The organism is Pedococcus bigeumensis, assembly GCF_006438965.1.
In the GTDB taxonomy this organism is placed as follows: Bacteria; Actinomycetota; Actinomycetes; order Actinomycetales; family Dermatophilaceae; genus Pedococcus; species Pedococcus bigeumensis_A.
In genome coordinates, this window is sequence record NZ_RCZM01000007.1 from 57,114 (window position 1) to 169,985 (window position 112,872).

115 protein-coding genes and 1 pseudogene (1 of these 116 cut by a window edge) are annotated in these 112,872 nt (G+C 68.4%); 85 read left to right on the top strand and 31 right to left on the bottom strand.

Translation table 11 applies throughout. The annotated features are described in order from the left end of the window. The 17 genes from EAH86_RS18430 to tuf all read left to right on the top strand — a co-directional run. Positions 1-189: the 3' end of an ABC transporter ATP-binding protein gene (locus EAH86_RS18430; RefSeq protein ID WP_277752350.1), read on the top strand. Its footprint begins 756 nt before the window's first position; the window shows 189 of its 945 coding nt (coding positions 757-945); its start codon lies off the left edge, out of view; it ends in the stop codon at positions 187-189. 97 nt (positions 190-286) lie between these two features. Then, on the top strand, positions 287-1,057 hold the full coding sequence (locus EAH86_RS18435; protein ID WP_140743496.1) for an MlaE family ABC transporter permease: 771 nt from the start codon (positions 287-289) through the stop codon (positions 1,055-1,057). A gap of 13 nt (positions 1,058-1,070) precedes the next feature. Beyond that, positions 1,071-1,898: an MlaE family ABC transporter permease gene (locus EAH86_RS18440; protein WP_140743498.1), complete on the top strand. Its 828-nt coding sequence runs from the start codon at positions 1,071-1,073 to the stop codon at positions 1,896-1,898. Positions 1,899-1,901: 3 nt separating this feature from the next. Further along, positions 1,902-3,218 (top strand): MCE family protein, encoded by a 1,317-nt coding sequence (locus EAH86_RS18445; RefSeq protein WP_140743500.1) that lies wholly within the window; start codon positions 1,902-1,904, stop codon positions 3,216-3,218. Continuing rightward, on the top strand, positions 3,215-4,261 hold the full coding sequence (locus tag EAH86_RS18450; RefSeq protein ID WP_140743502.1) for an MCE family protein: 1,047 nt from the start codon (positions 3,215-3,217) through the stop codon (positions 4,259-4,261). The genes EAH86_RS18445 and EAH86_RS18450 overlap by 4 nt, the downstream gene beginning before the upstream one ends. Continuing rightward, the gene (locus EAH86_RS18455) at positions 4,258-5,229 is read left to right on the top strand and encodes an MCE family protein (RefSeq protein WP_140743504.1); all 972 of its coding nucleotides are present in this window, start codon (positions 4,258-4,260) and stop codon (positions 5,227-5,229) included. The genes EAH86_RS18450 and EAH86_RS18455 overlap by 4 nt, the downstream gene beginning before the upstream one ends. Then, the gene (locus tag EAH86_RS18460; protein WP_140743506.1) at positions 5,229-6,500 is read left to right on the top strand and encodes an MCE family protein; all 1,272 of its coding nucleotides are present in this window, start codon (positions 5,229-5,231) and stop codon (positions 6,498-6,500) included. Before EAH86_RS18455 ends, EAH86_RS18460 begins: the two co-directional genes overlap by 1 nt. Next, positions 6,497-7,747 carry an MCE family protein gene (locus tag EAH86_RS18465; protein ID WP_241668456.1) on the top strand — a complete coding sequence of 417 codons (1,251 nt, stop codon included), beginning with the start codon at positions 6,497-6,499 and terminating at the stop codon, positions 7,745-7,747. The genes EAH86_RS18460 and EAH86_RS18465 overlap by 4 nt, the downstream gene beginning before the upstream one ends. After that, on the top strand, positions 7,744-9,015 hold the full coding sequence (locus EAH86_RS18470) for an MCE family protein (protein ID WP_140743508.1): 1,272 nt from the start codon (positions 7,744-7,746) through the stop codon (positions 9,013-9,015). Before EAH86_RS18465 ends, EAH86_RS18470 begins: the two co-directional genes overlap by 4 nt. Next, the gene (locus EAH86_RS18475; RefSeq protein WP_140743510.1) at positions 9,012-9,614 is read left to right on the top strand and encodes a hypothetical protein; all 603 of its coding nucleotides are present in this window, start codon (positions 9,012-9,014) and stop codon (positions 9,612-9,614) included. The genes EAH86_RS18470 and EAH86_RS18475 overlap by 4 nt, the downstream gene beginning before the upstream one ends. A gap of 7 nt (positions 9,615-9,621) precedes the next feature. Further along, positions 9,622-10,284: a hypothetical protein gene (locus EAH86_RS18480; RefSeq protein WP_140743512.1), complete on the top strand. Its 663-nt coding sequence runs from the start codon at positions 9,622-9,624 to the stop codon at positions 10,282-10,284. A gap of 424 nt (positions 10,285-10,708) precedes the next feature. Beyond that, positions 10,709-14,185 (top strand): DNA-directed RNA polymerase subunit beta, encoded by a 3,477-nt coding sequence (gene rpoB, locus EAH86_RS18485; protein WP_140743514.1) that lies wholly within the window; start codon positions 10,709-10,711, stop codon positions 14,183-14,185. 98 nt (positions 14,186-14,283) lie between these two features. Further along, positions 14,284-18,162 (top strand): DNA-directed RNA polymerase subunit beta', encoded by a 3,879-nt coding sequence (locus tag EAH86_RS18490; protein WP_140743516.1) that lies wholly within the window; start codon positions 14,284-14,286, stop codon positions 18,160-18,162. Positions 18,163-18,586: 424 nt separating this feature from the next. Beyond that, positions 18,587-18,961 (top strand): 30S ribosomal protein S12, encoded by a 375-nt coding sequence (rpsL, locus tag EAH86_RS18495; protein ID WP_056883290.1) that lies wholly within the window; start codon positions 18,587-18,589, stop codon positions 18,959-18,961. Then, positions 18,961-19,431, top strand: a complete 471-nt coding sequence (rpsG, locus tag EAH86_RS18500) for a 30S ribosomal protein S7 (protein ID WP_056915473.1) — start codon at positions 18,961-18,963, stop codon at positions 19,429-19,431. The genes rpsL and rpsG overlap by 1 nt, the downstream gene beginning before the upstream one ends. Positions 19,432-19,553: 122 nt before the next feature. Then, entirely contained in the window at positions 19,554-21,671 is a 2,118-nt protein-coding gene (gene fusA / locus EAH86_RS18505; protein WP_140743518.1) for an elongation factor G, read from the top strand. A 135-nt stretch (positions 21,672-21,806) separates the two neighbouring features. Continuing rightward, on the top strand, positions 21,807-23,003 hold the full coding sequence (gene tuf, locus EAH86_RS18510; RefSeq protein WP_140743520.1) for an elongation factor Tu: 1,197 nt from the start codon (positions 21,807-21,809) through the stop codon (positions 23,001-23,003). Positions 23,004-23,397: 394 nt separating this feature from the next. On the opposite strand, the gene EAH86_RS18515 is transcribed toward tuf, so the two are convergent. Next, positions 23,398-23,946: a GNAT family N-acetyltransferase gene (locus EAH86_RS18515; protein WP_140743522.1), complete on the bottom strand. Its 549-nt coding sequence runs from the start codon at positions 23,944-23,946 to the stop codon at positions 23,398-23,400. Next, on the bottom strand, positions 23,946-25,250 hold the full coding sequence (locus EAH86_RS18520) for an alpha-hydroxy-acid oxidizing protein (protein WP_140743524.1): 1,305 nt from the start codon (positions 25,248-25,250) through the stop codon (positions 23,946-23,948). Before EAH86_RS18520 ends, EAH86_RS18515 begins: the two co-directional genes overlap by 1 nt. A 165-nt stretch (positions 25,251-25,415) precedes the next feature. On the opposite strand from EAH86_RS18520, the gene EAH86_RS18525 reads away from it, so the two are divergent. From EAH86_RS18525 to rplQ, 32 genes are all read left to right on the top strand, one after another. Beyond that, on the top strand, positions 25,416-25,994 hold the full coding sequence (locus EAH86_RS18525; protein ID WP_140743526.1) for a hypothetical protein: 579 nt from the start codon (positions 25,416-25,418) through the stop codon (positions 25,992-25,994). A gap of 525 nt (positions 25,995-26,519) precedes the next feature. Further along, the gene (gene rpsJ / locus EAH86_RS18530) at positions 26,520-26,828 is read left to right on the top strand and encodes a 30S ribosomal protein S10 (protein ID WP_009775966.1); all 309 of its coding nucleotides are present in this window, start codon (positions 26,520-26,522) and stop codon (positions 26,826-26,828) included. Between the two features lie 10 nt (positions 26,829-26,838). Next, positions 26,839-27,495 carry a 50S ribosomal protein L3 gene (gene rplC / locus EAH86_RS18535; protein ID WP_140743528.1) on the top strand — a complete coding sequence of 219 codons (657 nt, stop codon included), beginning with the start codon at positions 26,839-26,841 and terminating at the stop codon, positions 27,493-27,495. A 5-nt stretch (positions 27,496-27,500) separates the two neighbouring features. Beyond that, positions 27,501-28,544, top strand: a complete 1,044-nt coding sequence (gene rplD, locus EAH86_RS18540) for a 50S ribosomal protein L4 (protein ID WP_140743530.1) — start codon at positions 27,501-27,503, stop codon at positions 28,542-28,544. Beyond that, positions 28,541-28,852 (top strand): 50S ribosomal protein L23, encoded by a 312-nt coding sequence (gene rplW, locus EAH86_RS18545; RefSeq protein ID WP_140743532.1) that lies wholly within the window; start codon positions 28,541-28,543, stop codon positions 28,850-28,852. Before rplD ends, rplW begins: the two co-directional genes overlap by 4 nt. 35 nt (positions 28,853-28,887) lie before the next feature. Then, positions 28,888-29,718: a 50S ribosomal protein L2 gene (gene rplB / locus EAH86_RS18550; protein WP_140743534.1), complete on the top strand. Its 831-nt coding sequence runs from the start codon at positions 28,888-28,890 to the stop codon at positions 29,716-29,718. A gap of 18 nt (positions 29,719-29,736) precedes the next feature. Next, positions 29,737-30,018 carry a 30S ribosomal protein S19 gene (rpsS, locus tag EAH86_RS18555; RefSeq protein ID WP_056923996.1) on the top strand — a complete coding sequence of 94 codons (282 nt, stop codon included), beginning with the start codon at positions 29,737-29,739 and terminating at the stop codon, positions 30,016-30,018. A gap of 32 nt (positions 30,019-30,050) precedes the next feature. After that, positions 30,051-30,419 (top strand): 50S ribosomal protein L22, encoded by a 369-nt coding sequence (rplV, locus tag EAH86_RS18560; protein ID WP_140743723.1) that lies wholly within the window; start codon positions 30,051-30,053, stop codon positions 30,417-30,419. After that, positions 30,419-31,243: a 30S ribosomal protein S3 gene (rpsC, locus tag EAH86_RS18565; protein WP_140743536.1), complete on the top strand. Its 825-nt coding sequence runs from the start codon at positions 30,419-30,421 to the stop codon at positions 31,241-31,243. Before rplV ends, rpsC begins: the two co-directional genes overlap by 1 nt. Before the next feature lies 1 nt (position 31,244). Beyond that, a complete protein-coding gene (gene rplP / locus EAH86_RS18570) occupies positions 31,245-31,664 on the top strand; it encodes a 50S ribosomal protein L16 (RefSeq protein ID WP_140743538.1) in 420 nt (139 codons plus the stop codon). Further along, positions 31,664-31,918, top strand: a complete 255-nt coding sequence (gene rpmC, locus EAH86_RS18575; RefSeq protein WP_140743540.1) for a 50S ribosomal protein L29 — start codon at positions 31,664-31,666, stop codon at positions 31,916-31,918. Before rplP ends, rpmC begins: the two co-directional genes overlap by 1 nt. Further along, complete coding sequence (gene rpsQ, locus EAH86_RS18580; RefSeq protein WP_140743542.1) at positions 31,915-32,205, top strand: 30S ribosomal protein S17; 291 nt, start codon at positions 31,915-31,917, stop codon at positions 32,203-32,205. The genes rpmC and rpsQ overlap by 4 nt, the downstream gene beginning before the upstream one ends. 151 nt (positions 32,206-32,356) lie before the next feature. Then, a complete protein-coding gene (rplN, locus tag EAH86_RS18585) occupies positions 32,357-32,725 on the top strand; it encodes a 50S ribosomal protein L14 (protein WP_056923992.1) in 369 nt (122 codons plus the stop codon). Positions 32,726-32,728: 3 nt separating this feature from the next. Next, positions 32,729-33,088, top strand: a complete 360-nt coding sequence (rplX, locus tag EAH86_RS18590) for a 50S ribosomal protein L24 (protein WP_140743544.1) — start codon at positions 32,729-32,731, stop codon at positions 33,086-33,088. 23 nt (positions 33,089-33,111) lie between these two features. Continuing rightward, positions 33,112-33,684: a 50S ribosomal protein L5 gene (gene rplE, locus EAH86_RS18595; RefSeq protein WP_140743546.1), complete on the top strand. Its 573-nt coding sequence runs from the start codon at positions 33,112-33,114 to the stop codon at positions 33,682-33,684. Between the two features lies 1 nt (position 33,685). Continuing rightward, positions 33,686-33,871, top strand: coding sequence for a type Z 30S ribosomal protein S14 (locus EAH86_RS18600; protein WP_035902511.1), 186 nt, complete (start codon positions 33,686-33,688; stop codon positions 33,869-33,871). Between the two features lie 78 nt (positions 33,872-33,949). Beyond that, complete coding sequence (rpsH, locus tag EAH86_RS18605) at positions 33,950-34,348, top strand: 30S ribosomal protein S8 (protein WP_140743548.1); 399 nt, start codon at positions 33,950-33,952, stop codon at positions 34,346-34,348. Positions 34,349-34,359: 11 nt separating this feature from the next. Beyond that, positions 34,360-34,896 (top strand): 50S ribosomal protein L6, encoded by a 537-nt coding sequence (gene rplF, locus EAH86_RS18610; RefSeq protein ID WP_140743550.1) that lies wholly within the window; start codon positions 34,360-34,362, stop codon positions 34,894-34,896. Between the two features lie 3 nt (positions 34,897-34,899). Further along, positions 34,900-35,274 carry a 50S ribosomal protein L18 gene (rplR, locus tag EAH86_RS18615; RefSeq protein WP_277752351.1) on the top strand — a complete coding sequence of 125 codons (375 nt, stop codon included), beginning with the start codon at positions 34,900-34,902 and terminating at the stop codon, positions 35,272-35,274. A 40-nt stretch (positions 35,275-35,314) separates the two neighbouring features. Beyond that, on the top strand, positions 35,315-35,968 hold the full coding sequence (gene rpsE, locus EAH86_RS18620) for a 30S ribosomal protein S5 (RefSeq protein WP_140743552.1): 654 nt from the start codon (positions 35,315-35,317) through the stop codon (positions 35,966-35,968). Continuing rightward, entirely contained in the window at positions 35,965-36,147 is a 183-nt protein-coding gene (rpmD, locus tag EAH86_RS18625) for a 50S ribosomal protein L30 (RefSeq protein ID WP_056924254.1), read from the top strand. The genes rpsE and rpmD overlap by 4 nt, the downstream gene beginning before the upstream one ends. A gap of 2 nt (positions 36,148-36,149) precedes the next feature. Beyond that, positions 36,150-36,635 carry a 50S ribosomal protein L15 gene (rplO, locus tag EAH86_RS18630; RefSeq protein WP_140743554.1) on the top strand — a complete coding sequence of 162 codons (486 nt, stop codon included), beginning with the start codon at positions 36,150-36,152 and terminating at the stop codon, positions 36,633-36,635. Between the two features lie 213 nt (positions 36,636-36,848). Further along, the gene (gene secY / locus EAH86_RS18635; RefSeq protein WP_140743556.1) at positions 36,849-38,162 is read left to right on the top strand and encodes a preprotein translocase subunit SecY; all 1,314 of its coding nucleotides are present in this window, start codon (positions 36,849-36,851) and stop codon (positions 38,160-38,162) included. Next, on the top strand, positions 38,162-38,737 hold the full coding sequence (locus tag EAH86_RS18640; RefSeq protein WP_140743558.1) for an adenylate kinase: 576 nt from the start codon (positions 38,162-38,164) through the stop codon (positions 38,735-38,737). The genes secY and EAH86_RS18640 overlap by 1 nt, the downstream gene beginning before the upstream one ends. Further along, entirely contained in the window at positions 38,737-39,579 is an 843-nt protein-coding gene (gene map / locus EAH86_RS18645) for a type I methionyl aminopeptidase (protein WP_140743560.1), read from the top strand. The genes EAH86_RS18640 and map overlap by 1 nt, the downstream gene beginning before the upstream one ends. A gap of 391 nt (positions 39,580-39,970) precedes the next feature. Next, a complete protein-coding gene (infA, locus tag EAH86_RS18650; protein WP_006946284.1) occupies positions 39,971-40,192 on the top strand; it encodes a translation initiation factor IF-1 in 222 nt (73 codons plus the stop codon). Positions 40,193-40,270: 78 nt separating this feature from the next. Further along, positions 40,271-40,384 (top strand): 50S ribosomal protein L36, encoded by a 114-nt coding sequence (gene rpmJ / locus EAH86_RS18655; protein WP_010148647.1) that lies wholly within the window; start codon positions 40,271-40,273, stop codon positions 40,382-40,384. Between the two features lie 236 nt (positions 40,385-40,620). Beyond that, the gene (gene rpsM / locus EAH86_RS18660; protein WP_140743562.1) at positions 40,621-40,998 is read left to right on the top strand and encodes a 30S ribosomal protein S13; all 378 of its coding nucleotides are present in this window, start codon (positions 40,621-40,623) and stop codon (positions 40,996-40,998) included. After that, positions 40,998-41,402, top strand: a complete 405-nt coding sequence (gene rpsK / locus EAH86_RS18665; RefSeq protein WP_140743564.1) for a 30S ribosomal protein S11 — start codon at positions 40,998-41,000, stop codon at positions 41,400-41,402. The genes rpsM and rpsK overlap by 1 nt, the downstream gene beginning before the upstream one ends. 35 nt (positions 41,403-41,437) lie before the next feature. Next, positions 41,438-42,046 (top strand): 30S ribosomal protein S4, encoded by a 609-nt coding sequence (rpsD, locus tag EAH86_RS18670; RefSeq protein ID WP_140743566.1) that lies wholly within the window; start codon positions 41,438-41,440, stop codon positions 42,044-42,046. 146 nt (positions 42,047-42,192) lie between these two features. After that, positions 42,193-43,227, top strand: coding sequence for a DNA-directed RNA polymerase subunit alpha (locus EAH86_RS18675; protein WP_140743568.1), 1,035 nt, complete (start codon positions 42,193-42,195; stop codon positions 43,225-43,227). 69 nt (positions 43,228-43,296) lie between these two features. Beyond that, positions 43,297-44,013, top strand: coding sequence for a 50S ribosomal protein L17 (gene rplQ / locus EAH86_RS18680; protein WP_140743570.1), 717 nt, complete (start codon positions 43,297-43,299; stop codon positions 44,011-44,013). An 85-nt stretch (positions 44,014-44,098) separates the two neighbouring features. On the opposite strand, the gene EAH86_RS18685 is transcribed toward rplQ, so the two are convergent. Next, a complete protein-coding gene (locus EAH86_RS18685) occupies positions 44,099-45,286 on the bottom strand; it encodes an MFS transporter (RefSeq protein ID WP_170212829.1) in 1,188 nt (395 codons plus the stop codon). A gap of 108 nt (positions 45,287-45,394) precedes the next feature. On the opposite strand from EAH86_RS18685, the gene truA reads away from it, so the two are divergent. After that, positions 45,395-46,279, top strand: a complete 885-nt coding sequence (truA, locus tag EAH86_RS18690) for a tRNA pseudouridine(38-40) synthase TruA (RefSeq protein ID WP_241668457.1) — start codon at positions 45,395-45,397, stop codon at positions 46,277-46,279. A gap of 17 nt (positions 46,280-46,296) precedes the next feature. Here the strand turns inward: truA and EAH86_RS18695 are convergent, their stop codons facing one another. Then, the gene (locus EAH86_RS18695) at positions 46,297-46,848 is read right to left on the bottom strand and encodes a cupin domain-containing protein (protein WP_161988702.1); all 552 of its coding nucleotides are present in this window, start codon (positions 46,846-46,848) and stop codon (positions 46,297-46,299) included. A gap of 63 nt (positions 46,849-46,911) precedes the next feature. Between EAH86_RS18695 and EAH86_RS18700 the strand changes: the two genes are divergently transcribed. Beyond that, complete coding sequence (locus EAH86_RS18700) at positions 46,912-47,559, top strand: TetR/AcrR family transcriptional regulator (protein ID WP_140743576.1); 648 nt, start codon at positions 46,912-46,914, stop codon at positions 47,557-47,559. Between the two features lie 57 nt (positions 47,560-47,616). On the opposite strand, the gene EAH86_RS18705 is transcribed toward EAH86_RS18700, so the two are convergent. Next, positions 47,617-48,516 carry a hypothetical protein gene (locus EAH86_RS18705; RefSeq protein WP_140743578.1) on the bottom strand — a complete coding sequence of 300 codons (900 nt, stop codon included), beginning with the start codon at positions 48,514-48,516 and terminating at the stop codon, positions 47,617-47,619. Between the two features lie 161 nt (positions 48,517-48,677). Between EAH86_RS18705 and EAH86_RS18710 the strand changes: the two genes are divergently transcribed. Then, positions 48,678-50,414, top strand: a complete 1,737-nt coding sequence (locus EAH86_RS18710; protein WP_140743580.1) for an ABC-F family ATP-binding cassette domain-containing protein — start codon at positions 48,678-48,680, stop codon at positions 50,412-50,414. Between the two features lie 152 nt (positions 50,415-50,566). Beyond that, positions 50,567-56,362, top strand: a complete 5,796-nt coding sequence (gene pulA / locus EAH86_RS18715) for a pullulanase-type alpha-1,6-glucosidase (RefSeq protein WP_140743582.1) — start codon at positions 50,567-50,569, stop codon at positions 56,360-56,362. A gap of 109 nt (positions 56,363-56,471) precedes the next feature. On the opposite strand, the gene EAH86_RS18720 is transcribed toward pulA, so the two are convergent. After that, entirely contained in the window at positions 56,472-56,975 is a 504-nt protein-coding gene (locus EAH86_RS18720) for a MarR family winged helix-turn-helix transcriptional regulator (protein WP_140743584.1), read from the bottom strand. Positions 56,976-57,051: 76 nt separating this feature from the next. Here EAH86_RS18720 and EAH86_RS18725 point away from each other — a divergent pair, with 76 nt between their 5' ends. Then, positions 57,052-58,302: an MFS transporter gene (locus EAH86_RS18725; protein WP_140743586.1), complete on the top strand. Its 1,251-nt coding sequence runs from the start codon at positions 57,052-57,054 to the stop codon at positions 58,300-58,302. 104 nt (positions 58,303-58,406) lie between these two features. Here the strand turns inward: EAH86_RS18725 and EAH86_RS18730 are convergent, their stop codons facing one another. Next, the gene (locus EAH86_RS18730) at positions 58,407-59,699 is read right to left on the bottom strand and encodes an MFS transporter (protein ID WP_140743588.1); all 1,293 of its coding nucleotides are present in this window, start codon (positions 59,697-59,699) and stop codon (positions 58,407-58,409) included. After that, entirely contained in the window at positions 59,696-60,307 is a 612-nt protein-coding gene (locus tag EAH86_RS18735) for an ArsR/SmtB family transcription factor (RefSeq protein WP_140743590.1), read from the bottom strand. Before EAH86_RS18735 ends, EAH86_RS18730 begins: the two co-directional genes overlap by 4 nt. Positions 60,308-60,570: 263 nt before the next feature. On the opposite strand from EAH86_RS18735, the gene rplM reads away from it, so the two are divergent. From rplM to glmM, 3 genes are all read left to right on the top strand, one after another. Then, on the top strand, positions 60,571-61,014 hold the full coding sequence (gene rplM / locus EAH86_RS18740; protein ID WP_140743592.1) for a 50S ribosomal protein L13: 444 nt from the start codon (positions 60,571-60,573) through the stop codon (positions 61,012-61,014). 9 nt (positions 61,015-61,023) lie between these two features. Then, positions 61,024-61,527 (top strand): 30S ribosomal protein S9, encoded by a 504-nt coding sequence (gene rpsI, locus EAH86_RS18745; protein WP_140743594.1) that lies wholly within the window; start codon positions 61,024-61,026, stop codon positions 61,525-61,527. 164 nt (positions 61,528-61,691) lie between these two features. Beyond that, positions 61,692-63,047: a phosphoglucosamine mutase gene (gene glmM / locus EAH86_RS18750; protein WP_140743596.1), complete on the top strand. Its 1,356-nt coding sequence runs from the start codon at positions 61,692-61,694 to the stop codon at positions 63,045-63,047. 30 nt (positions 63,048-63,077) lie between these two features. On the opposite strand, the gene lhgO is transcribed toward glmM, so the two are convergent. Continuing rightward, positions 63,078-64,277 carry an L-2-hydroxyglutarate oxidase gene (gene lhgO / locus EAH86_RS18755; RefSeq protein ID WP_140743598.1) on the bottom strand — a complete coding sequence of 400 codons (1,200 nt, stop codon included), beginning with the start codon at positions 64,275-64,277 and terminating at the stop codon, positions 63,078-63,080. Positions 64,278-64,425: 148 nt separating this feature from the next. Between lhgO and EAH86_RS18760 the strand changes: the two genes are divergently transcribed. Beyond that, a complete protein-coding gene (locus EAH86_RS18760) occupies positions 64,426-64,848 on the top strand; it encodes an Ohr family peroxiredoxin (RefSeq protein WP_140743600.1) in 423 nt (140 codons plus the stop codon). A gap of 2 nt (positions 64,849-64,850) precedes the next feature. Here EAH86_RS18760 and EAH86_RS18765 read toward each other — a convergent pair whose 3' ends face one another. From EAH86_RS18765 to glpX, 4 genes are read right to left on the bottom strand one after another with little or no spacing between them, the layout of a single operon-like run. Beyond that, positions 64,851-65,366 (bottom strand): beta-class carbonic anhydrase, encoded by a 516-nt coding sequence (locus tag EAH86_RS18765; RefSeq protein ID WP_140743602.1) that lies wholly within the window; start codon positions 65,364-65,366, stop codon positions 64,851-64,853. 14 nt (positions 65,367-65,380) lie between these two features. After that, the gene (locus tag EAH86_RS18770; protein ID WP_140743604.1) at positions 65,381-67,060 is read right to left on the bottom strand and encodes a fumarate hydratase; all 1,680 of its coding nucleotides are present in this window, start codon (positions 67,058-67,060) and stop codon (positions 65,381-65,383) included. Positions 67,061-67,086: 26 nt separating this feature from the next. Continuing rightward, a complete protein-coding gene (locus tag EAH86_RS18775) occupies positions 67,087-68,013 on the bottom strand; it encodes a carbohydrate kinase family protein (RefSeq protein ID WP_140743606.1) in 927 nt (308 codons plus the stop codon). Beyond that, positions 68,010-69,059, bottom strand: coding sequence for a class II fructose-bisphosphatase (gene glpX / locus EAH86_RS18780; protein ID WP_140743608.1), 1,050 nt, complete (start codon positions 69,057-69,059; stop codon positions 68,010-68,012). Before glpX ends, EAH86_RS18775 begins: the two co-directional genes overlap by 4 nt. A gap of 96 nt (positions 69,060-69,155) precedes the next feature. Between glpX and EAH86_RS18785 the strand changes: the two genes are divergently transcribed. Then, positions 69,156-69,713 carry a DUF4245 domain-containing protein gene (locus tag EAH86_RS18785; protein WP_241668458.1) on the top strand — a complete coding sequence of 186 codons (558 nt, stop codon included), beginning with the start codon at positions 69,156-69,158 and terminating at the stop codon, positions 69,711-69,713. Positions 69,714-69,737: 24 nt separating this feature from the next. On the opposite strand, the gene EAH86_RS18790 is transcribed toward EAH86_RS18785, so the two are convergent. From EAH86_RS18790 to EAH86_RS20875, 3 genes are read right to left on the bottom strand one after another with little or no spacing between them, the layout of a single operon-like run. After that, entirely contained in the window at positions 69,738-69,992 is a 255-nt protein-coding gene (locus EAH86_RS18790; protein ID WP_140743610.1) for an exodeoxyribonuclease VII small subunit, read from the bottom strand. An 11-nt stretch (positions 69,993-70,003) separates the two neighbouring features. Then, positions 70,004-71,266, bottom strand: a complete 1,263-nt coding sequence (gene xseA / locus EAH86_RS18795) for an exodeoxyribonuclease VII large subunit (protein WP_241668459.1) — start codon at positions 71,264-71,266, stop codon at positions 70,004-70,006. Between the two features lie 10 nt (positions 71,267-71,276). Then, entirely contained in the window at positions 71,277-71,975 is a 699-nt protein-coding gene (locus tag EAH86_RS20875) for a TetR/AcrR family transcriptional regulator (RefSeq protein WP_161988703.1), read from the bottom strand. Between the two features lie 96 nt (positions 71,976-72,071). Here EAH86_RS20875 and EAH86_RS18805 point away from each other — a divergent pair, with 96 nt between their 5' ends. The 5 genes from EAH86_RS18805 to EAH86_RS18825 all read left to right on the top strand — a co-directional run bounded on the left by EAH86_RS18805 (position 72,072) and on the right by EAH86_RS18825 (position 77,134). Next, entirely contained in the window at positions 72,072-72,440 is a 369-nt protein-coding gene (locus EAH86_RS18805; protein ID WP_140743616.1) for a DoxX family protein, read from the top strand. Between the two features lie 103 nt (positions 72,441-72,543). After that, a complete protein-coding gene (locus tag EAH86_RS18810; protein ID WP_140743618.1) occupies positions 72,544-73,569 on the top strand; it encodes a 4-hydroxy-3-methylbut-2-enyl diphosphate reductase in 1,026 nt (341 codons plus the stop codon). Positions 73,570-73,601: 32 nt separating this feature from the next. Further along, complete coding sequence (locus EAH86_RS18815; RefSeq protein WP_140743621.1) at positions 73,602-74,654, top strand: ArsR/SmtB family transcription factor; 1,053 nt, start codon at positions 73,602-73,604, stop codon at positions 74,652-74,654. Between the two features lie 27 nt (positions 74,655-74,681). Next, on the top strand, positions 74,682-75,722 hold the full coding sequence (locus EAH86_RS18820; protein ID WP_140743624.1) for a YncE family protein: 1,041 nt from the start codon (positions 74,682-74,684) through the stop codon (positions 75,720-75,722). 125 nt (positions 75,723-75,847) lie between these two features. After that, entirely contained in the window at positions 75,848-77,134 is a 1,287-nt protein-coding gene (locus tag EAH86_RS18825; RefSeq protein ID WP_140743626.1) for a cytochrome P450, read from the top strand. On the opposite strand, the gene EAH86_RS18830 is transcribed toward EAH86_RS18825, so the two are convergent. Next, complete coding sequence (locus EAH86_RS18830; RefSeq protein ID WP_140743628.1) at positions 77,071-78,267, bottom strand: DNA recombination protein RmuC; 1,197 nt, start codon at positions 78,265-78,267, stop codon at positions 77,071-77,073. The genes EAH86_RS18825 and EAH86_RS18830 overlap by 64 nt on opposite strands. Positions 78,268-78,367: 100 nt before the next feature. On the opposite strand from EAH86_RS18830, the gene EAH86_RS20880 reads away from it, so the two are divergent. From EAH86_RS20880 to ychF, 5 genes are all read left to right on the top strand, one after another. Further along, positions 78,368-79,261 (top strand): NUDIX hydrolase, encoded by an 894-nt coding sequence (locus tag EAH86_RS20880; RefSeq protein WP_241668460.1) that lies wholly within the window; start codon positions 78,368-78,370, stop codon positions 79,259-79,261. Positions 79,262-79,453: 192 nt separating this feature from the next. After that, entirely contained in the window at positions 79,454-80,137 is a 684-nt protein-coding gene (locus tag EAH86_RS18840; protein ID WP_140743630.1) for a peptidoglycan-binding protein, read from the top strand. A 21-nt stretch (positions 80,138-80,158) separates the two neighbouring features. After that, complete coding sequence (locus EAH86_RS18845) at positions 80,159-82,576, top strand: hypothetical protein (protein WP_140743632.1); 2,418 nt, start codon at positions 80,159-80,161, stop codon at positions 82,574-82,576. Between the two features lie 69 nt (positions 82,577-82,645). Continuing rightward, positions 82,646-83,518: a thioesterase family protein gene (locus tag EAH86_RS18850; protein ID WP_140743634.1), complete on the top strand. Its 873-nt coding sequence runs from the start codon at positions 82,646-82,648 to the stop codon at positions 83,516-83,518. 12 nt (positions 83,519-83,530) lie between these two features. After that, a complete protein-coding gene (gene ychF / locus EAH86_RS18855; RefSeq protein ID WP_140743636.1) occupies positions 83,531-84,616 on the top strand; it encodes a redox-regulated ATPase YchF in 1,086 nt (361 codons plus the stop codon). A gap of 20 nt (positions 84,617-84,636) precedes the next feature. Here the strand turns inward: ychF and EAH86_RS18860 are convergent, their stop codons facing one another. Further along, positions 84,637-85,755, bottom strand: a complete 1,119-nt coding sequence (locus EAH86_RS18860; protein WP_170212824.1) for a tyrosine-type recombinase/integrase — start codon at positions 85,753-85,755, stop codon at positions 84,637-84,639. A gap of 226 nt (positions 85,756-85,981) precedes the next feature. Between EAH86_RS18860 and EAH86_RS20705 the strand changes: the two genes are divergently transcribed. Beyond that, positions 85,982-86,290, top strand: a complete 309-nt coding sequence (locus EAH86_RS20705; RefSeq protein ID WP_206665890.1) for a helix-turn-helix transcriptional regulator — start codon at positions 85,982-85,984, stop codon at positions 86,288-86,290. A 672-nt stretch (positions 86,291-86,962) separates the two neighbouring features. On the opposite strand, the gene EAH86_RS18875 is transcribed toward EAH86_RS20705, so the two are convergent. The 7 genes from EAH86_RS18875 to EAH86_RS18905 form a co-directional block, all read right to left on the bottom strand. Beyond that, positions 86,963-87,325, bottom strand: a complete 363-nt coding sequence (locus tag EAH86_RS18875) for a hypothetical protein (RefSeq protein WP_206665891.1) — start codon at positions 87,323-87,325, stop codon at positions 86,963-86,965. Between the two features lie 105 nt (positions 87,326-87,430). Further along, on the bottom strand, positions 87,431-87,742 hold the full coding sequence (locus tag EAH86_RS18880; RefSeq protein ID WP_140743640.1) for a DF family (seleno)protein: 312 nt from the start codon (positions 87,740-87,742) through the stop codon (positions 87,431-87,433). A 2-nt stretch (positions 87,743-87,744) separates the two neighbouring features. After that, positions 87,745-88,056 (bottom strand): hypothetical protein, encoded by a 312-nt coding sequence (locus EAH86_RS18885; RefSeq protein ID WP_140743642.1) that lies wholly within the window; start codon positions 88,054-88,056, stop codon positions 87,745-87,747. 124 nt (positions 88,057-88,180) lie between these two features. After that, positions 88,181-89,089 carry an alpha/beta fold hydrolase gene (locus EAH86_RS18890; RefSeq protein WP_140743644.1) on the bottom strand — a complete coding sequence of 303 codons (909 nt, stop codon included), beginning with the start codon at positions 89,087-89,089 and terminating at the stop codon, positions 88,181-88,183. A gap of 92 nt (positions 89,090-89,181) precedes the next feature. Continuing rightward, positions 89,182-89,970, bottom strand: a complete 789-nt coding sequence (locus EAH86_RS18895; RefSeq protein WP_140743646.1) for an SDR family NAD(P)-dependent oxidoreductase — start codon at positions 89,968-89,970, stop codon at positions 89,182-89,184. Then, positions 89,967-90,758 (bottom strand): alpha/beta hydrolase, encoded by a 792-nt coding sequence (locus EAH86_RS18900; RefSeq protein WP_140743648.1) that lies wholly within the window; start codon positions 90,756-90,758, stop codon positions 89,967-89,969. Before EAH86_RS18900 ends, EAH86_RS18895 begins: the two co-directional genes overlap by 4 nt. A gap of 80 nt (positions 90,759-90,838) precedes the next feature. Further along, positions 90,839-93,625, bottom strand: coding sequence for an ATP-binding protein (locus EAH86_RS18905; RefSeq protein ID WP_161988704.1), 2,787 nt, complete (start codon positions 93,623-93,625; stop codon positions 90,839-90,841). Positions 93,626-93,796: 171 nt separating this feature from the next. Here EAH86_RS18905 and EAH86_RS18910 point away from each other — a divergent pair, with 171 nt between their 5' ends. Beyond that, complete coding sequence (locus EAH86_RS18910; RefSeq protein WP_140743652.1) at positions 93,797-94,534, top strand: alpha/beta fold hydrolase; 738 nt, start codon at positions 93,797-93,799, stop codon at positions 94,532-94,534. A 199-nt stretch (positions 94,535-94,733) separates the two neighbouring features. Here the strand turns inward: EAH86_RS18910 and EAH86_RS18915 are convergent, their stop codons facing one another. Then, positions 94,734-95,762: a CDP-alcohol phosphatidyltransferase family protein gene (locus tag EAH86_RS18915; RefSeq protein ID WP_140743654.1), complete on the bottom strand. Its 1,029-nt coding sequence runs from the start codon at positions 95,760-95,762 to the stop codon at positions 94,734-94,736. Positions 95,763-95,783: 21 nt separating this feature from the next. Further along, positions 95,784-96,050, bottom strand: coding sequence for an NTP transferase domain-containing protein (locus EAH86_RS18920; protein ID WP_140743656.1), 267 nt, complete (start codon positions 96,048-96,050; stop codon positions 95,784-95,786). 877 nt (positions 96,051-96,927) lie between these two features. Between EAH86_RS18920 and EAH86_RS18925 the strand changes: the two genes are divergently transcribed. Further along, entirely contained in the window at positions 96,928-97,479 is a 552-nt protein-coding gene (locus EAH86_RS18925) for a DUF2231 domain-containing protein (RefSeq protein WP_338325263.1), read from the top strand. Positions 97,480-97,618: 139 nt separating this feature from the next. Here EAH86_RS18925 and EAH86_RS20340 read toward each other — a convergent pair whose 3' ends face one another. Continuing rightward, positions 97,619-98,074 (bottom strand): hemerythrin domain-containing protein, encoded by a 456-nt coding sequence (locus tag EAH86_RS20340; protein ID WP_161988705.1) that lies wholly within the window; start codon positions 98,072-98,074, stop codon positions 97,619-97,621. 287 nt (positions 98,075-98,361) lie between these two features. Here EAH86_RS20340 and EAH86_RS18935 point away from each other — a divergent pair, with 287 nt between their 5' ends. Beyond that, positions 98,362-98,499: a DUF3263 domain-containing protein gene (locus EAH86_RS18935; RefSeq protein ID WP_161988706.1), complete on the top strand. Its 138-nt coding sequence runs from the start codon at positions 98,362-98,364 to the stop codon at positions 98,497-98,499. A gap of 122 nt (positions 98,500-98,621) precedes the next feature. Here the strand turns inward: EAH86_RS18935 and EAH86_RS18940 are convergent, their stop codons facing one another. After that, positions 98,622-99,263: a PAS and ANTAR domain-containing protein gene (locus tag EAH86_RS18940; RefSeq protein ID WP_140743664.1), complete on the bottom strand. Its 642-nt coding sequence runs from the start codon at positions 99,261-99,263 to the stop codon at positions 98,622-98,624. A 199-nt stretch (positions 99,264-99,462) separates the two neighbouring features. Here EAH86_RS18940 and EAH86_RS18945 point away from each other — a divergent pair, with 199 nt between their 5' ends. The 10 genes and pseudogenes from EAH86_RS18945 to EAH86_RS18985 all read left to right on the top strand — a co-directional run bounded on the left by EAH86_RS18945 (position 99,463) and on the right by EAH86_RS18985 (position 108,614). Next, a complete protein-coding gene (locus tag EAH86_RS18945) occupies positions 99,463-100,170 on the top strand; it encodes an ANTAR domain-containing protein (RefSeq protein ID WP_140743666.1) in 708 nt (235 codons plus the stop codon). A 498-nt stretch (positions 100,171-100,668) separates the two neighbouring features. Then, on the top strand, positions 100,669-101,328 hold the full coding sequence (locus tag EAH86_RS18950) for a CinA family protein (protein ID WP_206665895.1): 660 nt from the start codon (positions 100,669-100,671) through the stop codon (positions 101,326-101,328). 219 nt (positions 101,329-101,547) lie between these two features. Beyond that, positions 101,548-101,958: a hypothetical protein gene (locus tag EAH86_RS18955; RefSeq protein WP_140743670.1), complete on the top strand. Its 411-nt coding sequence runs from the start codon at positions 101,548-101,550 to the stop codon at positions 101,956-101,958. Between the two features lie 16 nt (positions 101,959-101,974). Beyond that, the gene (locus tag EAH86_RS18960) at positions 101,975-103,204 is read left to right on the top strand and encodes an Nramp family divalent metal transporter (RefSeq protein ID WP_140743672.1); all 1,230 of its coding nucleotides are present in this window, start codon (positions 101,975-101,977) and stop codon (positions 103,202-103,204) included. Positions 103,205-103,227: 23 nt separating this feature from the next. Beyond that, positions 103,228-104,028 (top strand): hypothetical protein, encoded by an 801-nt coding sequence (locus EAH86_RS18965; RefSeq protein WP_140743674.1) that lies wholly within the window; start codon positions 103,228-103,230, stop codon positions 104,026-104,028. 920 nt (positions 104,029-104,948) lie between these two features. Next, positions 104,949-105,350, top strand: a pseudogene (locus tag EAH86_RS20575) (histidine phosphatase family protein); the annotation flags it as partial. Then, positions 105,310-105,540, top strand: a complete 231-nt coding sequence (locus EAH86_RS21070) for an NAD(P)H-hydrate dehydratase (protein ID WP_170212825.1) — start codon at positions 105,310-105,312, stop codon at positions 105,538-105,540. The pseudogene EAH86_RS20575 and the gene EAH86_RS21070, both read left to right, overlap by 41 nt. A gap of 163 nt (positions 105,541-105,703) precedes the next feature. Then, positions 105,704-106,513 (top strand): sigma-70 family RNA polymerase sigma factor, encoded by an 810-nt coding sequence (locus EAH86_RS18975; RefSeq protein WP_161988708.1) that lies wholly within the window; start codon positions 105,704-105,706, stop codon positions 106,511-106,513. 9 nt (positions 106,514-106,522) lie between these two features. Further along, positions 106,523-107,596, top strand: a complete 1,074-nt coding sequence (locus EAH86_RS18980) for a YihY/virulence factor BrkB family protein (RefSeq protein WP_140743680.1) — start codon at positions 106,523-106,525, stop codon at positions 107,594-107,596. Between the two features lie 112 nt (positions 107,597-107,708). Further along, positions 107,709-108,614 carry an alpha/beta fold hydrolase gene (locus EAH86_RS18985; RefSeq protein ID WP_140743682.1) on the top strand — a complete coding sequence of 302 codons (906 nt, stop codon included), beginning with the start codon at positions 107,709-107,711 and terminating at the stop codon, positions 108,612-108,614. A gap of 180 nt (positions 108,615-108,794) precedes the next feature. On the opposite strand, the gene EAH86_RS18990 is transcribed toward EAH86_RS18985, so the two are convergent. Further along, a complete protein-coding gene (locus tag EAH86_RS18990) occupies positions 108,795-109,226 on the bottom strand; it encodes a hypothetical protein (RefSeq protein WP_140743684.1) in 432 nt (143 codons plus the stop codon). 83 nt (positions 109,227-109,309) lie between these two features. Continuing rightward, a complete protein-coding gene (locus tag EAH86_RS18995) occupies positions 109,310-109,972 on the bottom strand; it encodes a hypothetical protein (protein ID WP_140743686.1) in 663 nt (220 codons plus the stop codon). Positions 109,973-110,107: 135 nt separating this feature from the next. Between EAH86_RS18995 and EAH86_RS19000 the strand changes: the two genes are divergently transcribed. Together EAH86_RS19000 and EAH86_RS19005 are read left to right on the top strand one after the other, a co-directional pair. Continuing rightward, positions 110,108-112,072, top strand: coding sequence for a sensor histidine kinase (locus EAH86_RS19000; RefSeq protein WP_161988709.1), 1,965 nt, complete (start codon positions 110,108-110,110; stop codon positions 112,070-112,072). A 20-nt stretch (positions 112,073-112,092) separates the two neighbouring features. Then, a complete protein-coding gene (locus tag EAH86_RS19005; RefSeq protein WP_241668461.1) occupies positions 112,093-112,743 on the top strand; it encodes a response regulator transcription factor in 651 nt (216 codons plus the stop codon). Positions 112,744-112,872 lie beyond the last annotated feature (129 nt).

Sequence of the window (112,872 nt, forward strand, 5' to 3'; positions counted from 1 at the left end):
CTGCCGCCCATCCCGCTCCAGCTCAGCACCAGTGACGGCACCCCGCGCCGCGGTGAGCGCCCGGCGGGGGACTGGTGCCGCGCGAACGGCATCACCCCGCCTCCCGGCTCGTTCCAGTCGCAGAACGCCGGCGTGCCCGGTGTCCGCCACTCCGAGCCCACCCCGACTGCCGAGGCGCCGGTCGCATGAGACAGAACTTCGGCTCACGCTCCTCGACCTTCCGGGCCTCGCTGCTTCGTCGCTCGTGTCCGCCCACGCGGACCGTGGGACCCGAGGATGTCGTCGCATGAGCAATCCAGCCATCGGTGCGCTGCGCCAGAGCGGGTCGCTCTTCGCGCTCGTCCTGGACGTCGTGCGGTCCCTGCCCAGGCGACCGTTCCAGACCAAGGAGTTCATCCAGCAGTGCTGGTTCATCGCCTCGGTGACGATCGTCCCGACCGCGCTGGTCTCCATCCCGTTCGGCGCCGTCATCGCCCTCCAGCTCGGCACCCTCACCCGCCAGCTCGGCGCCCAGTCGTTCACCGGCGCCGCCTCGGTCCTCGCCGTCATCCGCGAAGCCTCGCCCATCGTCACCGCGCTGCTCATCGCCGGCGCCGGCGGCTCGGCGATCTGCGCTGACCTGGGCTCCCGCAAGATCCGCGAGGAGATCGACGCCATGGAGGTGCTCGGGATCAGTCCCATCCAGCGCCTCGTCGTGCCTCGCGTGCTCGCGGCCATGGTCGTCTCGCTGCTGCTCAACGGCCTGGTGTCGGTCGTCGGCGTGGCCGGTGGCTACTTCTTCAACGTGATCATCCAGGGCGGCACACCGGGCGCCTACATCGCGTCGTTCACCGCGCTGGCCCAGCTGGCCGACCTGTGGACCAGCGAGATCAAGGCGGTCATCTTCGGCTTCATCGCCGCCGTCGTCGCGTCCTACAAGGGCCTCACCGCTGGTGGCGGTCCCAAGGGCGTCGGCGACGCCGTGAACCAGAGCGTGGTCATCACCTTCATGTTCCTGTTCGTCGTGAACTTCGTGGCCAGCGCCGTCTACTTCCAAGTCGTCCCCCAGAAGATCTGAAGGAGGTGCAGAGATGAACAAGGTCCTCGACCTCGCCGGCCGCCCCGTGGAGGCGCTCGACAGCCTCGGCGAGCAGATGCGGTTCTACGTCCGCTCGCTCGCCTGGAGCCCGCGCACCCTGCGCCGGTACAAGAAGGAGATCCTGCGCCTGCTCGCGGAGGTCTCGCTCGGCTCGGGCGCCCTCGCCGTCATCGCGGGCACCGTCGGGGTGATCGCCTTCCTCGCCTTCTTCACCGGCAGCCAGGTCGGCCTGCAGGGCTACTCCTCGCTCAACCAGCTCGGCACCGGCGCCCTCACCGGCTTCGTCTCGGCCTACCTCAACACCCGTGAGATCGCGCCCCTCGTCGCGGGGCTGGCGCTCGCCGCCACGGTGGGTTGCGGCTTCACGGCCCAGCTGGGAGCCATGCGGATCTCCGAGGAGGTCGACGCGCTGGAGGTCATGGGCATCCCGTCGCTGCCGTTCCTCGTGACCACCCGGATGATCGCGGGCTTCGTGGCCGTCGTTCCGCTCTACGTCCTCGGGCTGCTGTCGTCCTACGGCGCCACCCGGTTCATCGTCGTGCAGTACTTCGGGCAGTCGGCCGGCACCTACGACCACTACTTCCACCTGTTCCTGCCGCCGATCGACGTGCTGTTCTCGTTCCTCAAGGTGATGGTGTTCGCGGTCGTGATCATCCTGATCCACTGCTACTACGGCTACAACGCCTCCGGCGGCCCCGCCGGGGTGGGTGTCGCGGTGGGTAAGGCGGTCCGGACCTCGATCGTCGCCATCAACATCGTGGACTTCTTCTTCTCCCTGGCCGTGTGGGGCGCCACGACGACCGTACGGATCGCGGGCTAGCGCATGGCTGAGTCATCGAGCGGCTTCATGTCGCGCCTGGGCAACCGTGCCTACGGCGTCGGTTTCATCGTGATCGTGGGCCTGCTCATCGGGCTGTCCGTGGCCTCCTTCCAGAAGCGGTTCACCCCCGTGGTGATGGTCAACCTCAAGACCGACCGGATCGGCTCGCAGCTGCAGACCGCGTCCGACGTGAAGATCCGTGGGTTGATCGTGGGGGAGGTGCGCTCGATCGAGACGACCGGCAACGGCGCCACCCTCAAGCTGGCCCTGAAGCCGGAGATGGTGGGCCTGATCCCGGCCAACGTGTCGGCTCGGCTGCTGCCCAAGACGTTGTTCGGTGAGCGGTACGTCGACCTGGTGACGCCGACGACCGGTGACGTCGGGCGGCACATCGCCAAGGGCGACACCATCGGTCAGGATCGCACCACGGTGGCGATCGAGCTGGAGCGCGTGTTCGAGGACCTGTTGCCGCTGCTGCGCACGGTGCAGCCGGAGAAGCTGGCCATGACGCTGAACGCGCTCGCGTCGGCGCTGGAGGGTCGCGGGACCAAGCTGGGCCAGAACCTCGTCCTGGTCGACGACTACTTCAAGGCCATCAACCCCAAGCTGCCGGTGATCAAGGCCGACATCAGTGGGTTGGCCGACCTGGCGTCCACGTATGCCGTGGCCGCACCTGATCTCGTGCGTGCGGCGAAGGCGCTGATCACCACGAGCACGACGATCGTGGCGAAGAAGGACCAGCTCGCGGGGTTCCTGGCAGGGACCGCCGGGTTCGCGAACACCACGGCGGACTTCCTGGACGCCAACGGCCAGCGGATCATCCAGGTGGGTCGGGTGCAGCGGCCGACGGTCGAGGTGCTGGCCAAGTACTCACCGCAGTACCCCTGCATCGCCACTGCCATGACCAACTGGATCCCGCGGATCGACGAGGCCTGGCGGGACAAGACCTTCCACATCACGCTCGAGGTCACCCAGCAGCGTCCGGGCTACCAGCCGGGCGAGGAGCCCCGGTGGGGCGAGACCCGCGGGCCCAGCTGCCAGGGACTGCCCGGCAAGGTGGGCACGCAGAAGAACCCGTGGGAGGGCAATGCCTTCAACGACGGCACCAACCACTCCGGTTCGGCCTCGGCAGGCAGCGCGCTGCCGTCGATGTTCGCCGGCACCTCGGGTCAGGGCATCGCCGAGGCCGACTCCGGCCTCGCCGGCACCGAGCAGGAGCAGGCCGTCGTGGCCGCCCTGCTGTCCCGTGACGGTCACCCGTCCGCCATCACGACGCTCCTCGCGGGCCCCATGCTGCGTGGAACGGTGGTGAACCAGTGAGCACTCGATCGAGCCTGGTCAAGTTCCTCATCTTCGTGGTCGCCACCATCCTCGCGACCGGCACCCTCGCAGCCACCATCTCCAACACCCAGTTCGGCGACAAGGCGACCTATCGGGGCACCTTCAAGGACGTCACCGGGCTCGCGCCGGGGCAGGAGGTCCGGATCGCCGGAGTCCGCGTCGGTGAGGTGAAGTCGATCAAGGTCGCCACCGACCGCGTGCACGCCGACGTCGAGTTCAACGTCCTGAAGACCAGCGTCCTCACCCAGGGCACCAAGGCGACCATCAAGTACCGCAACCTCATCGGTGAGCGCTACATCGCCCTCACCCAGGACGTCGGCAGTGCCGCGCCCCTCAAGGACGGCGCCACCATCGGGCTGGACCACACCCAGTCCGCGCTCGACCTGACGGTGCTGTTCAACGGTTTCAAGCCGTTGTTCGCGGCGCTCTCGCCCAAGGACGTCAACGAGCTGTCCACCAACATCATCAGCGTCCTGCAGGGCGAGGGCGGCAACATCAACTCGCTGCTCTCCAAGACGGCCTCGCTGACCTCGACCCTCGCGGACCGCGACGAGGTCATCGGCCGCACCATCTCCAACCTCAACACCGTGCTCGGCACCGTGGACGCCCACGATGCGGCGCTCAAGCAGCTCATCGACCAGCTGCAGCGGTTCATCTCCGGGCTGGCGGCAGACCGCACCACCATCGGTGCCTCGCTGACCAACATCAACTCCCTGACGGCGGAGACAGCCGACCTGCTCAAGGTCACCCGGCCCTCCATCAAGGCGGACATCAGCAACCTCCGCGGGCTCGCGACGAACCTCAACAAGCCCTCGAACACCGCCACCTTCGAGAAGTTCCTGTCCAACTCGCCCGGGAAGATCAACACCATCACGCGTACGGCCACCTACGGGTCCTGGTTCAACTTCTACATGTGCGACTTCAGCGGCACGATCGTCTTGCCGGCGCCGGTCAAGGGCGCACCGGCCATCAAGATCCCGGTCGACAAGCCGGCCGGGACCTCCGGGGCGAGGTGCTCATGAGCATCCCCTTCCGCGAGCGCAACCCCGTCCCGATCGGGGCCATCGGCCTACTGTCCATAGCGCTGGTGCTGTTCCTCGCCTTCAACGTCCAGAGCATCCCGCTGATCGGCGGGGGCGACCACTACCGCGCGGCCTTCAGCGAGGCCGGCGGCCTGATCAAGGGCGACGACGTGCGCATCGCCGGCGTCAAGGTCGGCAAGGTGACCAAGGTCGACCTCGCCGGCAACCGCGTCATGGTCGACTTCAAGGTCACTGAACCGGCAGCGTTCGGCACCCGGACCGGTGCGAGCGTGCGGATGAAGACCCTGCTGGGGTCGAAGTTCCTCGCGCTCGAGCCGGCCGGTGGCGGCCAGCTCAAGGAGGGCAGCGAGATCCCGCTGGAGCGGACCGTCTCGTCCTACGACATCGTGAACGCCTTCACCGACCTGGCCACCACGTCCGAGCAGATCAACACCGACGAGCTCGCCAAGTCCCTGACCACGCTCGCGACCGAGTTCAAGGACAGCCCGCCGGACGTCAAGGCGGCGCTGGACGGCCTGAGCAGGCTGTCCAACACCATCGCGTCGCGGGACGGCGAGCTCAAGCGGCTGCTGGCCTCGGCCAACAGCGTCTCGGGCACGATCGCCGAGCGCAACAAGGCCGTGGAGTCGATCATCAAGAACGCCGACCTGCTCCTCGTCGAGCTCAACGCCCGCCGCGACGCCATCCACACCCTCTTCACCAACACCTCGGCGATGGCCCAGCAGATCACCGGTCTGGTGCGGGACAACCGCGCCGAGCTCAAGCCGGCCCTCGACCAGCTGACCAAGGTGCTCGCGGTGCTGCAGAAGCACGAGAAGGACCTCGGCGACACGATCGCCGCCATGGGGCCGTTCACGCGGCTGTTCGCCAACGTGCTCGGCAACGGCCGCTGGTTCGACACCTACATCGCGAACCTCACGACTCCTGTTGCCGCGGGAGGTAAGTGATGAAGCGCCTGTCCGCCCTGCGGCTGCCCTCCACCCCCAGGCTCGGACTGATCCCCAAGATCGTCTCGGCACTGGTCGTGGTTGCCCTCGTCGCCGGTGCCTACGCGTTCTGGCCGCGCCACGACAACATCCACGTCACGGGTGACTTCAGCCGCGCGGTGGGCCTGTTCCCCGGCTCCGACGTGCGCATCCTCGGCGTCGCGGTCGGCAAGGTCACCGACGTGACGCCGAAGGGCGACAAGGTCGAGGTGAAGTTCGAGTTCGACCGCAAGTACAAGGTGCCCGCGAACGCCCAGGCGGCCGTGGTGGCCCCCTCGTTGGTGAGCGACCGCTACGTCCAGCTCCTCCCGGCATACACCGCTGGTCCGGTCATGAAGGACAACGCGCAGATCGGGCTGGACCGCACGGCGGTCCCGGTCGAGCTGGACCGCATCTCCTCCAGCCTGGACGACCTCCTCGTGGCGCTCGGCCCCACCGGCGCCAACAAGAAGGGTGCCTTCGCCGACGTGCTCGACACCGGGGCCAAGAACCTCGGCGGGCAGGGCCAGAAGCTGCACGACACCAACCGCGACCTGAGCATGGCGCTCGAAACCCTCTCCGGTGGCCGCAACGACCTGTTCGGCACCGTCAAGAACCTCCAGGCCTTCACCACCATGCTCGCGACGAACGACAGCCAGGTGCGCCGCCTCAACGGCGACCTCGCCAGCGTCTCGGTCCAGCTCGACGGGGAGCGTGACGACCTCGCGGCGGCCCTGAAGAACCTCGCCGTGGCGTTGAGCGAGGTGAGCTCGTTCGTCCACGACAACCGGGCCGGCCTCACCACCAACCTCAAGCAGCTCGCGTCGGTCACCGGTACCGTCGCGGAGCAGCGCGACGCCCTCGCAGAGACCCTGACCAACGCCCCCGTGGCGGTCAGCAACCTGCAGAACGCCTACAACCCCGACACCGGCACGCTGGACACCCGCGCCAACATCAACGAGAACCTCACGCTCCAGAACCTGCTGTGCAACCTGATCGTCGAAGGCGGTCAGCCGGCCTCGCTGTGCAACACCGTCAAGGGCGCGCTCAAGCCGATCAAGGACCTGATCGACCAGCTCGGGAAGCTCGGGGTCAAGGTGCCCATCGACATCCTCTCCGCGCTGCCGCAGTCGCAACTGTCCATGTCGTCCACCTCACCCGCGCCGTCCACCGCCACCGCAGACCAGACGGGGACGGTGCGCATGCGCGGCGCCGACCCGACCCTGGGCGGCCTCCTGGGAGGCACCCGATGAACACCGACACACTCCGCCGCCCCCGTATGCCGCGTGCCCACCACGTGATCGCCAGCGTCGCCGTCGGCGCTGTGCTGATGGGGGTGTCAGGCTGCCAGGGCGCCTTCGACCTCCCACTGCCCGGTGGTGCCGCCAACCGCGGTGACATCTTCCGGGTGACCGCCGAGTTCGCGGACGTGCTTGACCTGGTCCCGCAGTCGTCGGTCAAGGTCGACCAGGTGACGGTCGGCTCGGTCGAGAAGATCGAGCTCAACGGCTGGACGGCCCGCGTCACGCTGCGGCTGCCCAAGAACGTCAAGCTGCCCGACAACGCGGTGGCCGAGCTGAAGCAGACCTCCCTGCTGGGGGAGAAGTACGTCGAGCTCGCCGCCCCGACCGGAGCCACGCCCGAGGGCCGGCTCAGCGACGGCGACAACATCCCCCTCGCCCGCACCGGCCGCAACCCGGAGGTCGAGGAGGTGCTCAGCGCGCTGTCGCTGCTGCTCAACGGTGGCGGCGTGGCCCAGCTCAAGATCATCGAGACCGAGCTCAACAACGCAGTGGGCGGCAACCAGGCCCAGATCAAAGACCTCATCAAGCAGCTCGACACCTTCATCGGCGGGCTGGACGCCCAGAAGTCCGAGATCGTCCGCGCCATCGACAACATCGACAAGCTCGCGGGCAAGCTCGCGGCCCAGAAGGACGACATCGCCAAGGCGCTCGAGGCGCTCCCGGGGGGGCTCAAGGTCCTGGCCGACCAGCGCCAGCAGCTGGTGCAGATGCTCCAGGCGCTCAGTCGGTTGGGCGCGGTCGGCACCCAGGTGATCCAGCAGAGCAAGGCCGACACCGCGGCCAACCTCAAGGCGCTCGCCCCCATCCTGGGCCAGCTGACCAAGGCCGGCGACGACCTGCCGAAATCGCTGCAGCTGCTGCTCACCTACCCCTTCTCCGACGCCACGACCGGTGCCATGAAGGGCGACTACACCAACATGTCGATCGACATGGACCTCAACTTCGAGCACCTCGCCGGCAACCTCGGCGTCCCGACCACGCCTCCGGGCGGTGGCGGTCTGCCCACGGGCCGGCCGACCGGTCTGCCGATCCCGACCCTGCCGCTGCCTAGTCCCTCGATCCCGCACCTTCCCGTCACCCCTGGCAGCACCACGCCCGGGCCTCTCTGCCCGCCGGTCTGCCTCGCGCCGGCCAAGCAGTCCGGCTCGTCGGGTTCCGACGACTCCTGGCGCTCCCTCTACGGGGGTGCCGCATGATCCGCCGCTCGGTCAAGATCCAGCTCCTCGCGTTCCTGCTCATCACCTTGGTGACGGTCTCGGTCCTGTCGGCCCGCTACGTCGGTCTGTACGACCGGGTGGCCGGCGGGCAGTACCACGTCGCCGCCGACTTCGCGCAGTCCGGAGGCATCTTCGTCGGGTCCGAGGTGTCCTACCGCGGCGTGACCGTGGGCCGGGTCGCCGACCTGCGGCTGTCGAAGGACGGCGTGGTCGTCGACGCGAAAATCCAACGGGGAGTAGTGATTCCGAAGGACACGAAGGTCGTCGTCGAGAACCGTTCGGCGGTCGGCGAGCAGTACCTCGACTTCCAGCCGCGGACCGACAAGGGGCCCGCGCTCAAGGACGGCGACACCATCCCGCGCAAGGACACGGCCTACCCGTTGCGCGTCGACACCCTCCTGCTGGACCTCGACCAGACCGTCAACTCGGTCGACAAGGAGGACCTGCGCGTCGTCGTCGACGAGCTGGGCAAGGGCTTCGCCGACGGGGGACAGGACCTCCAGCGGCTGATCGACAGCGGGGACGCGCTGACCAAGTCGGCGACCGACGCGCTGCCCGAGACGATCAAGCTGATCGACGACGGCCGGATCGTCCTGGACACCCAGCGCGACACGTCCGGCGACGTCAAGGTCTTCGCCAAGAACTTCGCCGACCTGTCCGAGACACTGCAGGCGTCGGACGGCGACCTGCGCCTGATCCTCGACCGCGGCGTCGTCGCCTCCAAGGAGCTCGAGACCCTGATCAGGGACAACCAGGGCAACCTCGCGGCGCTGATCGCCAACCTGATCACCGTCGGTCAGGTGACGACCTCACGGGTCGCGGGCATCCAGCAGCTGCTGGTGACCTACCCCGACGTCGTCGCAGGCGGCTTCACCGTCGTCCCCGGTGACGGCAGCGCGCACTTCGGGCTCGCCCTGGCCAACGACCCGCCCGTCTGCACCCAGGGCTACCAGGGCACCAAGAAGCGGACCACCACCGAGCTCAGCAACCCCAAGGCCAACACCGCGGCCCGGTGCACGGCGCCTCGCGGCTCGACCACCAGCGTGCGCGGTGCCCAGAACGCGCCCGGGCCTTCGTCCGGCACCAACTCCACCGTCCCGTTCGCATTCGGCGACCAACCCGTATCCCCGGGCATGGCTGCATCGTTGGGCATCACAACGCCACAGGTGTCTGTGCCTCTTCCTCCAGCCGGGGGTACGAGCGGCGAGGCTTCGTGGTTGTGGATCATGAAGGAGGCTGCTCGATGAGCACCATCACCACCGACGCCGGGCGGACGGTGAAGGCAGACGAAGGCGAGTCGCGTCCCGACCCGCACGCTGCTGACACGGACCCCCAGCCGACCCCTGGCCGCGCCAGGGCCCTGCGCATCACGCCGACCATGGTGTGGGTCGTGGTCGCCATCGCCCTTGTCGCCAGCCTTGCGCTCGGCGCCACCCGGGGACGCGACTGGTATGCCGCGAGGCAGACCCAGGCGGCCAACGCCGCTGCCGTTGCCGCCGCCAAGCAGCTGGCCATCAACTTCGTCACCGTCGACTACACCAAGGTCGACGCGGACATCGCCAGGGTGAAGGCCGGAGCCACGGGAGAGTTCCTCAAGAGCTACTCGACCTCCTCCGCCGACCTCACCAAGGTGCTCGTCGCCAACCAGACGGTCTCCACGGTGCAGCGCACCGAGGCCGCCCTCGTGTCCGGCGACCAGGACTCCGCCGTCGCGCTGGTCGGTGTGGTCGCCCCGACCAAGAACACCGCCGTCCCCAACGGTGAGACCAAGACCTACCGGATGCGGCTGGACCTGCGCATGGTCGGCGACACGTGGAAGGTGGAGAACCTTGAGTTCGTCGGTTGATACGAAGGTGAAGTCCCGCCCCAGGGTGGCCGGTGAGCGCTCACGGGCCCGCACCGCCCCCCTGCCCCGCGACACCCAGACCGTGGCACCCGCCACCGAGCCGGTCGACCGCCCGCGCCCGCTGCGAAGCCGGCTCCGGCTCCCCAGCCTGCCCACGCGGCATACCTCGACGTCGGGGGAGCCGACCGCCGGCGCTCGGCGCCAGTGGGGCGCGGCCCTCGTCGCGCTCGTCGCCGTGCTCGCGGTCCTGGGCGCCGTCGTGGGCGTCAGCCTGCGCGGCTCCACGGCCCAGGCCGGCACCGACCGGGCGGCGGCCAGCCAGGCCCGCACCTCGATCGAGCAGATGCTCAGCTACAACTACAAGACGATCGACGCCCAGGCAGCCCAGATCGAGGGCCTGCTCACCGGGTCGTTCAAGGGCGAGTTCACGGCAGCCATGGACAAGGACATCAAGCCGCTCGCGGTCAAGAACCAGACCGTCGTGCAGGCTCGGGTGTCCGACATCGGCGTGATGAGCTCCTCCGCGACCACCGTCAAGGTGCTGGCCTTCGTCAACCAGGCCCGGATCGGCACCGACCAGAAGGACCCCGTGGTCGACCAGAACCGGGTCATCGCGACGATGTCCAAGGTCGGCGACCGCTGGTTGATCAGCAAGGTCGAGGCCTTCTAGACCGCCTGGTTGCTCGGGGTCGGTTGCCTCCAGCAGCCCCACCTGACCTGCGGCGATGTCCCCCTTGTGGGTGCATCGCCGTAGGTCTTTCGGCGCCACACACGGCGATTGTCTTGACGTGGGGGGTTTCGCGCGTCATTCTCGTCTGCGTCGGATCAGCCCGCGGCTTGTGGCCCGGGCCTGACCCCCGTCGACGGTCGTGGCGTGAGCCCGCTGGACACGGTTGGACGAGGCTGCCCACTTTCGTGTATGCTCTTCCTTTGCGCTGCCCTCTTTCTCCGATCCCGCCTCAGACCTCAGCCCTTCGTCGTGCCCTGCGGCACGAATTCGTGGCCCAGTCTCCTGCGGGGTCGGCACCGGCGGTCGGCGCTGCACCGGTTTCGAACCATCAGATTTAAGACAAGGCCCGTGGAAGGACCCCTCCTTGGCTGCCTCGCGCAACGCGACTCAGACTGTGTCCACCGCACGGACGGTTTCAGGCCGTCTGTCGTTCGCAAAGATCCGCGAACCCCTCGAGGTCCCCGACCTCCTGGCGCTGCAAACGGAAAGCTTCGACTGGCTGCTCGGTAACGAGCGCTGGCAAGCCCGCGTTGCAGAGGCCAAGGCCGCTGGCCGTGGGGACGTGCCGGATCGCTCCGGTCTGGAGGAGATCTTCGAGGAGATCTCCCCGATCGAGGACTTCAGCGGCTCCATGTCGCTGTCGTTCCGCGACCACCGCTTCGAAGAAGTGAAGTACTCCATCGAGGACTGCAAGGAGCGCGACCAGACCTACTCCGCGCCCCTGTTCGTCACCGCGGAGTTCATGAACACCACCACTGGCGAGATCAAGAGCCAGACGGTCTTCATGGGTGACTTCCCGCTCATGACCGAGCGCGGCACCTTCGTGATCAACGGCACCGAGCGTGTCGTCGTCTCCCAGCTGGTCCGCAGCCCGGGCGTCTACTTCGAGCGCACGCCCGACAAGACGTCCGACAAGGACATCTACACCGCCAAGGTCATCCCGAGCCGCGGTGCCTGGCTGGAGTTCGAGATCGACAAGCGCGACATGGTCGGCGTCCGCGTCGACCGCAAGCGCAAGCAGTCGGTCACCGTGCTCCTCAAGGCCCTGGGCATGTCCGAGGCCGACATCCTCGAGGAGTTCGGCGAGTTCGAGTCGATGCGCCTCACCCTGGAGAAGGACCACACGGCCGGCCAGGACGACGCGCTGCTCGACATCTACCGCAAGCTGCGCCCGGGCGAACCGCCGACCCGTGAGGCTGCCCAGACCCTGCTGGACAACCTCTACTTCAACCCCAAGCGCTACGACCTGGCCAAGGTCGGTCGCTACAAGATCGACCGCAAGCTCGGCGTCGCCGCCGAGCTCAGCGCCTCGGTCCTGTCGGTCGACGACATCGTCGCGACCATCAAGTACATCGTCTCGCTGCACGCCGGCGAGTCCACCCTCGCCGGCAAGAACGGCGACGAGGTGCCGGTCGAGGTCGACGACATCGACCACTTCGGCAACCGTCGTCTGCGCAACGTGGGCGAGCTCATCCAGAACCAGGTCCGCACCGGGCTGTCCCGCATGGAGCGCGTCGTCCGCGAGCGGATGACCACGCAGGACGTCGAGGCGATCACCCCGCAGACCCTGATCAACATCCGCCCCGTGGTGGCGTCGATCAAGGAGTTCTTCGGGACCTCGCAGCTGTCGCAGTTCATGGACCAGAACAACCCGCTCGCGGGCCTGACGCACAAGCGGCGTCTGTCGGCCCTCGGCCCGGGTGGTCTGTCCCGTGACCGCGCCGGCATGGAGGTCCGTGACGTCCACCCGTCGCACTACGGCCGCATGTGCCCGATCGAGACCCCTGAAGGCCCGAACATCGGCCTGATCGGCTCGCTCGCGTCCTACGGACGGATCAACCCGTTCGGCTTCATCGAGACGCCTTACCGCAAGGTCGTCAAGGGCAAGGTCACCGACAAGGTCGACTACCTGTCCGCCGACGAGGAGGACCGCCACGTCATCGCGCAGGCCAACGCCGTGATCAACGCCGAGGGCCTGTTCACCGAGGACCGCGTCCTGGTCCGCACCAAGGGTGGCGAGATCGACTACATCCCCGGTGCCGACGTCGACTACATGGACGTCTCACCGCGCCAGATGGTGTCGGCCGCGACCGCGCTGATCCCGTTCCTCGAGCACGACGACGCCAACCGTGCGCTCATGGGTTCCAACATGCAGCGCCAGGCGGTGCCGCTCGTCAAGTCCGAGGCGCCGCTGGTCGGCACCGGCATGGAGTACCGCGCCGCCCTCGACTCGGGCGACGTCGTCCGGGCCGAGACCGCTGGTGTGGTCACCGAGGTGTCCGCCGACCTCGTCACCGTTGCCGGTGACGACGGCTCGACGCGCACCTACCGGATCGCCAAGTTCGCGCGCTCCAACCAGGGCACGTCCTACAACCAGGTCGTCGTCGTCAACGAGGGCGACCGGGTCGAGACCGGCGGCGTCATCGCCGACGGTCCCGCGACCGACGGTGGCGAGATGGCCCTGGGCCGCAACCTGCTCGTGGCGTTCATGCCGTGGGAGGGCCACAACTACGAGGACGCGATCATCCTCAGCCAGCGTCTGGTGCAGGACGACGTCCTCTCCTCGATCCACATCGAGGAGCACGAGGTCGACGCCCGCGACACCAAGCTCGGCCCTGAGGAGATCACCCGGGACATCCCGAACGTCTCCGAGGAGGTCCTGGCCGACCTCGACGAGCGCGGCATCATCCGCATCGGCGCCGAGGTCCGCGACGGCGACCTGCTCGTCGGCAAGGTCACGCCCAAGGGTGAGACCGAGCTGACGCCGGAGGAGCGCCTGCTGCGCGCCATCTTCGGTGAGAAGGCTCGCGAGGTCCGCGACACGTCGCTCAAGGTGCCCCACGGCGAGACCGGCACGGTCATCGGCGTCAAGGTGTTCGACAAGGACGAAGGCGATGACCTGCCCCCGGGCGTCAACCAGCTCGTCCGCGTCTACGTCGCCAACAAGCGCAAGATCACCGATGGTGACAAGCTGGCCGGCCGACACGGCAACAAGGGCGTCATCTCCAAGATCCTGCCCGTCGAGGACATGCCGTTCCTCGAGGACGGCACCCCTGTGGATGTCGTGCTCAACCCGCTCGGTGTCCCCGGTCGTATGAACGTCGGCCAGATCCTCGAGCTGCACCTCGGCTGGGCCGCCTCCCGTGGGTGGGAGATCGCGGGCAACCCGGACTGGGCCAAGCTCATCCCCGAGGACGCGCGGTCGGCCCCGGCCGGCACCCGCGTCGCCTCGCCGGTGTTCGACGGTGTGCGCGAGGACGAGATCGTGGGTCTGCTCGACTCCACGACCAAGACCCGCGACGACGTGCGGCTCATCGACGGCTCCGGCAAGTCCCGGCTCTTCGACGGTCGCTCCGGCGAGCCGTTCCCCGAGCCGGTGTCCGTGGGCTACATGTACATCCTCAAGCTGCACCACCTCGTGGACGACAAGATCCACGCCCGCAGCACCGGCCCGTACAGCATGATCACGCAGCAGCCGCTGGGTGGTAAGGCTCAGTTCGGTGGCCAGCGCTTCGGTGAGATGGAGGTGTGGGCACTCGAGGCCTACGGCGCGGCCTACGCGCTGCAGGAGCTGCTCACGATCAAGTCCGACGACGTCCAGGGCCGCGTGAAGGTCTACGAGGCGATCGTCAAGGGCGACAACATCCCGGAGCCCGGCATCCCCGAGTCCTTCAAGGTGCTCATCAAGGAGATGCAGTCGCTGTGCCTCAACGTCGAGGTGCTGAACAGCGAGGGCACGTCCATCGAGCTGAAGGAGTCCGACGAGGACGTCTTCCGCGCGGCGGAGGAGCTCGGCATCGACCTGTCCCGGCGCGAGCCCAGTTCGGTCGAAGAGGTCTGACGGTATGCCGCGTGGGCACCGTCACGGTGACCACGCGGCATACCTCCCCTCACGACCAACCCCTTAGTTTTAGCTAGAGACACGGAAGAAGGAACCACGTGCTCGACGTCAACTTCTTTGACGAACTGCGCATCGGCCTGGCCACTGCTGACGACATCCGTCAGTGGAGCCATGGTGAGGTGAAGAAGCCCGAGACGATCAACTACCGCACCCTCAAGCCTGAGAAGGAGGGTCTGTTCTGCGAGCGCATCTTCGGCCCCACCCGGGACTGGGAGTGCAACTGCGGCAAGTACAAGCGGGTCCGCTTCAAGGGCATCATCTGTGAGCGCTGCGGCGTCGAGGTCACTCGCGCCAAGGTGCGTCGTGAGCGGATGGGCCACATCGAGCTCGCCGCCCCCGTCACCCACATCTGGTACTTCAAGGGCGTCCCGTCGCGCCTCGGCTACCTGCTCGACCTGGCCCCGAAGGACCTCGAGAAGGTCATCTACTTCGCGGCCTACATGATCACGTCGGTCGACGTGGACCAGCGCCACAAGGACCTGCCGTCGCTCGAGGCCCAGATCGAGGTGGAGAAGAAGGAGTACCAGAACAAGCGGGACTCCGAGGTCGACACCCGCGCCAAGCGGCTCGAGTCCGACATCGCCGAGCTCGAGGCCGAGGGTGCCAAGGCTGACGCCCGCCGCAAGGTGCGCGAGTCCGCCGAGCGTGAGATGAACCAGATCCGCAAGCGCGCCGACATGCAGATCGAGCGCATCGAGCAGGTCTGGGACCGGTTCAAGAACCTCAAGGTCCAGGACCTCGAGGGCGACGAGATCCTCTACCGCGAGATGCGGGACCGTTTCGGTCTCTACTTCGAGGGCGGCATGGGCGCCGCGGCGATCCAGAAGCGCCTCCAGGACTTCGACCTCCAGGCCGAGTCCGAGCTGCTGCGCGAGATCATCGCCACCGGCAAGGGCCAGAAGAAGACCCGTGCCCTCAAGCGGCTCAAGGTCGTCACCGCCTTCCAGGCGACGACGAACAAGCCGTCCGGCATGGTCCTGGACGCCGTCCCGGTCATCCCGCCGGACCTGCGCCCGATGGTGCAGCTCGACGGTGGCCGCTTCGCGACCTCCGACCTCAACGACCTCTACCGTCGTGTGATCAACCGGAACAACCGACTCAAGCGTCTGCTCGACCTCGGTGCGCCGGAGATCATCGTCAACAACGAGAAGCGGATGCTCCAGGAGGCTGTCGACAGCCTCTTCGACAACGGCCGTCGTGGTCGCCCGGTCACGGGCCCCGGCAACCGTCCGCTCAAGTCGCTGTCCGACATGCTCAAGGGCAAGCAGGGCCGGTTCCGCCAGAACCTGCTCGGCAAGCGCGTCGACTACTCCGGCCGTTCGGTCATCGTCGTCGGCCCGCAGCTCAAGCTTCACCAGTGCGGTCTGCCCAAGCAGATGGCCCTCGAGCTGTTCAAGCCGTTCGTGATGAAGCGCCTGGTCGACCTCGACCACGCACAGAACATCAAGTCGGCCAAGCGCATGGTCGAGCGCGCCCGTCCGGTCGTGTGGGACGTCCTCGAAGAGGTCATCACCGAGCACCCCGTGCTGCTCAACCGCGCGCCCACCCTGCACCGCCTCGGCATCCAGGCCTTCGAGCCGCAGCTCGTCGAGGGCAAGGCCATCCAGATCCACCCGCTCGTCTGCTCGGCCTTCAACGCCGACTTCGACGGTGACCAGATGGCTGTGCACGTGCCGCTGAGCACCGAGGCGCAGGCCGAGGCCCGCATCCTCATGCTCTCGAGCAACAACATCCTCAAGCCGGCCGACGGCCGTCCGGTGACCATGCCCACCCAGGACATGATCATCGGGCTCTACCACCTCACCTCCGAGGTGGAGAACGGCAAGGGCTCCGGCCGCGCGTTCTCGTCGGTCTCCGAGGCCCGCATGGCGTTCGACGCCGGCGAGCTCGAGCTGGGCAGCATCGTCAAGATCCGCCTGCTCGACGTCGTGCCGATCCCCGGCACGGAGCTCGCCGAGGGCACCGAGGTCAACGACCAGGGCCAGGTGGCCTCGCTCACCGTGGAGACCAGCCTCGGTCGCGCGCTGTTCAACCAGACGCTGCCGGTGGACTACCCGTTCGTGGACGCGGTCGTCGACAAGAAGCGTCTGTCGACCATCGTCAACGACCTGGCCGAGCGCTACACCAAGGTGCAGGTTGCTGCCAGCCTCGACGCGCTCAAGGAGTACGGCTTCCACTGGGCGACCCGCTCAGGCACCACGGTGGCCATCTCCGACGTCGTGACCCCGCCGCGCAAGCTCGAGATCCTCGAGGGCTACGAGGTCAAGGCGACCAAGGTCCAGGTGCAGTACGAGCGTGGTCTGATCACCGACGACGAGCGCCGTCAGGAGCTCATCGAGATCTGGACCCAGGCCACCAACGAGGTCGCCAAGGAGATGGAGGCCAACCTCCCGAAGACCAACACCATCTACAAGATGGTGTCCTCGGGTGCGCGTGGTAACTGGATGCAGCTACGACAGATCGCCGGTATGCGTGGTCTGGTGTCCAACCCCAAGGGCGACATCATCCCGCGACCGATCCGCGCGAACTTCCGCGAGGGCCTGTCCGTGCTCGAGTTCTTCATCTCCACGCACGGTTCGCGTAAGGGTCTTGCCGACACCGCCCTGCGTACCGCCGACTCGGGTTACCTGACCCGTCGTCTGGTGGACGTCTCGCAGGACGTCATCATCCGCGAGGACGACTGTGGGACCGACCGTGGCCTGACCATGCCGATCGCACAGAAGTCTGCGTCCGGCGCCCTGGTCGAGCACGACGACGTGGAGACCTCGGTCTACGCCCGTACCCTCGCTGCCGACGTCGAGAAGGACGGTTCCGTCCTTGCCGTGGCCGGTATCGACCTCGGTGACGTGGTCATCGACGCGCTCGTCGCCGCTGGCGTCGAGCAGGTCAAGGTCCGCTCGGTGCTCACCTGTGAGTCCCACGTCGGCACCTGCGCCGCCTGCTACGGCCGGTCGCTCGCGACCGGCAAGCTGGTGGACATCGGCGAGGCCGTCGGCATCATCGCGGCCCAGTCGATCGGTGAGCCCGGCACCCAGCTGACGATGCGTACCTTCCACACCGGTGGTGTGGCTGGTGACGACATCACGCAGGGTCTGCCCCGTGTCGTCGAGCTGTTCGAGGCGCGCACCCCCAAGGGTGTCGCCCCGATCGCCGAGGCGTCCGGTCGGGTCAACATCGAGGACACCGACAAGACCCGTCGCATCATGCTCACCCCGGACGACGGCTCCGAGGAGCACGCCTACCCGGTGAGCAAGCGCGCGCGTCTGCTGATCGCCGATGGCGACCACGTCGAGGTCGGGCACCGCATGACGCAGGGTTCGATCGACCCCAAGCAGGTCCTTCGCATCCTCGGCCCGCGGGCGGTCCAGATGCACCTCGTCGACGAGGTGCAGCACGTCTACCGCCAGCAGGGTGTGTCGATCCACGACAAGCACATCGAGGTCATCGTCCGCCAGATGCTGCGCCGGATCACGATCATCGAGTCCGCCGACGCCGACCTGCTCCCCGGTGAGCTGGCCGAGCGTGGTCGGTTCGAGACCGAGAACCGTCGCGTCGTCGCCGAAGGTGGCCGCCCGGCCTCGGGTCGCCCCGAGCTCATGGGTATCACCAAGGCGTCGCTGGCCACCGACTCCTGGCTCTCGGCCGCCTCCTTCCAGGAGACGACCCGCGTGCTGACCGAGGCCGCGATGAACGCCAAGTCGGACCCGCTGCTGGGTCTGAAGGAGAACGTCATCCTCGGAAAGCTGATCCCGGCCGGCACGGGTCTCCCGCGCTACCGGAACGTCAAGGTCGAGGCCACCGAAGAGGCCAAGGCTGCGATGTACTCGATGCCCAGCTACGAGTACGACTACCCGGTGTTCGGTCCCGGCTCCGGCGAGGCCATCCGTCTTGACGACGCCGAGCTCGGCCTGGACTGAGCAACCAGCACCACCGTCGAGGGCGGGTATGCCGCGTGGTCACCACGCGGCATACCCGCCCTCGCGGCATATCCCGGCCGGCTGCGGCGTTGGACCGGATGCCGCGCACGGGGGCTGCCGTAACCGATTTGGACCGCACCTGCGCAGGCGGTATCTTTGAACACTGTGTCTGAGGTCTGCTCAGACATGCCGCTGGAGTTGGCGCCGACCAGCATGTTGATGTCGGCAGCTGGACCAGCACCCCTCTCGCCGGGCACTCCGCATTCGATCCGCACTGGGTCGCGCGTGGAGGGTGCAGGGGAGAGCGCCAAGCACGACACACCCGAGTACGGGGGTCGGGCAAGGCACCACACCAAGGAGTGCCCGAAGGTGGCCGACCAGGCCGCCCGACGACACAGAACATCAACTACGTACGGAGAACAGGTTGCCTACGATCAACCAGCTTGTGCGCAAGGGGCGTCAGGACAAGGTCACCAAGACCAAGACTCCTGCCCTCAAGGGCTCGCCCCAGCGCCGTGGAGTGTGCACGCGTGTGTACACCACCACCCCCAAGAAGCCGAACTCTGCCCTGCGCAAGGTGGCCCGCGTGCGCCTCACCAGCGGCATCGAGGTCACGGCCTACATCCCGGGCGTCGGCCACAACCTGCAGGAGCACTCGATCGTGCTCGTGCGTGGCGGTCGTGTGAAGGACCTGCCCGGTGTGCGCTACAAGATCGTCCGCGGCTCCCTCGACACCCAGGGTGTCAAGAACCGCAAGCAGGCTCGCTCCCGTTACGGCGCGAAGATGGAGAAGAAGTAATGCCTCGCAAGGGACCCGCGCCCAAGCGCCCCCTCGTCGTCGACCCGGTCCACAACTCACCGTTGGTGACCCAGCTGGTCAACAAGATCCTCCTCGATGGCAAGAAGTCCATCGCCGAGACGATCGTCTACGGCGCCCTGGAGGGCGTCAAGGAGAAGACCGGCTCCGACCCCGTCGTCACCCTCAAGCGCGCGCTGGACAACATCCGTCCGACGCTCGAGGTCAAGTCGCGTCGTGTCGGTGGCGCCACCTACCAGGTGCCGATCGAGGTCAAGCCCAACCGCGCGACCACGCTGGCCCTGCGCTGGATGGTCGGCTACTCGCGTCAGCGTCGTGAGAAGACCATGACCGAGCGCCTCATGAACGAGATCCTCGATGCATCCAACGGCCTCGGCGCCGCAGTGAAGCGTCGCGAGGACACCCACAAGATGGCCGAGTCCAACAAGGCCTTCGCGCACTACCGCTGGTAACAGCGCCCGGTATGCCGCGTGCGCCAGGCGCGCACGCGGCATACCGGAGGTGTGTGGTTGGCGGCCCTGCCGCCCCCGCACCGCAACGCACTTTTCGTAACGACCGAGATGAGACGATCACATTGGCACTCGACGTCCTGACGGACCTGACCAAGGTCCGCAACATCGGGATCATGGCGCACATCGACGCCGGCAAGACGACGACGACGGAGCGCATCCTCTTCTACACCGGTGTCAACCACAAGATCGGTGAGACGCACGACGGTGCCTCGACCACCGACTGGATGGAGCAGGAGAAGGAGCGCGGCATCACGATCACGTCTGCCGCCGTGACCTCCTTCTGGGAGGGCACCCAGATCAACATCATCGACACCCCGGGTCACGTCGACTTCACGGTCGAGGTGGAGCGCTCGCTGCGCGTCCTTGACGGTGCCGTTGCCGTGTTCGACGGCAAGGAGGGTGTCGAGCCCCAGTCCGAGACCGTGTGGCGTCAGGCCGACAAGTACGACGTCCCCCGCATCGCGTTCGTCAACAAGATGGACAAGCTCGGCGCGGACTTCTACTTCACCGTGGACACCATCAAGGACCGCCTCGGCGCAGAGCCCCTCGTGCTCCAGCTGCCGATCGGCTCCGAGAGCGAGTTCGTCGGTGTCGTCGACCTCATCTACCGTCGTGCCCTCGTGTGGCCTGGTGACGCCAAGGGTGACGTCACCATGGGTGCCAAGTACGAGATCCAGGAGATCCCGGCCGACATGCTCGACAAGGTCGAGGAGTACCGCCACGCCCTGGTCGAGCGCGTCGCCGAGTCCGACGACGTCCTCATGGAGAAGTACCTCGGTGGCGAGGAGCTGACGCCCGAGGAGATCAAGGGCGCGATCCGCAAGCTCACGGTCAACTCCGAGCTCTACCCGATCCTGTGCGGCTCTGCCTTCAAGAACCGCGGTGTGCAGCCGATGCTCGACGCCGTCGTCGACTACCTGCCGTCCCCGCTCGACGTCCCCCCGATGGTCGGCCACAAGCCGAACCACGAGGAGATCGAGATGACGCGCAGGCCCGACACGAGCGAGCCGTTCTCGGCGCTGGCCTTCAAGGTCGCCACGCACCCGTTCTTCGGCACGCTGACCTTCATCCGCGTCTACTCCGGCCAGATCCACGCCGGCTCGGCGGTCGTCAACACGACCAAGGGCCGCAAGGAGCGCATCGGCAAGCTCTTCCAGATGCACGCCAACAAGGAGAACCCCGTGGAGGAGGCCCTCGCGGGTCACATCTACGCGGCGATCGGCCTGAAGGACACCACGACCGGTGACACCCTGAGCGACCCGAACGAGCAGATCGTGCTCGAGTCGATGACGTTCCCGGACCCGGTCATCCAGGTGGCCATCGAGCCCAAGACCAAGGGTGACCAGGAGAAGCTCTCCACGGCCATCCAGAAGCTCTCCGCCGAGGACCCGACCTTCCAGGTCCACCACGACGAGGAGACCGGTCAGACGATCATCGCCGGCATGGGCGAGCTCCACCTGGACATCCTCGTGGACCGCATGAAGCGCGAGTTCAAGGTCGAGGCCAACGTCGGCAAGCCGCAGGTGGCCTACCGCGAGACGATCCGTCGCACCGTGGAGAAGCTCGACTTCACCCACAAGAAGCAGACGGGTGGCTCCGGCCAGTTCGCCAAGATCCAGATCAGCATCGAGCCCCTCGACACCACCGAGTCCGGCGAGATGTACGAGTTCGTGAACAAGGTCACTGGTGGCCGTATCCCGCGCGAGTACATCCCCTCGGTCGACGCCGGTATCCAGGACGCCATGCAGTACGGCGTGCTCGCCGGCTACCCGCTGGTCGGCATCAAGGCGACGCTGCTCGATGGCGCCTACCACGACGTCGACTCCTCGGAGATGGCGTTCAAGATCGCCGGTTCCATGGCGCTCAAGGAGGCCGTCCGCAAGGCCGACCCCGTGCTCCTCGAGCCGATGATGGCCGTCGAGGTGCGTACGCCCGAGGACTACATGGGCGACGTCATCGGTGACATCAACTCCCGCCGTGGCCAGATCCAGGCCATGGAGGACATCAGTGGTGCCAAGGTCGTTCGCGGCCTCGTCCCGCTGTCGGAGATGTTCGGCTATGTCGGCGACCTGCGTTCCAAGACCCAGGGTCGGGCGAACTACAGCATGGAGTTTGACTCCTACGCCGAGGTCCCCAAGGCTGTTGCCGAGGAGATCATCAAGAAGACCCGTGGTGAGTGACCGGTAGCATTACCGGTCGCACCGCACGGAACGCACCACCAGAGCTCCACACCCCAGCACGACCCCACAATCCGCGCCACGTCCCATCTGGGCTTACGGCGTTCAACCAAAGAAGAGTCCTGAGGAGGACATCAAGTGGCGAAGGCAAAGTTCGAGCGGACTAAGCCGCACGTCAACATCGGCACCATTGGTCACATCGACCACGGTAAGACGACGCTGACGGCTGCGATTTCCAAGGTCCTGCACGACAAGTACCCGGACCTGAACCCGCAGTTCGCGTTCGACGACATCGACAAGGCACCCGAAGAGAAGCAGCGCGGTATCACGATCTCGATCGCGCACATCGAGTACCAGACGGAGAGCCGTCACTACGCCCACGTCGACTGCCCCGGTCACGCTGACTATGTGAAGAACATGATCACGGGTGCGGCGCAGATGGACGGTGCGATCCTCGTGGTTGCAGCGACCGACGGCCCGATGCCGCAGACGAAGGAGCACGTCCTCCTGGCCCGCCAGGTCGGCGTTCCCTACATCGTCGTGGCGCTCAACAAGGCCGACATGGTCGACGACGAGGAGATCCTCGAGCTCGTCGAGATGGAGGTCCGCGAGCTGCTGTCCGACTACGAGTTCCCGGGCGACGACCTGCCGGTCGTCAAGGTCTCGGCGCTCAAGGCGCTCGAGGGCGACGCCGAGTGGGGCAACTCCGTGCTCGAGCTCATGGACGCTGTGGACAACCACATCCCGATCCCCGAGCGTGACGTCGACAAGCCGTTCCTCATGCCCGTCGAGGACGTGTTCACGATCACCGGTCGTGGCACCGTCGTCACCGGTCGTATCGAGCGCGGCATCCTGAACGTCAACGCTGAGATCGAGATCGTCGGCATCCACACGGGTCCGCCGACCAAGACCACGGTCACCGGCATCGAGATGTTCCGCAAGCTGCTCGACGAGGGTCGTGCGGGCGAGAACGTCGGCCTGCTCCTTCGTGGCACCAAGCGCGAGGACGTCGAGCGCGGGCAGGTCATCTGCAAGCCGGGCTCGATCACCCCGCACACGGACTTCGAGGCCAACGTCTACATCCTCTCCAAGGATGAGGGCGGCCGTCACACGCCGTTCTACGACAACTACCGCCCGCAGTTCTACTTCCGTACCACCGACGTGACCGGCGTCGTGCACCTCCCCGAGGGCACCGAGATGGTCATGCCCGGTGACAACACGGAGATGAACGTCGAGCTCATCCAGCCGATCGCCATGGAGGAGGGCCTGCGCTTCGCCATTCGCGAGGGCGGCCGTACCGTCGGCGCCGGCCGCGTCACCAAGATCACCAAGTAGTTCAGGAACACTGCGTTCTCGGACTACCCGGCGACTCGTCGCCACTGATCTGACGCACCAGCACCATTGGAGGGCCCCGCAGCTTCGGCTGCGGGGCCCTTCGCTGTGCCCGGTATGCCGGGTGGCTTGTCGACGTGTTGCCGTGTGGTGGTCACGGGGCGGCGGTGTCCGGGGTTGGTGACGACCTGTCGGCAACAAGTGCTGGGGCTGGGGGACGTGTTGCCGTGTGGTGGTCACGGGGCGGCGAATCCGGTGGTTCGTGACGACCTGTCGGCACCAAGTGCTGGGGCTGGGGGACGTGTTGCTGTGTGGTGGTCACGGGGCGGCGGTGTCCGGGGTTGGGTGACGACCTGTCGGCACCAAGTGCCGGAGAGGTATGCCGGGTGGCCGGCTTCTAGGGGCGGGTGGCCGCGAAGTCGGCGGCGGTCAGCTCGTAGACCACCTCGCCGAGGTCGGCACCCGGGAGGGGATCGGCCCACTCCCTGATGTCGGTGCGGACGTGGCGCAGCCCGAGTCGCTGAAGGACGGCCCTGGAACGAACGTTCACGGCCATCGTCTCGGCCCAGACCAGGTCCAGTCCGACCGTCCCGAAGCCGTGCTCCAGCAGCCGCGTGGCACCTTCGGTGGCCAGGCCTCGGCCCCACGCGCGCTTGCGCAGCCGATACCCCAGCTCGGCCTGACCCTCCCCGGTCGGGGTCAGGCAGAACCACCCGACGAAGACCCCGTCCTCGAAGGCCGACCAGTAGCCCAGCCCCAGGGCGTCGTGCGCAGGGTCGGTGCGTCCAGGCATCCACACCTCGACCACCTCCTGCGGCTCGGTGCCCCGGCCCGTCAGAAACCCCATCACGTCGGGGTCGCCGTCGAGCTCGACCAGCAGGTCGCTGTCGTCGGCCTGCAGCGGCCGCAGCTCGAGCCGCGGCGTACGCAGGTGAGGCCGGGACATCACGACGTCGTCTGCAACAGCTCAGGACCGATCTGCGACACCGCGCCGACGCCCGACAGGCCCATCGTCAGGTCGAGCTCGGCCACGATGTTGGCCAGCACGTCGCGCACGCCGTCCCGACCGCCCAGGGCCAGGCCGTAGATGTACGGCCTGCCGATCGCGACGGCATCGGCGCCGAGGGCGATCGCCTTGACGACGTCACTCCCCGTGCGGACCCCGCTGTCCAGGATCACCGGCAGGTCGGGGCCGGCAGCCGCACGCACCGACGGCAGGGCGTCAAGAGAGGCCACGGCGCCATCGACCTGGCGCCCACCGTGGTTGCTGACCACGAGTCCGCTGGCGCCAACCTCGACCGCTCGCCTGGCGTCGTCCGGGTGCAGGACCCCCTTGACCAGGAACGGCAGGTCGGTGCGGTCGCGCAGGGTGCCGAGCTGCTCCCAGGTGAGCCCCGGGTTCGAGTAGATGTCGAGGAAGGTCTCGACGGCCGCACGGGGCGTGGGGGAGCGGAGGTTGGTCCGCAGGTCGCCGGGGTGCTCGCGGCTGATCGACAGCAACGACCGCAGTGCGCCGACGGTGACCTTGACGTCGTCCTTGCCGCCACCTCCGGCTGCCTGAGCCGCCTTGTCGGCCACCCTGGCGCGGACGATCTCCTGGAACCGTGGGTCCGAGGTGTACTGCGCGATCCCGATGCCCTGGGAGAAGGGCAGCGACCCGAGGTTGAGGTCCTGCGGCCGCCAGCCGAGCATCGTCGTGTCGAGGGTGACGACGATCGCCTCGGCGCCGCTCGCGGCGGCGCGCGCCAGGAGGCTGTCGACGAGGGGCTCGTCGGTGGACCAGTAGAGCTGGAACCACCGGGGCGCCGACCCCATCGTGGCGGCCACGTCCTCCATCGACGAGCAGCCCTGGTTGGAGAGGATGTAGGGCAGGCCCAGCTCGGCAGCCGCCGCGCCGATCTCCAGGTCGCTGGTCCGGTGGACCAGGCCGGCTGCGCCGATCGGTGCCACCAGCAGGGGCGCAGGAAGCCGACGGCCGAGCAGCTCGATGGAGAGGTTTCGCTCGGCCTGGCCCGGCAGCATCCGCGGCACGATCTGGTGGCGTTCGAAGGCGGCGCGGTTGGCGCGAACCGTCGCGCCCTCGCCCGCCCCACCCGCTACGTAGGCCCACGCACGAGGCGACATGGCGCTCGCGGCACGTCGCTCGAGCTCGGCGAAGTCCGCGGGGACGCTGGGTCGGTGGCCCAGCACCCCGGCGCGGTAGATCAGGCCCTGCCTGGTCCGACCCGGGCCCTGCGGCGGCGTCGTCATGGGCCCGATCCTGCCAGTAGGCACACCTGCTCGCCTGTGAACCGCGCTGGCCTCCTGACAGCACCGTGACAGGTTCGCCACGGCTGGTTGCCAGCGCGGCGGCGCAGCCTCGGTGGAAGAGGGGCGCACCGCGGCGCCCCACAACCGAGAAGGAGTGCGCCCACGATGCCCACCGTCAGCAAGTCCATGAAGATCGCCGCTGTAGGCGGGGTGGCGGCCATCGCGGCCGGACTCGGCGCCAGCGCAGCCATGGCGGACAGCAGCACGCCAACCCCGAGCGGAACCGCCACCACCGCACCGTCCCAGCCAGGTGCAGACGCCGGCCGTGGACCGGGCGGCCACGGTGGTCCGGCCGGACACCGAGGCGGACCCGGTGGCATGGACGCAGCCGCCCTCGCCACCAAGCTCGGTCTCACCGAGGCCAAGGTCAGCGCCGCCCTGGAGAAGGTCCGCGCCGCGCAGCAGCCTGCGACGCCCCCAGCGCAGGGCACCAAGCCGACCGACGCCGAACGCCAGGCCCGCGAGAAGGCGATGGTGACGGCCCTCGCCAAGGAGCTCGGCGTCAGCCAGGCGAAGGTGCAGGCCGCGCTCGACGCGATCAAGGCCGACCGCGAGGCCAGCCACAAGACCGAGCTGTCCTCGCGCCTCGATGCCGCCGTGAAGGCAGGCACCCTGTCCGCCGCCGACAAGGCGTCGGTCCTCAAGGCGTTCGACGCCGGCGTCCTGGGCGGTGGGCGGCCCTAGCGCGGCCCTGGCGCGGCCCGAGCGCGACCCAGCCGGCCCCGGCCCCGTCCGTCCCCCCCACGGACGGGGCTGGGGCCTTGGCGCGCTCACGCCAGCCCGTCCGACCCTCGTCGTAGTCGCGCGGCCCCCAACCGCAGCGTTGCAGCGGCGGCTGGCACCCGGCATACCCGAGGGTGACGGCCGCTGCGCGACGCGCCACCGGTGCGGGTATGCCGCGTGGCCCGGCCTCGATTTGGTAGGTCACCGTCGGCTCTGGCACACTGGACCGGTTGCTTGACGCGCGCCGTTGACCCATGTCGACGCCGCCACCCCCGGTGCCACACCTCGAACCGCGCATACGTGCGCGGGGCGACACTCCAGGGAAGCGCAAGCCCCGGCTCTGCCGGTCAATCCGATCCGCACGACCGCGTGAAAACGCATGTCGTCCGGCCGCGAAGCGGGTGCGACACACCCGACCGCGGGGGTCGGAGAAGGCCACAAGAACCGGCCAAGCTAGATGTTCGGCGAGAGAGAGACGTAACGGAGATGGCGGGACAGAAGATCCGCATCCGCTTGAAGTCGTATGACCATGAGGTCATCGACAACTCGGCGCGCAAGATTGTCGACACGGTGACCCGTGCTGGCGCGACGGTAGTCGGCCCTGTGCCGCTGCCCACGGAGAAGAACGTCTTCGTGGTCATCCGTTCGCCCCACAAGTACAAGGACAGCCGCGAGCACTTCGAGATGCGCACCCACAAGCGCTTGATCGACATCATCGACCCGACGCCGAAGGCCGTCGACTCGCTGATGCGTCTCGACCTGCCGGCAGACGTCAACATCGAGATCAAGCTCTGAGGCTGGCGAAATGACCACCACTGCTACCAAGACCGTGAAGGGTGTACTGGGCAAGAAGCTCGGTATGACCCAGGTGTGGGATGCCGAGAACCGGCTCATCCCCGTCACCGTCATCGAGGCGGGCCCCTGCGTTGTGACGCAGGTCCGGGCCGCTGCGAAGGACGGCTACGACGCCGTCCAGATCGCCTTCGGCGCCATCGACCCCCGCAAGGTGACCAAGCCCCTGACCGGGCACTTCGAGAAGGCCGGCGTGACCCCGCGTCGCCACCTCGTGGAGCTCCGTACCGCTGACGCCGCCGAGTACACGCTCGGCCAGGAAGTCACGGTCGAGACCTTCGAGGCCGGCCAGGAGATCGACGTCACCGGAACCACCAAGGGCAAGGGCTTTGCCGGCGTCATGAAGCGTCACGGCTTCCACGGCGTCAGCTCCTCCCACGGTTCCCACAAGAACCACCGCAAGCCTGGCTCGATCGGTGGCTGTGCCACCCCGGGTCGCGTGTTCAAGGGCATGCGCATGGCTGGCCGGATGGGTGGCGAGCGTCAGACCACCCAGAACCTCACGATCCACGCCGTGGACGTGGAGCGGGGCCTGTTGCTGATCAAGGGTGCCGTTCCCGGCCCCCGCAACGGCACTGTCCTCGTCCGCACGGCCGCGAAGGGAGCCTGAGCCAGATGGCAACCACAACTGTCGCTGCTGACCTGCCCGCCGAGATCTTCGACGTCCAGGTCAACGTTCCGCTGATCCACCAGGTCGTCGTGGCCCAGCTGGCCGCCGCGCGTCAGGGCACGCACTCCACCAAGACCCGCGGCGAAGTCCGCGGTGGTGGCCGCAAGCCCTACCGCCAGAAGGGCACCGGCCGCGCCCGTCAGGGCTCGACCCGCGCCCCGCAGTTCGCCGGCGGTGGCGTCGTCCACGGCCCGCAGCCGCGTGACTACAGCCAGCGGACCCCCAAGAAGATGAAGGCTGCCGCCCTGCGCGGTGCCCTCTCCGATCGGGCCCGCCACGACCGCGTGCACGTCGTCGAGTCCCTTGTGACCGGCACTGCGCCGTCCACCAAGGACGCGCTCGCGCTGCTCGCCGGTCTGACCGACCGCCCGAACCTGCTCGTCGTGCTCGACCGCAGCGACCTCGTGTCGCTGAAGTCGGTCCGCAACCTCGACGGTGTGCACGTGCTCGCCGCCGACCAGCTCAACACGTATGACGTGCTGTGCGCGGACGATGTCGTGTTCACCAAGGCTGCCCTGGAGGCGTTCGTCACCAAGGCCCAGCCCGTGGGTGGCGTGATCGAGGTCGAGATCGTCGACGACGCTCCCGCCAAGGCCGACAAGCCGGCCAAGGCTGCCAAGACTGAGAAGTCCGAGGCCACGGCCGACAAGCCTGCCAAGGCTGAGAAGCCGGCCAAGGCCGAGAAGCCCGCCAAGGCTGACAAGCCCGCCAAGGCTGACAAGCCCGCCAAGGCTGAGAAGTCCGACGAGGCCACCGACGGTGGCTTCGGCGCCGACTCGGCTGCCGCCCTCGAGGACGGCTCCGCTCCGGAGGGCTTCGAGGTCAAGGGCAACAAGGACTCGATGAAGTTCCACGTCCCCGGCTCCCGCTGGTACGACGCGACCGTCGCTGAGGTCTGGTTCCGCACTGCGGATGCCGCCGAAGCTGCCGGTTTCGTCCCCGCCGGTGGCGCTGCCGCCCAGGACGTGGATGAGGAGGAGACCAAGTGAGCACCCAGTCTGCTCTGTACGGCAAGGACCCGCGCGACATTCTGATCGCACCGGTCGTTTCCGAGAAGTCGTACTCGCTGCTCGACCAGGGCAAGTACACCTTCATCGTCGACCCGCGGGCGAACAAGACGGAGATCAAGATCGCCGTCGAGCGCGTCTTCAACGTCAAGGTTGACTCCGTCCACACCCTCAACCGTGTCGGCAAGACCCGCCGCACCCGGTTCGGCATCGGCAAGCGCAAGGACACCAAGCGTGCGATCGTCACCCTCCGCGAGGGCTCGATTGACATCTTCGGTGCCGGCGCCTGACGGAATCGCTGAAGAGACGTAAGGGATTACGAACTATGGGTATCCGCAAGTACAAGCCGACCACGCCTGGCCGCCGAGGCTCCAGCGTCGCCGACTTCGTCGAGGTCACGCGCTCCACGCCTGAGAAGTCGCTGGTGCGCCCCCTCACGAAGTCCGGTGGCCGCAACAGCAACGGCCGGATCACCACCCGTCACATCGGTGGTGGACACAAGCGCGCCTACCGCGTCATCGACTTCCGTCGCCATGACAAGGACGGCGTGCCGGCCAAGGTCGCTCACATCGAGTACGACCCCAACCGCACTGCGCGCATCGCGCTGCTGCACTACGCCGACGGTGAGAAGCGCTACATCCTGGCCCCCAAGGGCCTGGAGCAGGGCGCCAACATCGAGAACGGCCCCGCGGCCGACATCAAGGCCGGCAACAGCCTGCCGCTGCGCAACATCCCGACCGGTACGGTCATCCACGCTGTCGAGCTCAAGCCCGGTGGTGGCGCGAAGATCGCCCGTTCCGCTGGTGTGCGTGTGCAGCTCGTCGCCAAGGACGGCCCCTACGCCCAGCTGCGTATGCCGTCCGGTGAGATCCGCAACGTCGACCTGCGCTGCCGCGCGACGGTCGGCGAGGTCGGCAACGCCGAGCAGTCCAACATCAACTGGGGCAAGGCCGGCCGGATGAGGTGGAAGGGCAAGCGCCCGACCGTCCGTGGTGTCGCCATGAACCCGGTCGACCACCCGCACGGTGGTGGCGAGGGTAAGACGTCCGGTGGACGTCACCCCGTCAGCCCGTGGGGTCAGGCCGAAGGCCGTACCCGCCGTCCTGGCAAGCCGAGCGACAAGATGATCGTTCGCCGCCGTCGTAAGAAGCGCTGAGAAGGAGCCTGAGAAACCATGCCTCGTAGCTTGAAGAAGGGCCCCTTCATCGACGGCCACCTTCAGAAGAAGGTCGACGTCCAGAACGAAGCGGGCACCAAGAACGTCATCAAGACCTGGTCGCGTCGGTCGGTCGTGAGCCCCGACATGCTGGGTCACACCCTCGCCGTGCACGACGGTCGCAAGCACGTCCCGGTGTTCGTCACCGAGTCGATGGTTGGCCACAAGCTCGGTGAGTTCGCACCGACCCGCACGTTCAAGGGTCACGTGAAGGACGACAAGAAGGGGCGTCGTCGCTGATGGCCGCCTCTACCGAGAACAAGGACAACGTGATGGAAGCCAAGGCGAGTGCGCGGCACGTCCGCGTCACGCCCCAGAAGGCCCGCCGCATGGTGGACCTGATCCGTGGCAAGCAGGCCGTCGAGGCCATTGCTGTGCTCCGGTTCGCGCCGCAGTACGCGTCTGACCCGGTGCAGAAGGTGCTCGAGAGCGCCATCGCCAACCTCCGGGTCAAGGCGGACAAGGCCTCTGAGGCATTCGACGAGACCAACCTGGTCATCAGCGAAGCCTTCGTCGACGAAGGTCCGACCATGAAGCGGTTCCGCCCGCGGGCCCAGGGCCGCGCGGCACGCATCAACAAGCGGACCAGCCACATCACCGTGGTCGTCACGCCGAAGACCACCAAGGGAGGCACCCGCTAATGGGTCAGAAGGTCAACCCGCACGGCTTCCGCCTCGGTATCACCACCGAGCACAAGAGCCGCTGGTTCGCTGACTCCACCAAGGAGGGTCAGCGGTACCGCGACTACGTCAAGGAAGACGTCGCCATCCGCAAGCTCATGTCCGAGGGCATGGAGCGGGCCGGCATCTCCCGCGTCGAGATCGAGCGCACCCGTGACCGCGTCCGTGTGGACATCCACACGGCCCGTCCCGGAATCGTCATCGGTCGTCGTGGCGCCGAGGCCGACCGCATCCGCGGCGAGCTCGAGAAGCTCACCGGCAAGCAGGTCCAGCTGAACATCCTCGAGGTCAAGAACCCCGAGGTCGACAGCCAGCTCGTTGCACAGGGCATCGCCGAGCAGCTTTCTGCTCGTGTGTCGTTCCGTCGTGCGATGCGCAAGGGCATGCAGTCCGCCACCCGCGCCGGCGCCAAGGGCATCCGTGTCCAGGTCTCCGGTCGCCTCGGCGGCGCCGAGATGTCTCGCACCGAGTTCTACCGCGAGGGTCGCGTCCCGCTGCACACCCTGCGTGCGCAGATCGACTACGGCTTCTACGAGGCCCGCACCACCTTCGGCCGCATCGGCGTCAAGGTGTGGATCTACAAGGGCGACGTCACCGCTCGCGAGCTGGCCCAGCAGCAGGCTGCTGCGCCGCGCCCGAGCCGTGGCCCGCGTCGTGAGGGTGCCGACCGTCCGGCCCGCGCTCGTCGCGAGCGTCCGGAGGGCACCGCCACCGAGACCGCTGCTGAGGCTCCCGCCGCTGAGGCGACCGCAGCCGCAGCCAGCACTGAGGGAGAGCAGTCCTGACATGTTGATTCCTCGTCGAGTCAAGCACCGCAAGCAGCACCACCCGGGTCGCTCGGGCGCTGCGAAGGGTGGCACCAAGATCGCGTTCGGCGACTACGGCATCCAGGCCCTCGAGCCCGCCTACGTCACCAACCGTCAGATCGAGTCCGCTCGTATTGCGATGACGCGTTACATGAAGCGTGGTGGAAAGGTGTGGATCAACATCTACCCCGACCGCCCGCTGACCAAGAAGCCGGCCGAGACCCGCATGGGTTCCGGTAAGGGCTCCCCCGAGTGGTGGATCGCCAACATCAAGCCTGGTCGCGTGATGTTCGAGGTGAACGGTGTGACCGAAGAGGTCGCCCGTGAGGCCATGCGTCTGGCGATGCACAAGCTCCCCATGAAGTGCCGCTTCGTTCGGCGTGAAGGTGGTGACATCTGATGGCAGTCGGATCCAAGGACCTGGTGTCGGAGAACCTTCGTGGTCTCGACGACGACCGTCTGGTCGACGAGCTCCGCAAGGCCAAGGAGGAGCTGTTCAACCTCCGGTTCCAGTCGGCCACCGGCCAGCTGGACAACCACGGCCGCCTGCGCGCCGTCCGCAAGGACATCGCCCGCATCTACACCGAGCTGCGTGAGCGCGAGCTCGGGATCGGGCAGAGCCCGAGTGTCGAAGCCAAGGAGGAGTCGGCATGACCAAGAACGTGAAGGATGAGGCCGTGACGGCTGAAGACCGTAACTACCGCAAGACCCGCCAGGGTTACGTGGTCAGCGACAAGATGGACAAGACCGTCGTGGTCGAGGTCGAGGACCGCGTCAAGCACGCGCTCTACGGCAAGGTCCTGCGTCGCTCCAGCAAGGTCAAGGCCCACGACGAGGACAACGCCGCCGGTATCGGTGACCGCGTCTCGATCATGGAGACCCGCCCACTCTCAGCCACCAAGCGCTGGCGCGTGGTGGAGATCCTCGAGAAGGCCAAGTAGTTCAAAGGCGCAGTAACACCTCAGCATCCGCCGCCCACGCGGCATACCGGAGAAACCACCGGGTATGCCGCGCGGGCACGGAAAACAAGCCCCCCACAGTTCGGCAAGGCTCACCTTGCGTGAGAACCAGCTCGACGACAGGAGTTAGACAGTGATCCAGCAGGAGTCGCGACTGCGTGTCGCCGACAACACTGGTGCCAAGGAGATCCTTTGCATCCGTGTTCTCGGTGGCTCGGGTCGTCGTTACGCCGGCATTGGTGACGTCATCGTCGCCGCCGTCAAGGACGCCATTCCCGGCGGCAACGTCAAGAAGGGCGACGTCGTCAAGGCCGTCATCGTGCGCACCACCAAGGAGCGCCGTCGCGGCGACGGGTCGTACATCAAGTTCGACGAGAACGCCGCCGTCATCCTCAAGGCCGACGGGGACCCCCGAGGCACGCGCATCTTCGGCCCTGTGGGCCGCGAGCTGCGTGAGAAGAAGTTCATGAAGATCATCTCGTTGGCGCCGGAGGTGCTCTGACCCATGGCTGACAAGAAGAAGATGAAGATCAAGAAGGGTGACACCGTCAAGGTGCTCACTGGCAAGGACCGCAACAGCATCGGCAAGGTCATCGCCGTGTACCCCGAGACCGAGCGCGTGCTCGTCGAGGGTGTCAACCGGGTGACCCGCCACACCAAGGCAGGTCAGTCCGCTCGCGGCACCCGCACCGGTGGCCTGGTCGTCCAGGAAGCTGCGATCCACGTGAGCAACGTGGCGGTCGTTGACCCCGATGACAAGAAGCTCGCGACCCGGATCAAGACCCGCGTCGAGACTGTCGAGCGCAACGGTCGCACCAAGACCGTCCGCACCCGTGTCGCGGTGCGCTCGGGCAAGGACCTGTGAGAGCCATGACCGAAACAGAAACCATGACCCAGACTGAAGTTTCCGCAGCGGTCACGCCGCGCCTCAAGCAGCGCTACGCGGACGAGATCAAGGGCGAGCTGCTCAAGCAGTTCGGCTACGACAACGTCATGCAGGTGCCCGGCGTCGTCAAGGTCGTCGTCAACATGGGTGTTGGTGACGCCGCCAAGGACGCCAAGCTCATCGAGGGCGCGATCAAGGACCTCTCGGCCATCACCGGCCAGAAGCCCATCGTCACCAAGGCCCGCAAGTCCATCGCGCAGTTCAAGCTTCGCGAGGGCATGCCGATCGGTGCGCACACCACGCTGCGCGGCGACCGGATGTGGGAGTTCCTCGACCGTCTCGTGTCGGTGGGCCTGCCTCGTATCCGTGACTTCCGCGGCCTGTCGCCCAAGCAGTTCGACGGCAACGGCAACTACACCTTCGGCCTCACGGAGCAGTCGATGTTCCACGAGATCGACCAGGACCGTATCGACCGCGTGCGGGGCATGGACATCACTGTGGTGACCACCGCCCGCAATGACGACGAGGGCCGCGCACTGCTCAAGGCGCTCGGCTTCCCCTTCAAGGAGAACTGACATGGCGAAGACCGCCCTGGTCAACAAGGCCAACAAGAAGCCGAAGTTCAAGGTGCGTGGCTACACCCGTTGTCAGCGCTGCGGCCGACCGCACTCGGTCTACCGCAAGTTCGGGCTCTGCCGCATCTGCCTTCGCGAGATGGCACACCGCGGCGAGCTGCCCGGCGTCACCAAGAGCTCCTGGTAATACCCACCGATTTCATCCTTACATCGCAGGTCGCTGCATGAGCAGTGAAACCACGGTGAGAGAGGGCCGGAGAAGCCCATGACCATGACTGACCCGATTGCGGACATGTTGACCCGCGTCAGGAACGCCAACTCGGCGCACCACGACGCAGTCTCCATGCCGTTTTCCAAGCTGAAGTCCCACATTGCCGAGATCCTCCAGGCGGAGGGCTACATCGCCTCCTGGAAGGTCGAGGACGCCGAGGTCGGCAAGACGCTGACCATCGAGCTGAAGTACGGCCCCAACCGTGAGCGTTCCATCGCTGGCGTGCGCCGTGTCTCCAAGCCCGGTCTGCGCGTCTACGCCAAGTCGACGAACCTGCCCAAGGTTCTCGGCGGTCTCGGTGTGGCCATCCTTTCCACCTCGTCTGGTCTCCTCACGGACCGCCAGGCCAAGTCCAAGGGCGTGGGCGGGGAAGTCCTCGCCTACGTCTGGTAAGGGGACTCGACATGTCGCGTATTGGACGACTCCCAGTCGCCATCCCCAGCGGTGTCGACATCACCATCGACGGCCAGACCGTCAAGGTGAAGGGCCCCAAGGGCGAGCTCAGCCACGTCGTGGCCGAGCCGATCAAGGTCGAGAAGGGTGACGCGGACCTCGAGGTCAAGCGCCCCAACGACGAGCGCCAGTCCCGTGCCCTGCACGGCCTGACCCGGTCGCTCATCAACAACATGGTGCTCGGTGTGACCGAGGGCTATGAGAAGAAGATGGAGATCCACGGCACGGGTTACCGCGTGGTCAACAAGGGCGGGGACCTCGAGTTCGCGCTCGGCTACAGCCACTCGATCACCGTCAAGGCCCCTGAGGGCATCTCCTTCGCTGTCGAGAACCCGACCCGCTTCGCGGTCCAGGGCATCGACAAGCAGCTCGTTGGCGAGGTTGCCGCAAACATCCGCAAGCTACGCAAGCCCGACCCGTACAAGGGCAAGGGCGTTCGCTATGCGGGCGAGCAGATCCGTCGCAAGGTCGGAAAGGCCGGTAAGTAAGCCATGGCAATGATCGTCAAGCGCGCCAAGGGCAAGTCCGCTGCACGCGGCCGTCGCCACCTGCGCCTGCGCAAGAAGGTGACCGGTACGACCGTTCGTCCGCGCCTGGTCGTGTCGCGCTCCTCGCGCCACGTCTTCGTGCAGGTCGTCGATGACACCCTCGGCAAGACCGTGGCGTCGGCTTCCACCATGGAGGCAGACCTGCGTTCGTTCGAGGGTGACAAGACCGCCAAGGCCCGCAAGGTGGGCGAGCTGCTCGCCGAGCGCGCCAAGAGCGCCGGTGTCGAGGCTGTCGTCTTCGACCGCGGTGGCAACAAGTACCACGGTCGCATCGCCGCCATCGCCGAGGGCGCCCGCGAGGGTGGTCTGGCCCTGTGAGCACCGTGACCGCAACTGTTATTGAGATGAGGAACATCTGATGCCCGGACCCCAGCGTCGAGGCACTGGTGCCGCTGCTGGCGGCGACGCAGCTCGTGGCGAGCGCGGCGACCGCCGTGGTGGCCGCGACAACCGTCAAGGTGGCCGCGACCAGGCCGAGAAGAGCGCCTACGTCGAGCGCGTCGTGACCATCAACCGCGTTTCCAAGGTCGTCAAGGGTGGACGTCGCTTCAGCTTCACCGCCCTCGTGGTCGTGGGCGACGGCGACGGAACCGTCGGTGTCGGCTACGGCAAGGCCAAGGAAGTCCCCGCGGCGATCGCCAAGGGTGTCGAGGAGGCCAAGAAGGAGTTCTTCAAGGTCCCCCGCATCCAGGGCACCATCCCGCACCCCGTGCAGGGTGAGGCCGCTGCCGGCGTCGTCATGCTGCGTCCCGCCGCCCCCGGTACCGGTGTCATCGCCGGTGGTCCGGTGCGCGCGGTCCTGGAGTGCGCAGGCATCCACGACGTGCTGAGCAAGTCGCTCGGCTCGGACAACGCCATCAACGTCGTCCACGCGACCGTCGCGGCCCTCCGGGGTCTCGAGCGTCCGGAGGAAGTGGCTGCCCGCCGCGGCCTCCCGGTCGACCGCGTCGCCCCGGCCGCCATGCTGCGGGCCCAGGCTGCCGGCCGCGAAGCCGCCAAGGCAGGTGCCTGATGCGTCTCAAGGTGACCCAGACCCGTTCCGAGATCGGTGGCAAGCAGAACCAGCGTGACACGCTGCGAAGCCTCGGTCTGAAGCGCATTGGCGACGTCGTCGTCAAGGAGGACCGTCCCGAGATCCGCGGGATGGTCAAGACGGTGACGCACCTCGTTGCCGTCGAGGAGGTTGACTGACCATGGCAGAGAAGAAGGCCGCCAAGGCCGCTGCCGCACCCGAGGGCACGACCCTCAAGGTGCACCACCTGCGTCCGGCTCCCGGCGCCAAGACCGCAAGGACCCGGGTGGGTCGCGGTGAGGGCTCCAAGGGCAAGACCGCCGGTCGTGGCACCAAGGGCACCAAGGCCCGCTACCAGGTTCCGGAGCGCTTCGAAGGTGGCGCCATGCCGCTGCACATGCGTCTCCCGAAGCTGCGTGGCTTCAAGAACCCGTTCCGCGTGGAGTTCCAGGTCGTCAACCTGGACAAGCTGTCCGCCCTGTTCCCCGAGGGTGGCGATGTGACCATCGCCGACCTCGTGGCCAAGGGTGCGGTTCGCGACAACTCCCCGGTCAAGGTGCTCGGCACCGGCGAGATCACCGTCAAGGTCAACGTGACCGCTGACAAGTTCTCGGCGACCGCCAAGGAGAAGATCGAGGCCGCTGGCGGCTCGGTCACCTCCGCCTGACCGCATCAAGACACCAGGGTATGCCGCGGGCTCACCGCTCAAGGTGAGCTCGCGGCATACCCCATTTGTTCGCCAAGCACGTTTCAGCCCGGCCCCAACATGCCTCGGGACCACGCCTTTGACACCCCTCGCTGGCGCTCGGGGTAACCTTCGTAGGATTGCCTGACCGTCATCACCGCGAGGCCGGATCGGCCCGCGTCACCAGGAGGACCTGTGCTCACCGCCTTCACCCGTGCGTTCAAGACGCCGGACCTGCGCAGGAAGCTGCTGTTCACGCTCGCCATCGTCATCATCTTCCGGCTGGGCTCGCACGTTCCCGTCCCGGGCGTGAGCTACACGGCCGTGCAGGCCTGTATCAAGAACGCCGACGCGACCACCGGTGTGCTCGGCCTGGCCAACCTGTTCAGCGGCGGGGCACTGCTCCAGCTGTCGATCTTCGCGCTCGGGATCATGCCGTACATCACGGCGAGCATCATCGTGCAGCTGCTCACCGTGGTCATCCCGCGGTTCGAGGCCCTCAAGAAGGAGGGCCAGCAGGGCCAGACGAAGATGACGCAGTACACGCGCTACCTCACCATCGGTCTGGCGATCCTCCAGTCCTCCACGCTCATCACGTTCGCCCAGAACCCCTCGGCGCTGTTCGGCCCGCGCTGCACCAGCATCCTGCCCAACGACTCGATCCCGACCCTGGTCATCATGGTGCTAACCATGACCGCCGGCACCGGTGTCGTCATGTGGCTCGGTGAGCTCGTCACCGACAAGGGCATCGGAAACGGCATGTCGCTGCTGATCTTCACGTCCATCGCCAGCTCGTTCCCGAGCTCGCTCTGGGCGATCCAGCAGCAGGACGGCCGCTGGGACGTGTTCATCGGCGTCATCCTGCTCGGCTTCCTCATCATCGCCCTGGTCGTGTTCGTCGAGCAGAGCCAGCGCCGGATCCCGGTGCAGTACGCCAAGCGCCAGGTCGGTCGCCAGATGTACGGCGGCACGTCCACGTACATCCCGCTCAAGGTCAACATGGCCGGCGTGATCCCCGTGATCTTCGCCTCGTCCCTGCTCGCGCTGCCCTCGTTGCTGGCACAGTTCAACAAGTCGACCACCGGCGACCAGGCCGGCTGGGTGACATGGATCGAGCAGCACCTCGTCCGGGGTGACCACCCCATCTACATGATCATCTACATCTCGTTGATCCTGTTCTTCACGTTCTTCTACGTGTCGATCACGTTCAACCCGGTGGAGGTGGCCGACAACATGAAGCGCTACGGCGGCTTCATCCCAGGTATCCGCGCCGGGCGACCCACGGCCGAGTACCTCGACTACGTGCTCACCCGCATCACGGTTCCAGGGGCCATCTACCTCGGCCTCGTCTCGCTGATCCCGCTCATCGCACTGGTACTCGTCGGCGCCAACCAGAACTTCCCGTTCGGTGGCACCTCCATCCTGATCATCGTCGGCGTCGGCCTTGAGACGGTGAAACAGATCGAGTCGCAGCTGCAGCAGCGCCATTACGAAGGGTTCCTCCGCTGATGCGCCTCATCATCCTCGGCCCGCCGGGTGCCGGTAAGGGCACCCAGGCCGCCAAGATCGCCTCGACGTTCGGCATCCCCGCGATCTCCACGGGTGACATCTTCCGCGCCAACATCAAGAACGAGACCCCCCTCGGCCTGCAGGTCAAGGAGGTGCTCGCGTCCGGTGGCTACGTCACCGACGAGATCACCAACGAGATCGTCCGCGACCGGCTCTTCGAGGACGACGCGGAGCAGGGCTTCCTGCTCGACGGCTTCCCACGCACCGCGGCCCAGGTCGAGACGCTCGATGCGATCCTGGCCGAGCACGGCCACGCGCTCGAGGCCGTCCTCGAGCTCACCGTCGACAGCGAGGCCGTCGTCCAGCGGCTGCTCAAGCGGGCCGAGATCGAGGGCCGTGAGGACGACACCGAAGAAGTGATCCGCGAGCGCCAGGCGATCTACCGTCGCGAGACGGCACCGCTCACCGACGTCTACTCCGACCGTGGCCTGCTGGTGCAGGTCGACGGGATGGGTTCGGTCGACGAGGTCTTCGACCGGATCTCCGCCGCCCTCGCCGGGGTTGCTCGATCCTGATGTTCGGCCGGTCCCGCATCGAGACCAAGACCCCCGACCAGATCCTGCGGATGCGCAAGGCTGGGCTGGTGGTCGGTCAGACCCTGCAGCTGATGGCCCAGACGGTCCGTCCGGGCATGACCACCAAGGCGCTCGACGAGCTCGCGGAGGAGCACATCCGTGGCTGCGGGGCGACCCCGTCGTTCCTGGGCTACCACGGCTTCACCGGCTCGCTCTGCACGTCGGTCAACGAGGAGGTCGTGCACGGCATCCCGGGTTCGCGGGTGCTGACCGAGGGCGACCTGATCTCGATCGACTGCGGCGCCATCGTCGACGGCTGGCACGGTGACGCCGCCATCTCGGTCATCGTCGGCGGTCGCGACGCCGGGCGTCCGCAGGACCTCGCGCTCATCGACGCCACCGAGGACTCCATGTGGGCTGGCATCGCCGCGCTCAGCGTGGGGGAGTCGTTGTATGCCGTGGGTGCCGGTGTCGAGGACAGCATCGTCGCCTCGGGCGACCGGGACGGTCACGACTACGGGATCGTCGAGGAGTACGTCGGCCATGGCATCGGGACCGAGATGCACATGGACCCGCAGGTGCCGAACTACCGCGTCCGCGACCGGGGGCCGACGGTCCGCTCCGGCGTGACCGTGGCGATCGAGCCGATGGTGACGCTCGGGTCCGCTGAGACCCGTGTCCTCCGGGACGACTGGACGGTCGTGACGACCGACCAGTCCCGCGCAGCGCACTGGGAGAACACCGTCGCGGTCACCGACGATGGGCTCTGGGTGCTGACCGCCCTCGACGGCGGCAAGGAACGGCTGGAAGCCGCCGGCGCGGCATACGCCCCCCTGTCCTGACCCACCCCTCCGGCGGCCCGGCGACTTGTCGCTGCGTGGTGGTCACCGGGCCGTGGATTCGGCGTCTGGTGACGATCTGTGAGCAACAGGTCCGGCGGCCCGGCGACTTGTTGCTGCGTGGTGGTCACCGGGCCGTGGATCCGGCGTCCGGTGACCTGCTCTGAGCAACAAGTCGGGGTGTCGGGACACCACGCACTTCTGGCCAGCTGTGGCGGCTCTGGGGGCGAAATGGGTCCGACATGCGCCACGACCGGCCAGAAGTCGGGGGGCTGAGCACGATTTCGTGCTCACGCCGTCCTGGCGTAGACTGGTCTGTCGGTGCGCGACCTCGCGTGCCGTATTCGTGTGCGCGCCCCAACCGGGGGTGCCACGGCGACAGATTGTGGAGGATATGGCCAAGAAGGACGGTGTCATCGAGATCGAGGGCACGATCGTCGAGGCTCTCCCGAACGCGATGTTCCGGGTCGAGCTCACGAACGGTCACAAGGTTCTCGCTCACATCTCGGGCAAGATGCGCCAGCACTACATCCGGATCCTCCCCGAGGACCGCGTGGTGGTGGAGCTCAGCCCGTACGACCTGACCCGTGGCCGGATCGTCTTCCGCTACCGCTAGCCCGCACGACCAGCAACACCCCGCTAGACCTGTCGATCCGCCCGGATCGCCAGTGCCAGATCGACTGAAGCAGAGGCTATGAAGGTTCAGCCGAGCGTCAAGAAGATCTGCGACAAGTGCAAGGTGATCCGCCGTCACGGCCGGGTCATGGTGATCTGCGAGAACCTGCGCCACAAGCAGCGCCAGGGCTGACCAGCTCCACCTGAGGCCCGGCAACGGGACTCGCCCAGCACGACTCGCATCTCTTCGAGAAGCGCAGACAAGTGAATCGACCGCAGTACCCGGCCCCTGAGAGCAGCGTCGTCGACGCAGCCCAGGACGTCACCCCCGGCCCGGAGGCCGAGGACCGGTGCCCCCAGGAAAGCTTGGGGACCAAGCCCGGAACGGTACTGCTCCAGACCTCCGGGGAAACAAAGGAAACACACAAGATGGCACGTCTTGTTGGTGTGGATCTCCCGCGCGAGAAGCGCGTCGAGATCGCTCTCACCTACATCTTCGGAGTGGGTCGTACCCGCTCCCAGCAGGCGCTGGCCGCGACGGGTGTCAACCCGAACACGCGCGTCCGCGACCTGACCGACACCGAGCTGGTCGCCCTGCGCGACCACCTCGAGGCGAACGTCAAGATCGAGGGTGACCTCCGTCGCGAGATCGCCGCCGACATCCGCCGCAAGGTCGAGATCGGCTCCTACGAGGGCATCCGCCACCGCCGCGGCCTGCCCGTGCGCGGACAGCGCACCAAGACCAACGCGCGCACCCGCAAGGGCCCGAAGCGCACCGTCGCCGGCAAGAAGAAGGTTGGTAAGTAATGCCTCCCAAGGCTCGCACTGCCGGCGCCAAGAAGGTGCGCCGCAAGGAAAAGAAGAACATCGCCCACGGGCACGCTCACATCAAGAGCACCTTCAACAACACCATCATCTCGATCACGGACCCCGCTGGTGCGGTCATTGCCTGGGCCTCCGCCGGCCAGGTCGGCTTCAAGGGTTCGCGCAAGTCCACCCCGTTCGCTGCGCAGATGGCCGCTGAGGCTGCCGCCCGTCGCGCGATGGAGCACGGCATGCGCAAGGTCGATGTCTTCGTCAAGGGTCCGGGTTCTGGTCGCGAGACCGCCATCCGCTCCCTGACCGCGACCGGCTTGGAGGTCGGCGCCATCAGCGACGTCACCCCCTCACCGCACAACGGTGTCCGTCCGCCCAAGCGCCGCCGCGTCTGAGCCGTCGGTAAAGAACAGGGAGATAGAGAAAACTCATGGCTCGTTACACCGGCCCCATCACCAAGAAGTCGCGTCGCCTCAAGGTCGACCTCGTCGGCGGCGACAAGAACTTCGAGCTCCGTCCCTTCCCGCCCGGCCAGCACGGCCGTCGCCGGATGCAGGAGAAGGAGTACCTCACCCAGCTGCAGGAGAAGCAGAAGGCCCGCTTCACCTACGGCGTCATGGAGAAGCAGTTCCGCGGTTACTACAAGGAGGCCTCACGGCGTTCTGGTAAGACCGGTGAGACCCTGCTGCAGATCCTCGAGTCCCGCCTGGACAACGTGGTCTACCGCGCCGGCCTGGCCCGCACTCGTCGTGCGGCTCGCCAGCTCGTCACGCACGGCCACTTCGAGGTCAACGGCGTGCGAGTGGACGTTCCGTCCTACCGCGTCGAGCAGTTCGACATCATCACCGTTCGCAAGCAGTCCGTGAACACCTTCCCGATCGAGCTGGCTCGCCAGACCTTCGGCGAGCGCCCCACCCCGGCCTGGCTCCAGGTCGTCCCGGGCACGCTGCAGATCATGATCCACCAGCTCCCGGAGCGTGCGCAGATCGACACGATCCTCACGGAGCAGCTGATCGTCGAGCTCTACTCGAAGAACTAAGGGCATGAGGTATGCCGCGTGGGTGACCACGCGGCATACCTCGCCTTGGGTCGTGCCCGCAGACAGAGGTGGGCACGACGGACCGGGACAGCCGGTCCACATTCTCGGCGTCATATAGCGGTCGCCGACGAGAAAGGAAACACCCCGTGCTCATTGCACAGCGCCCCTCCCTCAGCGAAGACGTGGTTGCAGACAACCGCAGCCGCTTCGTCATCGAGCCGCTCGAGCCTGGCTTCGGCTACACGCTCGGCAACTCCATGCGCCGCACGCTCCTCTCGAGCATCCCCGGCGCAGCCGTGACCAGCATCCGCATCGACGGTGTGCTGCACGAGTTCTCCACGATCCCGGGGGTCAAGGAGGACGTCACCGAGATCATCCTCAACATCAAGGGCCTGGTCGTCTCCTCGGAGCACGACGAGCCGGTCGTCATGTACCTGCGCAAGCAGGGCGCGGGCGCCGTCACCGCCGCGGACATCGCGCCGCCGGCCGGTGTCGAGGTGCACAACCCCGACCTGCACATCGCCACGCTCAACGGCAAGGGCAAGATCGAGATGGAGCTGACCGTCGAGCGCGGTCGCGGCTACGTCTCGGCCAACCAGAACAAGTCCGGTGACCAGGAGATCGGCCGCATCCCGGTCGACTCCATCTACTCGCCCGTGCTGGCCGTGACCTACAAGGTCGAGGCCACCCGTGTCGAGCAGCGGACCGACTTCGACAAGCTCATCGTCGACGTCGAGACCAAGAACTCGATGGCTCCCCGTGACGCCATGGCCTCGGCCGGCAAGACCCTGGTCGAGCTGTTCGGCCTGGCCCGCGAGCTCAACGTCGAGGCCGAGGGCATCGACATGGGCCCGTCGCCGACCGACGCCGCCCTGGCTGCCGACCTGGCGCTGCCGATCGAGGACCTCGACCTCACCGTCCGGTCCTACAACTGCCTCAAGCGCGAGGGCATCCACACCGTGGGTGAGCTCGTGGGTCGCAGCGAGGCCGACCTGCTCGACATCCGCAACTTCGGTGCGAAGTCGATCGACGAGGTCAAGGCCAAGCTCGTGGGCATGGGTCTGGCGCTCAAGGACAGCCCGCCCGGGTTCGACCCGTCCGCCATCGCCGACAACTACGGCGACTACGACGACGACTTCGCTGACGACGGCCGCGCGCTGGCCGAAGACGAGCAGCTCTGACCAACCGCCGCTGACTGTTCGGCACCGCCCGTGGTGCCGAACAGTCACACACCAAGGAGAACCTGAACCATGCCTACCCCCACCAAGGGTCCCCGTCTCGGCGGCGGTCCGGCTCACGAGCGGCTGATCCTGGCCAACCTGGCCCAGTCGCTGTTCGAGCACGACTCGATCACCACCACCGAGGCCAAGGCCAAGCGCCTTCGCCCGCTCGCCGAGCGTCTCGTGACGTTCGCCAAGCGCGGTGACCTCCACGCGCGTCGTCGCGTCCTGTCGGTCATCTCCGACAAGGGTGTCGTGCACCGTCTCTTCACCGAGATCGCGCCCGACATGGCCGAGCGTCCCGGCGGCTACACCCGCATCACCAAGATCGGCGCCCGCAAGGGTGACAACGCCCCCATGGCCGTGATCGAGCTCGTCCGCGAGCCGTTGGCCAAGAAGGCGACCGTCAAGGAGGCGGAGGCTGCCACCAGGCGGTCCGCCAAGCAGGCCGAGGCCAAGGAGGCCGCGGTCGAGACCAAGGCCGCCGAGGACAAGGCTTCCGAAGACGTGGCCAAGGCTGACAACGCGACCGACACCACCGAGGCAGCCGTCGAGCTGCCCAAGGGTGCCATCGCCGCGAACGAGGACGGCTCCTCGCCCGACGACGCCTACGTCGTCAAGGGCAACGCCGACTCCGGCAAGTACCACGAGGCCGATGGCCAGTGGTTCGAGCAGACCCACGCCGAGTTCTGGTTCAAGTCCGCCGATGACGCTGAGGCCGCTGGCTTCACCAAGGCCGGCGCCTGACCCAGGCCAGCCACCCGGCACACCGAAAGGGCCGTTCACCGCTCACGTGGTGAACGGCCCTTTCGGGTGCTCTCGGCGGGGACGCTCAGGCGGAGGTATGCCGCGCGGCCGGCTCGGCACGGAAGACACCGGCCAAGGGCAGGATCAGCAGGACCAGGACCATGGGGACGGCGAACCCGAGGCGCAGGTTGTCCTGACCGACAGCGCCCGTCAGGACCGCGCCGAGGAGCCCACCGACATAGTTGAACTGGTTGAACCGGGCGATGACCGCGTCGACGCGGGCTCGACGGCTGGCCTCGTCGACTCCCGTGCCCGCCACCACTGCGGCAGCCGAGAAGCTCAACGGTGCAATGACGGCCACCGAGGCGCCGACGATGGTGAATCCGACCACGGCCAACGGCCAGGTGGGGGAGAAGACGACCACGGCGAGGCCGAGGCACGCCACAACGGCGCCCACGCGGAGCAGGCGCACCGACCCGAACCGGTCGACGAGCCCGTCGCCGACCAGGCGGGTGGCGCCGCTCGCGAGGAGGTAGGGCAAAGTCGCCATGGGCAGCAGCCAGCCGGGTGCGCCGTGGGCGGCCTTGAGGAACACCGGTCCCCACGTCGTTGCCGCGGTGTCGACCATGTAGAACAGCACCATGGCGGCTCCGATGAGGCCGATCCGGCGCCAGGGGATGTCGACGGCGACCGTCGGGGGCGCATCGGCACCGGCGGTCTGTTCCGGCGGGAGCAGGGGCGCCCGCAGCATCACGAGGGCGACCACGGCGAGCGGGAGCAGGCTGGCCGTGATGCTGAGGTTGCTCGCGGCGATGGCGATGACGCTGCCCACGATGCCGCCCAAGGTCCAGGCGCCGTGGAAGGACGGCAGGATCGTGCGACCCCAGCGGTGCTCCAGTGCCACGGCCTGCATGTTGGACGCGGCATCCACGCCGCCGAGACCGAGGCCGTAGACCGCCAGGCCGGCGATGGCAACGGGCCTGGTCGGCGCCACGGCGACCAGCGCCAGTCCGATCGCGATGAGGGTGAAGGCGACCCGCAGGACGTGGGCGCTCCCACCGCGCTTGGCGCCTGCCTCGGCAAGCACCGAACCGGCTCCGGCCAGCAGCACGACCATCAGCAACAGTGCGGTGACGAACAGCTCCGAGAGGTCCCACCGTTCCTGGAAGCGCGGTAACCGGGTGGTGACGGAGATGAAGAGCAGGCCCTGCACCGCGAACGCGCCGGCGATCCCGAGGCGGTGGCTGCGCAGGATCGTCGCGTCGGTGGTCATCGTCACGTCGCCACTCTCGCAGAGCAGCGCTCGCGATGGGTCGCAGACGCTCGTTCTGCCCTGGACCGCGGCCGCAGCGCTGGCAGTGCAGCTCGCTAGGGTGGCGCCATGGAGCGGGACGGGCAGCGTGGGGAGCCGGTCACGCCGCTGCGGATCCGCCTCGACTTCGGCTACGACGGCACTGACTTCTCCGGCTGGGCAACCCAGCCCGGGCTGCGGACGGTCGAGGGCACCCTGTCCGCCGCCCTGACCACCATCCTGCGGGCCGACCAGCCAGTGCGGCTGACGGTGGCCGGCCGGACCGACGCGGGCGTCCATGCACGGGGTCAGGTCGCCCACCTGGACCCCGACCCAGCCGCCTGGGCGGCGCTGCCCGGACGCTCCTCACGCACGCCCGAGCAGGCGGCCCTCAGCCGGCTGCGCGGCATCCTCCCGGCCGACATCGGCGTGCGCGCCGTTGCGGTAGCCGCCGATGGCTTCGAGGCACGGTTCGCGGCCCTGCAGCGCCGCTATCTATACCGGCTGGCCGACCAACCTCAGCTGGCTGACCCGCTACGTCGGCGGGAGACTGTCATCCTCAAGCGCGACCGTGACCGTGCGCTCGACGTCGACGCAATGCATGCCGCAGCGCAGAAGCTGTTGGGGCTCAACGACTTCGGGGCGTTCTGCAAGCGGCGTGAGGGTGCCACGACGGTGCGCACCCTGCTCGACTACTCGTGGCGCCGCGGGCCTGACGGCGCCCTCGAGGCGACCGTGGTGGCTGACGCGTTCTGCCACTCGATGGTGCGCTCGCTCGTCGGCGCGGTCGTGCCGGTGGGAGAAGGGCGCAGGGGGGTCGACTGGCCCGCCGAGGTCATGCGCGCTGCGGTGCGGGACGCCGCGGTCGTGGTGATGCCCCCGCACGGCCTCTCGTTGGAGGAGGTCGTCTACCCCGACGACGCGGGGCTGGCCGTCCGCGCCAGGGAGTCGCGGGTCCGGCGCACCCTCGGCTGAGCAGCGGTGTCTGTTTCCTACGCGTCCACGGGCAGCGGCGGCCCGACGACCTCGAGCCCGTACCTGGGTCCAACGGCATTCCAGCGCGGGATCTCGTCCGCCATGGGTCGCCCGTCCGCGCCAGGGAGCCGGAGCTCCAGCGCGGGCAGCCCCACCTCGTCGTAGAGCCCGAAGATGTGGCCCGGGTCGGCCAGGCCGAGGAAGCGCACCGGTCGGTCGCCCGTGATGCGGAAGGCGTGGGGGAGCATCGGCGGCAGCCAGATGAAGTCACCCTCGGTCAGGTGGAAGACCTCGTCGCCGGCTCGGTAGGTCATGGTCCCGTCGAGGAGGAAGAACGCCTCGGCTTCGCGGTGGTGACGATGCAGGGGAGTCGCGATCCCAGGAGGCTGGGTGACCAGGGCGACGCCGAGCGTTCCGTCGGACTCCTCCGCGGTCAGCAGGTGCTCGAACAACGAGCCCATCGCCCAGGTTCCGCGTCCCGTGCCCCTGGGTCGGAAGACGGCCCGCGGCAGGGCTGCCACCTCCGCGGCGGGGCGAGGTGTGGTGGCGGTGGACTGCGTCTCGGTCATGGTGTTTCCTCCCGAACGATTCATCCGAAGCAGATTCGGGCGAATATTGGTACGGTAGGCCCAATGAACGACACCGTCAAGCCTCGGCGCTACACCTCGCCCGTCCGCGCCGAGCGAGCTGCCCGCACCCGTCGGCAGGTCCTGGCCGCGGCGCGAGACCTGTTGTCGGACAACGGATATGACGCCACCACCGTGGCGCAGATCGCTGCGCGGGCGAGGGTGTCCGTCGACACCGTCTACAGCAGCGTGGGGCGCAAGCCCGAGCTCGTGGTGGCCGTCATCGACATGGTGCTGGGCTCCTCGAACGAGCCGATCCCGGCGGCGGAGCGCGACTACGTCCGCGCGATCCGTGCGGCAACCACCGGCCGCCAGAAGCTGGAGTTGTATGCCGAGTCCCTCCGGACCCTGGTTCCCCGCACCGCCCCACTCCTCGAGGCGTTGCGGCGGGCGGGGGAGGCCGACCCCGAGGCGGCCAGGGCCTGGTCGATGGTGATGGACCGTCGAGCCGCGAACATGATGCTGATGGCTGCCGACCTGAGGGCCACGGGCGACCTGCGAGCCGACCTCACCGACCGCGAGGTCGCCGACATCATCTGGTCGACGAACTCACCCGACTACTGGCTGCTGCTGCACTCGCGGGGATGGACCGCGAAGCGCTACGCGGAGCTGCTGGACGACCTGTGGTACCGCCTGCTCCTCGAACGCGAGTAGCCCTCGACGCGCCCGGCCGAGTCCGGCGTCGCGAGGGCCGTGGGTGCGGGCGAGCGGTCAGCTGATGGCGGCGTAGCCGAGCGAGTCGTGGATGGCGAGGCCGGCGAAGGCGGGCGAGGCGGCGAAGGCGTCCCGCACCTGGGCGAGCTGGCTGTCCATCTGGGCCAGCGTCATGCCGTGGAACGTCTGCTTGACCTCGGTCGGGTCGGTGCCGAGGAAGTTCGTCTCCTGGCCTATCCGGACCGGGCGACCGAGCTGTCCGCCTGCCGCGACCTCCGCCGACGCCAGGGCGATCGTGCCGTCGGGGCCATCCGCGTGGTTGCGGTAGGCCATGACTGCCACGGCCTCGGTGCGCCGCATGATCTCACGGTCCAGCGTCGAGCCGTTGGCGGCGATCTCGTCGAACCAGAACGGGATGTCGGCCTCGATCGGCGCGCCTGCCGCAGCGGTGTGCAGCCTGTCGAGGGTGGCGAGGTACTTCGTGATGACGGCCTTGCGATTCTTGGTCCAGGCGGCCGTCGTGTAGGGCTCGATGTCGACATGGACCCCGGTGAACAGCCCCGTGGCCAGTGCCGGCTGCAGCCAGTTGGTGACCACCCAGGCCGGGTTGTCGACCCAGCCGGGATCGCCGCCGAGGGCATCCACGCGGATCCCCGCGGCATCGGCCAGGGCGACTAGCTGCTGGAGCTCGGCGAGCTTCGGCGAGCTGTCCACGTGCGGGGGGACGGCGGCATACAGCTGGCCGATCTCGCGGGACGTGGCGAGAGTGACGACCGACTGCGGGTCGGAGGTGTCCCAGACCCACATGGCTCGCTCGGCGGCCGGTCGAGCCGCGCGGTCCACCGCCTCGGCGGACGCGGCCATCGCCTGGCCTGCCACCGTCACGCCCACGGCACCGAGGATCGCCACGAGGGCGACCATAGCCACGAGGCGGGCGGGTGAGGTGGAGCGGGGCACGGAATGTCCTTTCGGGGTGACTTGTCCATGGTCGCGGGTCCAGACCCGTGCTCCCTGCCAACTTTGACAAGCCTTTACCAAGGTCTAGTCCCTTCGTCCGGCCTCGCCTGTCCAGACAACTGAGATGACGCGGAAGGGTCGCGTGACGCACCCTTGACCCCGTGGGACACCTCGACATCAACACCGTGAACTTCAGCCTGCCCGACGGCAGGCAGCTGCTGAGCGACGTCTCGCTGCGCGTGGGGGAGGGCGCGAAGGTCGCGCTCATCGGTCCCAACGGCACCGGCAAGACGACGCTCGGCCGGATCATCGCCGGCGACCTGGCCGCCCACGAGGGGGCCGTCACCCGCTCCGGCGGGCTCGGCGTGATGCGCCAGTTCGTCGGGCAGGTGCGCGACGAGTCGACGGTGCGCGACCTGCTTCTGTCGGTGGCGCCCGACCCGCTGCGCAACGCCGCGGCCGAGATCGACCGCACCGAGATGCTGATGATGGAGCGCGACAGCGAGGCCGACCAGATGGCCTACGCGCACGCACTGGTCACGTGGGGCGACGTGGGCGGCTACGACTACGAGACCCTCTGGGATGTCTGCACCGTGGCGGCCCTCGGTATGCCGTTCGACAACGCCCAGTGGCGCAAGGTCACCACCCTCTCGGGCGGCGAGCAGAAGCGGGTGGTCCTCGAGGCGCTGCTGCGTGGTCCCGAGGAGGTGCTGCTGCTCGACGAGCCGGACAACTACCTCGACGTGCCGGCCAAGCGGTGGCTGGAGGACCAGCTCATCGCCTCGCCCAAGACGGTGCTCTTCGTCAGCCACGACCGGGAGCTGCTCAACCGGGTGGCCACCAGGGTCGCCACCCTCGAGCCCGGGGGCGCCGGATCGACCCTGTGGGTGCACCCCGGCAGGTTCTCGACCTACCAGCAGGCCCGCGAGGACCGGAACTCGCGCCTCGAGGAGCTGCGCCGTCGCTGGGACGAGGAGCACCAGAAGATCATCGACCTGGTCCAGATGCTCAAGGTCAAGGCCAAGTACAACGACGGCATGGCGCCTCGGTACCACGCCGCCCAGACCCGGCTGCGCAAGTTCGAGGAGGTCGGCCCCCCGCAGGAGACTCCGTTGCGCCAGAAGGTCAACATGCGGCTCAAGGGCGGTCGCACGGCCAAGCGCGCCGTCATCGCCGAACGCCTGGAGCTGAGCGCAGGAGCTCCCGCCGCGGGTGCCGATCGGCCCGCAGGCCCCTCGGCCAATGGGGCCCTGATGAAGCCGTTCGACCTCGAGATCTGGTTCGGCGAACGCGTCGCTGTGCTGGGCAGCAACGGCTCCGGCAAGTCGCACTTCCTCCGCCTCGTCGCATGTGGTGGCAGCGACCCCGATGCCGAGCACCGTCCGGTCGGGGACCTCCAGCCGACGCCGGTGACCCACACGGGTCGGCTCCGGCTGGGCTCACGGGTCCGTCCCGGGTGGTTCGCCCAGACCCATGAGCAGCCCGCCCTGCTCGGCCGCACCCTGCTGGAGATCCTGCACCGCGGCGACGAGCACCGGACCGGACGGCCCCGCGAAGAGGCGGCCCGCGTGCTGGACCGCTACGGCCTGGCCCGCGCGAGCGAGCAGACCTTCGAGTCGCTCTCGGGTGGCCAGCAGGCGCGGTTCCAGATCCTGCTGCTCGAGCTGTCCGGAGCGACCTGCCTGCTGCTGGACGAGCCGACCGACAACCTCGACCTGCACTCCGCCGAAGCCCTGGAGCAGGGGCTCGAGGCCTTCGAGGGAACCGTCATCGCGGTCACCCACGACCGGTGGTTCGCCCGGGGCTTCGACCGCTTCCTGGTGTTCGGTGCCGACGGTCGCGTGTACGAGTCGGACGAACCGGTGTGGGACGAAGGCCGGGTCGCCCGCGCTCGCTGAGGTCTGGGTCTTTGAAGGATCCGCCACGCCCGAACGTGGCGGATCCTTCAAAGACCGCGCATCGACGGTAGATCTCGACGCGCGCTCAAGGGCGAGCGGGAATACATTGCCAAGGTTCCCCCTCCTTGCTGGCTGACCAGGACGGTGCTGTCATGGCGCGACCCAAGTCCCTTGTTGCTGCCCTCAGTGGCGTAGCCATCATCGCCGCCGGAGTGGGGTTGCCCCTCGCGGCTGCACCCGCCGGAGCGGCGGACCCGCCGCCACGGACCGCCTCCCTCGCGGGCTCGCTCCAGGACGAGCTCGGGTGCCCGGAGGACTGGAAGCCCGAGTGCGCGGCCACGGACCTGACCCAGGTCGGCAACACCACGGCATACGCCAGGACCTTCTCGCTGCCCGCGGGCAGCTACGAGTTCAAGATCGTCATCAACCACTCGTGGGACGAGAACTACGGCGCCGCCGGCGCCTCCAACGGTGCCAACATCCCGCTCGTCCTCAAGGGCCCGGCCACGGTCGAGTTCTCCTACGACGACGTGACGCACCAGGTCGGGATCCGGCCCACCGTGCTGTCCGGACCCGCGACCAAGGCGGACCGGGCGTATGCCGGTGACTCACTGCGGGCGGGCCTGACCAAGGAGCGCTACTACTTCGTCATGACCGACCGGTTCGCCAACGGCGACCCGTCGAACGACGCGGGCGGTCTCACGGGCAACCGCCTGCAGACCGGCCTGGACCGCACGGACAACGGTTTCTACCACGGTGGCGACCTCAAGGGGATCTCCCAGAAGCTGGACTACATCAAGAACCTCGGGACCACCTCCATCTGGCTGACCCCCTCGTTCAAGAACAAGCCCGTACAGGGGACCGCGCCCAACGAGAGCTCGGGCTACCACGGCTACTGGATCACCGACTTCACCCAGGTCGACCCGCATCTGGGCACCAACGCGGACCTCACGGCGCTGATCAGCGCCGCCCACGCCAAGGGCATGAAGGTCTTCTTCGACATCATCACGAACCACACGGCCGACGTCATCAACTACTCCGAGGGGCAGTACACCTACCGAGACAAGGGGACGTTCCCCTACAAGGACGCCGGCGGCACCGTCTTCGACGACAAGGCGTTTGCCGAGAAGCCCAACTTCCCCGCGATGGACCCAGCCACGTCGTTCCCCTACCACCCGGTGTTCACCAACCCGGGTGACTCCACGGCCAAGGTGCCGGCCTGGCTGAACGACCCGACCAACTACCACAACCGCGGTGACTCGACCTTCGCCGGGGAGTCCGCTGAGTACGGCGACTTCGTCGGCCTCGACGACCTGTTCACCGAGCAGCAGGACGTCGAGAAGGGCATGGAGGACATCTACAAGGCGTGGGTGGACTTCGGCGTCGACGGGTTCCGCATCGACACGGTCAAGCACGTCAACATGGAGTTCTGGCAGTCGTTCAACCCGGCGATGCTCGCGCAGGCCCGCCACGACGGCAACGACGACTTCTTCATGTTCGGCGAGGTCTACGACGCTCGCCCCTCCTTCATGTCGCAGTACACGACGACGGGCAAGCTGCCCGCGACCCTGGACTTCGGGTTCCAGGCGCAGTCGGTCAACTGGGTGCAGGGCAAGTCCGGCACGGACCTGCGTGACCTCTACGCCGACGACGACTACTACACCGACAGCGACTCCAACGCCTACGAGCTGCCGACCTTCCTCGGCAACCACGACATGGGCCGAGTGGCGATGATGCTCAAGGGCGCCAGTGCTGACGACGCCGATCTGATGCGGCGGGTCAAGCTTGCCGACTCGCTGATGTTCCTCACCCGTGGCCAGCCGATCACCTACTACGGCGACGAGCAGGGCTTCATGGGATCGGGCGGGGACAAGGCCGCCCGGCAGGACATGTTCGCCACCCAGGTGCCGAGCTATGCCACCGAGCAGGTGCTGGGTGACACCCCTGGCGCCAAGGACCGGTTCAACACCGCTGCGCCGCTCTACCAGCACATCAAGGCGCTGTCCGCGTTGCGGGCCGCAAACCCGGCGCTCGCCGACGGCGCGCAGATCCACCGCTACGCGAGCAGCAGCGCGGGCATCTTCGCGTTCTCCCGCATCGACAAGGGCAAGAACGTCGAGTACGTCGTCGCCCTCAACAACGCGGACGCTGCGAAGCCGGCCACGTTCGCGACCTACGGCCACAACCAGACGTTCGCGCCGGTTTACGGCGCGACGACGTCAGCCCGGTCCGGCAAGGACGGCCGGCTCACCGTGAGCGTCCCCGCCCAGTCGGTGTCGGTGTGGAAGGCCACGTCACCGATGGACAAGCCGAGGTCCGCCCCGGCGGTCTACCTCACGTCGCCCGGAGCCGGCGACGTCGTCGGCGGTCGCGCCGAGATCGGTGCGGCCATCCCCGACAACACCTTCGCCCAGGTGTCGTTCCTTGCCCGTCCGGTCGGCACGACGGCCTGGACCAAGCTCGGCACGGACGACAACGCGCCCTACCGGGTCTTCCACGACGTCAGCGATGCGACCGTGTGGCCCAAGGGCACCCTCGTGGAGTACCGCGCCGTGGCCAAGGACATCGCGGGTCACGTGTCGGCCTCCTCGTCCTACGGGATTGTGGGGGACCCGAAGGCCAGCGGCGGCGGCGGTGGTGGCGTGGGTCCGGTGACCCAGCCTGACGCCGTCAGCGTGCCCGGTGACCACAACTCGGAGATGGGCTGTGCGGCCGACTGGTCGCCCGACTGCCCGCAGGCCCAGCTGACCCTCGACCCCAAGGACCAGATCTGGAAGGGCAGCTACACCCTGCCGACCGCGCCGTACGCCTACAAGGCCGCGATCAACAAGAAGTGGGACGAGAACTACGGAGCGGGCGCTGTCCCGAACGGTGACAACATCAGCTACACGGCCCCCGCGGCGAAGCCCGTGAACTTCTACTACGACCACGGGACCCACTGGGTCACCTCCGACGCGCAGGGCCCGATCATCACCGCCCCGGGCTCCTTCCAGTCCGAGCTGGGGTGCCCGGCCGACTGGGCACCGGACTGCATGCGGCCCTGGCTGCAGGATCCCGACGGTGACGGCACCTACACCTGGTCCAGCGACCAGCTCCCTGCCGGAACGTACGACTTCAAGGTCGCGCACGGCCTCAACTGGGACGTGAACTACGGAGCCGGCGGGGCTCCCGGCGGCGCCAACATCACCGTGACGGTCCCGTCCGACGGCATGGTGGTCTCGATCTCGTACGTCCTGTCGACGCACGTGGCCACCGCCAAGGCCGTCAGGGCGGGTGCCGCACCAGACCTCACCAAGCAGCGCGCCGTGTGGGTGGGCAAGGACCTCATCGCGTGGCCGGCGGCCATGGTCCCCGACGGCGCCACCCCTGCGCTGCTCAAGTGGCGGCTCGCCTGGTCGGCCACCGGTGGCCTGACCGTCGACGCCGAGGACATCACCGGCGGCTCGTCCGCGCCGCTGCGCTATGACCCTGAAGGGCTGTCGCCTGCTGTGCTGGCCGCCCACCCCGAGCTCGCGGGCTACCTCGCCCTACGGCTCGACCGGAAGACGGCCGGCAAGGTGCCGGACATCCTCAAGGGCCAGATCGCGGTCGGCATGTACGACTCGCTGAGCCGGCTGCTCGACGCCACCGGCGTGCAGATCCCCTACGTCCTCGACGACCTGTATGCCGCGGACGCAGGCAAGCGTGCCTACGGCGTCACCTTCGGTGGACGGTCACCGTCGTACCGGGTCTGGGCGCCGACCGCACAGCAGGTGGACCTGCTCACCTGGGCCCCTGGGGCCGCCGGTGATGCGCCGGCCAGCGCCGCCACGCGCACGCACCTCACCCGGGCGTCGGACGGTTCGTGGTCCGGCTCGGCCGGCGTTCGGAACGCGCGTTACCTGTACGAGGTGACCGTCTACGTGCCCAGCACGGGCAAGGTCGAGACCACCCAGGTGACCGACCCGTACTCCGTTGCCCTGACGCTGGACTCGACCAGGTCGGTGGCCGTGGACCTCAAGGACACGGCATACCAGCCGTCGCTCTGGCGGACCGCGAAATCGCCGGTGCTGAAGCAGGACGTCGACTCGACGATCTACGAGCTCCAGGTCCGCGACTTCTCCGTGAACGACCCGACGGTGAGCGCCGAGAACCGCGGTTCGTACCTCGCGTTCGCGGAGAACGGCAACGGCACCAAGCACCTCAAGGCGCTCGCGTCGGCGGGGCTCAACACGGTGCACCTGCTGCCGACCTTCGACATCGCCTCGATCCCAGAGGACCCGGCGAAGCAGGCGACGCCTGGGTGCGACCTGAAGTCGTTCGCGCCGGACAGCGACCAGCAGCAGGCCTGCATCGAGCCGATCCGGGCCAAGGACGCCTTCAACTGGGGCTACGACCCGTGGCACTGGATGGCGCCCGAGGGCTCCTACGCATCGACGGCAGCCAAGGCCGACGGCGGAGCGCGGGTCGCCGAGTTCCGGACCATGGTCGGTGCGATCCACCAGGACGGCCTGCGCGTCGTGCTCGACCAGGTGTTCAACCACACGCCGACGTCTGGCCAGGCACCTACGAGCGTGCTCGACAAGGTCGTGCCCGGCTACTACCAGCGGCTCAACGCCTCGGGTGCGGTCGAGACCTCGACCTGCTGCCAGAACGTCGCCACCGAGCACGCCATGGCCCAGAAGGCGATGGTCGACGCGGTGGTGCTGTGGGCCCGCGACTACAAGGTGGACGGGTTCAGGTTCGACCTGATGGGCCACCACTCGAAGGCCAACATGCTGGCCGTGCGGGCTGCCCTCGACCAGCTCACCCTGAAGAAGGACGGGGTCGACGGCAAGTCGGTCTACCTCTACGGGGAGGGCTGGAACTTCGGCGAGGTGGCCAACAACGCGCGGTTCGAGCAGGCCACCCAGGGCCAGCTCGGTGGGACCCACATCGGCACGTTCTCGGACCGGCTGCGTGACGCAGTCCGAGGTGGCGGACCGTTCGACGACGACCCCCGCAAGCAGGGCTTCGGCAGCGGCGAGTCCACCGACGCGAACGGGGTGCCGTTCGCCGGCTATGACCCGGCCACGTCGCTGAAGCACGACACCGACCTGGTCGAGCTCGGGCTGGCCGGCAACCTGAGGTCGTTCTCGTTGCGGCTCAACCAGAATGGCACGGTCGTGACGGGCAAGGACGTGGACTACAACGGTTCGCCGGCCGGCTATGCCGACCAGCCCGACGAGGTGATCTCATACGTCGACGCCCACGACAACGAGACGCTGTTCGACAGCCTGACCTACAAGCTGCCGGTCGCCACCTCGATGTCGGACCGCGTTCGGATGAACACGATGTCGCTGGCCACGACGGCGCTGTCGCAGACCCCGTCGTTCTGGCACGCCGGGGCCGACCTGCTCCGCTCGAAGTCGTTGGACCGCAACAGCTATGACAGCTCGGACTGGTTCAACACCCTCGACTGGACCGGTGCCGACAACGGCTTCGGGCACGGCCTCCCGCTCAAGGCGGACAACGAGGCGAAGTGGCCCATCCAGAAGCCGCTGCTCGCCAACGCTGCCCTCAGGCCCGCCGCGGCCGACGTGCAGGCGGCCACCGTCCAGGCGCAGGACCTGTTGCGGCTGCGGTTCTCGACGAAGCTGTTCCGTCTGGGCTCGGCCTCGGCCATCAACGCCAAGGTCTCGTTCCCCGCGAGCGGGACGGCCGACGCCCATGCCGGAGTGATCGCCATGCGGATCGACGACACCGTGGGTGTCGACGCCGACCCGCAGCTCAAGGGCTTGGTCGTCGTGTTCAACGCGTCGCCGACCGCCGTGACCCAGAAGGTCCCCGGACTGGCCGGTGCCGCGCTCGCGCTCGCACCGGTGCAGCAGGGCGGGTCGGACGCCGTGGTCAAGACCGCGACGTGGAACGCCGCAGCCGGGACCGCGACCGTCCCGCCGCGCACCGTGGCGGTGTTCTTCCAGCACTGACGCCTCAGCCTCGACCAGGAACCTTTGCTAGCAAGGGTTCCTGGTCGGAGGACAGGTTGCAGCCTGTCCACGAACGAGTTTCCTTTGCTAGCAGAGGGTAGGGAACGGGTCAGGTCTCGAGGCCGAGGACGACCTTGCGGAGCAGGGTGTTGAGCTGGACCTTCTCGGCCTCGCTGAGGACGTTGATGGTCTGCTTCTCCCGGACCACGGCCAGCTCGAGGGCCTGCTTCCACACGGCGCGGCCCGCCTGGGTCGGGCGGACGATGATGCGGCGCCGGTCGAGCGGGTCGATCTCGCGCGTCAGGTAGGCCAGCTCGACCAGCCGGTCCAGCCGGGAGGTCATCGCGGCCCGCGTGACGTGGCAGGCCTCGGCGAGCTGGGCCGGGGTGGTCTCGTTGGGTTCGGGCTGGATCAGCAGGGTGTGCAGCGTGTCGTACTCGGCCGGCCCCAGGCCGAGCTCGTCGAACGCGGCCGCGTTGGTCCGCTTGACGTGGCGGTTGATGGCGCCGATCCGCACCAGCACCCCTTCGACCTCGGGGTCGAAGCCCTTGAAGGTGCGACGCCATCGCTCCACGTGCTGGTCGACCCAGTCCTGCTGTTGTTCCTTGGCCATGGGCTGAGTGTGCCAGATGTGGATACCGTCTGAGAATTAGATGACAGATAGTTAGACGTCGTACTACTATCGTCGGATGGATACCAGAACGACACCTTCCTCGGGCTTCCGACTCCTGGCCGCGGGCCAGGGACTCTCGTGGTTCGGCGACGCGTTCGCTCCGATCGCGCTCGCCGTCGCCGTGGTGGCAGGGGGTGGCAGCGCCAGCGAGCTCGGACTCGTCCTCGCCGCGACCATGACGGCTCGCCTGGCGGGCACCCTGCTCGGTGGGGTGTGGGCCGACCGACTCGCGCCGGGCCGGATCATGGTGGTCAGCGATCTCGTGCGGGCAGCGAGCGCCTTGGCCACCGCCGGATACTTCGCTACCGGGCAGGACAGCCTCGCCCTGCTGTGCGGGCTGGCGGCCGTGACCGGCGGCGCGGCTGCATTCTTCGGACCGGCCTTCGTCTCGCTGCGGCCACTGCTCGTCGCGGTCGACCGGCGTCACGCGGCGAACGCCACCCTCAACATCCTGCAGAACTCGGCCTTCATCCTCGGCCCGGCGGCCGCCGGCGTCTTCGTCGCCTGGGCAGGTGCGCCCTGGGCCTTCGTCGTCAACGCCGTCTCCTTCCTCGTGTCGGCAGCCATCGTCGCCGCGATCCGTGTCGAGGCACCGCGCGCTCCCCGGGTCGGCATGCTCGCGGAGCTGCGCGAGGGCTGGCACGAGGTGACCAACCGCTCGTGGCTGCTCGCCGGGCTGCTGGCCGCCACGGCATACCACGCTGCCTTTGGTGCCGTCGTCGTCCTGATCGACGTGATCGTCGTGCGCGACCTCGGCGGTCCGACCGCACTCGGCTGGATCTCGGCGGCCTCTGGCGCTGGGGGGCTGGTCGGCGGACTGCTCGCGCTGCGGCTGCCGCCGAGCCGCCCGCTGTTCGTCGGCTGGCCGTGCGTGGCCCTGATGTCACTGTTCGCAGCGGCGTTCGCGTGGCCGGGGGACCTCGTGGTGATCGTCGGTGCGGCCGTGGTGGCCTTCGGTGGGCTGATGTACTTCTCGGTCTGCTGGGACACGGCGCTGCAGGACGGCGTCCCGCACGCGGTGCTCGCGCGGGTGTCGTCCTGGGACATCCTCACGTCGTTCGTGGCGATCCCCGCGGGGAACGCCCTCGCCGGACCCCTCGCTCACACCTTCGGCACCGCACGGGTGATCGTCGTGGCGGCGGTGGTGATGGCGCTCGCCTCCTTCGCCCCGATGCTGGTCCGCGGCTCACGCGAGCTGCGCCGGTCCACCAGCGTCCCGGCGGCCGAACCTGCTGCGGCCGAACCTGCTGTGGCCGCGCACGGGTGAGGTCGTGGGCGGGCGACCATGGTCGCGCCCTGCTCCTCGTTCGCCCTGCTGAGGCGAGCGAGGAGCAGGCGCCTGCACGGGACCGTGCTCGTCCGTTGACGGGGCTAGGCGGTGGCAGGGTCCTCGACGTCCTCGACAGCCAGGTCCTCAACGGGCTGGCTGCGTCCACGACGCCAGGCCGGGAGGAAGCAGACGAAGCCCACGGTGCTGATGGCCCCGGCGACGACCATGGCGGTCGCGATCGAAGTCTGCGCAGCCAGCAGGCCCAGGAGGGGGCCGGTCACGGCGCCGCCCGCCTGCATGACCAGTGAGCCCAGCGACAGGATCGTGGCGCGGTTCTTGGCGCTCGCCTCGCGGTGCATGAGCCCCATGTAGGCGGGGCTCGCGGCGCCGTGCAGCGAGTAGGTCACGAGGTAGGCCGCGATGAGTGCGGCTGGTCCCAGGACGAGTCCCATCGCGACCACGCCGAGGCCGTTGAGCACGCGACCGAGCACCGCGGCGGGCACCAGCCCGAAGCGGTCGGCGGCGCGACCTCCCAGCCACGACCCCACCGAGAAGAGCGCCCAGCCTCCTGCCGCCGCGGGGCCCATCCAGGCGCCGGCTCTGGCCTCCGAGCCGAGCAGGTCGGACAGCCGGAGGGGCATCAGCGTCTCGTAGGCCATCATCCCGATGACCCAGAAGAGCTCGACTGCGACGAGCCCGGCCAGCACCCGGTTGCGAGTCACCAGACGGATCCCGTCGCGCACCACGACGGGGGTCTCGCGGACGGAGTCGGCCAGCCGAGCCCGCATCCCGTCGTCGCTGCGTGGGGTCTCGCGCAGCAGCACGGAGGTCGCGACCAGGTGGACGACGCACAACGCCACGAAGACCTGGATCGGCAGGAGCAGCGCGCTCGAGTCGCGGAACGGGTGCCAGGCGACCAGGCCACCGGACACCAGGGCGCCGCCGCCCATGCCGAGCCCGACCAGCACGCCCTGGGCCGACATGGCGCGGTGGACGTCGGCGCCTGGCTCGCGCTCGTGCACGGTGTCGACGTACCAGGCTTCCAGGGGACCGGAGTCGAGCGCCCGGTAGACCCCCATGAGGCCCGCGGACAGGGCGAACTGCCAGAACGAGTGGGCGAAGAGGAAGGCCACGCCGGCGCCGATGTTGACCATTCCGGCGACGAGCAGGAGGGGACGCCGCCCCAACGCGTCGGCGAACCCGCTGGTCGGCAGCTCGAGCAGGAAGACCATGATCCCCTGGGCGGTCATGTAGAGGGTGATCTGCTGGACGGTGAGGCCGCGCTCGCGGGCCACGAGGGTGAAGATGCCGACGACGAAGCCGACCGGCAGCCACCGGGTCGTGCTGAGGATGAGGAAGACCCGCTTGGCGGCAGTGGGGGAGAGGGTGGTCATGACTTGTCCTTGCCGGTGGGCACCCGGCCCAGGTCGAGTGGGTAGATGGCCGAGTAGACCGCCAGCCGCCGGGCTTCGGGGTTGCCCTGGCCGACGCGGCGGTACTTCAGCAGCAGCTCGTCGATCTCACCCTTGAGCGTCTCCACCTGTTCGGGCGTCGCGATGATGAAGTTGTCGCTCATCCCTGCGGCGTCGCGCCACGCGAGCGGCCAGGTCGTCTCGACGTCGAGCCACTTGTCGAACTGCTCGGCGAAGTGGCGCGAGTAGTCGCGAACCAGCCAGTTCAGGGCGGTCTCTGAGTCCTCGTCGCCGTCGAAGTCGCTTGCGTCCCAGGTGTGGAAGTCGGTCGCTGCCTGCCAGAGCCGCCGCTTGCCCTCGCCGTCACCGGTGTCGGAGACCAGGCCCACGGCCTCGAGCTTGCGCAGGTGGTAGGACGTCGCGCCCGAGTTGGTCTGCAGGCGCGTGGCCAGGTCGGTGGCCGTCGCCGGGCCGTCGACGCGCAGGGCGCTGAGCAGCCGGGCACGCAGCGGGTGGGCGAGGACCTTGAGCGCGGCAGCGTCCAGGCGGAGCCCGGTCATGTCGCCGATCTGGGTGCGAGTAGTGGCCATGCGTGCACAATACCTTTGCACACTATCAATGCACAAGTTCTCTGCACAAGAAATGTGCACCGGTGTTTGTGCAGGTCAGAGCCCGTTCTCGGCCCCGGTGGCGGCGATTTGGGGAGCATCGCGGTTCGCCGTAACATTGAGGACGTTGTGCCGTGCGCCCTCGGAAGGCGCTCACCCATCGGTCCGCAAGGGCCGCGCGCCTCGGGCGCACACGGCATACGAGTCCATCATCATCACTTCACCAGCAGTAAAGGGCCATTACCTTGCGCACCTTCACCCCCAAGCCGGCCGAGGTCACTCGCACCTGGCACGTCATCGACGCCACGGACATCGTCCTGGGTCGTCTGGCGAGCCAGACCGCGATCCTCCTGCGCGGCAAGCACAAGACCACGTTCGCGCCGCACGTTGACGGTGGCGACTTCGTCATCATCATCAACGCCGAGAAGGTCGCCCTCACCGGCGCCAAGCTCGAGCAGAAGAAGGCCTACCGCCACTCCGGCTTCCCGGGCGGCCTCAAGAGCACGTCCTACACCGAGCTGCTCGCCAAGAGCCCGGCCAAGGCCGTGGAGAAGGCCGTTCGCGGCATGCTCCCGCACACCACGCTCGGTCGTGAGCAGCTGACCCACCTCAAGGTCTACGCCGGATCCGAGCACCCGCACAGCGCCCAGAAGCCCGTCCCGTTCGAGATCACCCAGGTCTCCCAGTAAGGATTTGTTGTGACTGACATCAACACTGAGACCCCTGTCGAGGGTGACGAGGTCGAGCTGACCGAGTACACCTCCGAGTCCGAGGGCCCCGTTTCCGACGAGCCCACGCGTCGCGCCAGCGCGACCGCGCCCGGTGCTGCCACCGGCCGACGCAAGCAGGCCATCGCCCGCGTGCGCATCGTCCCCGGCACCGGCGACTGGAAGATCAACGGGCGCACGCTCGAGCAGTACTTCCCGAACAAGGTCCACCAGCAGATCGTCAACGAGCCGCTCACGCTGCTCGAGCTCGACGGTGCGTACGACATCCTCGTGCGCGTCCATGGTGGTGGCCCCTCCGGCCAGGCCGGCGCGGTCCGCCTCGGCGTGGCCCGCTCGCTCAACGGGATCGACGAGGAGCTGAACCGTCCGGCGCTCAAGAAGGCCGGCTTCCTCAAGCGCGACTCGCGCGTCCCCGAGCGCAAGAAGGCTGGTCTCAAGAAGGCCCGCAAGGCACCCCAGTACAGCAAGCGCTGATCCTGGCTCCTGCCAGCAGCACAACCGAAGGCGGCACCCGACAACTCGGGTGCCGCCTTCGGCGTCTGCAGGAGTAGGTTCGGCCCAGTTGCGTCCGTGCGCCCGGACCAGATCGACGAGGTATGCCGGGTGCGCACCCTGATCGTCGGAAAGGCTTCCCCTTCATGCCCACCACGGCACGACTCTTCGGTACCGATGGCGTTCGCGGGCTCGCGAACGTCGACATCACGGCCGAGCTGGCGCTGCGGCTCAGCGTGGCTGCTGCCCACGTCCTGGGTGACACCGCCCGCCGCGCCGGCCGCCGTCCCAAGGCCGTCGTCGGACGTGACCCGCGGGCCTCGGGCGAGTTCCTGTCCGCAGCGGTCATCGCCGGCCTCGCGTCAGCAGGTGTCGACGTCTACCACGCGAACGTCCTGCCGACACCGGCCATCGCGTTCCTCACGGGGGACACCCACGCCGACTTCGGCGTGATGCTGTCGGCCTCGCACAACGCGATGCCCGACAACGGGATCAAGTTCTTCGCCGCCGGTGGCCACAAGCTGGACGACCAGATCGAGGACGAGATCGCGGCGCGGCTGGACCAGCACTGGGAGCGGCCCACGGGTGCCGACATCGGCCGCGTCGTCACCATGCCCGACGGGCACACCCGCTACATCTCCCACCTGCTCACCGTGCTGCCCAACCGCTTGGACGGGGTCAAGGTCGTCATCGACGGCGCCCACGGTGCGGCCAGCTCGGTCTCGCCGGAGGTGTTCCGCCTGGCCGGCGCCGAGGTCTACGAGATCGGCACCGAGCCCGACGGCCTCAACATCAACGACGGCTACGGGTCGACCCATCTCGACCACCTCAAGGCTGCAGTCGCGGCCAGGGGTGCCGACCTCGGCATCGCCCACGACGGCGACGCCGACCGCTGCCTCGCGGTGGACGCCAGCGGCACCGAGGTCGACGGTGACCAGATCATGGCGATCCTGGCCCTGGACATGAAGGAGCGCGGCACCCTCGTCCAGGACACCCTCGTCGCCACCGTGATGAGCAACCTCGGACTGATCCAGGCGATGGAGCGCGAAGGCGTCTCCGTGCGCCAGACGGCCGTCGGCGACCGCTACGTCCTCGAGGAGATGCGGGCTTCCTCGCTGTCCCTGGGCGGGGAGCAGAGCGGCCACGTGATCTTCCTCGACCACGGCACGACGGGTGATGGCGTGCTCACCGGGCTCATGCTGGCCGCCCGGGTCAAGGCGACCGGCAAGCCGCTGTCCGAGCTGGCCACCGTGATGCGCCGGCTCCCGCAGGTGCTGATCAACGTCAAGGGCGTCGACAAGTCTCGCGTCGAGTCCGACGAAGAGCTCCAGCAGGCCGTCAAGGCCGAGGAGGAGGCCCTCGCAGGCACCGGGCGGGTGCTGCTGCGCAAGTCCGGAACCGAACCGGTCGTCCGCGTCATGGTCGAGGCGGGCGAGCAGGAGCAGGCCCAGGCCGTCGCCGACCGCCTCGTCGAGGTCGTGCGGGCGCGCCTGTCCCTCTGAGGCCACCACAGGGCGTGCAAGCGTTGCTGGCTAAGCGGATTCGTCGAGAAGGCTGACGATGTGACGGGCGATCTCAAAGGCACTGGTCGCGGCGGGGGACGGGGCGTTGAGGACATGGACCACCGACCCGGACCGCTCGATGAGGAAGTCGTCGACGAGCGACCCATCGCGCTTCATGGCCTGGGCGCGCACTCCCGCCGGGGCCGGCACGAGGTCGTCGTCCTGCACGTCGGGGACGAGGCGACGCAGGCTCTCGGCGAACCGGTGACGGGACAGCGAGCGGGCGATCTCGGCCGACCCAGCGCGGTAGTGTCGCGCGGCGAGCCGCCAGAAGCCGGGATAGGTCAAGGTGTCCCGTAGCTCGGCGAGCCTGACCGTGCGCCAGTCGTACCCCTCTCGCGCGAAGGCGAGCACCGCGTTGGGACCGGCGTGGATGTGCCCACCGATGCCGCGGGTGAGGTGCACGCCGAGGAACGGGAAGTCGGGGTCGGGCACCGGGTAGACGAGGTTGCGGACCAGGTGGGTGGCCTCGGGCCGCAGCTCGAAGTACTCACCGCGGAACGGGATGATGCGCGCGGACGGCTGGTGTCCCAGGCGGCGGGCGACCTCGTCGCAGTGCAGCCCGGCGCAGGCGACGACGTGGTCAGCGGCGATGTCTCCGGCGGTGGTGTGCACGACGGTCGTGGGCCCGGAGCGGACCGCGCCGAGCACCTCGGCACCGAGCAGCAGAGTGGCGCCCGCCTGCTCGAGACGCCGGACGAGTGCGGCGCACACGGCCCTGTAGTCGATGATCCCGGTCGCCGGCACGTGCAGCGCCGCGACGGCACTGACGTGCGGTTCGTGCTCCTTGGCCTGCTCGCCGGTGAGCCGGGTGACCTCGAGGCCGTTGGCGAGCCCCCGCTCCTGCAGCCGCGTGAGCCCCGGCAGCTCGTCCTCGCGGGTGGCCACGACGAGCTTGCCGCAGATCTCGTGGGCGATGCCCTCCTCCTGGGCGAAGGCGACCATCGCTGCCGCGCCGGTGCGGCACATCAGCGCCTTCTTCGAGCCCGGCGCGTAGTAGAGACCGGAGTGGATCACCCCGCTGTTGCGCCCGGTCTGGTGGGCGGCCCAGTGGCCCTCCTTCTCCACCAGCGTGACGTGGGCGTCCGGGTGCTCGCGGCACAGCCGTTCGGCGACGGAGAGCCCGATGATCCCGCCGCCGATGACGAGGTAGCGCACCGGCGTCGGCATGGGGCCAGCGTAGATCGGGTGGGACTGGTGCGTGTCGGAGTGGGCAGAATCGCCCCGCGTCGGAATGCACGTGGCCGGGGCGCAGTTGTCAGGTCCGGTGGGTGAGTCGAGGATGTCACCAACCGTCACTCAACCAAAGGCGAGCGCCATGCCCCACGAGTCACTGACCGAACCGCTCTACTCCATCGCCGCGACGGCCCAGGGTGGTCGCGCTGGCCACGTCTCGAGCGAGGACGGCGTCATCCACCTCAAGCTGGGCAAGCCCGGCAGCAAGGCGAACCCCAAGGCCAACCCCGAGACCCTCTTCGCCGCCGGCTATGCCGCCTGTTTCGGCAATGCCCTCAACTCGGTGGCGACCGCGATGGGCCTGGACACGTCGGACTCGACCGTCACGGCGACCGTGACTCTCGGGAAGACGGACACCGGAGTCGGTCTCGCAGTCGCGCTCGTCGCCACCGTGCCGTCGCTCGACCGCGGCACCGCACAACAGCTGGTCGACGCGGCGCACGAGCGATGCCCCTACTCCAAGGCCACGCGCGGCAACATCGACGTCACGGTCGCACTGGCCTGAGGTCAGACGACCTGGTCGAGCAGGCCGGTGTCGACGTCATACATGAAGCCGCCGACCGCGACCTGGTCACCGATGAGGGGGTGCGACCGGACGGCGCGCACGTCGGCGAGCAGCGCCTCGTGCTGGTTGTCGATGACGTGGAAGCCCTGCCACGAGGCGTCCTGACCAGCCGACGCGCCGACCCGCTCACGCAGCTCGGCCTCGGTGTTGCTGGCCATGGCGCACCGGGTGTGGGGGACGATGAGGATGCGCTCGACCCCGAGCAGGTGGACGCCCAGGACGAGCGCCTCGAGCGCGTTGGCGGTGACGCGGCCACCCGGGTTGCGGAAGATCTTGGCGTCACCGGGGGACAGGCCGAGCATGCGCAACGGGTCGATGCGCGAGTCCATGCAGGTGACCACGGCGACGCCGCGGTGCGCGATGCCGTCGAAGCCGCCCAGCGTGAACCGGGCGGCGAACGCCTGGTTGGCGGCCAACAGGTCGTCGAATCCCTTGGCGGGAGTGGCGCCTTCGTTCACAGCAGCATTGTCGGTCACAGGAGTCCCGGTCGCTTGGGGATGGACATGGCCATCGGCTTGATGGTGGAGGCGAAGAAGTCGTTGCCCTTGTCGTCGACGACGATGAACGCGGGGAAGTCCTCGACCTCGATCTTCCAGACCGCCTCCATGCCGAGCTCGGGGTACTCCAGCACCTCGACCGACTTGATGCAGTCCTGGGCGAGCCGGGCGGCCGGGCCACCGATCGACCCGAGGTAGAAGCCGCCATGGAGGTCGCACGCGTCGGTGACCTGCTTGGAGCGGTTGCCCTTGGCCAGCATGACCATTGAGCCGCCGGCGGCCTGGAACTGGTCGACGTAGGAGTCCATCCGACCCGCGGTCGTCGGCCCGAAGGAACCACTGGCGTAGCCCTCAGGAGTCTTGGCCGGACCGGCGTAGTAGACGGCGTGGTCCTTGAGGTACTGCGGCATGCCGTCCCCGGCGTCGAGCCGCTCCTTGATCTTGGCGTGCGCGATGTCACGGGCGACGACCAGCGGGCCGGAGAGCGAAAGCCGTGTCTTGACAGGGTGTTTCGTGAGCTCCTCGCGGATTTGGTCCATCGGGCGGTTGAGGTCGATCCGCACCACGTCGTCGCCCTCGTCCTCGAGGTGCTCGTCGGTCGTCTCGGGCAGGAACCGCGCAGGGTCCCTCTCCAGGACCTCGATGAACACACCCTCGGGCGTGATCTTGCCGAGGGCCTGGCGGTCGGCCGAGCAGGAGACCGCGATGGCGATCGGGAGGGAGGCACCGTGGCGCGGAAGCCGGACGACCCGGACGTCGTGGCAGAAGTACTTGCCGCCGAACTGGGCGCCGATGCCGAAGTTGCGAGTCAGCTCGAGCACCTGCTCCTCGAGCTCGGTGTCGCGGAAACCGCGGGCCGAGAGCGACCCCTCACGAGGGAGCTCGTCGAGGTACTTGGCAGAGGCGTACTTCGCCGTCTTCAGGGCGAACTCGGCGCTGGTGCCGCCGATGACGATGGCCAGGTGGTAGGGCGGGCACGCGGACGTGCCGAGGCTGCGCAGCTTCTCGTCGAGAAAGGCAAGCATGCGCTCTGGGTTCAGGACCGCCTTGGTCTCCTGGTAGAGGAACGACTTGTTGGCGCTGCCGCCGCCCTTGGCCATGAAGAGGAACTTGTATGCCGTCTCGTGGCCCTCGGTGGTGTCGGCGTAGAGCTCGATCTGCGCGGGGAGGTTGGAGCCGGTGTTCTTCTCCTCCCACGTGGTGATGGGTGCCATCTGGGAGTAGCGCAGGTTGAGACGGGTGTAGGCGTCGTAGACACCCCCGGCGATCGCGCGCTCGTCGGTGCCCGACGTGAGGACGTGCTGGCCGCGCTTGCCCATGACGATCGCGGTACCGGTGTCCTGGCACATCGGCAGCACGCCACCGGCCGCGATGTTGGCGTTCTTGAGCAGGTCGAGCGCCACGAACTTGTCGTTGTTGCTCGCCTCGGGGTCGTCGATGATGCGACGGAGCTGGGCGAGGTGCGCGGGCCGCAGGTAGTGCGCGATGTCGTGCATCGCGGTCTCGGTGAGTCTCCGCAGCGCATTGGGCTCGATCTGGAGGAAGGTGCGCCCACCGGGTCCCTCGACCGTGGCGACACCCTCGGTGGTGAGCAGCCGGTACTCGGTCTCGTCCGGGCCGATCGGCAACAGGTCTTCGTACTCGAACTCGGCCATCGGGTCGTCGTGCTCCTGTCGTAGGTCTACAGCTCGTCGAGGCTGGGGGCATAGGCGCCGGCCTTGCCGACCGTGATCCCGCTGGTCGCCACACCGCGGTCCACGGCGGGGCGCACCTGATCCAGTGTCGCCCCCGCGAGGCGCGTGCGCGCATCCGGGTCGCCCAGCAGACCCGAGGCCAGCAGGCCGGAGATGAGGCCGGCCATGAAGGAGTCGCCGGCGCCGACGGTGTCGACGACCCGCTCGGCTGCGGTGGGTGCGCTGCCCTCCTCCCCGGTCGCGGTCACGCGGAAGACGACGCCGTGCTCGCCGCGGGTGACCACGGAGAGCGAGGCGCCCAGCGAGCCCCAGTAGGCCATGACCTGGGAGGGCGACTGGCCGGCATACAGGAGCTCGAGGTCGTCCTCGCTGGCCTTGACCACGTCGGAGAGGGCGATGATGCCCTCGACGTGGTCGCGCACGACGTCGAGGTCGCCCATGATCCCCGGGCGGATGTTGGGGTCGTAGGAGACGGTGCCTCGGTCGCGCACCGCCCGCAGTGCCTCGAGCGTGCGTGCGGCGCCCGGCTCGAGGACCGCTCCGATCGAACCGGTGTGCACGTGGCCGGTCCCGTCGGGCAGGTCGATGTGGGGGAGGTTCCAGTAGAGGTCGAACTCGTAGGTCGCGGCACCCGTGGCGTCGAGACGGGCCCGTGCCGTGGAGGTGGGGTCCTGGCCGTGGCTGGTGCTGAGCACCGTGACGCCGTGCCGCGTGAGGTGGGCGGTGATGCGGTCCCCGCGGGGGTCCTGCCCCAGCGACGTGGCGAAGTCCACCGGCTGGTCGAGCCGGGCCAGCCCGATCGCGACGTTGGCCGGGCTGCCGCCGACGTGCTCGACGGACTCGCCGTCGGGGTCGGTCACGATGTCGACGAGGGCCTCGCCGATGACGAGGATGCGGGGACGGGGGCGAGTCATGACGACGGCACGCCTGGCCCGGCGTGGTCGAAGTCCACCGAGGAGTAGGCCCGCAGCTTGGCGAGCTGGTGGTGGCTCTCGATGAGGCGGATGGTGCCGGACTTCGAGCGCATCACGAGCGAGTGGGTGGTCGCACCACCGGCGCGGTAGCGGACGCCCTTGAGCAGCTCGCCGTCGGTGATGCCGGTGGCCACGAAGAAGCAGTTCTCGCCGGTGACGAGGTCGTTGGTGGACAGCACCCGGTCGAGGTCGTGCCCGGCGTCGATCGCGCGCTGGCGCTCGTCGTCGTCCTGGGGCCACAGCCGACCCTGGATGACGCCGCCGAGGCACTTGATCGCGCAGGCGGTGATGATCCCCTCCGGGGTCCCGCCGATGCCGAGCAGCAGGTCGATGCCGGTGTCGTCACGAGCCGCCATGATCGCGCCGGCCACGTCCCCGTCGGAGATGAACCGCAGCCGGGCGCCGGCGTCGCGCACCTCGGCAGCCAGCTTCTGGTGGCGCGGACGATCGAGCATGACGACGGTGACGTCCTCGACGGTCTCCTTCTTGGCCTTGGCGATTCGCTTGATGTTCTCGGCGACGGGGAGGCGGATGTCGACCACGTCGGCGGCCTCCGGGCCGGTGACGAGCTTGTCCATGTAGAAGACGGCGCTGGGGTCGTACATCGACCCGCGGTCCGACACGGCCAGCACCGAGACGGCGTTGGACTGGCCCTTGGCGGTGAGCGTCGTTCCGTCGATGGGGTCGACCGCCACGTCGCACTCGGGACCGATGCCGTCGCCGACCTGTTCGCCGTTGTAGAGCATCGGGGCGTCGTCCTTCTCGCCCTCACCGATGACCACGACGCCCTGCATCGACACCGTGCTGATCAGCGCGCGCATCGCCTCGACGGCGGCGCCGTCGGCGCCGTTCTTGTCGCCCCGGCCGACCCAGCGGCCGCCAGCCATGGCGGCGGCCTCGGTGACCCGCACCAGCTCGAGGGCGAGGTTGCGGTCGGGTGCCTCGACACCGACACGGAGGGACGAGGGGAGGTGCTGCTCAGACATGCATCGATCCTTCACACGGCGACGGGTGAGCGCCCGCAGCCTATCGGTGGCGGGGGCGGTTGGCGCCGGGCGGTGGCAGTCAGGGACGATGGGGTCGTGAGCGCGCCCGCACCCCGCAGTTCCTATGCCAACGGCTCCGCGGCCAACATGGTCCGGTCGCTGGTGGTCATCGGCGTGATCGTGGCTGCCCTCATTGCCGTCGTGCCCCGGGTCAACAGCGTCTCGCAGCCACCGGTGGACGTCGCCGGGGCCTCGGTCGAGGTCGCCAAGGAGAGCGGCTGGCCGATCGAGCGCCCAGAGGCGCTGCCCGACGGCTGGAAAGCCACCAGCGTGCGTTACGTGCGGTCGACCGGCGGGCTGATGACCTGGCACGCGGGCTACCAGTCGCCGACGGGCAACTACATCGCCATCGAGCAGACCAAGGACGCGACGGCCGAGTGGATCACGGCCCAGACGAACCGGGCCCCACAAACCGGTGAGGTGCAGGTCGCGGGCAAGACCTGGGAGACCTACGTGCGCCCCATCAAGGTCCAGAACAGCCTGGTCCACCGCGCGCAGAGCCCCGCCGAGCTGACCACGATCGTCACCGGCACCGGCACGTTCGAGGAGCTCACGGCCTTCGCCGAAACCCTCGCCCCCGTGCCGACCGGCTGACCGACCGGATCCCTCGAGGTCGGCTCAGCCGGCGTCGTCCGCCTCGCCCTGGCTGAGGGCGGCCTCGGCACCGTCGAGCCAGGTGCTGCAGTGCGCTGCGAGGGCTTCGCCACGGTGCCACAGCCGCATGCTCTCCTCGAGGCCGAGCTGACCGCCCTCGAGCTGGGCGACGACGCTGATGAGCTCGTCTCGCGCCTGCTCGTAGGAAAGCTCCGCGATCCCGTCGACGGCTGCATCGGCCTCGACGGCTGGCGCCTGCTTGTCTGCTCCCTTGGCCATGGTCAGGCAGCCTAACCGGCCTCGACGGGGAGGCCGACGACCCTCGCGGCGAAGTCCCCCTGCGCCACTCGCACGCGCAGCACCTCGTCGACGGTGACCTCTGCCTGGTCGGTGACCACGCGTCCGTCGCGGTGCTGTACCACGGCATACCCGCGCTCGAGGGTGGACAACGGCGAGAGGGTGCGCACCTGCGCGTGCAGGTGCTGGATCTGGTCGGCGGCGCGGTGCACCGAAGAGAGGACGCGTCGGTGGGCACGGTCGGTGAGCGCGTCGAGCTCCTGTCGTCGGGCGTCGATCATTGCGGCCGGGCGGGCCATGACGGGGCGGGACCGCAGGGCCGTCAGGTGTCGCCGCTCGCTGGCGATCCGGCCGTGCACCGCCCGTCGGCCCCGGTCGCGGGACTGGCGGATGCCGTGCCGCTCGGCCTGCGCGTCCGGCACCACCCGCTTGCCCGCGTCGGTGGGGGTGGAGGCCCGCCAGTCGGCGACGTGGTCGAGGAGTGGGGTGTCGACGTCGTGCCCGATCGCCGAGACGACCGGCGTGCGGGCTGCCGCGACCGCGCGGATGAGGGCTTCGTTGCTGAACGGCAGCAGGTCCTCGACCGACCCACCGCCACGGGCGATGACGATGACATCCACGCCGGGCTCCGCGTCCAGCTCCTGGAGTGCGGCCATCACCTCCTGGACGGCCGCGCCACCCTGGACGGCGACCTCGCGGATCGCGAACCGGACGGTCGGCCACCGACGGCGGGCATTCTCGACGACGTCCTTCTCGGCGGCGCCGGCCCGGCCGCAGATCAGGCCGACGGTGCGCGGCAGGAACGGCAGCGGGCGCTTGCGCTCGACGTCGAACAGTCCCTCGGAGGCAAGGAGGCGCTTGAGGTGCTCGACCCGGGCGAGCAGCTCACCGACCCCGACCGGGCGGATCTGCCGGGCGTCGAGCATGAGCGAGCCGCGCTGGGTCCAGAAGACCGGCTTGGCCTGGAGCACGACCCGCGCACCCTGGGCGAGCGGTGTGGGCATCGCGTCGAGCGCGTTGACCTGGACCGCCACCGACAGCGACATGTCGACATCGGGGTCGCGCAGGGTGAGGTAGGCGGTGCGCTGGCCCGGTCGGCGGGTGAGCTGGACGACCTGGCCCTCGACCCACAGCACCGACATCTTCTCGACGTACTCCGCGATGCGCATGCTCAGCAGCCGAACCGGCCACGGTGCCTCGGCGGAGGTGTCGGCGGCCTTCTCGGGCAGCGCCGGACGCTGTTCTGGGCCGCTCACGCGGCTCACTCTAGGAGGTGGGCCCGTCAGCGTCCTTGGCCGTGCGTCCCTGACGTCGCCGACCCGAACGCAGCATGGCCCGCTGCAGGTGGATCGGGTCCGGTACCGGCGGGAGGGCAGAACGCCCGGTGCCCGGTCGGCAGGCGTCCAGGAAGAGCGCCACATGTCGGCGCCACGCGTCGGGCAGGTCGTCACGGGTCGTGTCGATGATCCCGGCCAGCGCGAAGGAGAGGATCGGCAGGTCCTCGGGGCTGAAGTCCGCTCGCAGGACCCCCGCCGCCTTGGCTCGGTCGATCACCTCCACGACCTTGCGGTAGCCGCGCTCCCGGGCGCCGGCGCCCGTCCTGCCCAGCGGGAAGCTGGACTGGATCAGGTGGGCGAACCCCCGGTTCTCGGCCTGCAGCCCGCCCATCCGCTCCACCAGTCCGGCGAAGCCCACCCACGCGTCGGCGGCGGCGAGCGCCTCGTCGGCGCTGGCGTCGTAGCGGGCCAGGGCGTCCTCGAACGCCTCGGCAATCAGCGCCGCCCGGTCGGGGAACCGCCGGTAGAGGGTGGCGATCCCGACCCCAGCACGGTTGGCCACGTCGGTGAGGGGTGCCGAGACCCCCTGCTCCCCGAACACCTCCTGGGCCGCGGCGAGGATCCGGGACCGGTTGAGCTCGGCGTCGGCCCGCAGGCGTGGCGACTCGCAGTCCGGGCTGGTCGGCATGCCTCCAGCATAAGTGGAATAGATCCTCCACATGCCCGGTTGACCGAGGCGAATGAGTGGAGGATGGCCTCCACTTACACCGTCGAAGGAGCTCCCATGAACACCGTGCTGTGGATCATCCAGATCCTGCTCGCCGCCGCCTTCGGGATGGCGGGCGTGCTGAAGTCCACCCAGGGCCGGAAGCTCAAGGACAAGATGCCGTGGGTCGAGGACTTCTCCGACCGCACCGTCCGGTTCATCGGCGTCATGGAGCTGCTGGCCGCGATCGGGCTGATCCTGCCGGCTGCCACCGGGATCGCGACGTGGCTGACGCCGCTGGCCGCCACGGGTCTGGTCGTGGTCATGGTGCTCGCGGTCCTCACCCACCTGCGGCGCAAGGAGCCCCAGGTCACCCCGATCAACCTGGCGCTCGGCCTGCTCGCCGCGTTCGTGGCCTGGCAGCGGTTCGGTCCGCACTCCTTCTGACCAGGCCCGCGCCACCCGGAGGCGAGGTATGCCGCGTGGTGACCACGCGGCATACCTCACGGGCGATTGGGGTGCCGCGCGGCGGCAACCTACGATGGGTCCCATGACTGACGCCACGGAACGACCCACCAAGCGCGTGCTGCTCGCGGCGCCGCGCGGGTACTGCGCAGGCGTCGACCGGGCCGTCGTCACCGTCGAGAAGGCTCTCGAGCTCTACGGCCCGCCCGTGTACGTCCGCAAGGAGATCGTGCACAACAAGCACGTCGTCACGACTCTGGAGAAGCGTGGGGCGATCTTCGTCGAGGAGACCGACGAGGTGCCCGAGGGCGCCACGGTCATCTTCTCTGCGCACGGGGTCGCCCCCGTCGTGCACGAGGAGGCCAAGGCGCTCAACCTCAAGACGATCGACGCGACCTGCCCGCTGGTGACCAAGGTGCACCGCGAGGCCGTCCGGTTCGCCAGCGACGACTTCGACATCCTGCTCATCGGCCACGAAGGCCACGAGGAGGTGGTCGGCACGTCCGGTGAGGCGCCCGAGCACATCACCCTCGTCGACGGCCCCGACGATGTCGCCAACGTGACTGTCCGCGACCCCGACAAGGTGGTCTGGCTGTCGCAGACCACGCTGTCGGTGGACGAGACCATGGAGACGGTGCGCCGGCTGCGTGACCGCTTCCCGTCGCTGCAGGACCCGCCGAGCGACGACATCTGCTACGCCACCCAGAACCGCCAGCTGGCCGTCAAGCAGATGGCTCCGGACTGTGACCTGATGATCGTCGTGGGCTCGCGCAACTCCTCGAACTCCGTTCGCCTGGTTGAGGTTGCGATCGAGCACGGGTCGAAGGCGGGGCACCTGGTGGACTACGCCGACGAGATCGACGAGACCTGGCTGGACGGTGTGACCACGGTCGGCGTGACCTCCGGGGCGTCGGTCCCCGAGCTGCTCGTCCGTGACGTGCTGACCTACCTGGCCGAGCGTGGCTACGCCGACGTCGCCCCGGTCGTGGCGGCCGAGGAGAGCCTGCTCTTCTCGCTGCCCAACGAGATCCGGCGCGACCTCAAGGCCCGCGGCCTCAGCGACAAGATGCGCCACGACGCCGCGTTCGAGGAAGCCGGCTCGCTGCACTGAGTGCGACCCCCGAGCCGGGTAGGGTCCGCGATGTGGTGACCCAGGCGATCGTGGTCGACTCGGGCACGTCCTTCCACCTGCTGACCTCGATCGCCTCGGTCGCGGACAAGCGGTGGTGCGAGGTGCTCGATGCCGGGCCCGCTCTCGCCCGCGACGTGTCGGCGACTGCCGGGCGCGACCTGTTGGCCGACGTGCGTGCGCCCGGACGGTTCGGCTGGATGAACCTGTTGTCGCTCGCGGCTGCCGGACGGGGTCCGCGCACGGTCGACGACCTGCTCGTCCGGCTGGTGGCGACCCAACCCACCGACCTGCACCTCGCGATGCTCGGAGGGCGTCGACGACAGCTGGTGGAGCTGGTCTCGCCTGACGTCCTCGCCTCCGCCGTCGTCGGGGAGCGGGCGGCACTGACCCAGCTGCGGCGGGTCTTCGCCGGGGACGACACCGTGCTGGAAGCCACGTCGTGGCTCCTGCGAGGGGACTCCGCGGCGGTCAAGCGGCATGTGGTCGGCGTGCTCGAGACGTGGCGGGACCGGTTCCTCCCCGCGGAGCGGGAAGCCAGCCTGCGGGCCGACCTGCGGCTCGAGGCACGCCGTCGACGAGCGGACCTGGCGCGGCTCGGCGCGGCCGGCCTGATGGCTCGGGTCGCACCGACGCTCGCCTACCTCCCTCATCCGGCGCCGACGCGCGTGGTGCTCTTCCCGGTGCCGGCGATGGCGCCGGTGGTCGTCGTGGTCGACGAGCTGCAGCGCACCCTGATCGGCTATCCGCCGGTGGCAGGGCAGCAGGACGACGAGGACGCCCTGCTGCTCGGGGCGCGGGCACTGGCCGATCCGGTGCGGCTGCGGATGTTGGAGATCCTCGGGCCGGGAGGGCTCACGGCGCAGGAGCTCGCTGCCCAGGTCGGGGCGCCCCGGACCACCTTGCTGCACCACCTCGCGCTGATGCGAGCGGCCGGTCTGGTCCAGACCGCCGTGGGCGCTGGGCACAGCACGGTCTACAGCCTGCGCCAGGACGGACTGGCGAGGGTGGCCGACGAGGTCAGGTCACGATTCGACGTCGCTAGTGTCGAGAATTCTCGACACTGAGGTTCCGGTGCCCCTACGCTCGCGACTGTGAGCGCAGCCCGATGGGGTTCCTGGTCAGCGATGGTCCTGCTGGCTGCCATCTGCGGCGCGTGTTCGTCCGGGGAGGGCGCCACCGGCTCCGGCTCGGGCTCGTCCTCCTCGGCCTCGGGCCAGCCGTCGAGCCCCGCCTCGGCTGTACCGTCCAAGGGCGTGATGGCAGCCATCGACGGCCGCACCACGACGGTGGCCACCAAGGTCGACGTGGGTGGGAGCGCGTGTGGGGTCGCCCTGGTCGGCGACACCCTGTGGGTCACCGACAACAAGGCGGCCGAGCTCGTCAGGGTGGACGCCGCGGCAGGCAAGGTCCTCGGCCGGTATGCCGTGAGTGCGAGCCCGTGCGAGGTCGAGGCAGCCAACGGGTCGATCTGGGTGACGACGCAGTCCGGCGTCGTGGACCGCGTCGATCCCGCCACGGGCAAGGTGACCGCGTCGGTCACCACCGGAGACGCCTCCTACGAGACCGTCGGTGCGCTCGGGGCGGTCTGGGTGAGCAACCGCAACAGCCACAGCGTGACGAGGATCGACCCCCGCACGAACAAGGGGGTGACCCGGACCGTCGGCGAGGTCAACGCCGGCGGTTTCGTCGAGGAGGGCGGCTTCCTCTGGGTCGGCGACGACACCACGGGAGCCTCGGCCATCCTGCGTGTCGACCCCAGGACATGGAAGTCCACACCGGTGCCGACCGGTGGCAACCGTCCCGGCTACGTCGCTGCCACCCCGGGCAGGATCTGGGTCTCCAACGTCAAGTCCGGCACGGTCGCAGGCATCGACGCGACGACCCTCGCTCCGGTCGGTCCTCCAGCAGCCGCAGGCGCCTCGCCGGTCAACCTGAAGGCATCGACAGACGGGGCCTGGGTGTGGGTGCCGGACGACGTCGGCGACCTGGTCACCCGGATCGACACCACGTCGGGAAAGGCCGTCGAACGCCTGCAGGTGGGAGCCGGACCGGCCGTCGTCGCGCCCGCTCCGGACGGGGTCTGGGTCACCCACTTCGATGACGGCACGGTCTGGCACCTCGTCCTCGTCTGAACCTGCCCGCAGCCGGGCCTGCAGCCAATCCTGCAGCCACTCCCACTGCGCAGGACGGACGCCACGCACGAGCGTGAGCCCGTAGGTGTCAACGGGACCGACCTGTCGCGGGTACCGTCTGACCCATGATCGGCCTGACCAGTGCGCGAACGCGGCTGACGCAGCGGCTCGTCGCCCGGGCCACGGGTGGCGCACCCGTCGACCTCACGAGCCTGGAGGCGGTCCCGCGCCGCCTGCTGCGACCGCTGCGACGGTCCGGTTTGGACCCCGTGACCAGGATCGGCCACTCCGCGCCCGACCCGGTGCACCGGCTGGCCCACATGTTCGGGATGAACATCTGGCTGGTGTCGGGGCAGGACGAAGCCAAGGCAGTTCTGGCCGACCAGCGCCGGTTCAGCAACGACATCCGGCCCTATGTCGGAGCGGCGGGCGCGAGTGTCGGCGGGCTCGGTTTCACCGACCCGCCCGAGCACACCCGGCTGCGGACGTTGCTCACCCCCGAGTTCACGATGCGGCGGATCAACCGGCTGACGCCCCGGATCGAGGCCATCGTCGACGCGCAGCTGGACCAGATGGAGGCGAGCGGCCCGGTCGTCGACCTCGTCGAGCAGTTCGCCTTCCCCATCCCGTTCCTCGTCATCTGCGAGCTGCTCGGCCTGCCGGCCGAGGATCGCGCACGGTTCATGACCCTCAGCCACGCCCGGTTCGACGTCACGGCCGGTGGCGCCGGTGCCTTCGGCGCCATCTCGCAGAGCCAGCTGTTCCTCCTCGAGGCAACCCGCAAGCAGCGCGCGAACCCCGGCGACGGACTGCTGGGGCGGATCCTCGCGGCAGTCGGCGACGACGTCAGCGACGAGGAGGTCGCCGGCCTGGCCGATGGCGTCTTCACGGGCGGCTACGAGACCACGGCCAGCATGCTGGCGCTCGGCTCGCTGGTCCTGCTCCGCGACCGCAAGCACTTCGAGCTGGTCCGCGACGACGACAGCTCGATCGACCGGGTGGTCGAGGAGATGCTGCGCTACCTCAGCGTCGTGCAGATCGCCTTCCCGCGGTTCGCCAAGGAGGATCTCGACCTGTTCGGCAAGCGGATCCGCAAGGGCGACGTCGTCATTGCCGCGCTCAGCCGCGCCGATCGGGACCACCGCGTCGGCCCCGACCTCGGCACCTTCGACCCGAACCGGCCGCCGTCTCCGCACGTCGCGTTCGGCTACGGCTTCCACCGCTGCGTGGGCGCCGAGCTCGCCCGCCTCGAGCTGCGGATCGCGTTCCCCCGACTGGTCCGCCGCTTCCCGGAGCTGGCCCTGGCGGTGGAGCCGGAGACGCTGGCTTTCCGGGACAAGTCGATCGTCTACGCGGTCGACTCCCTGCCGGTCCACCTCGACGGGACCTCGGGTCCGTCGAACGCCAGCTGAGGGCGCTCGGCGTCCGCAGTCGCGGCCTCGATCAGCTCCATCGCGGTGAGCACCCGCGGACCGGCTTCGAGCGCCTGCGGGCTCGGGAGCGGCTGCTCGACGATCCCCGCCTCGTGCATCCGGCGGGCCGAGACGAGGACGCGGGACTCGAGTGCCCCGACCATCTGGTTGTAGGCCTCGACCGACCGCTGCAGGGCGGTGCCCATCTTCATGGTGTGGCTGCCCAGCGTGCCGAGTCGGTCGTAGAGGTCGCGGCCCAGCGTCATCACCTCGCGGGCATGGGCGGTCAGGGCGTCCTGCTGCCAGGTGAAGGCAACCGTGCGGAGCAGCGCGAGCAGCGAGCCGGGACCGACGAGCACCACCCGCCGCGCCATGGCGTCCTCGTGCAGGGCCGGGTCGGCCGACAGGGCGGCCGCCAGCATCGCGTCGCTGGGCACGAAGCAGACGACCATCTCGGGCGAGTTCTCGAACGCGGTCCAGTAGTCCTTGGCGGCGAGGGCCGTGACGTGCGACTTCAGCGACGCCGCGTGCGCACGCAGGAAGGTCGCCCGCTCGCTCGCGGACAGGTCCTCTGCCTGGGCGGCGAGGAAGGCGCCCATCGGGGCCTTCGCGTCGATGACGAGGTACTTGTCGCCGGGCAGCCGCACGACGACGTCCGGGCGCACCTGGCGCTGGTGCCGGCTCACCCGGCATACCTGCTCGTCGAAGTCGCACCGGGCCAGCAGCCCGGCGTGCTCGAGGACCCGGCGCAGCTGCACCTCGCCCCACGCCCCGCGGACCGTCGAGGAGTTGAGCGAACCGGCCAGTGACTGGGTCTGGCGCCCCAGCGCAGCCGTCGACTCGTGGACCGCTGCGATCGTCGTCTCGAGGGCCGCGAACTGGCTGGTGCGGTCGCGCTCCAGCGTGCCGACCTGCTGCTCGACCCGGACCAGCGCATCGCGCAGTGGGAGCAGCGCCGCGGCGGTCTGCGCGTCGTCGGAGATGGCGGCCTCGAGGTCGACCACGCGCTCGCGCAGGAGGTCGGACTCGGTGCGGGCCGAGGCGAGGGAGGCAGCGCCGGAGGTGTGCGCGACCCACCACCCGGCAGCCACACCGACGACCAGGCCGACGACCAGCATGCCCACGAGCTCCATGGGCCGACCATCCCATCCGGCACCGACACCACGCCTCAGCGACACCCTTGTCGCTGAGGCCCGCCCGGCTGACGGCCGAGCGCAGCGATAGCGTCGGACCATGCCCGAAACCGCCGCCGCCGATGGCGACCTGACCCTGCGCCCCCTCGAGGGCGACGACGATGCGACGGGCGACCACGCGTTCGCGGTCGTGTGGGAGGGCGAGCAGGTGGGACGCGTCGAGGTGATCGAGGACGGGTCCGGGGACGCGGACCTGATCTGGGCGGTCGTGTCCGAGTACCGGGAGGTCGGCATCGTGGAACGTGCCCTTCGCATGGTGGTCGCCTGGACGTTCGAAAACCTTGCCGTGCAACGCATCGAGACCCGCGTCGACGACGCCGACCGGGCGGGGGTGCGTGCCGCGCTGCGGGCGGGTCTGCGCAAGGAGGGCATCGCCCGCGGCGCCTTGATCGGGCCGAGCGACCGCCGCGACACGATGGTGCTCGCCAGGCTGCGTACCGACGCCGAACCCGACAGCCGCGACGGCTTCATCGCCCTGCTCAACTCCTCGCTGCCGACCAAGCGGGCCATCGCCCAGGGAGTGCTGCGCGACTCCGAGGGCCGGGTGCTGCTGTGCGAGCTGACCTACAAGGCCGAGTGGGACCTGCCCGGAGGGGTGGTCGACCCGTCCGAGTCGCCTGCTCAGTGCGTGGTCCGTGAGGTCCGCGAGGAACTGGCCATCGAGGTGCAGGTCCGCGGCCTGCTCGCCGTCAACTGGCTGCCCCCGTGGCGCGGCTGGACCGACGCCACGGTGTTCGTTTTCGACCTCGGTGTCGCCGACGACGAGCTCCTTGCCCGGACCACCTTGGAGCGCAGGGAGATTCGTTCACTGCACTTTGCGGGCGAGGAGGAGTGGGAGGAGCGCGTCGCGCCCTACAACCAGCGCCTGCTGGCCTTCCTCGCCACCCATGCCGGCCCCACGGCATACCTCGAGGACGGACTCCCGGCCCTGTGAGGTGAGGTCAACCCGGGTATGCCGCATGGTTGCCCGTCGCCCCGGCCACCTGACGCGTCGTCTCCACCGGAATCGCGCCCTCTTGGGCATCGTCGCAGGTCAGAGCCCTGCCCGATGTGCGCCGAGGCGATTCGGCGGGTACTCTCGCGGAGTCATCGGGCCGGGGGAAACCGTAGAAACACGGAGTGCACCATGACTGACTCGAGCATGCCGCCGCTGACCGCGGACGAGCTGGCCGCCGAGGGCGGCACCGCCCTGCCCGACAAGGAGGTCATCAGCCTCCTGGACCTGAACGCGGACCTCGACCTCGGCCTCGACGCCGCGGCGCCCATCGACCTGGCCGTCGCGGCCAACGCCAACGTGGCGGCGCCGATCGATGCGGCCGTCGGCGCGAACGTCCTCTCCGTGGGCTCCGAGGCTCAGGCGCTCGCCGACCAGGGTGTCGTCATCGACCAGGGCATCACCGGCGAGGCCGTGGCCCATGGTGGCCAGGACTCGGTCATCGACCAGGCCACGCCCGACGCGCCCGCCGACGCACCTGCGGACGCTCCAGCCGATGTCCCTGTCGATGGCACGGCGCCGACGGACGGCGCCGCTGACCCGACGGCGCCGGTCACCAGCAGCGGTGCCCTCGACGGCGACCTGCTCAACGTGAACGTCGACCTCGCAGCAGACCTCCACCTCGCCGCCCCGATCACTGGAGCGGTGGCCGCCAACGCCAACGTGGCCGCGCCGATCGACGCCGCGGTCTCCGCGAACATCGGGTCGATCGACTCCGACGCCGCGGCTCTCGCCCAGCAGGACGCGATCATCACGCAGCACATCGACGCCGACGCGAATGCGACGACCGACCAGTCGTCGGACATCTCCCAGTAGTCGGCGCCAGGTCTCGCTGACGTGACTCCCTTCGAGGGGCCGGGTGCCCCCCACGCGCCAACACCCGTCCACGACGAGGCAACCGCGCCCCCACCCGCTGGTGGGGGTGCGGTACCCGTGCGCGCCGACGGCGTGCAGCTCCTCGGGTCGGTGCCTGGCTCCGGCTACCGGGTCGCGCCCGCCCTCGTGCGGCGTGGCGACGGTCAGACGATCCAGCTGACCCCGCTGCTCTACGCCGTGCTGGAGCAAGTCGACGGCCGGCGCACCGCGGCAGAGGTGGCCGAGGCGGTGGGGGCCGCCATCGGACGCCAGGTGTCGGAGGGAGACGTGGAGACCCTGTGTGACAGCAAGCTGCGCACGCTGGGTGTGCTCAAGAAGGCGGATGGCTCGGACCCCGAGGTGCGCCGCTCGAACCCGTTGCTGGCGCTGAGGTTCAAGTACGTCGTCTCCGACCCGGAGGTGACCCGGCGGATCACCGCCCCGTTCGCCCTGCTGTTCGCACCGGTCGTCGTGGTGGTCGTCATGGCCGCGTTCTTCGCGGTCTGCGGCTGGGTGCTGCTCCACAAGGGACTGGCGTCAGCCACCCACCAGGCGTTCGATCGGCCGGGCCTGCTGCTGACCGTGTTCGCGCTGACCGTCGTCTCGGCGGGCTTCCACGAGTTCGGTCACGCAGCGGGCGCTCGCTACGCAGGGTCGACGCCCGGTGCGATGGGGACCGGCCTGTACCTCGTGTGGCCGGCGTTCTACACCGACGTCACCGACAGCTACCGGCTCGGTCGCGCGGGTCGCGTGCGCACCGACCTCGGCGGCCTCTACTTCAACGCGATCGTCGCGGTCGCCATGTTCGGTGTCTGGTGGGGGACCGGCTGGGACGCCATCCTGCTGATCATCGCCACCCAGGTCCTCCAGATGGTGCGCCAGCTGGCCCCACTGGTGCGCTTCGACGGCTACCACGTCCTGGCCGACCTGACCGGGGTGCCCGACCTCTACCACCGGATCAAGCCGACCCTCGTGGGCCTGCTTCCCCGGCACTGGAACGACCCGGAGGCCAAGGTGCTCAAGCCGTGGGCCCGGGCCGTGGTCAGCGCGTGGGTGGTCGTCGTCGTCCCGTTGCTGCTGTTCTCCCTCGTGATGATGGTCCTGAGCTTCCCGCGGGTGGCGGGGACGGCGTGGGCCTCCGTGGGTCGGCAGTGGGCGCGGCTCGAGACGCAGTTCGGGGACGGGGACATGCTGGCCGTGTTCGTGCGGATCCTGTCGATCGTCGCCATCGCCCTGCCGGTGCTGGGCGTCATGTTCATCGTCACCAGGGTCGGTCGGCAGGTCGTCACCGGCACCTGGCGGGCCACCGAGGACCGCCCGGTGCGGCGTGCGCTCGCCGGCCTGCTCGCGCTGGCGATCGTGGCGGGGCTGGCCTGGTCGTGGTGGCCGCAGCCGGGCACCTACCGGCCCATCCAGGCCTACGAACGCGGCACGCTGGCCGACGGGGTCTCCCGCACGTTGCGCTCGGGGGTGCCGGCCACCCTGCAGGAGGGTCGGCAGGGCGCCGGACGAGCCGTGTGGCCGCAGGGTGCCGCGCTGCCCACCGCCGACGCGCCGGAGCTCGCGGTCGTCATGGTGCCGCGCGGCGGGCAGGCCCAGGCTGACGACACGGCGCAGCCCACCTGGGTCTTCCCCTTCAACCGTCCGTTGCCCCCCGGCGACGGTGGCAACCAGGCCATGGCCGTGAACACCACGGACGGGTCCACGGTCTACGACGTGGCCTTCGCCCTGGTCTGGGCGGACGGCGACACGGTCGCCAACACCAACGAGGCCTACGCACTGGCGTCCTGCACCGGGTGCCAGACGGTGGCGGTGGCCTTCCAGGTCGTCCTCATCCTCGGGAACGCCAGCGTCGTCGTGCCGGAGAACGTCGCCGCGGCCGTCAACTACAGCTGTGTCCAATGCGTCACCCAGGCGCTCGCGACGCAGCTCGTGGTGACCCTGTCCGGCCCGTTGAGTGCTCAGAGCACGGCCGACCTCGCCGCGCTCTGGAAGGAGATCGCCGCGTTCGGGGCCTCCATCCAGGACGTCCCGCTCAGCGAGCTGCAGCAGCGGTTGACCGACTTCGAGCGCCAGATCCTAGCCATCGTGCAGCAGGATCCTGCGTGGATCCCACCGTCTGCGGGCACCCAGCACACCCCGGGCGGGACTTCGACCACGGGACCGGCCGGAACGGCATCGCCGACCACGGGAGCCACCGGATCGTCCACTGCAGGCACGCCGTCGTCGACCCTCTCCTCGTCGAGCGCGCCCGGTTCTTCATCGAGTCCGGACAGCTCCACGCCGACCAGTCCGACCAGCCCGTCGAGTGGCACGGACCCGACGGCCTCGTCGACCCAGCCCACGCAGACCTCGACCGCGGCACCAGCGGACGTGGCGCAGGCCACGGCCACGTCCTGACCGGCAGCTGCGCGGCATACCCTCCAGTGCAACGAGGTATGCCGCGCAGCGCACGGATGGGAGCAGCGAATGGTCAACGGGGCCAGCGAGTTCGACGAGGGCTCAGCAGTCACCGCACGCGTGGGGGAGCCGGGGGTCTACGACTCGGCGCTGGGCGAGGGCTGGCGGATCGGCGGGGGAGTCAACGGTGGGGTGCTCCTCGCCATCGCCGGACGTGCCCTGGCGACCGAGCTCGGCACGGCGGACGGCGACCGTCCCGCCCATCCGGACCCGCTCGCGATCAGCGCCTACTACCTGACGCCCGGCGTCCCCGGGCCGGCCACGGTACGCACCTCGGTAGTGCGTCGCGGTCGCGCAGTGTCCACGGGCCAGGCGTCGCTGCTGCAGGACGACGGCGCAGGAGGCGAGGTCGAGCGGGTCCGGTTCCTCGCGACCTACGGCGACCTGGAGTCGGTCGACGGCGACATCACGACCTCGGCCGCCCCACCGGACCTCCCGCCGCCGGACCGGTGCATCTCGGCGGCGCAGGCGCCACCGGACTTCCTCAAGCACGCCTCGCTGCTCCAGCGACTCGACATGCGCCTCGACCCCGCCACGACGGGCTGGGCGGTCGGCGAGCCGTCCGGCAACGGCGTCATCCGGGGCTGGCTGCGGATGGCCGACGGCCGCGAGCCCGACCCGCTGCTGCTGCTCCTTGCCGTCGACGCGCTGCCTCCGGTGGCGTTCGAGCTCGGCCTGCCGGGCTGGACGCCGACGCTCGAGCTCACCGCGCACGTGCGCGCCCGGCCGGCTCCGGGTTGGCTGCGGGTGAGCCTGACGAACCGCACCCTGGCCGGTGGCTTCCTCGAGGAGGACGCCGAGGTGTGGGACAGCGAAGGGCGCCTGGTCGCGCTCTCGCGCCAGCTGGCGAGGGCGTCAGCTCCGGCTCCCGACCGCCGGTAGACTCTCGGCCTTGTGGCTCTCACTATCGGAATCGTCGGCCTGCCCAACGTGGGCAAGTCCACGATGTTCAACGCCCTGACCAAGAACAACGTGCTCGCCGCGAACTACCCGTTCGCGACCATCGAGCCGAACGTCGGGGTCGTCCCCCTGCCGGATGCCCGGCTGAAGCGGCTCGCCGAGATCTTCAGCTCCGAGCGCATCCTGCCCGCGACGGTGTCGTTCGTCGACATCGCCGGGATCGTGCGCGGGGCGTCGGAGGGTGAGGGCCTGGGCAACAAGTTCCTCGCCAACATCCGCGAGGCCGACGCGATCTGCCAGGTGGTGCGCGCGTTCGAGGACGGCGACGTCGTCCACGTCGACGGCAAGGTCTCGCCCGCCTCCGACATCGAGACGATCCACACCGAGCTGATCCTGGCCGACCTGCAGACCCTCGAGAAGGCCGTGCCGCGGCTCGAGAAGGAGTCACGGATCCAGAAGGACAAGAAGGCGTCCTTCGACAACGCAGTGCTCGCGCAGAAGGTGCTCGAGGAGGGCAACACCCTGTATGCCGCGGGCGCGGCTGCCGGGGTCGACCCCACCGACGCGCGTTCGCTCGGGCTGCTCACGACCAAGCCGTTCATCTACGTCTTCAACCTCGACGAGGACCAGCTCGCCGACGCCGACCTGCACGCGTCCTTGCGCGAGATGGTTGGGCCAGCCGACTCGGTGTTCCTCAACGCCAAGCTCGAGGTCGACCTGATGGAGATGGAGCCCGACGAGGCGATGGAGATGCTGGAGTCCTTCGGTGCGGAGGAGTCCGGACTCACCCAGCTGGCGCGCACCGGGTTCCACACCCTCGGTCTGCAGACCTACCTGACGGCCGGTCCGAAGGAGTCCCGCGCCTGGACCATCGGCCAGGGCTGGACCGCTCCCCAGGCTGCTGGCGTCATCCACACCGACTTCCAGCGCGGCTTCATCAAGGCCGAGATCGTCTCGTTCGAGGACCTCGACTCCACGGGTTCGATGGCGGCGGCCAAGGCTGCCGGCAAGGTCCGGATCGAGGGCAAGGACTACGTCATGTCCGACGGCGACGTGGTCGAGTTCCGCTTCAACGTGTAAAGCCGCAGGTCAGAGCCTATTTAGGCGTCATCTGCCCTCACAGTGCCCTCACCAGATCCGAGGACCTCGGCCACGAGGCGGGCTGACGCGTCGCGGACTCGGTCTTCAGCCGACGGCCACAGGTGGGCGTAGGTGGTCAGAGTGGTGGTCGACTTGGCGTGGCCCAGAGCCCGCTGGACCGCCACGACGTCGCAGCCAGAGGCGATGAGCCCGGAGGCGTAGAAGTGCCGCAGGTCGTGCAGTCGGACGCCCTCGATCCCAGCCCTGAACAAAGTGGTCCGCCACCGGTAACCGACGGTGTTCTGGTGGGGCGGAACGCCCTCGACGCCCGCGAAGAGCCAGCCGTTGAAGAGACCCAGCTCGACGTGCTGGGCGAGCATCTGGGCGAGCGCGTCGGGGATGTGGACAGTGCGCTCGGAGTTGTACTTCGGGAGCCGGATGTCGAGCTCGCCGCCGGTGAGTCGCTGGACCTGTCGGCTCACCTGAACCTGGCGGCGCAGGAAGTCGACGTCTTCGACGCGCAGGGCTGCGGCCTCGCCAAGGCGCAGGCCGGCGAAGGCGCACAGCCCGACGAACGCCGTGAACCGTGGGTGGGAGGCGTCGAGAATGCGTCGAACGACCTCCGGGGCGGGGATCGTCATCGCCGCCTCGCGCTTGCGCAGGCGGGGGAGGCGGACCGAGAGGGTGGGGTCGACGGCGATCATCCCGTCGCGGACGGCAGCCCGGAAGACCGATCGCACGTTGACGAACCGGGTCTTGATCGTGCCCGGCGCCAGGGGTCGTGGTCGCTTCTGGGTGGGGATGGTCATCGACTTGACCCACGCCTCGATGTGGCTGGGGCGGACGCGGCGTAGGTCGACGTCAGCGAAGGTGGTGGACCGGGCGGCCAGTGACATCGCCTGCCGGGTGCCGTCGGTCCAGACCTGGTCGCGTTCCCACGCCTCGAAGTAGCGGACGAAGGACACCTTCCCTGCCTCGGGGTCGACCCACCGTCCCCGATCCAGGGCGTCGAGCTGCTGACGCCGCCACCGGACGGCGTCGGCCTGCCTGGGGAACGACCGCTCGTGCTGCCGGCCCGTCTCGGGGTTTCGGTACCGGGCGCGCCAGGACTCACCGCGACGGCTGATCCCCTCAGGCATCGAGATTCCCATGGTGCTGCGCGATGAAGGCCATGCCATTCCTCTCCGAGGTCGCCACGTTAGCCGCGACCTCCGACGGCGGTCGAGGCCGACTGGTGGCCCGTTCCGGACATTCACGGTTGTCGCCGGACCCGACAGCAATTCCTCCAGATGACCACCGACGACGACCCGTCGGCATTCGTCAGCGACAGGCCGAACCCACCAGCATCGCGAGGAGATCGTCGTCATGAGCCAGAACGCCAAGGACCAGGAGCAGCTGGGGCTGTGGGACAGCGTTGGGGACCCCCAGAACGCGGATCGACGCACGTCACGGCCCGTACCTCCGCTGCCAGCCCGTCGGCCGGCAAAGCCGATGGAGTACCAGGAGCTGTGGGACATCGACGACCTGGCCAACTACCTCGGGGTGCCCAAGCAGACGATCTACTCGTGGCGGACGACGGGCTACGGACCGAAGGGGATGCGGATCGGGAAGCACCTGCGCTGGCGTGCAGCGACCGTGATCACCTGGACGCTCGGACTGGAACAGAACCAGTGACGCGAGATGGCCGCGAAGTCCGTGCATGCCCTCGCTGCGGTCGGGTGATCCCAGAGGCGCGGCCCCCTGGACCCGGACGACCCAAGCGGTGGTGTTCGCCGCAGTGCCGCCGGGCAGCGTCGGAGGAGAGACGCGCGGCGGACAGTGGAGCCATCGGCATCCGGTATATCGACACCGTGGTCTCGATCGAGGACCACGTCCGGGCCGTCCTCAACTCTCCAGCCGCCTGCCGCCGGGTGCTGCGAGAGCTGGGGGACCGCGCCGCCCGCGGCGACCTCGTTGACGCACGGTGGCGCAGCGTCCTGACAGACTTGGAGCACCTGCGTCAGCCCGCAGGTCGGCCGCGGGAACGCTACCTGTGGCGCCGTTGACGGAATTTCGTCCGCCAGAACCTCGCCGACAATGCATGAGGTGTGTGGGACATCGCGGTAGGCGGTTTGGTGGGGGGTACGGGTCGGAGAGCCGGGTACGGCGGCCGGTGGCGTTTCGGGGCGCAACGGTGACACCAAGGGGGTGGAGAGACGCTCCTTGCGCAAAGCCATCTGTGCTCACGCCTGCTGGCGTCAGGGCAGGCTGGGCTCTGGGTGGTCGTCCGCGAACTTCTCAGCGGCGTTCTGGTCGATGAGGCCTTGGTTTAGGAGCCAATCGACGGCGCGACGCTGGGCTCGGACATCACGAAAGGCGTGCCAGGGCGCGATCAGCGCGGGCAGGTGCTCGTAGAGCTGGACCTTGAACCGACGGAACCGCTCCGCGACCTTGGAGCACGTCGGCCAGGCGCCGTCCTGCCGCACCGTCGGTGACGCCCGCAGCGAAGTCGGCCATGTCCTGGTACCAGACGTACGACGGGACCGGGTCGATGGAAATGAGATCGCGCTCGTCGATCTCAACGGGGTTCTCGCCGTCGATGCCGGTGTCGCTGGTCCAGAACGCCACCTGGCCTGTCTGCGGGTCGAGCAGCCATCGGTGCTCGTAATCCATCTGATCCGCGAGCGCGGTGGCGATCTCTTCAACGTCGATCCCGCCGAGGTCGAGCACCCACTCAGGCTATAACCCGAGCCAGGGGTCCCGGAAGCAGCGGACCTACGGTTAGCAAGGGCTCACCGTCCGGACTGCGGCACGAGCGGTCGTTCGCTCGCGCGGTCAGCCCGCCGCTACGCGCTCAATTGCTTGTCGCAGGTCGCGCAGTGCTGGGATGCCCCGTAGTCCGTCTGGGGTGGTGTAGAGCCGACAGGACAGGGCTGGCGATGCGTCGGGCCGGGCGAATGGGTCGAGGCCGTTGAGCAGGATGGTTGGGGAGCCGATGAAGCCACACTGCCGCGCCTGCTCTTGGCTGGCGATGATGGTGTGGGTGATGGTGGCCTTCACTCGAGTGTCTGCCACGGCGTTCGTGATCAGCTCGGCGGCGGAGGCATCGTTTGGGCAGTCCGGCATGACCAGCAGTTCGATGTCCACGGCTATGGCAGGCACTTGCCGAGCCACCGGAGTTTGCCGCCGATGAATCTGTTCTGGTGCCACCCCAGGCGCATGACCTCAGTGCGGAGGTTGCGGAACTGACCCCGGGCGGCTGCGACCGGTCCGTGCTTGCCCTCGTCCTCGATTTCCCACGCCCGGTGGTGCACAAAGTGGGCGCACTGTAGGCAGAGGCGAACCTCCGGGTGGTCGCCCAGCTGGAGCATCCGGGCGGGGGCATCGATCGAGCCGCAGCACCAGCACTGCGCGCTCCGATCATCGTTCTCGTCGATCGCGGTGACGGGTTCGGCGCTCATGTGCCCAGTCTGCGCGACCGCGTCACCTCCCGGAAGTGATCGCGGGGGCGCTGTCATCGGCATGTGCGTGCATATCGACGCCGTTTCGCGGTATGACGCACCCATCCCGGACGCTCACGGACTGTCAGCGCACGGATCCGACAGCTTTGAGGATGACGTTCACCACCTCCTGCGGGTGGGAGATCATCACGTCATGGGCCGAGTCGACCGTGCTCACCGTGGCGCCGGCGCGTCGGGCCATGAACAGCTGACCGCCGGGGGAGATGGCGTGGTCCTGCAGGGTGACGAGGTCCCAGCTGGGGATGGTCTTCCATGCCGGCTCGCCGGAGGGTTCGGTCTGCGCGAAGTAGCTGAGTGGACGTTGTGTCGCGGCCAGGACTGCCGCGGCGGCGGGGCTGCGGTCGCCGGCGAAGACGACGCGGAACGACGATGGCCTGATGTAGACGTCGACGTCCTGCCCGCCAGGCGCAGCGGGGTTCTGGGCGGGGCGCACCAGCGTGGTTTCGGGTCCGAGGAGTGAGCCCGGGTAGGTCGCGGGGTCGTACGAGGTGACGATCGCCTGACCGGCGTCCGGGACGAAGGCGGCGACGTAGACGAGGGCCTTGACGTTGTCGGCCCCTCGCGCCGCGTTGGTGATCACGGCACCTCCGTAGGAGTGCCCGACGAGGACGACCGGACCGGGGATGGTCGCCAGGACCGACCGCACGTAGTCCGCGTCGTTCGTGAGCCCGCGCAGCGGGTTGGCAGGGGCGATGACGTCGTACCCGAGTCGTTGCAGGCGTGTGACCTCCTCGCTCCAGCCGGAAGCGTCGGCGAAGGCCCCGTGCACGAGGACGATGGTGGGCTTGGCGCCACTCGTGCTGACGTACCTTGCTTGCGGGGCAGAGGTGGCGGTGCCGTGGGCGGTGGCGGCTTCGGCGCGGCCGGAGGAGCCGGCGGCGAGTGAGCCGCTGACGGGCAGGAGGGCGACGACCGCGGCAGCGGCGAGGCCGCTCCAGCGGGCGCGGCCGATGAGACGTGGGTTCGCGGACATGGCAGTTCTCTCTTCCTTGGTATGGCGTGAGTGCGGGTGGAGGCGGACGTGGACAGCCGTCCGCAGGAGCAGCGCGTCGGGGGCTGCGCCGGTCAGACGGTGGCCACCATGCCGCCGTCGATCAGCACGTCCGTGCCCGTGAGGTTGCCGACCGTGCCGGAGGCGAGCAGGAGGACCGTCCGGGCGACTTCCTCGGGACGAGTGAAGCGCCGGGTCGCGGTGTCGGCGATGGCGGCCTGCTTCACGGCAGCAGGATCCTGGCCACTGGCCTGGCCCACGGTCTCGGCGACGCCACCCGGTCCGAGCCACAGCGCCGTCTCCACCGGACCGGGGCTGACGGTGTTGACCCGTACACCTGCGGGGCCGAGCTCCTTGGAGAGGGACTTGCAGAAACTTCGCAGCGCGGCCTTGGCCGCGCTGTAGTCGATGACACCGGGATCGGGCAGGGCGGCGTTGACCGAGCAGATGGTGACGATCGCCGATGGAGCGGCATCCAACAGGTGCGGCAACGCAGCACGCGTCGCTCGTACGGCGGAGAGAAGGTTGAGCTCGAGGGCCCACTGCCATTCTTCATCGGCGACGGCGAGAAAGCCGTCGGTACGCGGACGCACGCCACCCACGTTGTTGACCAGCAGGTCGACCCGCCCGAACCGTGAGACCGCCTCGTCCACCAGAGCCTGGCAACCGCTGCTCGTGGTGAGGTCACCCAGGACCACGGCGACGTCGTGCTCCTCGGTCAGTGCGGACAGCTCGCTCGAGCCACGCAGGGCGCCGGCTGCGACCTTGGCTCCCTCCTGGCAGAGTGCGCGTGCCACGTGGAAGCCGATCCCTTGGCTGGCCCCGGTCACCACTGCCACCTTGCCGCCGAGCTCGAGGTTCATAGCCCCTGCTCCCGCAACCACTTCAGGCACACGTCGGCGACCTCGGTCCACCCTGAGTCGATGACGAGCGAGTGACCACGATCGGCGAAGGTCTTTAGCTCCGTCACGGCGGCGGAGTGCCGATACTGCTTGAAGGTCGAGCGGGTGACCGACTCGGGCACGGTGTGGTCCTGACCGCTCGCGATGAGCAGCAGGGGTCCGCGGCCCTCATTGTCGGTGGCGACCTTGGCCGGCGAGTGCGGGTCGAAGTTCGCGGCTGCCGCTTCGAAGAGGGGACGACCCGGCGCGGGGATCGTCCAGCGCTCGAAGAGCTGGTCCGACTCGTCGGAGGAGATGGCATTGCCGAACGCGAAGCGAAACTGCTGAGCATCCAGTGACACGGCGCGGTGCCTGTTGCCCGGGTTCTTGAACACGGGCAGCGTTGCGCGTAGTGCCGACAGCGGCACGGGGAGCACGCCCTTGATCTGCGCCGCGTCAATGGCGATTGCGGCGGTGGCGCGGTTCTGGCCCAGGAGCTTCTGGGCGATCATGCCACCGAAGGAGTGACCGATGAGGATGGGCTTCTCCGGCAGCTGGTCGATGAGCTCCGCGAAGTGTGCGACGACGTCGTCTATCCCGTGGTCGCCGATGGCGTCGGGGTCGGCTCGGGAGGCATCGACCGTCGGACCGTCGCCCGGCCAGCCTGGGGCTTGGGCGTCGTATCCCTCGTCGTCAAACCGCGAGAGCCACGCTTCCCACGACGTGGCGTGCAGCCACAGTCCGTGGATGAAGAGAACAGGTGTTGCCACAGTCGTTCCTCCTGAGTCGAGCCGGTGCCGGATGCAGCTCGGCGTGCCCCGACGCTAGGTCTACGTGGGAGGGGCTGGCTTCAGTCGGATGACTGCGGATGGTTGAGCACGGCGTCGACCGCGGTCGCGCCGATGAGGATCTCGGCGAGCTGCTGGCGGCTGGTGATCCCGAGCTTCGGGAAGATCCGGTAGAGGTGGGAGCCGACGGTGCGGTGCGACAGGAACAGGCGTTGCGCGATCTCACGGTTCGACAGCCCCTGCGAGGCCAGCTGCGCGATCTGGGCTTCCTGCGGTGAGAGCTCCTCGAGGCTGTTGGGTGCTGGTTCCCACCCGCGCTCGCCGGTGGCCCGCAGCTCGTGGTCGGCGCGAAGGGCCCACGGTTTGGTCCCCAGCGCGTCGAAGGCAGTGCGTGCGGCCCTCAGGGGCTCCCGGGACTCGGTGACACGGCGCTGACGGCGCAACCACGAGCCGTAGGCGAGCTGGGTGCGGGCCTGATGCCAGGGGAACGGGGAGCCCGCCCCGGCCATCGCAGCCAGGAACAACCCTTCCGCGGTGTCGTCGTCGGACAGGACGGCCCGGGTGTACTCCAACGCGATTTCGGCACCGACGGCGCTCGAGCCCGCGGTGAGCTCCTCCACCGCGGCGAGCAGCGGCCGGGCGTGCTCGCGACGGTTGGTGCTCACGGCCGCCTCAGCCAGGTAGCTGATGGTCCAGAGTTGCTGCACCCGTTGGTGGGCGGGGTCGCTGGGCCGGAAGACGCGGACCAGCTCGCCGTACGCAGGCTCCGGCCGGTTGGAGCCGAGCTCCGCGATCCCCCTGGCCAGCTGTGCGCCGGCCAGCAGGGACGAGCTGGCGTTCGGCAGCTGCAGGGCGATCTGCTCGGCCTTGACGAGCGACCAGTGGCGTCCTTGCCAACGTCCGGCCACGGCGTCGATGACGGCCAGGGCGAGCCCGGCCGTGCCAGCCCAGACCTTCTGCCCCGTCTCGGTCGAGAGTCGCATTCCTTCGTCGGCGGATCGGCCCGCGTCGAAGACGCCGAGGTTGATCTCCGCCCACGCTCGGATGGCCAGCGCTTCGGCGAGCAGGCTTAGGCGGCCCTCGCCCCTCAGCTGGTTGATGGCCAAGGTGAGGAACGAGTCTGCTCGCACGAAGTCGCCCGAACAGAACGCCGCGATACCGAGGGGTGCCGCCAGCTCCAACCGACCGCCCAGGTCGACCGGCCAATGGTCGAGCTGCGCGAGGACCGCGGCACTCAGCTCGAGCGACTCCGCCAGACCGAACACCGCGAGGAGTCTCGGGTCGTCCGAGCGCAGTGGCACCTCGCGCGCGGCACCGATGATCTCGTGCCTGACCGACTCGCCGGGGTCCCGCCACCAGACCCTTCGGGCCGCGCCGAAGAGGAGCTGCATGGCGAGGTCGGTGTCGTCGTCGTCGTTCGCGGTCCTTGCGAGGCGGACGAGGTGACGCACGTCGGCGGGCTCGCTGGTGGCACCGTCGTGAAAGGCGCCTTCGAGCCAGGTCAGGCGGGATCGGTCACGGGGGCGCAGCGTCATGCGCAGCACTCGGGACTTGATCTGCTCGACGTGGCCGAACCGACCGAGCTCGTATCCGAGCTCGGCGGCGCTCAGCAGCCGCGACGCCTGGTCCTGGGGGTCCGGGCTGAGCGCGGCCGAGCGCTCGAGCCGAGCCAGCGCCGTCGCGAACGCTCCGCGTCGGCGCGCGGAATCGGCAGCCCGTTCGAGCTCGGCCGCGATGGATTCGTCACGCCCGGACACGGCGCCTGCCCGGTGCCACAGAGCCCGCTCGGGAAAGGCAGCCAGAGTCGTGGCAAGTGCAGCATGACCCTCCATGCGCCGCCCCTGCGTCATGGCTCGACGCACGGCTGACCCCATGAGGGGATGGCTGAGGGCGTAGGTCGATCCGTCGACGGTGAGCAGGCCGAGCTCTACGGCGCCGGAGACCGCGTCGACGCCCACGGTGGAGCCAGCCAGGAGGGAGGCGGCAGTGACCAGCTGCCTGATGTCGTCGCCGTCATCGAGCGCTGCGACGTCGACCACTGCCCGCGCCGCTGGGCCCAAGGTGTCTGCCCTCGCGGTGAAGGCCCGTTCGAGCCGGTCGGTCATGGGCAGGGCCCGGTCCAGCTCGCTCCAGGCGTAGGTTCCCGTCTGGAGCGCCTTGACGAACTCGACCAGGGCGAGCGGATTGCCACCAGACTCGGCAATGACGCGCTCGCGCAGGGGTGTCGCCAGCTCTGGGGACCGCGACCTCAGCAGGGTCTCGGCGGTCTCGGAGGACAGACCTTCCAGCTCGATCCAGGTCATCGTCTGGTCATCGCCGAGAAGTGGTTCCTGGGAGCGCGACGTGCACAACAGGACCACGCGCTCGGGCTCGATCCGCCTCGCGACGAAGGCGAGGGTGTCCAACGTCGGCTGGTCCATCCAGTGGAGGTCGTCGAGGCTGATCAGCACAGGCTTGTCGTTGGCCGTGCGCACGATGAGCTCGAGGACTCCCAGTGAGGTGAAGAAGGGGTTGACCTCCTCGACCTCGACCGCCCCGAAGCAGGCGAGCAACGAGTCCCGCTGCCTGGGAGGCAGCTCGTCCACGGTGGCCAGGATCGGTGTGAGCAGCTGGTGCAGGTTTGCGTAGGGAAGGTGGGTCTCGCGCTGGCTGCCTCGCGCCGACAACACGGCAAAACCCGCAGCGCGGGCCAGCTCACTGACATGCGCCTGCACCAAGGTCTTGCCCATGCCTGGTTCGCCGGTCAGCCCGACCGCGACCCCGTTGCGCTCCACCTGTTCCAGGACCCCCACCAGCTGGAGGATGACCTCGTCACGACCGAAGAGCTGCGTCTCGGTCGACATGGCCATGGGTTGAGCATGGGACCACCTGTGCATTTCGTCCAGCCACAGGGGAGGTAGCGCGGGTCCGGCAGTCATGGGTTCAGTCATCGTGCGCAAGCCGGGGACTGCGCGTCAGGCGAGTCTGGGAGCTGTGCGCCGGATACGCCCGGCGCGCCAGCCCACATCCAGGAGACAACGATGGCCAACCAGCCCACGATCGCATTCGTCCACGGCGCCTTTGCCGACTCGAGCGGCTGGTCCCAGACCATGACGGCTCTAGACACCGCAGGCCTGCGTGTCATCGCCATCCCCAACCAGCTGCGCGACCTCGCGTCTGATGCGGGTCAGGTCCGCAGCGTGCTCGACACCATCGACGGGCCCGTGGTCCTCGTGGGTCACTCGTACGGCGGTGCGGTCGTCGGCGAGGCCGCACGCGGATCCTCGAACGTGCGGGCGCTTGTCTTCGTCGCGGCATACCTGCTCGAGCACGGAGAGAGCATCGCGACAGTGCTGGACCCGTCAAGGTTCCCGGGCGGTGAGCTCGGGCCTGACACCACCCTCGGGCGCCCGTTCAGCCTTCCCGGTTCCGGGGACGAGGTGGACACCGACCTGTTCATCCGGGTCGATGACTTCGCGAGGGTCTTTGCCGCAGACCTGCCCTTCGACGTGGCGTGGGTGATGGCCAGGTCACAGCGACCGCTGGCGGTGAGCGCCTTCACCGGTGCGGCGGGGTCGGACCCCGCTTGGCGCCACCTGCCGTCCTGGGCCCTGGTGGCCGAGCAGGACAAGGCGATCCCGCCGGCTGGCCAGCGGTGGATGGCCGAACGAGCAGGATCGACGATCGGCACGATCGCCTCCTCGCACGCCCTCATGGTCTCGCAGCCGGAGGCGGTCACGGCGACCATCCTGGAGGCCGTGGCGTCCCTGTCCGCCTAGCCCCTGGCGCGCCCTTGGCATGTGCATCGCCTGCGACCGCCATTGGCCTCCGGAAGCCCTGACTACGCCTTCCAGCTCCACCCCGAACAACTGACTGGCCGTGGAGGATTGCACGCCAAGGGGCCATTTCGCTGGCGACACGCTAATGCGCAGGATAGACGCACGTTCAAGTCCGCCCTTGAGGTCGGCTCGGCGGGTATCAGGTGCGCATCGCGCGCAGGAGCAGCACCACGCCGCGCGCCGTGTCGAGGTTGGCCGCGACGGCGACGACCGCCAGCCCCCATAGAGGTAGGCCGCTGATCGCCGCCAGTGCGAAGACCAGCAGCCGGACCTCGCGCCGGAAGAGCAACCGCACCTCGGTGTCTCGGCCCACCGCGTGGATGTAGGAGATCAGCAGGCAGCCGCACCCGGCGGCGAACGCCCAGGCCCAGGCGGTCTCGGCGTGGCCGGCGCCGATGACCAGGCCGACCACGACGGCGAGGTCGGCATAGCGGTCCAGTAGCGTGTCCAGCGCGGCGCCGCGGCGCGAGGCCCGGCCGCTTACTCGCGCGAGCTCGCCGTCGACGCCGTCGAGGGCGGAGCCGAGCAGGACGCCGAGGCCGCCCACGGCCATGGCCCACCGGTCGCCGACCGCGATCAGGCCGGACGCGAGGAGCGTGGTGGCGAAGGCCAGCAACGTGGCCACATGCGGGCTGAGTCCGGTCCGCAGCAGTTGGCGGGTCAGGGGTCCCGAGATCCGCCGGTTGACGGTTCGGGCGATGATCTGGTCAGTCGGCTTGGGCCCGTACCGATGCCACATCACCCGCTCCAGGGCCCGCACTCCATCGGGTGTGTCGACGGCCGCCCAGAGCCCGGTGAAGTCGCAGGTGGTCATCTCGAATCCGTCGTCGAGCATCCGCCGCCGCACGGCGGCCCACGGCATCGCCGGTGCGTCGGCGATCACGGCCGTGACGTCGGCGACGTGGACGCAGCTGAGGCCGGCGTCGATCGCGGCGTACTCCTTCAGGTCGGCTGCCAGTTCGAGCAGTCGGCCGTCGGCCTCGGTCCGCACCCGGACGGGGGCCACCCCTCCCAGGCCACCCACCTGGCGCTGGGGGTCACGGTCGACGGCCAGCACGTTGCGACCCGGTGCGGCCATCAGCCGCCGTACGTCGTCGGCTTCGAACACGTGGTCGCCCATGACGACCAGGCACCGGTCCTCGTCGACCTGCTGGAGGCCAGCCAGCACCGAGGTCGACGTGCCCTGCTGCTAGTCTGGGTTGGCTACCAGTTCGACCGGGAGGCCGTGGGAGTAGATGGTCGCCGCCACGTCCTCGCTCCGGTAGCCGGCCACCACCACGATGTGGCTCACTCCTGCCTCGCACAGAACCTTGACTGTGCGGTCGAGCAGAGTCACGCCGCCCACCCGCCGCAGCACTGTCGGCTGGAGTGAGCCGGACCGGTTCCTCGACTCCGCGGTGATCACGACCGCGCTCGTCGCCCGTGGCTGGGGATCGGTCTCCGGGCGCGGTTGCATGGCTCGCAGTATGCATCAGCACGCTGGTGCGCGCGCCGGGGCACGGGTGCGGGGAGATCCCCACCTCTGAAGCCCTAGCCGAGACGCCGTAAGGGATCGCTGCTGCGCAAATGCGCAGCGTCCTTGTGGCATGCTGAGGCGGCGGAATGACTCACATCTGCGCTCTCCAGCGCGTGATCAAACCGAGTCTGCGGATGAGCGGATTTGGCGCGGTGGCTCGTCATCGGCGAGTGGCAGTGCTTCACGCATGAACGGCAGCTAGCGACAGCGTGGTCAAGGCTCCACGGCCAAAATGGTGGCGCGCGCCGACCCATGGCACCCGGCTGGTCTTGTTGGCCCGGACATCCGGGACGCCGACCCGTGGACCAGGCGCGACTCCGTCAGTTGGATGACACTCAACACTGACCAAGGGCTGATCCGCAGTCTGCCGCGGACTGTCAACGTCAGTTTCATCAACTCGCAGGGTGTTGATCGATAGGAGCCCCCGACATGAGCAACTACATTGCGCGGCATCGTCGCCCTCGCCTTGCTTGGCGCCCTCGCCGCTCGCCGCGGCTGACCGCGATGCACCAGCAGGTGACGATAGACGCCCCTGGCCCAGCAAGCTTGTTCGCGCCGGCAACCGCGGCGCGGACGGGATCCGCGTAGCCAAGTGGATCACCTTTCCTCGTGCTCTCCGGCCAGAGGACCGTTACGCCGCGGTATGAGGCAAGTGCCGACCGCCACCCGACCCGGCGCAATGGCTCTACTCTTGACGGCTTGGGGGTTGGGACCTCCCGCGGCTGGGTAATGGGTGGGAATGACACTCACGGATTCGTATGCCCTACCCGATGCGGTCCCGTCACGCGGCGAAGACGACGACATGGTCGTCCGTGCGATGTACCGCATCGAGTCGTCGGCGGCTCTGGAGCGACTCAGTCGTGCGCTCGAGTTTGCGTCGAGGCCTCTCGCCGGGGAGCCCACTCGCTCGCTTCTGCTGGGCGCGGGTACGGGTCACGCACTTCACCCCTTCATGACGGACGTTCCCATCGGACTCTGGTCCTCGGCGGTGCTGCTCGATGTACGCGGCAGGCGAGCTGACCGCCCCGCTGCGCGCCTGTTGCTGGCGGCGGGCCTCGTCTCTGTGCTGCCCACCGTCGCCACGGGCTTGGCCGAGTGGCGTCAGCTGAACCGGCCGGAGAACCGTGTGGGCGCCCTACACGCGGCGCTCAACCTCGGGGCTGTGGCCCTGTATGCCGTTTCCCTGGGTCTGCGACGTCGCGGCCAGCACGGCTCGGGGATTGCCGCCAGCATGGCGGCCACCGTCGTCGCCAGCGGCGCGGGATATCTCGGTGGTCACCTCGCGATCGCGAGGAAGGCCGGAACCCGGCACCCGGCATACGAAACTGACGCGGTGGGGCCGAGTCTCGGCCGACCGGATCCCCGGTGAATACCCACCGGCGGCAGGCGTCGGAGCAGGACATGCCGAATGAAGGTTCTCGCGATGCACCCGTGCGGACTGTTCACCTGGAACGCCGCCCGGCTACGCACTCAGTCAGCGCGAGCGAGCGAGCAAGCGAGCGACGCGGTCAGGTCCCAGAGCGCATGGCGGCCAGTGCCTGTTCCTTGGCGGCCGTGAAGCGGTCCCCCAGGTCTGATAGCTGTTGGTTGGACGCGCTCTTGGCGAAGGCGGGCAGGATCTGCTGTTCCTCTTCTTCGACGTGGTGGCGCACTTCGCCGATCATGGCCGCGATGAGCCCGTCCACGCCCGGTGCCTCGGGGTCCGCATCCAAGAGCTGCTGCAGCGTGTGCTCCACGTGGTGGTGTTCGGCGAGACCGTCGTCCACGTCCGAGCCTTCATCCGGCACGGTCGTCTTGATGGCGGGGTACACCACCTGTTCCTCAGCTTTGGAATGAGGGATCAGCAGTTCGGCGACCTGCTGGAGCAAGCCGGGTATGGCGCCGGGCTCGGCCTTCTCCAGTTTCTTGAACACCGACTCCAGTGTCTTGTGATCGTCCTTGATGAGGGTGATGACACCAGGCATGAGAACTCCATCCGTCGAGGCGGCCTGCCATGAGCTTGCCCTCGCCACATACCCAGTTGCGCGGCAGCTACACCCAAGCCTCCGGAATCGGCGGACGAGTTGGGGATTGACGAGCACCTCCAGCGGGTGGGGAAGGCCTATCTGCACCCGTCGGCGGGCGCCCTTCTGAAAGAGGTCTCGTGTGGCTGACACTGAGACGGCCATCCTCGACTTCGAGCGAGGATGTTCGAACGAGAATGGTGGTGCCATCCCAGTGCCAGGGACCAGGACGTCTCGCAACGTTGGGCATGAGCGTCTCTGAGTACCGGCGTCGCCTGATCGCGATCGCCGTGCGTCCGGAGGCGATGGCTTACGACCCGCTGACGGTGCGACGCATTCGCAGACGGCTCGTCCCCTCGAGCCGCGCGCAGGTCGTCGGTAGGTGACCAGACGCGTCAGCCTCGCGCCGTCAGATGAATGGGTCAGGTCGAGCGACGCAAACGGATCGCCGCCTCCGCGGGCCCCTGCTCGGGGTCGCATTTTGTCCGGTTGCGGGCGGAGCCCGAAGTCACGATGAAGAGACTGGGAGACTGCTTGCACCATCGCTGGGTTCGAGGGCCATGACGATGTCGAGCAGACTGCGGACCGGCTCCTCCCGGCTGAAGGCCGGGTCGCAGAGGCCGGCCACGATGCGGTGGGCCACCTCTGCGAGCTTGATGTTGTGCCGGCTCGAGTAAGCCCGGAGCAGCTCGAAGGCGCCGTCCTCCTCGACGCCGAAGGTCAGCATCAACGCCCCTTTGGCCTGCTCTATGGCTGCCCGATGCTCCGCGGAGGCTGCCACCGCGGCCCTGGCGGTCTCGCGGATGGGTTCGGTGAGGTCGACGACGAAACCAGTGAGCCGCTTGACCTTTCCACCGACGGCCTCGCTCTCCCCGACGAAGATCACGCGACGGACATGACCATCACTGCGAACGAGGCTGTAGACACACGAATAGGGGCCGGGGTGGTCGAGGTGGTGCTGGAATCTGGCGATCATGACCGGACGGTCTTCTTCGACCATGTGATCCAGGATGAGATCGGTGGTGGGCTCCTCGTCAGGTGCCAGGTCGTGGAGTTCGCGCAGGCCTTGGGACCAGGTCCAGCGGCCACTCTCGGCCTCGTACTCGAACGACATCGCCTGACCGTCGCTGTGCGCATCGTCGCGGGTCACCGGCTACCTCCTACATGACGACCCTGAGGGATCTCCCAAGCGGGAAGGCCACTTCTCGACCAAGCACAAGAATACGACGTGGATTCTGCCGGCGCTATGGTCGCGAACCGGGTGGCCGGGTGCGTTGCATAGGCGACTCAGGATCGGGTAAAGGTGGGGGCACACGGTTAGCACGGTTAGAGCGGAGGTCAGCGAGATCATGGAGGAAATCCCCGAGACGCGCTTGGCGCTGGCCGAAATGTCACGGTTCCAGGACGAGGACCTGACGGCTCGGTTCGGCGCCATGGCCAACCGCGTGGGCACCCTCGCCCCGGAGTGTCTCGGCCTGACCTTGTCCTTCATGCGCGAAGGACTGGCGTTCACCTGGGTCGCCACCGGCTTGGACGTAGCGTCCCTGGACGCGGTGCAGTACCTCAGCAACGGCCCCTGTTTCGAGTCCATGGGCCGGGGCGCGATCGTGGCAACGACCGGATCGGATCCCCTCGACGAGCGCAACTGGCTGCTGTTCTCGCGAGCGGAGAACACCGCCGGCGTCGAAAGCACGTTGTCCATCCCCCTCCTTGAGGATCACGTCGTCGTCGGCGGACTCAACTTCTACGGAAGCACACCTACGGCCTTTGACGGCCTGCACTCCGAGCTGGCCGCCGCCTGCGGCGGGTGGTCCGCAGGCGCCGTGACCAATGCTGACCTCTCCCTCTCCGGGGTGCGTCGCGCGCAACAGACACCACAGACCATGCGCGACCAGGTCGTCACCGACCAGGCCGTCGGCATGATCATGGCCGCGCATCGCGTGGGTGACCAGACGGCCAGCCAGCGACTCCACGAAGCCGCCCAACGAGCCGGCATACATGATGCAGAACTCGCCCGGATCCTGGTGAAGACGCGCCTGTTGTCAGGCGGCTGGTGAGCTGCACCTGCGATGAGGCCATAGCCGTGACCGCGACGCGCTCAGGAGTAGGCACCAAGACCTGCCCCGGGACGAGCTGGGTCGGGCCCCGCAGTCCGCGCCGAAGACGTGGATCCGGTTTCAGACGAGCAAACAGATGGGTGCGGAGCGGCTCGCTGATCGACCAGGCACGAAGGTTGGCCCGGTATGCCGCGACTTGGCCGCCCGACTCCGGCACCAAGTTGCACCGAGTCACGGACATACGCATGTTGGCGGTCGGCGGGGAGGTGTCCCGCCATCAGGGTGTGCCCGCCGAGTTCCTGAGCGTGGCTCCCAACAACGTGGACTCCCTCTAGGGGCCGGATCAGGCAATTCGATCAGAATGCCCTGGGGTCCCAGGATCCGGGGTGGGCTGTGCCTGAGGGAACCAAGTCGGGTGCAGGAGGTTTCGGGTCCCTGCGCACTGGGCATGAACTCGAAGTGCAGTCTGGCGTCACAGATGGATTCATCGGGGTGCGGATGAGTTCCCTTCGCAGACGCGTGGCAGGACAGAGAACGGCAGCATCAGTTTCGGACACGAATGGAGACACAGTGACCCAACCAGCCGTTCAGGCCGAGCAGCTTGCGGGCCTGGTCCAGTCACGCGGTTGGACGGCGGTCGGCGCGGAGTCCTTGACCTCCGGAGCGATTGCGTCGCAGCTCGGGGAAGCACCCAACGCTTCCAGCTGGTTCCTGGGTGCCGTCGTCGCCTATTCGCCGAGGGCGAAGTTCGACGTCCTGTGCGTCCCACCGGGGCCGGTGGTCCGCCTCACGACGGCGTGCGCGAGGGCCAACGCGGTCGCTGCGCGCTTCGGGGTCGACCTCTCACTCGCTGCCACTGGAGTGGGCTGCCCTCGCCCCGAAAGTGGAATCAGTGCAGGGACCGTGTGGTTCGCCGTTCGCCATCCGGGCCGCACCCGCTCGTACCTTCGCCACCTCTCAGGTCCTACGGACAGCGTGATCGGTCAGACAGTCTCGGAGGCACTCGAGCTCCTTATCGCTGCGTGTCATAGCCCAGATCGCTTTCCGGGCGACCACGCGGCAGTGTCTGGAGCCACGAGGGTGGATGTGCACGGCCCAAGGCCCACCGAGTCGCCGGTCGCGGGAGACCTGCCCATCACGCCTACCTGGTCCGGCTAGGCGCAGTCATGTCACAGAAGAGCGCGAAGCCCTCTCGTTCCAGCCGGAAGGTGCTCTTGTTGGCCAGGCCTTCAATGGAAGGAGCGTTTGCGCGATGAGTGACGGGTGGGCCCTGGGCATTGCATGGTGGATCTTTCTGGCGATGCTGGCTGCGCTGGCATACACGATCTTGCGGAAACGCTCATGACCCGGAGGCACTGGATCTGGCCAACCATCATCGTGACGCTCCTCTTGGGCGGGTGCATTGCTCCCGCCTTGGATCGAGGGGCGTTCGAACAGAACGCCAAGAGCGCCCTGGAGTCGGCGGCGAGTGAGACCTCGACAGCGCAGATCGCTGTGGACGCTCTGCTGTCCGGCAACGCTACGAACGCCTACGCCGACACCGTGGTGACCGATAGCGAGAACGCGATGGGAGGCATCGAGACAAGTTTCGGCGTGGTCGACCCGCCAACACCGACCCAGGACCCGCTGCGCGAGCAGGTGCTGACCTTGCTCGGCGACGCCGACGACGCCTTGGCCCATGCCCGCATCGCAATCCGCCGCGGCGACGCCTCCTCCCTGACGGACGCGCGCAAGGAGCTCGACGACGCCAGCGCCCACCTTGAGTCAGCCCGAGCGGACCTCAAGTGATCGGGGAGGCGGCAAGGTGAAGAAGGTCTTCGCGGTCGCGCTGGGCATCTTGACCGCCATCGGCGGGTTCGTCGACATCGGCGACCTGATCACCAACGCCCTCGTTGGTTCCCGGTTCGGACTGTCCCTGGTCTGGGTGGTCGTCGTCGGGGTGGTCGGCATCTGCGTATTCGCGGAGATGAGCGGCCGGGTCGCGGCGGTAAGCGGGCGCGGGACGTTCGACCTGATCCGAGAGCGGCTCGGGCCGCGAGTCGGGCTGACCAACTTGGTTGCGTCCATGCTCGTCACGTTCCTGACCTTGGCCGCCGAGATCGGCGGCGTCGCCCTGGCTCTGGAGCTGGCAACGAGCGTGAACCGGTTCCTGTGGATGCCCGTCGCAGGCGCCGCGGTGTGGTTGGTGCTCTGGCGAGTGAAGTTCGCCATTCTCGAAAACGCGTTCGGGCTGGCCGGCCTGTCCCTCATCGTGTTCGCAGTCGCTGTGTGGAAGCTCGGCCCCGACTGGGCCTCACTGGCACAGCATGCAATCAACCCGACCGTGCCACCGAACGAGTCATACACGGTGTACTTCTACTATGCGATCGCCCTGTTCGGCGCTGCCATGACCCCGTACGAAGTGTTCTTCTTCAGCTCCGGCGGGGTCGAGGAGAAGTGGACACCGAAGGACTTGGGCACCATGCGCGCCAACGTGTTCATCGGGTTCCCGCTGGGCGGCATCCTGTCGGTGGCGATCGCCGCCTGCACGGCGCTGGTGTTCCTGCCCCACGGGATCAGCGTCGACACACTCGGACAGACCGGACTGCCCGTGGTCCTGGGTGTGGGAAAGATCGGGCTGGCGTTCCTGCTGATCGGATTCTTCGCCGCAACCTTCGGCGCTGCCTGCGAGACTGGCTTGTCGGTCGGGTACAGCGTCGCCCAGTACCTGGGTTGGCAGTGGGGGAAGTACGTGGAGCCCCTTCGTGCCGCCCGGTTCCACACGGTTCTGTTGCTGTCCTGCATCGGCGGGGTGGCCCTGCTGCTGACCACGGTGGACCCCATCATGCTCACCGAGTACTCCGTCGTGTTCAGCGCCATCGCCCTACCGCTGACCTACTTTCCCATCCTGGTTGTCGCGAACGACCGCACTTACATGGGCAAGCACACCAACGGGCGGCTCGCGAACTCCTTGGGCATGCTCTACATGGTCTTGGTCACCGTCGCCTCGGTGGCCGCCATCCCTTTGATGGTCCTCACAAAGGCGGGGCAATGATGCAAAGGACATCTCAGGACGGCATGATCGACGTGGTCCTTAGAGTGATGGACCACCAGCTCGTCGGTCCCAGCGGGGCGCTCCTGGGCAACGTCGACAACCTGGTCCTGCGTCAGGAGGCGGAAGAACTCCGCATCGTCGGGGTGCTCAGCGGACCGGGTGGATTCGGGCCGCGCCAGCCAGGCCTACTCGGTCGGTGGATCGTCGCCGTGTGGAAACGCCTCAGCCCGCGCGAGGAACCCAGCCCGCTCATGGTGCCCATGTCCCACGTGCGAAGCATTGGTTCGGCCATCACCCTGAGCGACTACGCAGAGCGCGCCCTGCAGGACGCGGCAGGGCTCGAGCAATGGCTACGTCGTCACGTCATCTCGGCCATTCCCGGAGCAACCGCTGGCGACGACCGGCTCGCGGGGACGACGGCGGGCTCTTCGACCGGTCACGACGAACTGCCGCCGCCACCCGCCGACTCTCATCTGCTCAGCGCTCTGCTCGGTGCTGAAGTCGTCGATGACACTGGCGCGTCCCTGGGCACCGTCATAGAGCTTCGCGGACTGGCGTACGAGCAAACAGGCCTCGAGGTCGGCCGCATCCGCGTGACCGGCCTCGTGTTCGGGCCCCGGCACCTCGGTGGTGAGCTTGGCTACACCACCCTGACCGACCAAGGCCCTTGGCTGCTCGCGCGCCTCTTCGGCTGGTGGCACCAGAGCGACCGCGAAGCCACCTGGACCGACGTTGCCGACGTCGACTGGCATGACCAACGCGTCACGCTCAGAACCCGCCAGAACTGGCAACACCCGCACAACAACACCGACCCGGACGTATAGAAATGGCGACGACTGCGGTTGGGGTCGACAGCTCAGGATGCTCGGACGGGCTGTTGACCGTGTCACCGCGGCACTTCGCGCGCCTCGACCAACATGCCTGGATCACCCTAGACAGCGCCGAACCCACGTCCAATGCCACGCCGCCGGCCACAGCAGATCCTTTGGACGTGGGGGTCGCTTCAGGTGCCGAGAAAGTAGCCATAGCGGATCGGACCGACGATGCCTGGGGATACGTGTGGGCGTCGCCTCACGCGTTGGAAGGAGAGGAGATGGGTGGCTGGACCGTTCTCCGCTCGAGTTGGGTCAGGCGGGATCGCGGAAACTGCTCAGTGGGGCGCGGATAGCCGCTGTTACCAAGTGCTCGACGAGCTCGTCCAACGACCGGAAGTCTTGTGTCCTGGAGGCGACCGACAGGTGCCACAGGAGATGGCTCGGGGCATGCTGCTTGATCAATGTGGCGGCTAGGTGATCGTGCGTGGCTGGAAAGCATCGCGGGCTCAGGTAGGTGCCGAGTTCGTCCGCCCAGCTCGAGGCTTGTGGGCTGGTCGGTGCGGTGGGCGAGGTCATTGGTGTCTCCTCAGGTCGCGTCGCACCCGGCGTGTCCAGGGGTGCTCCCTTACCCGTTCCCATAACCACCCTGACTCAAACGCACGCAACCGTAGTAAGCGCCATCGGATCCACGCTGTTGTAGCCCAATGAGTGCCTCGTACCAATCGTGGCCCCACAGCGAGCCTTGCCCTCCGACGGCTGCCTCCAGGCTGCGGCCTTGCCCTTCACCCAGAGGGCGGTGCCCGACGGCGGGGCGGAAAGCGCGAATTCGTTTGTCTGGCATGGGGACGGGGTAGCGGGCATGTACATGCATCGCACACGTAGAGCGACCAACGATGGTGCTCGCGAGGAGGGAGAGCTTCGTGCTCGACATGCAGCGACTCGGACCGGCCAGCCTCGTGCTGGTGCGTCACGGCGAGAGCATCGGTAACCTGGCGGATCGCGCGGCCCGTGAAGCCGGGGCCGCCCGACTCGATCTGCAAGACCGCGACGCGGACGTGCCCCTCTCGGACACGGGGCGCGAACAGGCGGACGCACTGGGTCGGCATCTGCGCGAGCTGGGCGCGACCGCGAGACCGACTGGCGTCGTCAGCTCGCCCTACCGGCGAAGCGCGGACACGGCCGAGCTGGCGCTCGCCACGGCCGGTCTCGCTACCCCGGTGATGCGCGACGAGCGGCTGCGCGAACGCGAGCTGGGGCTGTTCGACGGGCTCACCGGCACCGGCATCCGCGATGAGTTCGGCGACGAGCGTCGCAGGGTCCGGCGATGTCAAGGCAGGCATCGTCGCCGAGCTCATGGCCCGAAGCGTTCCGGCAGAGGGTGCGGCAGCCTGGGGCGTGGTGCTCCACCTGACCGCAGGCAGGGCGGTCAGTGAGCACCAGGCACCGGTGGGCTTCCTCGCCCGAGAGGTGCTCCCGTGGGTCCCGCGGGTGATGACGCAGCTGTCGTCGCAGGCACCCTGAACGGTCGTCGTGTACTCGCGATGGCCCGCTCAGACGGACGCAAACCGGATCTCGCGTGCCTCCGATGGCGATTGTCTGTTGCTCATGGTTGTCTTGGGAACAACACATCACGTGGTCCAACAGCGGCGCCACCGTTCTCTGCAAGGACGGGACCACCCTGCCGATGTCATTCAGATCGACGACCCTGAGCGCGACCAGCGTCGGCGCGCAGACGCCACCGATGGCGCCGCACGACCGCGCAGAGCTGCTGCTCCAGCGGGCCCTAGAGGCAACCGACCCGCACGAAGCTGAGACACTGCGCGACGAGGCGGTGCTGCTCACTCTCGACCTGCCCGAGCAGGTGGCGAGCCGCTACTCCGGTCGCGGGATCGACCACGAGGACCTCGTCCAGGTGGGTCGGCTGGGACTGGTCAAAGCCGCGGCCGGCTATCGGCCGGGGCTCGGCAGCTGCTTCGCCGCTTACGCCATGCCGACGATCTCGGGTGAGGTGAAACGACACTTCCGTGACTGCGGCTGGTCGGTGCGCCCTCCGCGCCGACTCCAGGAGGTGGGCGCGCTGATGACTGCCCAGGAGGAGCAACTCGCCCATCGCCTGCACCGTGTCCCCACTAGCGATGAGGTCGCGGACGCCCTCGGGCTCGACCGCGACGAGGTCACCCGAGCCAGACTGTGCAGGTCCGCGTACTCGGCGGTCTCCCTCGATTCCGATGACCGGGACGACCTTTGGCCTGAAGCCATCGTCGATGAGAGCGCCGACATCGACCGGATGCTCAGTCTCAGCGCGCTTCGCACGGCGCTCGGTGACCTCACCGAGCGTGAGCGACTCATCGTCCGGCTGCGCTTCATCGAGGAGCGTACCCAGTCGGACATCGGCCTGGTCCTCGGCGTGAGCCAGATGCAGGTGTCTCGACTTCTCACCTCGATCCTGTCCAAGTTGCGCCAAAGGTTGACCGACCCGGCCCTCGCCGCCTGAAGGAGCGTCATGTCCGCCGAAGCCCACTCCACGCACCACGAAGCCGATCGCCAATCCTCAAGCTCGGATGCCGCCGTCCCCGACTCGCCGACGGAGGTCACGCGCGAGTCGTGGCAGTACATCGCGCGAAAGACCCTTCGCGAGTTCAGCAAAGACCAGTGCACCGACCTCGCGGCGGCCCTGACCTACTACGCCGTCCTGGCGTTGTTCCCCGCTCTCATCGCCCTCCTGTCCCTTGTCGGCCTCTTCGGCCAGGGCCAGCAGACCGTCGACACGCTGCTGGGGATCCTGCGCGACGTCGGCGCCGGCTCGGCCGCGGACACGCTCGGACCGACGCTCAAGACCATGGCAGATCGGGACGGGGCCGCCGGGATCGCCTTTGTGGTGGGGCTCGCGACCGCCCTGTGGTCTGCTTCTGGCTACATCGGCTCGTTCGGGCGTGCCATGAACCGGATCTACCAGATCCGCGAAGGTCGGCCGTTCTGGAAGCTGCGCCCCGTCATGCTGGCGGTGACGCTGGTCGCGGTCGTCCTGGTCGCGCTGGTGGCGATGGCGCTCGTGCTGACCGGTCCCGCAGCCAAAGCAGTGGGAGAGGCGATCGGACTCGGTTCGACAGCCCTGTGGGTCTGGAACATCGCCAAGTGGCCGGTGATCCTCTTCGTGGTCATCCTCGTGGTGGCGATCCTCTACTACGTCACACCCAACGTGAAGCAACCACACTTCCGCTGGGTGAGCGTTGGTGCGGTCATCGCGATCGTGGTCTGGATCCTCGCGTCGGCCGCCTTCGGCTTCTACGTCAGCACGTTCTCCAACTACGACAAGACGTATGGCGCACTGGCAGGTGTCGTCGTCTTCCTCCTGTGGTTGTGGATCACCAACGTGGCGCTGCTGTTCGGCGCCGAGCTCGACGCCGAGCTCGAGCGCGGACGCGAACTCCAGTCCGGCATCCCCGCCGAGGAGACGGTGCAGCTGCCGGCGCGTGACACCCGTGGCACCGTCAAGGCGGACGCGAAGGAAGCCGAGGACGTGGAGCGTGGGCGCCGCCTGCGCGCTACTCGAGGGGGCGATCAAGACGTTCGTTGAGATACCGGGAGCAGGCCTGGGACCTCGCTTGGCGGGACTGAGGGCATCGGCGCATGTTGCGCGAGCTACTGCCCGGCTCGTTGATCTGGCCGGGTCTGCTTGAGTGGGTGGCATGTTCTTTCCGGGCTTTGACGAGTGGGACCTGGATCTGGTCACGGGTGTTCGTGTGCACGGCCGGTCAGGGGGCAGCGGCCCAGCAGTGGTGCTCCTGCACGGTCACCCACGAGCTCACACGACGTGGTACCGCGTCGCGCCGCTCCTGGCCGAGCGAGGTTTCACGGTCGTGTGCCCGGACCTGCGTGGATACGGCCGCTCGGGAAAGCCGAGTCCTGACGCCGCCCACACGACGTACAGCGACCGGTCGATGGCCAACGATGTGGTAGCGCTGCTGCACCAGCTCGGACACGACCGCTTCTCGGTGGTCGGGCACGACCGTGGCCAGGGCGTGGCCTACCGCTGCGCTCTGGACCACCCGGACCTCATCCGCGCGCTGGCCGTTCTGGACGGAGTGCCCTTGGCTGAAGCGGTCGAGCGGGCCGACGCCAGATTCGCCACCAAGTGGTGGCACTGGTTCTTCTTCGCTGGCTCACCACATGCGGAGCGTGTCATCAATGCCGACCCCATTGCCTGGTATGGGTTGGACGACAAGACACGTGCCGCGATGGGGGCTGAGAACTTCGAATATGTCGCGGCAGCACTACAGGATCCGGACACGGTGCGGGGGATGCTCGAGGACTACCGGGCTGGGTTGTCGGTGGACGATGCGAGCGACCGGGCCGACAGGGAGCGCGGCCATATGATCACCTGCCCAACCCTGGTCGCCTGGTCCATCCATGACGACATGGAGCATCTGTACGGCGACCCCTCAACGATCTGGCGGGACTGGGTCGAGGCCCCGATACATACCGCGCGGATCGACAGCGGTCATCACATGGCGGAGGAGAACCCCGAGCAACTAGCAACAGTCCTGACCACGTTCTTGGTCGACATCGCCGACGCGAAACACGACCAGGGTTGATCATCGTCCTCGGCATCCCACCACCCCATGGCAGATTGGTTCGCTCGGCCTACTTCCTTGACCGATGTCTTCGTTTGCAGGAAGGTCGCCACCAGGGCGCCGGCGACGACCTGAGTCAGACATAGCCGTGCGGCCAAAAACGGTGAAGAAGGCAAGCCTCGGCATGCCGTTGTCGTGCGCTTATGCGATCGTGGTGTTCGCCAGCGACACGAGAGTCCAGATCACCAAGGCCGCCGCAATGCCCGGCATGATCCACCCTGGTCGCGTCCGGGCACGCCACAGCGACCAGATGGCGACGAATGCCAGCAGGATGCCGAACACGATGCTGCCAACGTGGCCGAGGTCGGTCAACGGCCGCGCCTCTTTACATACGGGCGGGCAGTAGACAATCGGGTAGCCGTTGGTGAGCGCCGCCCAGCCGGCGCCGAGGATCCCGGCGCTGGCGACGCCGCTGCCGTTGCCCTGCGCGCCCGCCATGAAGGAAATCGCCCACCAGAGCTGGATGAGCGCAATGCCGACAAGCGTTGTCGCTTCGGTCAGACTCAGCGTTCCGTGCAGGTCGAACAGGCCGACGCCGAAATCGATGGTGATGTGCAACGCGCTGACGAACATCGTCGCTAGTCCGACCCAGAGCCATACCGGCATCCGCCAGTCGCGGCCGGACCACGCGAGTTGTTCAGGATGGGAACACGCCGTCATTGCTTGCGGTCTTCCGGCTGGGCGAGGAGGGCAACCGCGAACGCGGCGATTGTCGCGGCAAAGACCGCGACCGAGAGCGGGAGCAAGGAGGTGAACTGCAACGGCAGCATGCAGAGCACCCAGACCCCGACCGCGAGAACGGGATAACGCCGCCAGGCCGTCCAGCACCCCGCACGGGCGACGGCCACGCCGGCCAAAATGAACCCGACGGCGGTCAGCAGCGTCGCGAGAACGAACAGCGTGATCGCGACCCGGCCGGCGGGGTCGTCCAGGCGGGCGTCGCGAAAGGTCAGGCTGACCGCGTGGGCGGCGACGTAGACGATGCTGCCCGCCACCGCCATCCACGCGCCGATGCGGCCAGGTCGGCTCGCTCCGACCGCCCCGCTGCGCGCGAACGCGACGAGAGTGACGACGAACAGGGCCTGAGTTAGTCCCCAGGTCAGCGAGGTCGCGGTGGCCAGCGATCCGGAGAACGGGAAGTTGAGCCGGTCGTCAGGCACTGTGGAGATGCTGCGATACGCAGCGGCGATGATCCCGCCGTCGAGCTGTACCCCTGCATACACCAGAGCGGCGGCTCCGGGTAGGAGCTGGCTGATGGTGCGGGTCTTTGAGCGGTTGGTTGCCGTGCTTGTGGCCGGTGCATCGAGATGGGTGGTCACGGGGATCTCCTTCATTGAGCGGACGCCGTCCACGCTAGGAAGGAGAAGGTGGCAAACGCATCGGCGGCACCACCTCAATCCGATGGAGTGGTGACACTGATGCCCTCGGGGCCCTGCAGCAGCCATGATGAGCAGGTGCGTGCAACCCAGCCCGGCGTGGTGGCCTCAGCGTGTCTGGGGTTGGCGGTGCTCGCCGAGGTGGGGGCAGTGGTGCTGCCCTGGGGTCTGAGGTCGCCGTACGACACGATCTTCTTCGCCGTCTACAACCTGACGGTGACAGCTGTAGGCGCGCTGATTGTGAGCCGAATGCCCGGCCACCCGGTCGGCTGGATCCTCTGCCTCTTCGGGCTGCAGGGTGCGGTGACCTCCGAGCTAGCGATCGGGTGGGGCCTGCGCGCCGTTGACGAGGGCTGGAGCGGCGGTGAGGTCGCCCAGTGGGTCGGGCTGGTGAGCTGGTGTCCTGGAGCCTTGATGTGGGTGCTCGCCCTGCTCTACAGCCCTACCGGCCGATTGCCCGACCGCAGGTGGCGAATCGCGGTATGGGCCGCAGTCGCAGGCACGTCGGCCTACGTCGTCGGCTGGTCGTTCAGCCCGTCGTCGGTCAATGCCCTCACCGGGGAGCTCAACCGATTTGCCGTCGACTGGTTGCCAGGCCAGCAGCTCACCGTCGTTGGGGGGGTGCTGCTGTCGCTGTCGGCCGCAGGTGCGGCAGTGTCGCTGGTGGTGCGGTTCCGTCACGCAGACCGGACCGTGCGTCAACAACTCAAGTGGGTGGGCTTCGCGGGAGTCCTGCTCGCGCTCATGCTGCCCGTGTCCATCGTCCTGTGGAGCGTGTCTCCGATCGTCCGCGTCGTGTCGCCTCTCGTGCTGTCGGCGATGGTCATCGGGCTCGGCGCTGCGGTGCTGCGGTATCGGCTCTTCGACGTCGACCTGATCATCTTGCGGTCGGTGGCCTACGCCTGCGTTTCGGTCTTCGTCCTGACGGTGTATGCGGGAGTCAGCGTCTCTCTGGGCATTGTCGTCGGCAGGTCGTCGGCTTGGCAGGTGGCCGCAGCGACCCTGGCAGCGGCAGCGCTCTTCCGTCCTGCCTTGCGCGCGGTGCGGCTCGTCCTGGACAGGAGGTTCGACCGCGACGGCCATTCCGCCCGGCTGCGGGTCGACAGTTTCCTCGAGGGCCTCAGATCGGGCACCGAGCAGCCTGACCGGATCCAGGACGTGCTCCGGGAGGCGCTGCGTGACCCGCAGCTGCGCCTGTTGCTGTTCCTGCCGGCGTCTGGTGGATTCGCCGACCTGCGCGGCCGGGCGGCAGAACTCGACCCCGGCCTGGCTGTCGTACGGCTGGAGCGTGCCGGTGTCCCGGAAGCCGTGGTCCAGTACCTCGACACCGGCGACCCGGCCCGACCATCGCGAGTTCGTCATCTGGTGGAGCACGGTCGACTGGCACTGCAGGTGGCGCGGTTGGGCGTCGAGCTCAACCGCCAGCTCGACGAGCTCGATCGGTCACGGGCGCGCATCGCGGGGGCCGCGGATGAGGAGCGCCGCCGGATCCAGCGCGACCTGCATGACGGTGCTCAACAGTGGCTGGTGACCGTCGGCCTAGGGCTGCGTGGGATCGAGGGCAGGCTGCGCACCACCGGTGCACACGAGGACGCGGATCGCGTGGACGGGCTGGTCGCAGATCTGGCGGCGACGATCGAGGAGCTGCGTAGGCTCGCCCACCGGTTGCCCCCGCCTCAGCTCGACTTGGGGATCGCCGCGGCTTTCCGGGAGCTTGCGGGACGTTCACCCATCCCCGTCATCGTGGATGCCGATCCCGAGCGTCTGGATCGCAGCACGGAGACGACCGCCTACTTCGTCGGATGCGAGGGCCTCACCAACGTCATCAAGCACGCGCGAGCCACAGCGGTCACCATGCGAGTCGTGCGCCAAAACGGCTCGCTGGTCGTCTCCGTCGCCGATGACGGCGTGGGAGGTGCGCGGGCGCGGGAGGGGTCCGGATTGGCGGGTCTGGCCGACCGGGTCGCCGCTGTCGGTGGCCGGCTCCACGTGGAGTCAGGCACGCAGGGAACTCTGCTCACCGCGGAGCTGCCATGCGGGTGATCCTTGTCGAGGACCAAGCATTGCTGCGCGAGGGCCTGGCCGGGTTGTTCCGCGACGCAGGGCACGAGGTCGTCGCCTCATTGGGCGATTGCGACGGCCTGGAAGACGCGGTGCGTGAGCACTCGCCACATGTCGTCGTCCTCGACGTCAGAATGCCACCGTCGTTCACCGACGAGGGCACCCGTGCGGCAGCCGCGCTCAAGTCGGCCTGGCCCGACCTGGGTGTCGTCCTCCTCTCACAACACATCGAGACGGCCCACAGCGTGGAACTCGCCGGTCTGGGCGGGTTCGGCTATCTGCTGAAGGACCGAGTGCTCGACGTCTCGGAGTTTCTCGGCGCCGTAGCTCGAGTCGCCGAGGGGGGGTCGGCGCTCGACCCTCAGGTAACCGCTGCGCTGCTCAACCGGAAGGCTCCCCACGACAGCCTTGCCCAACTCACCGAGCGTGAGCACGAGGTGCTCGGGTTGATGGCGCAGGGGATGACGAACACTGGCATCGCGAAACGGCTGGTGCTAAGCGAACGGACCGTCGAGGCCCACGCCCGCCGGCTGCTCCAGAAACTCGACATAGCCGACAGCGAAGATGCCAACCGGCGGGTTCACGCCGTCCTCCTCCACCTCGGCGTGCGACCACCCGCAACCGCGGAGATGCGACACCTACCGCGGCCCTGAACTTGCCTTTGTGGAAAGCGAGCCAGCCGAAGTTCTGAATCATCGTCGCAACGGTGGTTCCGGATCGACGGTTGATTCGCCGGAATCGCTCGCTGAGTCGTTCTGGGCGGATAGACGCACCCCTCAGAT

Coding starts and splice junctions, on each gene's coding strand:
- EAH86_RS18735 (WP_140743590.1), bottom strand. CDS start 60,307: ATGGCCACTACTCGCACCCAGATCGGCGACATGACCGGGCTCCGCCTG.
- EAH86_RS18990 (WP_140743684.1), bottom strand. CDS start 109,226: ATGTTCGTCAGCGCGTTGCACATCACCATCGATTTCGGCGTCGGCCTG.
- EAH86_RS18695 (WP_161988702.1), bottom strand. CDS start 46,848: ATGACCGAGACGCAGTCCACCGCCACCACACCTCGCCCCGCCGCGGAG.
- rplB (WP_140743534.1), top strand. CDS start 28,888: ATGGGTATCCGCAAGTACAAGCCGACCACGCCTGGCCGCCGAGGCTCC.
- EAH86_RS18825 (WP_140743626.1), top strand. CDS start 75,848: ATGATCGGCCTGACCAGTGCGCGAACGCGGCTGACGCAGCGGCTCGTC.
- EAH86_RS18975 (WP_161988708.1), top strand. CDS start 105,704: ATGTCATTCAGATCGACGACCCTGAGCGCGACCAGCGTCGGCGCGCAG.
- rpmJ (WP_010148647.1), top strand. CDS start 40,271: ATGAAGGTTCAGCCGAGCGTCAAGAAGATCTGCGACAAGTGCAAGGTG.
- EAH86_RS18730 (WP_140743588.1), bottom strand. CDS start 59,699: ATGACCACCCTCTCCCCCACTGCCGCCAAGCGGGTCTTCCTCATCCTC.
- EAH86_RS18850 (WP_140743634.1), top strand. CDS start 82,646: ATGGTCAACGGGGCCAGCGAGTTCGACGAGGGCTCAGCAGTCACCGCA.
- EAH86_RS20880 (WP_241668460.1), top strand. CDS start 78,368: ATGCCCGAAACCGCCGCCGCCGATGGCGACCTGACCCTGCGCCCCCTC.
- rplF (WP_140743550.1), top strand. CDS start 34,360: ATGTCGCGTATTGGACGACTCCCAGTCGCCATCCCCAGCGGTGTCGAC.
- EAH86_RS18980 (WP_140743680.1), top strand. CDS start 106,523: ATGTCCGCCGAAGCCCACTCCACGCACCACGAAGCCGATCGCCAATCC.
- rplC (WP_140743528.1), top strand. CDS start 26,839: ATGACCACCACTGCTACCAAGACCGTGAAGGGTGTACTGGGCAAGAAG.
- map (WP_140743560.1), top strand. CDS start 38,737: ATGTTCGGCCGGTCCCGCATCGAGACCAAGACCCCCGACCAGATCCTG.
- EAH86_RS20875 (WP_161988703.1), bottom strand. CDS start 71,975: ATGCCGACCAGCCCGGACTGCGAGTCGCCACGCCTGCGGGCCGACGCC.
- EAH86_RS18700 (WP_140743576.1), top strand. CDS start 46,912: ATGAACGACACCGTCAAGCCTCGGCGCTACACCTCGCCCGTCCGCGCC.
- EAH86_RS18860 (WP_170212824.1), bottom strand. CDS start 85,755: ATGCCTGAGGGGATCAGCCGTCGCGGTGAGTCCTGGCGCGCCCGGTAC.
- rpsK (WP_140743564.1), top strand. CDS start 40,998: ATGCCTCCCAAGGCTCGCACTGCCGGCGCCAAGAAGGTGCGCCGCAAG.
- rplP (WP_140743538.1), top strand. CDS start 31,245: ATGTTGATTCCTCGTCGAGTCAAGCACCGCAAGCAGCACCACCCGGGT.
- infA (WP_006946284.1), top strand. CDS start 39,971: ATGGCCAAGAAGGACGGTGTCATCGAGATCGAGGGCACGATCGTCGAG.
- rpsQ (WP_140743542.1), top strand. CDS start 31,915: ATGACCAAGAACGTGAAGGATGAGGCCGTGACGGCTGAAGACCGTAAC.
- EAH86_RS18950 (WP_206665895.1), top strand. CDS start 100,669: ATGAGTTCCCTTCGCAGACGCGTGGCAGGACAGAGAACGGCAGCATCA.
- EAH86_RS18910 (WP_140743652.1), top strand. CDS start 93,797: ATGGCCAACCAGCCCACGATCGCATTCGTCCACGGCGCCTTTGCCGAC.
- rplR (WP_277752351.1), top strand. CDS start 34,900: ATGGCAATGATCGTCAAGCGCGCCAAGGGCAAGTCCGCTGCACGCGGC.
- EAH86_RS18790 (WP_140743610.1), bottom strand. CDS start 69,992: ATGGCCAAGGGAGCAGACAAGCAGGCGCCAGCCGTCGAGGCCGATGCA.
- EAH86_RS18885 (WP_140743642.1), bottom strand. CDS start 88,056: ATGAGCGCCGAACCCGTCACCGCGATCGACGAGAACGATGATCGGAGC.
- rpsD (WP_140743566.1), top strand. CDS start 41,438: ATGGCTCGTTACACCGGCCCCATCACCAAGAAGTCGCGTCGCCTCAAG.
- EAH86_RS18945 (WP_140743666.1), top strand. CDS start 99,463: ATGGAGGAAATCCCCGAGACGCGCTTGGCGCTGGCCGAAATGTCACGG.
- rplV (WP_140743723.1), top strand. CDS start 30,051: ATGGAAGCCAAGGCGAGTGCGCGGCACGTCCGCGTCACGCCCCAGAAG.
- rplD (WP_140743530.1), top strand. CDS start 27,501: ATGGCAACCACAACTGTCGCTGCTGACCTGCCCGCCGAGATCTTCGAC.
- EAH86_RS18920 (WP_140743656.1), bottom strand. CDS start 96,050: ATGCAACCGCGCCCGGAGACCGATCCCCAGCCACGGGCGACGAGCGCG.
- rpsH (WP_140743548.1), top strand. CDS start 33,950: ATGACCATGACTGACCCGATTGCGGACATGTTGACCCGCGTCAGGAAC.
- EAH86_RS18775 (WP_140743606.1), bottom strand. CDS start 68,013: ATGACTCGCCCCCGTCCCCGCATCCTCGTCATCGGCGAGGCCCTCGTC.
- EAH86_RS18515 (WP_140743522.1), bottom strand. CDS start 23,946: ATGTCCCGGCCTCACCTGCGTACGCCGCGGCTCGAGCTGCGGCCGCTG.
- pulA (WP_140743582.1), top strand. CDS start 50,567: ATGGCGCGACCCAAGTCCCTTGTTGCTGCCCTCAGTGGCGTAGCCATC.
- EAH86_RS18810 (WP_140743618.1), top strand. CDS start 72,544: ATGACTGACGCCACGGAACGACCCACCAAGCGCGTGCTGCTCGCGGCG.
- EAH86_RS18470 (WP_140743508.1), top strand. CDS start 7,744: ATGATCCGCCGCTCGGTCAAGATCCAGCTCCTCGCGTTCCTGCTCATC.
- EAH86_RS18760 (WP_140743600.1), top strand. CDS start 64,426: ATGCCCCACGAGTCACTGACCGAACCGCTCTACTCCATCGCCGCGACG.
- EAH86_RS18720 (WP_140743584.1), bottom strand. CDS start 56,975: ATGGCCAAGGAACAACAGCAGGACTGGGTCGACCAGCACGTGGAGCGA.
- glmM (WP_140743596.1), top strand. CDS start 61,692: ATGCCCACCACGGCACGACTCTTCGGTACCGATGGCGTTCGCGGGCTC.
- EAH86_RS18475 (WP_140743510.1), top strand. CDS start 9,012: ATGAGCACCATCACCACCGACGCCGGGCGGACGGTGAAGGCAGACGAA.
- EAH86_RS18830 (WP_140743628.1), bottom strand. CDS start 78,267: ATGGAGCTCGTGGGCATGCTGGTCGTCGGCCTGGTCGTCGGTGTGGCT.
- rpmC (WP_140743540.1), top strand. CDS start 31,664: ATGGCAGTCGGATCCAAGGACCTGGTGTCGGAGAACCTTCGTGGTCTC.
- glpX (WP_140743608.1), bottom strand. CDS start 69,059: ATGTCTGAGCAGCACCTCCCCTCGTCCCTCCGTGTCGGTGTCGAGGCA.
- EAH86_RS18905 (WP_161988704.1), bottom strand. CDS start 93,625: ATGGCCATGTCGACCGAGACGCAGCTCTTCGGTCGTGACGAGGTCATC.
- EAH86_RS18935 (WP_161988706.1), top strand. CDS start 98,362: ATGAGCGTCTCTGAGTACCGGCGTCGCCTGATCGCGATCGCCGTGCGT.
- EAH86_RS18465 (WP_241668456.1), top strand. CDS start 6,497: ATGAACACCGACACACTCCGCCGCCCCCGTATGCCGCGTGCCCACCAC.
- rplQ (WP_140743570.1), top strand. CDS start 43,297: ATGCCTACCCCCACCAAGGGTCCCCGTCTCGGCGGCGGTCCGGCTCAC.
- EAH86_RS18445 (WP_140743500.1), top strand. CDS start 1,902: ATGGCTGAGTCATCGAGCGGCTTCATGTCGCGCCTGGGCAACCGTGCC.
- truA (WP_241668457.1), top strand. CDS start 45,395: ATGGAGCGGGACGGGCAGCGTGGGGAGCCGGTCACGCCGCTGCGGATC.
- EAH86_RS18925 (WP_338325263.1), top strand. CDS start 96,928: ATGTACCGCATCGAGTCGTCGGCGGCTCTGGAGCGACTCAGTCGTGCG.
- rpsJ (WP_009775966.1), top strand. CDS start 26,520: ATGGCGGGACAGAAGATCCGCATCCGCTTGAAGTCGTATGACCATGAG.
- rplE (WP_140743546.1), top strand. CDS start 33,112: ATGACCCAGACTGAAGTTTCCGCAGCGGTCACGCCGCGCCTCAAGCAG.
- EAH86_RS18965 (WP_140743674.1), top strand. CDS start 103,228: ATGATCGACGTGGTCCTTAGAGTGATGGACCACCAGCTCGTCGGTCCC.
- EAH86_RS18895 (WP_140743646.1), bottom strand. CDS start 89,970: ATGAACCTCGAGCTCGGCGGCAAGGTGGCAGTGGTGACCGGGGCCAGC.
- EAH86_RS18600 (WP_035902511.1), top strand. CDS start 33,686: ATGGCGAAGACCGCCCTGGTCAACAAGGCCAACAAGAAGCCGAAGTTC.
- EAH86_RS18460 (WP_140743506.1), top strand. CDS start 5,229: ATGAAGCGCCTGTCCGCCCTGCGGCTGCCCTCCACCCCCAGGCTCGGA.
- rpsS (WP_056923996.1), top strand. CDS start 29,737: ATGCCTCGTAGCTTGAAGAAGGGCCCCTTCATCGACGGCCACCTTCAG.
- rpsE (WP_140743552.1), top strand. CDS start 35,315: ATGCCCGGACCCCAGCGTCGAGGCACTGGTGCCGCTGCTGGCGGCGAC.
- EAH86_RS18770 (WP_140743604.1), bottom strand. CDS start 67,060: ATGGCCGAGTTCGAGTACGAAGACCTGTTGCCGATCGGCCCGGACGAG.
- rplX (WP_140743544.1), top strand. CDS start 32,729: ATGGCTGACAAGAAGAAGATGAAGATCAAGAAGGGTGACACCGTCAAG.
- EAH86_RS18840 (WP_140743630.1), top strand. CDS start 79,454: ATGACTGACTCGAGCATGCCGCCGCTGACCGCGGACGAGCTGGCCGCC.
- EAH86_RS18805 (WP_140743616.1), top strand. CDS start 72,072: ATGAACACCGTGCTGTGGATCATCCAGATCCTGCTCGCCGCCGCCTTC.
- EAH86_RS20705 (WP_206665890.1), top strand. CDS start 85,982: ATGAGCCAGAACGCCAAGGACCAGGAGCAGCTGGGGCTGTGGGACAGC.
- EAH86_RS18890 (WP_140743644.1), bottom strand. CDS start 89,089: ATGTCCGCGAACCCACGTCTCATCGGCCGCGCCCGCTGGAGCGGCCTC.
- EAH86_RS18455 (WP_140743504.1), top strand. CDS start 4,258: ATGAGCATCCCCTTCCGCGAGCGCAACCCCGTCCCGATCGGGGCCATC.
- rpsC (WP_140743536.1), top strand. CDS start 30,419: ATGGGTCAGAAGGTCAACCCGCACGGCTTCCGCCTCGGTATCACCACC.
- EAH86_RS18440 (WP_140743498.1), top strand. CDS start 1,071: ATGAACAAGGTCCTCGACCTCGCCGGCCGCCCCGTGGAGGCGCTCGAC.
- EAH86_RS18685 (WP_170212829.1), bottom strand. CDS start 45,286: ATGACCACCGACGCGACGATCCTGCGCAGCCACCGCCTCGGGATCGCC.
- EAH86_RS20340 (WP_161988705.1), bottom strand. CDS start 98,074: ATGCCTGGTGTCATCACCCTCATCAAGGACGATCACAAGACACTGGAG.
- lhgO (WP_140743598.1), bottom strand. CDS start 64,277: ATGCCGACGCCGGTGCGCTACCTCGTCATCGGCGGCGGGATCATCGGG.
- EAH86_RS18525 (WP_140743526.1), top strand. CDS start 25,416: ATGCCCACCGTCAGCAAGTCCATGAAGATCGCCGCTGTAGGCGGGGTG.
- EAH86_RS18640 (WP_140743558.1), top strand. CDS start 38,162: ATGCGCCTCATCATCCTCGGCCCGCCGGGTGCCGGTAAGGGCACCCAG.
- EAH86_RS18985 (WP_140743682.1), top strand. CDS start 107,709: ATGTTCTTTCCGGGCTTTGACGAGTGGGACCTGGATCTGGTCACGGGT.
- rplO (WP_140743554.1), top strand. CDS start 36,150: ATGGCAGAGAAGAAGGCCGCCAAGGCCGCTGCCGCACCCGAGGGCACG.
- rpsG (WP_056915473.1), top strand. CDS start 18,961: ATGCCTCGCAAGGGACCCGCGCCCAAGCGCCCCCTCGTCGTCGACCCG.
- EAH86_RS18520 (WP_140743524.1), bottom strand. CDS start 25,250: ATGACGACGCCGCCGCAGGGCCCGGGTCGGACCAGGCAGGGCCTGATC.
- rpsM (WP_140743562.1), top strand. CDS start 40,621: ATGGCACGTCTTGTTGGTGTGGATCTCCCGCGCGAGAAGCGCGTCGAG.
- EAH86_RS18725 (WP_140743586.1), top strand. CDS start 57,052: ATGGATACCAGAACGACACCTTCCTCGGGCTTCCGACTCCTGGCCGCG.
- EAH86_RS18435 (WP_140743496.1), top strand. CDS start 287: ATGAGCAATCCAGCCATCGGTGCGCTGCGCCAGAGCGGGTCGCTCTTC.
- EAH86_RS21070 (WP_170212825.1), top strand. CDS start 105,310: ATGAGTTCGGCGACGAGCGTCGCAGGGTCCGGCGATGTCAAGGCAGGC.